Raw genomic sequence first — 113,819 nt, 5'->3', positions numbered from 1 at the left:
CACTGCCCTGCTGCCGATTTTCGCGCGCGACATCCTGCATACCGGCCCCTGGGGCCTGGGCCTGCTGCGCTCGGCCCCGGCAGCCGGTGCCTTGCTGATGTCGGCCTGGCTGATGCGCCATCCCATCCGGCGTCGCTCCGGCCACATCATGTTTGCCGCCGTGGCGGTGTTTGGCTTTGCCACCATCCTGTTCGGCCTGTCCAGCAGCTTCCCGCTGTCCTTGCTGGCGCTGATGCTGCTCGGTTCGGCTGATGTCATCAGCGTGGTGATCCGCGGCACGCTGGTGCAACTGGAAACGCCGGATGACATGCGTGGCCGGGTCAATTCGGTGAACTCCCTGTTTATTGGCGCCTCCAACCAGCTTGGTGAATTCGAGTCCGGTGTGACAGCGGCCTGGTTGGGTGCCGTCCCCGCCGTGGTATTGGGCGGCGTGGGAACCTTGCTGGTGGTGGTGCTGTGGATGCGCTGGTTTCCACAACTGGCGCGGCGGGATCAGCTTGCGCCCTAGCGCGTGCCGCGCATGCTGGCATCATTCATGACTTTGGTATATTAATGTCGGCCTGAACTGATCTCTTCCCGACTCAGGACCCGACCCAGGAGAGCGCCATGCATGCTGTCAGCCCCAAGCTGACTGACTGGTTGTTCCAGCTGAACCAGCTTGTCCGCCGCTTGCAGGAAAGTGGCTACAAACCCACCGCCATTGGTGCCCGCGAGGCCCTGGCCAATGTCACCCGCACGCTGGTGAGCCCCGGCCCGGATATTGCCTGGGTGAATGATGAAATCGTCCATGGCCGCGATTACAGCGTGCCGGTGCGTATTTATCATCCGGCCCCGGACGAGGCGCGGCCGGTACTGCTGTTTTTGCATGGCGGTGGTCATACCGCGGGCAGTGTCAGCGTGTACGACCCCATCAGCCGGCGACTGGCGGCAGCCACCGGCCATGTGGTGGTGGTGCCGGAATACCGGCTGGCACCGGAAAACCCTTATCCGGCGGCATTGCATGATGTTTACGCGGTGGCGCGTGGCGTGTTTGCCGCGCTGGAGGCGCGTGGTCTGCCCTATGTGCGGCAACTGGCCTTGGCCGGAGACTCGGCCGGTGGTGCGCTGGCGGCTACGGTGAGTGCGCGTGCTCAGCACGATACCGCCTTGCAGATTGCCGCCCAGGTGTTGATCTACCCCAGCCTGGACTACAGCATGAGCCTGCCGTCGATTACCGAAAATGGCGAAGGCTATTTCCTTAACAGCGATCGCATTGCCTGGTATTTCGACAATTATTTCCAGCGTGGCGAAGACCGCATGGCGGCATCCCCGCTGCACATGACCGTGACGCCGCGCATGCCCGCCACCCTGGTGGTATCGGCCGGTTTCGACCCGCTGCGCGACGAAGCACTACGCTATCTGGACAAGTTGCAGGCTGCGGGCGTGGTGTGCGAGCACCTGCATTTTGCTGATCTGGTGCATGCTTTCCTGAACATGGAGCAACTGGTGGCCGAGGAGTGCGGCCAGACCTACCGCCACATCGCGGCTTTCCTGACACGGCAACAGGCGGCGCAGGCGGTATCGTTGTCCTGACCGTCTACCCGCCGAGTGGTCTGCGGCGGATTCAGGCCGGCTTCAGCTCGCGCAGCGTCAACCACAGCCGGGTATCGAACTCCAGTTGGTGGTAGTCCGGTTCCATATGGCAGCACAGTTGGTAGAAGGCTTTGTCGTGGTTTTTTTCGCGCAAATGCGCCAGCTCATGTACCACGATCATGCGCAAGAACGGCTCTGGTGCGTCGCGGAACAGGCTGGCAATGCGGATTTCATGCTTGGCCTTGAGCTTGCCGCCTTGTACGCGGGAAACCTGGGTATTGGTGCCCAGCGTGCCTTTTACCGGATGTTGCTGACTGTCGAACAGCACCTTGGTGGGGGCGGGGGCATTTTTCAGATAGCGCTGCTTGAGCGCACCAACATACTGGTACAGCGCATTATCGCTTTGTACCTGATGGGTGGCGGGATAGCGTGCGGCCAGCCAGTCGCCCAGGCTGCCGTCGTCCAGACGGGCCTGAACCTGGGCAAGCAGGGCGGGTGGATAGTGCAGCAGGTATTTGAGGGCAGACATGCCGCCAGTGTAGCAAAGCGCTGACGGCTGCGGCGGATCAGGCTGCCACGCTGCCGCTGCCGGCCAGCAGTGCCGGCTGCTTCCAGCGGTAGCACAGCGCAACGGCCTTGCTGCCGTCCGGTGCCAGCACGTTTTCCCGGTCCACCATTTCCCCACCCATGCGGTTGTAAAAGCGGCGCGCGTCGCTATTGGCCTCGTACACCCACAAATGCATCGACGTGCCAGGCTGCAGTCGGTCGGCCTGGGCTGCCGCCGCCTGCAGCAGGGTGCGGCCTACGCCACGGCCCTGCTGGCCGGGCAGGACATGCAGATTGTCCAGCAGCAGGCCACGTTCGGTTTCGCCATCTGGCAGCAGGCAGACAAAACCCACCGGCTCGCCATCCCACAGGGCCAGTTGCACCCACAGGTGGTTGTCGTAATGAAAGCGGCGGGTCCACATGGTGAGACGTTCGGTGGGCGCTACGTGGTCCAGGTAATCGTCGGACAGGATGCGGCGGTAGCTGTTTTGCCAGCTTTCGGTGTGCAGGCGGGCAATCAGGTCTGCATCGTCAAAGGTGGCCGGGCGCAAGGTCAGCGAAGTCATGGAGCGTGTCAGAGGGGTGTGGATCTTGGGATTTTACGACAGGCAGATGACATTAAGGTTCGGTTTACATACAAATTAACGTGGCTGGCGTAAGGCCTGCTGGCTGATGGGGGTGGACAGGATGATGGAGGTGCGGGTTTCGCCCAGATGATTCACCCGTGCCACCAGCGCTTCCAGATGCGCCACATCACGGGCCAGCAGGCGGAACAGATAGGAATCCGCCCCGGTGACATGGTGGCACTCCATGACTTCCGGCATGGCCGACAGGATATCCAGCAGCTTCTTCTTATAGGGTTGCGCCACGGTGATACCTACCATGGCGGACAAGGTATAACCGGCTTTTTGTGGTGCCAGCCTGGCATGGTAGCCCTGGATCACGCCGGATTCCTCCAGCCGCTTTACCCGCTCCGACACCGCCGGGACGGACATGTCCACGGCGCGCGCCAGCTCCGTCAGTGACAGCCTGGCATCGTGCTGCAGGCATTCAAGAATTTTCCAGGATTTGCTGTCAATTTCCATTTGGATGGGTCCTTTCAGGTCAAAAGCGGCCGATGCCTTAATTTATCAGCTTGTACTGTATTTCTGCCTTAAAAACGGCATGTGCCAGCGCTGGGCAGGCAGGCAGACTGATGGGCTGGAAAGAGAGGAATGCCATGACACTGTTGACCTTGTATGGCCAGGCGCTGCTGGTGGGGCTGGCCATTGCTGCCCCGGTCGGACCGATTGGGCTGTTGTGCATAGACCGCACCCTGCGCCATGGGCCGTGGGCAGGCTTGGCCACCGGCCTGGGCGCCGCTACTGCCGATGGTCTGTATGCCAGCCTTGGCGCCTTGGGCCTGAGCATGCTGATCAACCAGTTGACGGCGCTGGCCATGCCGCTGGCGCTGGCCGGTGGCGGCTTTTTACTGTGGCAGGGGCGGGCCATGCTGCGCGCGCCGCTGAGTGAGCCTGCCATGGCGCGTGTGGCACCGGCTAGCGGGCTGCTCACGGCCTATCTGTCGGCACTGGGACTGACCCTGGGCAACCCGATGACCATTCTGTCCTTTGTCGCCATTTTTTCCGGACTGACCGGCCAGGCCAGCAGCGGTGGCCACCAGGCGCTGGTGATGGTGGCGGGCATCGTGTCCGGCTCTGCCTTGTGGTGGTGTGTGCTGGCGTTTGGTCTGGGCAGCGTATTGCGGCGCGTGGGGCCGCGCGGCAGGCAATGGCTGGACCGAGGCTGTGGCGCACTGCTATTGGGCATGGGGGGCTGGATGTGCTGGCAGGCGCTCCAGCGCTAAATGGGTAATTGGTTCTATCTAGAATAATATAAGTGGTTCTTTGATGGGGCCAGGTGCTGCTGGATAATGAAGCTCCTGTCAGCCGGAGAACACGCCATGACCACCTTGCGCCAGCCCTATGCCACGCTGTCGGCCCCGGCCCTGCAGCATTTGCGCGCCATCAAGCAGCAACTGGAGGACAGTCCGCTGGGGCGTAATCTGGTGGAGCTGGTTTACCTGCGGGTTTCACAGCTCAACGGCTGTGCCTTTTGTCTGGATCTGCATGGTCGTGCCTTGCGCAGCGGCGGCGATAGCGCCGCGCGGCTGGATACGCTGGCGGGCTGGCGGCTGAGTCCGCATTTCACTGCGCGGGAAAAGGCGGCGCTGCTCTGGGCCGAGTCAGTCACGCTGATTGCCAGCACCCAGGCTGACGATGCGGCCTATAGCCCGTTGCTGGAACACTTCAATGCCCAGGAAATTTGCGATCTCACCATGGCCATCGCCAGCATGAATGCGCTCAACCGGCTGGCCATTGCCATGCGCCAGTAGCGGCAGTGTGTTGCCCGGATCTGCCCTTGATCAATTGTGTTGATGGAGTATTGCGATGAGCCTGTATTGCCCATCTGCTTTTCGTGCCGAGGCTGAGTATGCCGCACGCGTGATGGCGGATAATCCGCTGGCCACCCTGATGACCCCGGCCGGAGACGAACCGTGGATCAGCCATGTGGTGTTGTTGCCCGACCCGCAGCACCCTGATTGCCTGTTGGGGCATCTGGCACGCGCCAATCCGCATGCCGCGGTGTTGTTTGCACAAGACAGCGTGGCAGTATTTGCCGGTGTGCATGGCTATGTATCGCCGCGCTGGTATGTGTCCGATGGCATGGTGCCCACCTGGAATTACCGCGTGGCGCATGCACATGGCCGGGCAGAGCCGGTGGATGGTGAGCAGTTGACTGCGCTGTTACAGCAGTTGGCCCGCCATTTTGAAGGGCCGGCGGGCTGGAGTACCGACGCCATGCCGGCGCAGGCAATGGCCGCCATGCAGCGTGGCATCGTGGGTTTCCGGCTGCGGGTGGCGCGTTGGGATGTCAAGGCCAAGCTCAGCCAGAACCGGCTGCCACAGGACCGGCACGCGGTGATCACTGCGCTGGAGCAAGGAGACGAGGCGGCCCGTCAACTGGCCGCAGCCATGCCCCGGCCCTGATGCGGCCTCAGTGGGGGACTTTGAGGGCTTCCACTTCCACCAGTACGCTGCGGCTTTCATCCGCCAACCACAGTTGGCCGTCCTGCACCGTGGCGGTCAGTTGCATGCCGCGCTGGCACAGGGATGCCAGTTCGGCCTGGGTGGCGGTGCTGATGCGGTAGACGCTGAGCTTGTCCAGCTTGGCCAGCTTGTTTTCGATTTGCGGCCACCACACTTCGCTGGAACGGCCACCATAGCTGTACAGCACCACCTTGTCGGCGCGGCTGCAGGCTTTCTTCAGGCGCTTTTCATCCGGTTCGCCCAGCTCAATCCACAGTTCGATTTCCTCGCTGTAATTCTTTTGCCACAGCTCGGCCTCGTCGTCGGCACTCAGGCCACGGGTAAAGCTGAGGGTTTCGCTGGCATTGAGCACAAAGGCCACCAGACGCACCATCAGGCGCTCAACCGTTTCAGAAGGATGTTGCGCCAGGGTCAGGTTATGGCTGGCGTAATAGCCGCGGTCCATGTCGGAAATCGACAGGCCGGCTTTATAAATGGTGGCGGTCAGGGCCATGAGTGATATCCGGGTTGCAATGTTGGCTGCACATGGTCCGGTGCGGCTGCCGGCCGGTGCAGGGGGATGGACTTATTGTTCAGGCTGGCTGATGCACAGCAGGCTTTCGCCCTTCCAGTTGATGCTGGCTTCTTTGCCGCGAATGGTGAATTCGACGTTCTGGCCGGCATAGCGGGCTCCGCCGGTAACCAGCTCCTGCTGGTGCAGGATGGCCTGGCTCTTGCCGCGTACCAGCCGCGCGGTGGCGGGTTTGGTGCGGTAAAAGGTGGCCAGCACGTCGTTGTTGCCGCCACCGCCGCACAGATAATGCAGCGGTGTCAGCGAAGGGGCCAGCTCCCAGCTGGCCTGCAGTTCGGTAATGCGCAGGATATAGGTATCCCCCAGGCACATGTGGGGGTTGTCGTTTTTCATGCAGTCTTTGAGGTTGTGTACCCAGTGACGCTGTTCCTGCTGCAGCTTGCTCATGCTCAGGTTGCCGCCCGGTGTCTGCCGGGCCTTGTCCATCGCCTGGGTGTATACCTTGTCCAGCCGGTTGCCCAGCCGGATCAAGCCCTCATCCTGGCACAGCATGGTTTCCATGGCATTGGCCGGCTTGTTGCAGTCGAAGTCGGTGGCCTGGACGGTGGGAACGGGCGGCTGCGCGGGTGGCACGCTCTGGCGTAGGCCGCTGTTACCACCACCCTTGCCCCTGTCCGACCCGGTACCAAGCGAGTGCGAACCGTTCAGGGCGTGAGCCAGGCCGGGTGCAAGCAGCAGCAAGATGACTGCCGTGGGTACGGAGCGGATGTTGAGCATGCATTATTGTGCCATGTGCAGCGTTGTTACGCTGCATCAATCCGCAGGACAATTTCCCAGCCTGCGCAATTGTCTGTAAACTCGCCCGCTTTCGCGTCTTGCCAATCGGCGCACAATGCAGGTCCCATCCCGGGGCTGGCCGCATCTATTTCAACCGTTTTCCGTCAGCCTAGATTGGTGTCGCTTACTGCGATCAGGCAGTCGCAGGAGTGCAGTATGTCCGAAATTACCTTTGCTGACCTTGGCCTGGCCCAGGATTTGTTGCGTGCCGTGGCCGATACCGGTTACACCGTCCCCACTCCCATCCAGGCGCAGGCCATTCCGCAGGTGCTCAAAGGCGGCGATTTGCTGGCCGCCGCGCAAACCGGTACCGGCAAGACCGCCGGCTTTACTCTGCCTTTGCTGCAATTGCTGATGGGCAAACCGTCGCGTCAGGCGGGCAAACCGCGCGCGCTGGTGCTGACCCCCACGCGTGAACTGGCCGCCCAGGTGGAGGAGTCGGTCCGCGAATACGGCAAATACCTGCCGCTCAAATCCATGGTGATGTTTGGCGGTGTCGGCATCAATCCGCAGATTGCCGCGCTGCGCAAGCCGGTGGACATTCTGGTAGCCACGCCGGGCCGTCTGCTCGACCATGTCAGCCAGCGCACGCTGGATTTGTCGGCGGTGGAAATCCTGGTACTGGACGAGGCCGACCGCATGCTGGACATGGGCTTCATCCACGATATCCGCAAGGTACTGGCGCTGCTGCCGGCCAAGCGGCAGAACCTGCTGTTCTCCGCCACTTTTTCCGACGAAATCAAGACGCTGGCCGACAAGCTGCTGGATCAGCCCAAGCTGGTGGAAGTGGCGCGCCGCAATACCACCAACGAGCTGGTGGACCAGCGCGTGCATCTGGTAGACCGCGACAAGAAGACCGATCTGCTGATCAAGCTGATCCGCGATCACAACTGGTATCAGGTGCTGGTGTTCACCCGTACCAAGCACGGTGCCAACCGTCTGGCGGAAAAACTGGACAAGATCGGCATTCCGGCGGCGGCCATTCACGGCAACAAGAGCCAGAACGCCCGTACCCGCGCACTGGCCGACTTCAAGAACTCCACCCTGCAAGTGCTGGTGGCCACCGATATCGCCGCCCGCGGCCTGGATATCGACCAACTGCCGCACGTGGTCAACTTTGAACTGCCGAATGTGCCGGAAGACTACGTACACCGCATCGGCCGTACCGGCCGTGCCGGCAGTCCCGGCGAAGCGGTATCGCTGGTGTGTGTGGATGAGTTCAGCTTCCTGCGCGACATCGAAAAGCTGACCAAGCAATCCATTGCCCGCTTTACCGTACCCGGCTTCGAGGCCGACCTGAACGTGAAGCCGGAACCCATCCCGATGGGCGGCAACAGTGGCCGTGGTCGCGGCCAGGGCGGTGGTGGCCGTCAAGGCCAGGGCGCGCGCCAGGGCCAGGGTGCCGGCAAACCGCGTCACGAGCAGCAAGCCAAGCCCACCGGCCACGGCCATCGCAGCCCGGCTGGCAACACGCCGCGCAGCAAACCGGCAGCACCGCGTCAGCCGGCGGCCGCCCAGCCGCAGGGCGCACGTCAGCCACAAGCCGCCAAGCCTGCCAGCGGCCAGCAACAGCAGCGTCGCAGCCAGCCGGCACGCCAGGTGTCGGCATTGTTGTCTCCCGCCAAGCGCTGATTCTGCGCCAGCCAGCAAGTCTGCAACGGCGCAGACTTGCTGCTGCCGGCAGCGGATCGTATGCTCGGACCTGCGTGCCCCGACAATGATTCACATTCACAATACAACGTCATCAGGTCGGGCCTGCCGTGGGGAAGTCTGGCGCATTGGCGTCAGTGGCTAACGATTCGTGATACGGAGCAGGGCATGAGGCATTGGCTGATGAACCATGCCGGCCGGACATGGCGGCGGTTCCTTGGATATGCATTGCTGCACATCATGCTGGCCTGGGCAGTACCTGCCCACGCGCAGCGCACTTCCCCGTCGTGGCAGGGGCAGATGGCCATCGTACTGGGTTCGGATGACTGGCCGCCTTATATTGGTGGCGATCTGCCCGATTACGGCATCCTGTCTCGCGTGGTGACGGCGGCTTTTGCCCACAGCAAGGTCACGGTCAGCTATCGCTTCTTGCCCAACAACCGGAGTTTGCAGTCCGCCCGCAATGGCATGGTGGATGGCAGCCTGGGCTGGGCGCCCAGCCCGGATCGCCTGCAAGACTTGTTGTACAGCCGACCGGTGATGGCGGCGCGCATGGTGTTTTTCCAGCGCAAGGCCAATGCCGTACGCTGGACGCAACTGGCGGATTTGGCCGGTTTGCGCATCGGCGTGACTATCGGCAATTACTATTCGGACGAATTTGACCGGCTGGCCCGGCAAGGCATCCTGAAGACCGATGGCGTTGCGGATGACCTCAGCAATTTCCGCAAGTTGTTGGCCAGGCGGATTGATCTGTTTCCCATCGAGGAAGAAGTCGGGCAGTTTCTGCTGTCGCGTCATTTTCCGCCGCGCGAGTCGCGCCAGCTAGAGCACAGCCAGCCTTTCTGGATGGCCCCCATGCATGTGGTGATCTGGCGCAAGCACCCACATGGTGCCGAGCTGATTGCCCGCTTCAACCGTGGCCTGCAGGCCTTGCAACGCAGCGGCGAGTTTGACCGCATGGTGCGGGAAACCCGCCAGGCTTGCCTGCGCAGCCCTCAATTGCCGTCAGAGGGCGAGTGATGGGCAATCATGGCTTCCGCCTCCTGCAGCAGTTGCATCGACAGATCACCATCCGTCACCGCCCGTGACAGCAGCAAGGCACCCACCATCAGGCTGAACTGAACTGCTGGCGTCAGCGGGTTGGCGACCTGGTCGCCGTCATCCTGGATGGCGGCCTTGCCCAGGATGTCCAACTGCTGTTGCACACCGCTGGTGAAGGCTTGCCGCGCCTGCGCTGTGCGTCGGCTCAGCTCCCCTGCCAGTGCTGCCGCCACACAGCCGGTATCGGGAAAATCGCGGTGCTGGATGCTCAAGTAATGCTGGGCCACGGCTTGGCGCTGCTGGCCGGCCTTGGCTTGCCTAAGCTGCTGTTGCCATTGTTCACAGGTTTTTTCCATTGCCTGCCGGCACACCTGGGCCACCAGATCTTCCTTGTCCTTGAAGTGCCAGTAAAAGCCGCCGTGGGTCAGGCCAAGGTCCGCCATCAGGTTGGCAATGCCTACTGCGGCAATCCCCTCAGAGCGAAAGCGTAAGGTCGCCATGTCCAGAATGCGCTGGCGAATGGCACTTTTATGTTGTTTGTCATAACGCATGCCGGTTTCCTGATTGATGCGGTTATTTTTATATTATGAACATCATATAAATAATTGCTAACTGAATCAGCAAGATAGCCGCAATGATTTGACTTGGCCCAAGGGTCAGGTGAACTTGTATTGTTGGCCTCCGGTTTCTATTTCTTAGTTTCAGCAGCTCAATTCGAGACCAGGAGCGACCAGATGGTGCTCAAGCAGCGGGATTTCCGCCTTATCGTAGAACATGCCAACGATGCCATCGTGGTGACTGAGGTGCAGCCGCTTGATGAACCCGGCCCAAGAATTGTCTACGTCAACCACGCCTTCAGCAGATTGTGCGGCTATGACAGGGGCGAAATCGTGGGCCGCAGCCCGCGCTTCTTGCAAGGTCCGCAAACCGATAGAGGCACGCTGCAGAACATCCGCAAGGCGCTGGAGGAAGTCAGACCCATCTGTTTGCAGCTGCTTAATTATCACAAATCAGGTCAGGCATACTGGGTGGAGCTGAGCATCATGCCGTTGTTGGATAATGACGGTACAGTCAGCCACTTTGTGGCGATCGAGCGCGATGTCACGCAGTGGCGTAGCCTGCACGAATCCTTGTATTTGCAGGCAGTGACCGATGAACTCACCGGCTTGTTCAACCGGCGCATGTTTGCCGACGTGGGTAACAAATACCTGAATCTGGCCCGCCGCCAACGCACTCCACTGTGCGTGGTGATGCTGGATCTGGACCATTTCAAGCATGTGAATGACTGCTACGGACACCACACGGGAGACTTGCTGCTGCAACTGGTTGGCCGGGTTTTGGAGAAAGGGATCCGGGAAAGTGACGTTGCGGGCCGGCTGGGTGGCGAGGAGTTTGGCATCCTGCTGCCGGAAACCGCCCTGCATGATGCCCTGCTGGTCGTGGCCCGAATACAGGACTTGTTGCAAAGTGAATGTCGGCAGGCCAGTCTTCCCGCCGGGGCGTGGGTCACTGTCAGTATCGGTGTGAGCATGCTGGGCGAGGCGGATACTACGCTGGACTGCACCTTGCAGCGTGCCGATCAGGCGCTGTATACCGCCAAGGAGCGCGGCCGCAACCGTATAGAAATCTGCATCTGACAGCTTATGCTGCTGGGTTCACCCGGTCTCCCCGCGCGGTATTTGCAGGCCATGCGTGCCGTTTTGTGGTGCGTGGAGGCTGGCGCAGGGTGCTATGCCGGTTGCGCGGGGGGATGGGAAGCCAAGGTATTTGCTTTGTTCCGGGCAATGCCGGGCGTGCAAGCTGTTCGATCAGTACCACAGGCAACCGGCGCACTGAACGATTCCGTGGATTTATCCCGATGTCTTGGCTATTCTTGCTGCCCATGCCGTGACACAAGGTTCCGCTTGCATTGTCTCGGTTTCATGGGGAGTGGCCGTGTTCATATCTGGCAAATCAGTGAGGCCGTGGCTGGCACAGCTGGCGCAAATCTTGTTGCCTGCATTGCTGTTGTGGCTGCTGCAGCTATTGACCATGCAGTTACCGCACTCGGTGGAGTTCGGCGGGCTGGCGCTCCCCTTGTACCTGCCCGCTGGCCTGGCGCTGGCCCTTGCTGTGGCTCAAGGCTGGCGTTGCGCGGCGGGCTTGCTGCTGGGCTTTTCCCTGGCAAATGCCATGCTGCTGCTGCACGATCCTGCGCGTGCGCTGGCACTGGCTGTGGTGCAGACGCTTGCTCCCCTGCTGGCGGCAGGTTTTCTACGTTCCCGCCTGCAACACACCCCGCCGTTCTACCGCCTGTCCCGCGTGCTGTTGTTTCTGTGGTGCGGGGTGCTGGCCAATACCGTGCTGAGTACGCTGCTGGCACATCTGGTACTGGACTACAGCCTGTTGCCTGCTGATGCCTCGCGCTGGAATGCCTTGTTTTCGCGTTGGCTGGGCGAGGTAAACGGCATTCTGGTGCTGACGCCGCCCATGTTGTTCCTGTTGCTGGATGCCCCGGCACGTTCCAGCAGCAATCCCGCGCGCTGGCTGGAAAGTGCATTGCTGACCTGGATCACCCTGGGTCTGGCGGTGGTGGAGTTCATCATCGCCGACTTCCGCCATGGTGTGGCAGCCGCCTTGTGGCCGCTGTCCTGCATCGCCTTGATGTGGGTTGTCTTCCGCTGCCGGCTGGCACTGGCCTACTGCCTGCATGGTGTGATCGTGCTGCTGGCCTTTGTCGGCGTGCTGTTGCATAACGGCCTTGCCTATCAGGACGCGGGTTACAGCGGCATTGCTGCTGCCGGCATGTTGCTGCTGGTGCAGTCGCTGACCTTGCTGGTGTTTGGTGCGCTGGTGGCAGAGCGGCGCTTTGCCGAAGACTGGCTGCGTCGGGCCAATCAGACGCTGGAGGCCAAGGTGGTGGAGCGTACCCGGCAACTGGCGCAAAGCGAGGCCCGCCTCAAGCTGATGGCAGATGCCTCGCCCTTTCCCATGGTGATGAACAATCTGGATGGCGGGGCGCTGATTTATGCCAATGCCCAGGCGGAAAGCCTGTTCAAGTGCCGGCTGGACACGCAGCAGCAGGTACAGGACTTTTACGTCGATCAAGAGGCACGCAAGCAGGTTTCCCAGCTGCTGCATGCTCATGGCGCGGTGCGCGACCATGAGGTCAAGCTGCACGATGCCGAGGGGCGACAGTTCTGGGCGCTGGTGTCCTGTTCGGTCGTGCATAGCGACCAGGCCCTGTATGTCATCAGTGGCATCAATGACATCAGCGAACGTAAACGCCTGGAGCGCAGCTTGCATGAGGCCAACGATGCCCTGCGCCAACATGTGGCTGAAATCGAATCATTGCATGTCGGCTTGCGTGAGCAGGTCCGGCGCGACCCGCTTACCGGCTTGTTCAACCGCCGCTATCTGGACGAAATCCTGCCACGTTTGTTGGCGCACATGCTGGCACTGAACGGAACGGTGGCTGTGCTGATGCTGGATGCCGACCATTTCAAGCGCATCAATGACCGGTACGGCCACCAGTGCGGCGATGCGGTACTGGCAGCACTGGGGGGTTTTCTGCGTGATCGCTTCCGCAGTGGCGACGTGGTATGCCGCTACGGCGGTGAAGAGTTCTGCATCCTGATGCCGGGCATTGCACTGGAAGCGGCCAGCGAGAAAGCCTGGCAGCTTTGTGAGGCGGTGCGCCAACTGCCTATCCAGGCCGGCGAACATTGCTTGCACATCACCTTGTCAGTGGGGCTGTCGGTTTGCCCGCTGCATGGGGAAGATCCGGAAAGCCTGATCCATGCTGCCGATGCTGCCTTGTATCAGGCCAAAGCCCTCGGGCGCGATCAGGTATGCCTGGCCCATTCCGGTCAACCCGCCCTGTCCTGATCCTGAACATGCAGGTGTTTGACGCCGATCTCCAGCCACCAGGCCAGGCTGCCTAGCAGTACCCCCACCAGCATGGTGTCGGCCACCCGTTCCACCACGCCATGCTCCACCTGTGTTACCGGCATGGCGGACAGCACCAGCAGGGTGAGACCGGCAATAAACCAGCGGAAGCTGCGCTGCATCAGCATCAGGGCCGTGGTGAGGGACAGGCACAGGATGAGCATGTGGATGGCTGGTGCAGGCTGCCACCAGGCCAGTGCCGCAGCCAGCACACCACCAAACAGCGTGCCGTAGACTCTCTCTTTCAAGAGCCAGATCATGCGCTGGGGCGAGGGGTCGATGATGCCAACCACCAGCACCGGCAACCACCAGGTATGCGGCAGATGCATGCGGGTGGCCACCAGCCAGGCCAGGCACCCACCCAGCACCAGATGCCAGGCATAGCGGCGGGTGTCTGCCGGGGATGCGCCAGGCAGCACCCGCTGCCAGCCTCGCAGCCCCCAGCGGCCCAGCAGCAGCCCGTATAGCGCCCCGGCGACAGACAGCAAGGCGTGCTGGCTGGCGGGCAGGCCCTGTGGCGGCATCATATTGCTCAGTAACAGGCAGAATACCCAGAACTGCATCCCCTTGTGCAGGCCACGCCGGGCGGATATCGCCATGAGCAGCAGCATGCCAGCCAGCAGCGGCAGCATCAGCCACCCCTGGCTGCCACTGGCATGGCCCAGCCACTGCATGACCGGCAGCCCGGCCACGGACGCCAGCTGCAAGCGTCCGGCCAGCAGCACGATCATCATGGAATAGGCTGCCGTCAGGGTGAAGGGGAAAATCCAGCCCGCCGGCTGCGCGCTGATGGCAATCAGTACCGCCGGCATAAACAGCAAGGTGCTGGTTGTCAGGGCGCGCAGCAGACGCAGGCGCTGGTGGCGGATGGTGGCAAGGCCGCGCAGGGCCAGGCGTGGATAAGTCATCAGGCAGTCCCTGCGGGCAGATGGAGTGGAGGTGGCTTCATCATAGGCAAGCCGGCAGGCAGGGTCATCAGCCCGAGGTTGCCATGCTGGCTGCCGGGGGGCGTGCTAACATTTCGTCATGGAACTCTACAGACTATTGCAACAGCAGGGCTTCGGCAGTCGCAAGGAATGCCGCAAGATGGTGGAATACGGTCTGGTGGAAATCAACGGCGCAGTCGCTGAAGATTACCGCCAGGATTGGACCCCGGCAGAGATTGACGAACTGGTGGTGGATGGCGAACCGTGGGAACTGCAGACCGGGCCAATCTACGTGATGCTGCACAAGCCCGATGGCTACGAAACCTCGCACAAACCCATGCATCACCCCAGTGTATATACCTTGCTGCCCTGGCAGTTTGCCAATCTGGGCATCACCGCCGTTGGGCGACTGGACGTGGATACCACCGGCCTGCTGCTGCTGACCAATGACGGCCAGTTTGTGCATGCGCTCAGTTCCCCCAAGCGCCATGTAGCCAAATGCTATGAAGTCACGCTCAAGCATCCGGTGGCCGATGGCTTGGTGCGGCATCTGCTTGCCGGGGTTTTTCTCAAGGATGACAACGAGAAGATTGCGGCGGACCACGTGGAAGTGATGGATGAAATCACCATCCGCATGACCATCACCCAGGGCAAATATCATCAGGTAAAGCGTATGGTGGCGGCCGCGGGGAACCGGGTGCTGGATTTGCACCGCCTGTCGCTTGGTACTGTGCTGTTGGGCGATCTGGATGAAGGACAGTGGCGCTATCTGGATGCGGCGGAACTGGCCAGCTTCGGTTTTGCGCCGGCGGAATAAGCCAAACTGGTTGTTGATTACAGCAACTGGTGCAGCTTTTGCATGGCCTCGCGCATGCCGCTGACACTTTCGATGTGGGTGTAGCCCAGGCTGCGCAAGCGCTCTGCCGCCAGTCGTGCTTTTTCACCGGTGCGGCAATACAGGGTAAGTGGTGTGGCAGGATCTGGAATGGTGCTGGCCACCTGCTGTTCCAACTGCTCCAGTGGCAGTGAACGGGCACCGGGAATGTGCTCGGTGCTGAATTCTTCGCTTGAGCCGACATCAATCACCAGCCGGCTGGTGGTGCCACTGAGCATGCGGTGGGCAAATGCCGCCGCGGTGACACCGCCCAGTAGTGCGCCGAAAAGATGTTTCATTGTCCTCGCCCGTCCCGTTTTCGTGCTGGTTTGCATGTGGCACGCTCTGCTTCCATTCCGCAGTTTTACATGCATTTGCCATGAGTCGAATTGTGGCAATTACCTAGTCAACGGTAAGAACACGTGAAGGCCCGTTCTTGCCTTGGCTGTGGTGGTTGCCAAGCCAAACAGCCATGCTGGCTGGCATGCTCTGCTGCTTGGCTTTTCCCTTCCCTCCGCCGGTCTTTTCAACAGGCTAATCCCGCGTTTTAGCTGCCCCTCATCTGGTTTGACCTTCCGCATGCCATTGGCCAGCAACATGCTGAACAGGCCGGCTATGCGCCGTATCGGCTTACCGCCCTGCTGGCCGGTATGGCCATGTGCTGTCGCCATTCATGATGTGTGCGGTATGTGGGCATGGTTTGCATGCGCCGGGTGGTGTGATGTGCAAGCCATTTTTTGCCATGCCTGATGCTGGGTGGCTGAGATCGGGTGCGGTACATGAATGGGTTGCAGTGTTTTGCAAGATGAAAATGACGGTACTTTTTGTATGTAAAAATCAATCAAACATCAAAATGTAATTTATTTAATGATATACATGTTTAATTTACGTAATAAATTGAATTTACTATCCGCGCAGCTTGCACGGGCTGTTGCAGGGCAGGCAAGCGTGCAGGGTGACTGCATGGTGCGGGGGATGATTAGGGTCGGCCTGGACTGACGGGAGGGTGGCGTGCTCAGCGCGCGCAGTGAGGCTGCCTGCGCGCAGGCCACCGTAAGTTGGCCCGGTCAGGCGCAGGGGAGCGGGTTTTCGCGACTGGCCATGACCTGCCGGACTTACAGGCTTGGGCCACCTGACTCACCTGCGTTGTGACTGCCTGGTGCGATGGGAATGCTTTGGCAGCGGGAGGGCGTAAAAAAGCCCGACCAACGGTCGGGCGCTGCGGCGTGCGTGCGGCTGAAACAGAAAATCAGCCGACGCTTGGCGTGGCGTGCTTTTCTTCCACCATCCGGTCCAGCAGATGCAGGACCTCGGCGCTGTCCTGCTCCATGGCGCGCATGTGGCGGACGATGGCTTCCTCGTCCAGCGCTTCCCTGTTGGCGGCTGCGGCAATGGCATTTGCGATACTGCCATCCACTTTCTCATCGCAAGCAGCAAGCTGGCCCAAGGCGCGGGTGGCTCCAAAGCTGTTGCGGCCTTCCTCTTGCCGCCAGAGCGTGAGATGGCTGCCCTGGGCAATGGCCGCACCTTCCTCGATGGCGTGGTAGGCCATCTGCTTGTGCATGACATGGCCAACTTTCTGTAAGGAAACTTGCGACATGTCGCGCACGCGTTGTACTTGCGCCAGCACGGTGTCCGATTGTTCGGCCAGAGTGGCAAAGCGATTGCGGAAGGTTTCCACCGATGCCTTGACTTCTGCCGCCACCGCACCTGCTTCTCCTGCCCGGACATGCATGTCGTTGATCCGGCTGGAAAGATTGCCCAGCACCGACTGTACGCGGTGGGCGGTATCCTTGCTGCGCTCGGCCAGCTTGCGTACTTCATCGGCCACCACGGCAAAGCCGCGGCCCATTTCCCCTGCGCGTGCTGCCTCGATGGCGGCATTCAAGGCCAGCAGATTGGTTTGGTCGGCAATGGCGGAAATGGCGGCCAGCGAGGATTCGATGCCGGTCCATTCCTGTGCCAGGGCGCTGCTGGCTTCGTTCATGCTCACCACGCTGCCGGCAATCGTGTCCATGTGGCCGGATAGCAGCACGGCGCTGTCCAGGCTTTCGCGCGAGGCGCTGGCCGTGTCACGGGTAATGCTGGAGACTTGGTCCATGGCGGTGCTGATCTGGGTCAGGTCGCTTTGGTTGCTGGCCAGGTTCTGGCGCAGATGCGGGTTGTTCAGTGCCGCTAGCTGGGATGACAGACGATTCTTGCGGATATAGCCGTCATTGTCGGCCATGGCCTGAATGGCGCTGTCCACATTACGCAGCGATTCGGCAAACATGCCCGGCAGGCCCTGGCTGAGCGGTCGTCTGCTGTAGTCGTTGTCGCTGACGCGACGGAAGCTGGTGTTGATTTCCTTGAAATAGGTTTCCACCAGGTCCAGGAAATCGTTCAGCTCCCAGGCAACCAGGCCCACTTCGCCCATATCGCGGGTGCGCGAGGCACGGTGGTGCAGCTCGCCTTCGCAGGCATAGCCCAGTTGTTCGTGCAGGGTGTTGAGTACGGTGAAGATGCGACCACTGCCCAGCCACACCATGGCCGACAGCAAGAGTGACAGCAGCAGCAGGAACACCTCTACCGCCAGTCGCCAGCTATCTGGCAGCAGCAGTGAGGCCAGCACGGTACAAATGGTGAGGGTGTTAAAGCCGATCAGCCAGAAACCAAGGCGGGTACGCAGGAAGGGGGAGTGTGAGCGGCGGGCCATTATGCGGATTTCCCGGTGGAAAGATTGGGATCAAGCAAGGAGAGTACGAAGCTTTCATAGCTATGGCCCTGCTTGGCCAGCTCGGCCAGTAGCCATTCCATGGAAGCATCCGGGGCGGTAGCCTTGCTGAGTGTGCTTTCCAGTTGGCACATGCGTGCATAAATGGGTATCACGGTTTCCACCGCCCGCCGGCCAGGTGGGCGACGTACGGAGAAATAGCCTTCCAGCTTGTTCTTGCTGTCGTAATCCGGGGTGACATTGGCCAGCACCCAGTAGTAATTGCCGCTGGCGGTGTAGTTTTTGACTACGCCAAAAAATTCACGCCCTGCATGCAGGGTTTTCCACATCAGCCGATAGACGCCACGCGGCATGTCCGGATGGCGGATCAGGTTGTGCGGTTTGCCCAGCAGCTCGCTTTCCGCATATTCGGCCAACTGCATGAATACGCGGTTGGCATAAGTTATGTGTCCGGTGCTATCGGTCTTGGTGACAATCAGTTCATCGTCTTCCAGCTGCACTTCCCGACTGTTTTGTGGTCTGGTCTGGCTTGTCATGGTGGGTTTCCGCAAAAATATCCGCAGAGGATATGTCAATTCAGTAGTTCTCTTGGGAACTTTACTTAGTTGCGAAAACAAATTTCATGATAGCGATCAGCTTTTTTTACCTTTTATTCAGAAAGCTAACTGGCTGTTTATAAATCCGCCCACATCCTTAGCAGGTTGTGATAATTGGCCGTCAGCGTGACCAGCTCGGCGGTATCGCCATGCTGTTGGCGCAGGCGTGAAATGGCCATGTCCATGTCAAACAACAGGCTGCGCTTGCTGTCATCGCGAATCATGCTCTGTGTCCAGAAGAACGAGGCAATGCGGGCACCGCGGGTGACAGGCTCTACCCGGTGCAGGCTGGTGGAGGGGTAGAGCACCATGTCGCCAGCCGGCAGCTTTACGCTGTGCAGGCCATAAGTATCTTCCACCACCAGTTCGCCACCGTCGTACTCATCCGGCTGGCTGAAGAACAGGGTGCAGGATACATCGGTGCGTACCCAGCTTTGGTCAAACGGGTGGCTACGTACGGCATTGTCCACATGATTGCCAAAGTCCATGCCGCCCTGATAGCAGTTGAACAACGGTGGAAACACGGTTTTGGGCAGGGCTGCCGAGAAGAACAGCGCATTGCGTTTGAGCGCTGCTTCCACCATGGCTTGCAGTTCGCGGGCGCTGTCCAGGTGCTGCGGCAGTTGCAGATTACGCTTGACCTGGGCGGACTGCGTGCCGGCGGTAATGCGGCCATCGGCCCAGTCGGCCTGGGACAGCAGCATGCGGCCATGAGCCAGTTCTTCCGGTGTCAGTACGTCGGGAATATGCAGCAGCATGGTGTGTATACCTTTTATATGAATTGATCCGGATGTTGCACCCGGCCGCGGGGGTGACCGGGTGCAACGGTCTGCGCTGTCGCAAGGGCGGCGCAGGCAGGGTGGGTGGCTTAGTACTTCAGGCCGACGGTCAGCTGTGCTTCGCGTGGGGTGCCCACGGTGGCATGGCCGCCATAAACGCCATCGTAATAGGTCTTGTTGCCCAGGTTGTTCAGATTCAACTGCAAGCGGTAATGCTTGGTTTCATAACTGAGCATGGCATTGGCCACCGTGTAGGCTGGCAGGTAGTTGACATTGGTCTCGGTGGCGTAGCGCTTGCCCACATAGGTGGCACCAATGCCGCCGGTAATCTGGTCGGTAAACTTGTACGTAGTCCAGATATTGCCGGTGGCGCGCGGTGTATAGCGCGGCATCATGCCGGTGGTGCTGTTCAGCCCCGGTGCGGCCTTGTCGATCTTGGAATCCATGAAGGTGACACCGGCAAAGATTTCCCAGCGCTCGGTCAGGCGGCCGCTGCCTTCCAGTTCAATGCCGTTGGTGTGTCGCTTGCCGGACAGGGTGACCAGTGTGGTGTCATCCGGGTCGGTATTGCGTTCATTGGTTTTCTCGATGCGGAACAGCGCGGCACGCAGGCTGGCATCGCCATCCAGCAAGTCCCATTTGGCACCCAGCTCGATATTGCGGTTCTTTTCCGGGTCTACCTTGGCGGTGGCCTTGTCCAGCGAATAGGTTTCGCCAGAGGGGTTGAACGAGGTGCCATAGCTGAAGTAATAGGACTGGGCCATGTCCGGCTGCCAGATCAGGCCGCTACGCCAGCTCCACACATTATCCGTGCGCGACAGGTCGTAGCTGTTGTTGCTGTTACTGTTCAGGCTGCCATCGGCATTGTAGCTGCGCACATTGTAGTCGCCTTCAAAGCGGTCGAAGCGCGCCCCCAGCACTGCCTTCCATTGGCGGTTCAGCTCGATGGTATCCATGGCATACAGGGCGATGTCGCTGGCCTGAAACTTGGTATTGCTGTTGCGATAGCGCGCGGTATTAATGGCGGTGGAGGATACCGGGTTGCCGATAGTGGTGGTGGGCAGGGTATTGCGCAGGGTGTAACGGCTGGTATCGGACAGCTCATAAGTCAGTTCCAGCCCGGTCAGCAGGGTGTGGCGAATGTCACCGGTGGCAAAGCGGGTGGTCAGGTCGGTCTGGTTGTTGACGGACTGGTCCACACCGTCGCGCAGCGGCTTGCTGCGACGTATCAGGCCGGTGGCGCTGGTGTCGCTGCTGGCCAGGCGTGGCGCGGTGGGGCTGACATCACGCCAGAAGCGGTTATAGCGCAACTGGTTGCTCAGCTCGGTGCCATTGCCAAAATCATGGGTGATTTTGGCGGTAACAATATCTGCGCTGGTTTTTTCGTAGTCGCTGTCAAAACCGTAGAACTTGCTGCGGTCCACGCTCAAGGGCTGGCGCGTGGCCGAGTTGTACGGCACGCCGTAGTCCGGCACATTGTTTTCTTCCTGGTGCATATAAGACAGCACCACCGTGGTGGGCTCGCCCAGGCCGAAGGCCACCGACGGTGCAATCCCCCAGCGTTCACTCTTGGCGGCACCGCGATCGCTGCCGTCGTGGGTATCCATCAGGTTCAGCCGCACCGCGGAGTGCTCGCCAGTCATCTGGTTGATGTCGGCGCTTACGCGTTGAAAATCGTTGCTGCCGATGGTGAGGTCGCCCTCCAGCTTGTTACCCTGATAGGGTGATTTGCTGACCTGATTCACCACGCCGCCGGTGGAGCCACGGCCAAACAGCATGGAGCTGGCACCTTTCAGCACTTCTACTTTTTCATCGTTGAAAGCATCGCGGTTGTACTGGCCGATATCGCGCATACCGTCACGATAGGTGTCGGTGGCGGCGGAGAAGCCGCGAATCACCACCTGGTCGCCGCTGCGACCACCCTCGCCGGCGGCAAAGGTGATGCCGGGGACATTGCGCAGTGCATCTTTCAGTGTGGCGGCACCCTGATCCTGCATCAGTTGCTGGTTCACCACCGTGATGGATTGCGGAATATCACGTAGCTGCTGCTTGGTCTTGCCGATGCTGGTGGTTTCCGTCTTGTAGGTGTCGCGTACCGGGGCCTCGCCCTCCACGGTCACCGTCTCCAGCGTCTGGCCGGTTTCTGCCGCCAGGGCCAGGCTTGGGCTCAGGGCTACGGCCAGCATGCCCACCGCCATGCGGGCGGGCAACTTGCGCTGCGCCAGGTGAGGGGATTGCTGCAAGCTTTGTTTCATTTAATCCTCTTTTATTGTGTGTCGGTCACGGTAGATCACTGCCAATGCGCATGCCGGAAAGTGGCGCAGCCGTCCCCGCATGCTGTGTGGGCAGCATGTGTGGAAGCAGGCAAAGGCAGAGGGGGAGACAACTGGCCGCTCACCCCCGTGATGGCCAGTTATCAGAACAGCGGAAAGCTGTTTTTAGGGTGCTTCGGTCAGAAAACCGATACGGCTGATGCCGCTTTGCTGAGCCGATGCCAGCGTGGTGGCCACCAGTTCGTAGCGCACGCTCTTGTCGGCGCGCAGGTTCAGTTCCACCTTGGGATTGGACTGCACGGCAGCGGCAAAGCGTGTGGCCAGCGCGTCCTTGCTTACCGGCTGGTCGTTCCAGAACAGCTCACCTGCGGCATTGATGGACAGGCGGATCTGTTCCGGCTTGTCCTGATGTTCCGCTGCGGCTGCCTGGGGCAGATCCAGCTTCACGCTATTGGTCAGCAGCGGTGCGGTAATGATGAACACCACCAGCAGCACCAGCATCACATCCACCAGCGGCGTGGTATTGATTTCGGCCATGGGTGCGCCGGGGCCCTTGTCGAAACTACCGAACGCCATGGGCGGACTCCGGTTGGGTCAGCAATTGAGCGTGCAGGTCATGGGCAAAATGATCCAGCTGCTGCGACATCACCCGCTGCGTCCGGGTAAAGGTGTTGTAAGCCAGTACGGCAGGAATGGCCGCTGCCAGGCCGGCCGCGGTGGCGATCAATGCCTCGCCGATCGGTCCGGCCACGGTAGCGATGCTGACCTGGCCGGCAGCACCAATGTTTACCAGTGCGTGATAGATGCCCCACACGGTGCCAAACAGGCCGATGAACGGTGCGGTCGAACCCACCGAGGCCAGTATTGTCATGCCGCTTTCCTGGCGGGCATTTTCCTGGGCCAGCGCCTTGCGGATGGCACGGGTGACAAATTCGTCCAGGTCGCATGCCTTGCCCAGCGAACGCTCAGCGTGTTGCTGATGGTGGCGCAAGGCGGCCAGACCTTCGCGGGTGATGTGTGCCATCGGTGCCGTCGAGCCAGCCAGCGCCTGTTCGGCGGCGCTCCAGTCGGCGGCATCCCACAGCGCTGCCTCAGCCTGGCGATTGGCCTGGCGTAGGAGATAGGTCTGTACTGCACGCTGCAGGATGAGCGACCAGGTCGCCACAGACATGAGAATGAGAATCATGAACGTTGTAATCAGAACAACGTCCCCTTGCTGGAAGACAGTCAGTAGCTTCATGGTTTATGCGGGTTCTTCAGGGAAAATTCGACAGGAACAATAAAAGTATAAGGAATGGCTTCATCGCCACGCTTGGCCGGAATGAATTTCCAGCCACGTACCGCAGTTAGCGCTGCACGGTCCAGCCGGGGAAAGCCACTGCTGTGTTCCAGCTCCACGGATACCGGCAAACCCTGGGCGCTCACCTGCACGCGCACGCGCACCGTGCCGGTTTCTTCCATTTCCAGTGACAGTGGCGGATAGCTTGGCTTGGGATTATTCAGATAACCGCCACGGTATAGCGGCTCGTGAACCACCGGCGCTGGTGTCGGGGCGGGTGTTGCGGCTACCGGTGCGGCAGGTGTGGCGCTCACATTGGTGGCAGCCTCGGTCACTGCTGCAGGTTTGGCCGCGGCGGCTGTTGTACGCGCCACCGGTTTGGCTGCCGGTTTTGGCGTGGGCGCAACAGCAGGACGTGCCACTGCCGGCTTGGCTGGCGTATGTTGTTTGTGCTGGCTGGGTGGCGTAGCTGCTGCGGCTGCCGGCGGTGCGCTGGGCGCAGCCAGCGTCATGGCCGGCAAGCTGGCCAGTTTGGGCAGCGTAACCGGAGGTGAACTGGCCAGCCAGCCTGCAATCAGCAGCAGGGCCAGCACATGCAGGCTGCAACTTCCCAGGAAAGCAGCAGAAGGCAGCGCAGCCGAAGAAGATTGGAGTCTGAGATTCATACTGGAATGATAATGCAAACCATTATCATTAGCAATTGTTAAGAAGTGATTTGCGCTGCGCTACATCAAACCATGCCGCGCCAAGGGTTGGCTTGTAATCCCCCCGAATGCCTGCATATTGCAAACTGCACGTCTGCATGGCGCAGACACATTCAACAGACGGGAACGGAACATGCAGCAGTTTGACGGAACCACCATCGTCTCAGTGCGTCGCGGAGAGCGCGTGGCGCTGGGCGGCGACGGTCAGGTAACCCTGGGCAATATCGTGATCAAGGCTACAGCGCGCAAGATTCGCCGCCTGTATCAGGGCAAGGTGCTGGCAGGGTTTGCCGGCGGTACTGCCGATGCCTTCACCCTGTTTGAACGCTTTGAAGCCAAGCTGGAAAAACACCAGGGCCATCTGGTGCGCTCCGCGGTGGAACTGGCCAAGGACTGGCGTACCGACCGCATGCTGCGCCGACTGGAAGCCATGCTGATTGTGGCCGACAAGGACGCCACTCTCATCATTACCGGGAATGGCGACGTACTGGAGCCGGAGCAGGGCATTGCCGCCATTGGCTCGGGCGGGGCCTTTGCCCAGTCGGCAGCACGTGCGCTGTTTGAGAATACAGACCTCGACCCCGCGGTGGTGGTGAAAAAGTCACTGGAAATCGCCGGCGACATCTGTATCTATACCAACCAGAATCACCTTATCGAAACCTTGGGTGAAGAAGCCCAGCCAGCGGCGCAATAAACCCAGCCTTCGTCCCCATTGATTCACAGGCCACCGCAGGCATGCCGACGTGGCCGGGAGTACCGTCATGACGCAAATGACCCCGCAAGAAATCGTTCACGAACTCAACAAGCACATCATCGGCCAGGACGCCGCCAAGCGCGCCGTTGCCATTGCCCTGCGCAATCGCTGGCGTCGCCAGCAAGTGGCCGAGCCGCTGCGCAGCGAAATCACCCCCAAGAACATCCTGATGATTGGCCCCACCGGCGTCGGCAAGACCGAAATCGCCCGTCGTCTGGCCCGTCTGTCCGGTGCGCCCTTCATTAAAGTGGAAGCCACCAAGTTCACCGAAGTCGGCTATGTCGGCCGCGACGTCGACACCATCATCCGCGACCTGGTGGAAGTGGCCATCAAGGAAACCCGCGACGCCGCCATCAAGCGCAACCGCGTGCGCGCCGAAGATGCCGCCGAAGACCGCATCCTCGACGTACTGCTGCCGCCGGCGCGCAGCGCCCCCGGTTTCTTTGGCGAACCGCAGGCCGAAGACAGCAAGCCCGAAGACGGCCACACCCGGCAGAAATTCCGCAAGATGCTGCGTGAAGGCAAGCTGGACGACAAGGAAATCGAAATCGAAGTGGCTGCGCCGCAGTCCAAGATGGAAATTTTTGCTCCGCCGGGCATGGAAGACTTCTCCAGCCAGCTGCAAAACATGTTCCAGGGCATGAATGCCGGCAAGAAGAAGGCCAGCAAGCTCAAAGTAGCCGAAGCTTTCAAGCTCTTGATCGACGAAGAAGCCGCCAAGCTGGTCAACGAAGACGAACTCAAGGCCGAAGCCATGAAGAACGTCGAGCAGAACGGCATTGTCTTCCTCGATGAAATCGACAAGGTCACCAGCCGCTCGGAAGGGCAGGGTGCCGATGTCTCCCGCGCCGGCGTGCAGCGCGACCTGCTGCCGCTGGTAGAGGGCACCACCGTCACCACCAAATACGGCATGGTCAAGACCGACCACATCCTGTTTATCGCCTCCGGCGCCTTCCAGCTATCCAAACCGTCCGACCTCATTCCGGAACTGCAAGGCCGTCTGCCCATCCGGGTAGAACTCTCCTCGCTGTCGGTGGACGACTTCGTGCAAATCCTCACCAGCACCGACGCCTGCCTCACCCGCCAATACCAGGCGCTGCTGGCGACCGAAGGCGTGGAGCTGGAATTCGAAGAGTCCGGCATTCGTCGCCTGGCCGAGATTGCCTGGCAGGTGAACGAAAAAACCGAAAACATCGGCGCGCGCCGTCTGTATACGGTGATGGAGAAACTGCTGGAAGAAGTCTCCTTCGATGCGCGCAGTGGCAGCTGCAAGATCGACGCCCACTATGTGGATGGCAAGCTGGACATGCTGTCCCAGCGTGAAGACTTGGCCCGCTACGTACTGTAAGCCCCTATCTGCTCCCGCAAACAACAGCGCCCACCGGGCGCTGTTCAGGCGGCTGACAATGTTATTTGCTGCGCTTGTACTGGACCCGGCAACGCCGGGCCTTCCGACCAAGCACTTAATTCCGCAGCCTTCCCATCGATTCCCCTTTCCCCCCGCCCTTCCCTGAAAGGGAGCCTCGCTTTCTATCCAGAAATCGAGAAGGGGTTGTTGTCAGTAAGCAGAAAAATGAAAAATGCGTATAAACAGCGAAATGATTTGCTGATTTGACCATCCGGCACGATTTTCCTGCCGGGAAATCCCGGTGGTGGCCAGTAAATGACGGGGTATCAACATCGACATTCAATTTGTTTCGGTTTTTATTCTTTTTTAAATCAATGCTCTGCGATGAAATCTGTAAAAACAACGCATATTTTGAAAATAAGGTGTTGACGAGGTTAGGCTGCGGGCGTATAGTTCGCCTCCTCAGCAGACAACGCAGCGACGGAAACGAAACGCAGCGACCTGCACCGCTCTTTAAAAAACAGAATAACCGATAGGTGTGAGTGCTTGGCGAAAGCCAAATACTTGCACTGCAAGACAAGAAATACTTGTTATTTTCTTTGATCTTGCGTGCCAGAAAATTTGCTATGAGATTGAACTGAAGAGTTTGATCCTGGCTCAGATTGAACGCTGGCGGCATGCTTTACACATGCAAGTCGAACGGTAACAGGGAGCTTGCTCCGCTGACGAGTGGCGAACGGGTGAGTAATGCGTCGGAACGTGCCGAGTAGTGGGGGATAACTATCCGAAAGGATAGCTAATACCGCATACGCTTTGAGAAGGAAAGCAGGGGATCGCAAGACCTTGCGCTATTTGAGCGGCCGACGTCTGATTAGCTAGTTGGTGAGGTAAAGGCTCACCAAGGCATCGATCAGTAGCGGGTCTGAGAGGATGATCCGCCACACTGGGACTGAGACACGGCCCAGACTCCTACGGGAGGCAGCAGTGGGGAATTTTGGACAATGGGCGCAAGCCTGATCCAGCCATGCCGCGTGTCTGAAGAAGGCCTTCGGGTTGTAAAGGACTTTTGTCAGGGAGGAAATTCCTAGCGCTAATATCGCTGGGGGATGACAGTACCTGAAGAATAAGCACCGGCTAACTACGTGCCAGCAGCCGCGGTAATACGTAGGGTGCAAGCGTTAATCGGAATTACTGGGCGTAAAGCGTGCGCAGGCGGTTGTGTAAGTCTGATGTGAAAGCCCCGGGCTTAACCTGGGAACTGCATTGGAGACTGCACAGCTAGAGTGCGTCAGAGGGGGGTAGAATTCCGCGTGTAGCAGTGAAATGCGTAGAGATGCGGAGGAATACCGATGGCGAAGGCAGCCCCCTGGGATGACACTGACGCTCATGCACGAAAGCGTGGGGAGCAAACAGGATTAGATACCCTGGTAGTCCACGCCCTAAACGATGTCAACTAGCTGTTGGGGGTTTGAATCCTTGGTAGCGTAGCTAACGCGAGAAGTTGACCGCCTGGGGAGTACGGCCGCAAGGTTAAAACTCAAAGGAATTGACGGGGACCCGCACAAGCGGTGGATGATGTGGATTAATTCGATGCAACGCGAAAAACCTTACCTGGTCTTGACATGTACAGAACTTTCCAGAGATGGATTGGTGCCCGAAAGGGAGCTGTAACACAGGTGCTGCATGGCTGTCGTCAGCTCGTGTCGTGAGATGTTGGGTTAAGTCCCGCAACGAGCGCAACCCTTGCCATTAGTTGCTACCATTTAGTTGAGCACTCTAATGGGACTGCCGGTGACAAACCGGAGGAAGGTGGGGATGACGTCAAGTCCTCATGGCCCTTATGACCAGGGCTTCACACGTCATACAATGGTCGGTACAGAGGGTAGCCAAGCCGCGAGGTGGAGCCAATCTCATAAAACCGATCGTAGTCCGGATCGCACTCTGCAACTCGAGTGCGTGAAGTCGGAATCGCTAGTAATCGCAGATCAGCATGCTGCGGTGAATACGTTCCCGGGTCTTGTACACACCGCCCGTCACACCATGGGAGTGAGTTTCACCAGAAGTGGGTAGGCTAACCGTAAGGAGGCCGCTTACCACGGTGGGATTCATGACTGGGGTGAAGTCGTAACAAGGTAGCCGTAGGGGAACCTGCGGCTGGATCACCTCCTTTCTAGAGAAGGCGATCGTCAAGTATTCACAGCCTATCGGTTATTCGAGATTTTAAGGGTTTGACTGGGTTTGTAGCTCAGCTGGTTAGAGCACTGTGTTGATAACGCAGGGGTCGAAGGTTCGAGTCCTTCCAGACCCACCAGTTTGGGGGATTAGCTCAGTTGGGAGAGCACCTGCTTTGCAAGCAGGGGGTCGTCGGTTCGATCCCGTCATCCTCCACCACCTCAACTCAAACAAAAACGCATCTGGAAACGTTGTTTCCGGGTATCTTTTTGTTTGCGTTGAATTGACCGCAAGGTCGAACGCCCGATCTTTAACAAACTGAAGAAGCCGAATTAATTAGACGGCGAAATGAAATGCATGAAGTTAACTCTGCATGCAGGACAAATCGTCATCTTGGGAATTTGATTGTATCTAATGTCATGTCGCCATCACAAAAGGGGCGGTGTGACATGTCGCACAAACACAATCCTGTCGGATTGGTAACTCAGGTTACTGAAATGATAGGGTCAAGCGACTAAGTGCATCTGGTGGATGCCTTGGCGATCACAGGCGATGAAGGACGTGTAAGCCTGCGAAAAGCGCGGGGGAGCTGGCAATAGAGCTTTGATCCCGCGATATCCGAATGGGGAAACCCACCCGCAAGGGTATCCCAGACTGAATACATAGGTCTGTGGAAGCGAACCGAGTGAACTGAAACATCTAAGTAACTCGAGGAAAAGAAATCAACCGAGATTCCGTCAGTAGTGGCGAGCGAACGCGGAATAGCCTGTATGTGATAGAGATTGAGATAGTGGAAGGACCTGGAAATGTCCGCCATAGTGGGTGATAGCCCCGTACACGAAATTTCATTCTTGGTACTGAGCATACGAAAAGTAGGGCGGGACACGCGAAATCCTGTCTGAAGATGGGGGGACCATCCTCCAAGGCTAAATACTCGTGATCGACCGATAGTGAACCAGTACCGTGAGGGAAAGGCGAAAAGAACCCCGGGAGGGGAGTGAAATAGAACCTGAAACCGGATGCATACAAACAGTGGGAGCCTCGCAAGGGGTGACTGCGTACCTTTTGTATAATGGGTCAGCGACTTACGTTCAGTAGCAAGCTTAACCGCATAGGGGAGGCGTAGGGAAACCGAGTCCGAATAGGGCGCTTTAGTTGCTGGGCGTAGACCCGAAACCGAGTGATCTATCCATGGCCAGGATGAAGGTGCGGTAACACGCACTGGAGGTCCGAACCCACTAGTGTTGCAAAACTAGGGGATGAGCTGTGGATAGGGGTGAAAGGCTAAACAAACTCGGAGATAGCTGGTTCTCCCCGAAAACTATTTAGGTAGTGCCTCATGTATCACTTCCGGGGGTAAAGCACTGTTATGGCTAGGGGGTCATTGCGATTTACCAAACCATGGCAAACTCTGAATACCGGAAAGTGCGAGCATGGGAGACAGACGGTGGGTGCTAACGTCCATCGTCAAGAGGGAAACAACCCAGACCGCCAGCTAAGGTCCCAAATGATCAGTTAAGTGGTAAACGAAGTGGGAAGGCCCAGACAGCCAGGATGTTGGCTTAGAAGCAGCCATCATTTAAAGAAAGCGTAATAGCTCACTGGTCGAGTCGTCCTGCGCGGAAGATGTAACGGGGCTCAAACTGATAACCGAAGCTGCGGATTTGCACGTAAGTGCAGATGGTAGGGGAGCGTTCTGTAGGTCTGTGAAGGTGTCTCGTAAGGGATGCTGGAGATATCAGAAGTGCGAATGCTGACATGAGTAGCGATAAAGCGGGTGAAAAGCCCGCTCGCCGAAAGCCCAAGGTTTCCTACGCAACGTTCATCGGCGTAGGGTGAGTCGGCCCCTAAGGCGAGGCTGAAAAGCGTAGTCGATGGGAAACGGGTTAAAATTCCCGTACTTTTGTGTAGTGCGATGTGGGGACGGAGAAGGTTAGGTCAGCGGCCTGTTGGAATAGGTCGTTCAAGCCGGTAGGCGTGAAGGGTAGGCAAATCCGCCCTTCTTTAACGCCGAGAAGTGATAACGAGGGTCTACGGACCTGAAGTGACTGATACCACGCTTCCAGGAAAAGCCACTAAGCTTCAGCTACACAAGAACCGTACCGCAAACCGACACAGGTGGGCAGGATGAGAATTCTAAGGCGCTTGAGAGAACTCAGGAGAAGGAACTCGGCAAATTGATACCGTAACTTCGGGAGAAGGTATGCCTGTTGTGGTGAACACCCTGCGGTGGGAGCTACGACAGGTCGCAGAGAATCGGTGGCTGCGACTGTTTATCAAAAACACAGCACTGTGCCAACACGAAAGTGGACGTATACGGTGTGACGCCTGCCCGGTGCTGGAAGGTTAAGTGATGGGGTGCAAGCTCTTGATCGAAGCCCCAGTAAACGGCGGCCGTAACTATAACGGTCCTAAGGTAGCGAAATTCCTTGTCGGGTAAGTTCCGACCCGCACGAATGGCGTAACGATGGCCACACTGTCTCCTCCTGAGACTCAGCGAAGTTGAAGTGTTTGTGAAGATGCAATCTCCCCGCTGCTAGACGGAAAGACCCCGTGAACCTTTACTGTAGCTTTGCATTGGACTTTGAAGTGGTTTGTGTAGGATAGGTGGGAGGCTTTGAAGCAGGGACGCTAGTTCCTGTGGAGCCGACCTTGAAATACCACCCTGACCCCTTTGAGGTTCTAACCTTGGTCCGTTATCCGGATCGGGGACAGTGCATGGTAGGCAGTTTGACTGGGGCGGTCTCCTCCCAAAGTGTAACGGAGGAGTTCGAAGGTTACCTAGGTACGGTCGGAAATCGTGCTGATAGTGCAATGGCAAAAGGTAGCTTAACTGCGAGACCGACAAGTCGAGCAGGTGCGAAAGCAGGACATAGTGATCCGGTGGTTCTGAATGGAAGGGCCATCGCTCAACGGATAAAAGGTACTCCGGGGATAACAGGCTGATACCGCCCAAGAGTTCACATCGACGGCGGTGTTTGGCACCTCGATGTCGGCTCATCACATCCTGGGGCTGTAGCCGGTCCCAAGGGTATGGCTGTTCGCCATTTAAAGTGGTACGTGAGCTGGGTTCAAAACGTCGTGAGACAGTTTGGTCCCTATCTGCAGTGGGCGTTGGAAGTTTGACGGGGGCTGCTCCTAGTACGAGAGGACCGGAGTGGACGAACCTCTGGTGTACCGGTTGTCACGCCAGTGGCATTGCCGGGTAGCTAAGTTCGGAAGAGATAAGCGCTGAAAGCATCTAAGCGCGAAACTCGCCTGAAGATGAGACTTCCCTGAGGGCTAGACCCTCCTGAAGAGTCGTTCGAGACCAGGACGTTGATAGGTCGGGTGTGGAAGCGCTGTGAGGCGTTAAGCTAACCGATACTAATTGCTCGTGAGGCTTGATCCTATCATTTGAGTGGCTTGGGAAACCGAGACCGGATGGATAGTGAATGTGCGACGCGATCAAAGATCCAAGATAAGATACCTAATTAATTCAGTGATTCAGACGAAGTCTGGATGACAAAGCTTCTTCAAGTTTGTTGACAGTTTATGTCTGGTGGCCATAGCGAGGTGGTCCCACGCCTTCCCATCCCGAACAGGACCGTGAAACGCCTTAGCGCCGATGATAGTGTGGCATTCGCCATGTGAAAGTAGGACACTGCCAGACTCCCCTTACAGAAGCCCAGCTCAATCGAGCTGGGCTTTGTGCTTTGTGGTGCGGGCATGCCCTGCGACTGCACATTTGCGGTGCTTCCCTTCCTTCCTTCTTCCCTTTCCTGATGTCTCTCCAGCTAAGCCCTCGCCGCTAAGAAAGCCACGGGGCAATAGCCGCTAGTCAGCTAAAACATGTCGATTGTCAGAAATTTCATAGTGATTTTTACGATCAATTACGATGAAGAAGTAAAAATTTCCTGAGACATGTGATGGCTGTGATGCGCCAGCTACGTGGCTTTACCTTGATTGAGGTTGTCGTGGTGATGGCGGTGTTTGCCATCTTGCTGGCAATCGCCGTGCCTTCGATGTCGCAGTTTGTGACGGAGAACCGGATCAAGCAGGCCGCCACCGATATCAACATGACCTTGCTGAATGCCCGCAGCAATGCCATGCGTATGGGTGTGCCGGTAGTGGTGTGCGCCTCTACCGGTGTCGCCAGTGGCGGGGTGGCTAGCTGTGATGCAAGTAGCTGGAGTTCCGGCTGGGTGTCGTTTGTGGATTTTCAGCGCACTGGCAGCCCAACGGCCTCTGGTGTGCTGGTGGTACACGGTGCCATTCCTTCGTCGCTTTATGTCACGGTGACGCCGAGTTCCACCACGGCACTTCAATATTTGCCTGGAGGCCAGCTGCGCTTGCAGGCAACCGGTACTGGCGGGTCTGCTGCCACCACGGCGACCAAGATTGCCATTTGTGATGTGACTGGCAAGAGTTCCACCATGGCACAGCAAGTGAATATCCTGTCCAACGGGCGTCCGCAACAACTGAATCTGGGGACCTGTCCATGACTTTTCCGCGCAGGATGCCAGTCAGGCAGGAGGCCGGCGTGACGATGATCGAGGTTCTGGTCGTGCTGGTGATCGTGGCCATCGGCCTGCTGGGGGTGGCGGCTTTGCAGCTGAACAATCTGCGTTATTCCAGTAGCAGCAGTGGCCGTCAGCAGGCGGCACTGGTGGCCGAGCAACTGGCTGATCGGATGCGGGCTAATCCGAATGCCGATTATTCCACTGCATCAGGCAGCTATAGCGGGAATTGCTATTCCGCCACCACCAATTGCCCTTCTACGACAGCCACCAACCGGGCGGCATTTGATCTGAGCGAGATCCAGACCATTGCCGCCAGCAGCGGCCTTACCAACCCGACGGTGTCGGTGAGCAAGGTATCCAGTGGCAGTGTGGTATTTGGCTACCAGGTGCAGGTCCGTTGGCAGGAGCGGGCTACCAGTGTGGCCTCCCAGGTGGCTACTGCATCCATGTCGGTATTGGTGAAGCCATGATCAAGCATTCTGTCCGTGCGGCCCGTTCTGCTCAAGGCTCACAAGCCGGCTTTACCATGCTGGAGCTGATGGTATCGATCACCATTTCCCTTTTTATTCTGCTGGCTGTCAGCAATATTTTCATTGCCAACCAGCAGACGCTGACGGCGCAGTCGGGCAATGCCTTGATGACCGACAATGGCCGGATAGGCCTGGCAGTGATCGGTCGCTTGTTGAAACAGTCCGGTTATTGCGATGAAGCCTCCTACAGCAACACGGATGCCAGTGGCAACTGGGTGATTCCCTGCCGTCACATCAACAATGCAGCGGCTTCGGGGAGTGCAGGGTCGGATGCTTATTCCCAGATCAGCCTTGTCGCCTCTGCCGGGGTGGCCATTGCCAGTGCTTCCACCAGTTTTACCCTGAGCAACGGTAGCAGTGCCAGCCTGAGTGCCATGGGGCAGAACAGCGATACCTTGAGCATCAGCTATATCACTGGTCCGCAGGCTGCTTCCTATACCGGCATGCCGGACTGCCTGGGCAATCCCACCCCGGCAGCCAGCAATGTGATTGTAACCAACACGTTCTATATCAAGGTGCAAGGGGTGGGGACCGGCAGCAATCCGCAGGTGATACGGCCACAGTTGATGTGCAATGTGAGCTGGACCGATATCAACGGCAATGCCTTGTCCAGCTCGTTGACCAGCAGCCTGGTTTCTTCCGGGGTGGTGGCGGAGAACATCGAGCGTATCGGGGTGTTGCTGGGGGTGGATAGTGGCAGTGACGGCGTGCCTGACTATTATGTCCCTCCCGGCAGTTCCATCAGCATGAGCAAGGTGTACGCCGTGCGGGTGGTGCTGCTGGCGCGTCAGGACCCGGTATACAACCAGACTCGTGCCAGTACGACCACCTTCAATATGTTTGGTGCCAGCTATGGGGCGACGGTGGGGTCTGGCGATAACTCCTGGGTGGCACCGCTGGCTTCCGGCACGGTGGCGTGCAGCGTCAGCAACCCCTGCTGGGCGCGCCGGCTGTATGACTCCACCTTTGTCTTGCGCAACAGGATGTCGTGATGCGCCGAACATTGAACCATTCCTTGCAGCGTGGCGCCGCGCTGGTGATCGCACTGGTGCTGCTGGTAGCCATGATGCTGATTGGCCTGACGGCCTTTTACTCGTCCAAGCAGGAGGAGCGTCTGGCGCGTGCCGGGCGGGATGGCCTGGTGGCGCGTGAGGCTGCCGAGGCTGCCCTGCGTTATGCCGAAGGGCAGATTGCCAGTGGTGTCATCAGCAGTAATCTTGGATTCAATAGCTGCCCCAATACCGCATCCACCGGCCTGTGTTCCAACTACGCTAGTGGGCCGATGAGCGTGCTGCTGGCATCGGCGGCAATTGCCACTTCTCCTACCACGGTGGCCACCGTGCCCTCCACGGCATGGAACGGCGGCAGCCTGGGCAGTTACAGCTTGCGCGCGCCGCGTTATGCCATCGAGGCTATTCCGGACCAGGCGGCCGGCAGTGACCTGAGCACGGAAAGTTATATCTACCGGATTACCGGCTGGGGCTTTGGTTTTAACAGCAATATCGTGACGGTGATGGAATCCATCTACCGTCCGGCGCAGTAAGTGGAGGGGGTAATGAAAAACAGATCATCCATGCTTGGCCTGCTGCTCTTGCTGTGCTGGATTCCGCTGGCGCTGGCTGCGTCCACCGTCTCCATCAGTTCCTTGCCGCTGGCCGGTATCGGTTCGTCTTATGGACCGAACGTGATGTTTGCGTTGTCGGTTGAGTTTCCGACCGCGGGTTCGGCATTCAATACCAAGACCTCCATCAGCAGCGTGGCGGACCTGGACGTATCCGGTGTGGGGAATACGCCGTTCCTGGGCTATTTCGACTATGCCAAGTGTTACAAGTATACCGGATCGGGCAGCAGCGGCTATTTCACTCCCTATAGCAGCGCTACCCTTACCTCGGTAACCTCTGGCTCTGGCAACAGTGCCAAGACCTACCAGATCTATACCTGTGATGGCACGGCGTGGAGCGGCAATTTACTCAACTGGGCCACCATGACGGCCATTGATGTCTTCCGTGCCACCCTGACCGGGGGTAACCGGGCATTGGGAAACGGTGGATGGTCTACTTCTTCAGGTAATACCTCCGCATCAACATTGGTGAGTGATTACTCTGCCGGGGATACAACATCTGCAACTTATTTGCGCCGCGCAGCCGTGGTGCCAGGTCAGAACCAGAGTTATAACCTCACCGGCAAGGCTGTCTCCGGATTGACGGTTAGCAGTGTCAATTACTTGGCCAAGATCACGCCATATAGCAGTACCTATACCAATCTGTGGTTTAGCAATGGCCCCAACTATGGCAGCGGCTCACACCCATGGAGTGTGTCGATATACCGCAGTAGCAGTAGTTCGCAACCTAGCTCGCCTTATGAAATCGATAATGCCATTACCAAGGTGTGCGTCAGCGGCATGGTGGAAACCGGCAGCACCACTCCCTATACCTGCAAGCAATACGGCAGCAATTACAAGCCGGAAGGGCTGATCCAGACCAATGGCAGCAAGATGCGCTTTGGCGCTGCCAGTTATCTGGTGAATACCCAGTACACCCAGGATGGCGGTGCCTTGCGCGCACGGCTGAAATACCCTGGCATTTCCCAGACGGTGACAGGCAGCTCCGGCAGCAGTTATATCCTGGGGGCTGAGTGGAACAGTGATGGCACTTTCGTGGTGAACCCGGATGCCACCGATGCTGTTTCACATACCATTTCCTCCGCCGATACCTCGACAACCTATGGCAGCACACTGGCGGTGTCCAATAGCGGGGTGGTCAATTACCTCAACAAATTTGGCGACACCATCACCAGCAATATCGGTTACAAGCAGTATGACCCCGCGGCGCACCTGTACTATGCTGCGCTGCGCTATTACCGTAATTACGGCAATTATTCCACTTTCACCAATACGCTGAGCAGCAATACGGCCTGGCAGGGTGGTTTTCCGGCCATTACCGACTGGGATGATCCGGTACTCAATTCCTGCCAGAAGAATTTCATCATCTATATCGGTGACACCAATACTCACAATGATATTGATGTCCCCGGCTCAAGCTGGTCCGGAGCGTCCGTACCTACCGATGATACGGCATTCAATGTGGCCACCTGGACGAAGAACCTGGGTACGGATGAAGGCATGAGCAGCCCGCAATATCAGACGGTCAGTACCGGTTCGGGCAACTCGCCACCGTATATCGCCGGCATGGCCTGGTGGGCCAATACCAACAATATCCGTACCAAGTCCGGCGATACCAAAACAGCCAGTGTCAGCTCCTTCATGATTGACGTGGTGGAAGGCGGCAACTACAAGGGGGTCGGTAACTGCTCTAGCTGGAGCAGCAATGTGTGCAATGCCTTCTTCATGGCGGCCAAGTATGGTGGCTTTACCGATTCCAATGCCAACAGCTGGCCAGACAAAGCCAGCGAGTGGGCTTCGGCGGCCTCCACCAGCACCGGTACCACCGGTACCACCTCGATTTCAGTCTTCCCCAGCCCGGCCGCCGGTTATACCGGTACCCCCACCAACTATGCGCCAGCCAATAACCCGGCGGCGATGGTGACCGCGCTCACCAATGCGCTGAGCACGGTATCCGGTACGGCCAATGCCTCCCAGGCCGGGCTGACCGGGTCGTTTACCGGCAGCAGGGTATTCAACAGCAGCAGCTATGTGTTCCAGCCGGCATTCAACTCCACCGACTGGAGCGGCGACCTGATTGCCAATACCTATGCCCTGACCACCAGTACCAGCGGTGCGGTATCTTTGACCTTCACCCCGGCCTGGCAGGCCAAGCTGAAACTTGAAACCCAGCTGAACAACAGTGTGACGGCTCGCAATGTACTGACTTACGACTACACCACCATGACCGGGGCGGCATTCAATACCACTTGGTATTCGGCCCTGAGCAGCAAGACTGACGTGCCTACCGGCACCACCAGCTTCCAGTACACTGGCTTGAATACCGGTGGTTACGGGACTTACCGGGTCAATTACCTGCGCGGTGACAAAACGCAGGAAGGCAGTTCCGCCTCGCCGCAGTTCCGCACCCGCAACTATCGCATGGGCGATGTGGTGCACTCGACGCCGGTGTACATTCCCGTGCCGACGGCAGATCCGAGTGGCTGCAGCTTTGACGCCAACCTCTCCAACCCGGCAACCGACAGGGCGGCCATTTTTGCCCGCCCGGCTGCGGTGGCCGTGGCAGCCAACGATGGCTTCCTGCACATTTTCAATGCCACTTACGGCAGCAGCACGGTGGGCAATGAGCTGGCCGCCTATTTGCCGGCCAGCATCTATCCCAGTCTGCCCAATCTGAGCTCTACCACCTATGCTCACCAGTTCTTTAACGACGGCTCGCCGCTCTACAAGGACGTGTGCTTCCTGTATGGCAGCACCGGTGCCGCATTGGCCAAGCCGGAAGCACGTTCGGTGGTGGTGGGGACTACCGGGGCCGGTGGCAGCAGCGTGTATGCGCTGGATGTCACCCATGTCGACAGCCTGGGCAGCAGCAATGTGCTGTGGGAGTTTTCGGCCAAGGATGATGCCAAGCTGGGCTATACCATTGGCAATCCGGTGATTACCAAGCTGAGCAATGGCCGGCCGGTGGTGATTTTCGGCAATGGCTACAATCAGAGCAGCGGCACCACCGCCTCGCTGTTTGTGCTGTATCTGGACAAGCAGCCTGGTACCGCCTGGACGCAGGGCGGCAATTACTTCCGTATCGACCTGCCAACGCCTACCTTGCTCAACACCTCGCCCAACGGGCTGTCTGCTCCCGGCATTGTCATCAGCAACGGTGCGGTCAACTATGTGTACGCCGGCGATCTGAACGGCAATCTGTGGAAGTTCGACCTGTCATCCACCACGCCGGGTAGCTGGACGGCACCAACGACGCCGCTGTTCACTGCCTGCGCCGGTACATCCACCGGCCAGACCAGCGGCACCCAATGCACGGCCAGCACGCTGCAGCCGATTACCTCGGGGGTCACGATTACCCGTGATCCGCTGCGGGGTTATCTGGTGCTGTTCGGCACCGGTCAGTATCTGTCCGGCAATGACCTGAGCCAGAACAATACTCAGACCCTGTATGGCATCCGGGACGACGGCAGCTTGTCCGGCAAAACCACCGTTACGGCCAACCTGCTGGCGCAGAGCATCGGTTCGCAGGTGACCACCAGCACCAGCAATGGCAGCACACTCACCTATTACAGCCTGAGCAACAATACCACTTCCAGCATATCTGCCTGCTCCGGCTCGGCCAGTTATCTGCCCAGCGGCTGCAATGGCTGGTACCTGCCGATGACGGCCAGCGGCTTTACCAATGCCCGGGTAGTCACCACGCCCACGCTGTACCAGAACACCCTGGCCTACTTCACCGCCATTGTTCCATCCTCCACCAGCGTGTGCGGCAGCGGCGGCCAAACTGCCTTGTTCGGCCTGAACTACGCTACCGGCGGCTCATCCACATCCGCCATCTACGACACATCGGGCAATGGGGTGATGAACAGTTCTGACCAAGTGGCCAATGCCATGCTCAGCAATGGTATCTCCTCCGGGACACCACTGATAGCCAGTGCCAACGGTCAACGTTACATCTGCACGGTGGGTTCGGCAGGCACCATCAGTTGTACCGCGGCTGCGCAGTACAGCAGTAGCTATGGTCGCCTGTCGTGGCGCGAAATCATTCAATCCTGGTGAGCAAGAAGATGACTGAAAACAACAGCGGTTTTACCTTGATCGAGATGATGATCACCGTGGCCATTGTCGGCATTCTGGCGGCGATTGCCCTGCCGTCTTATCGCAATTACATCATGCGCGGGCATCGCAGCGAGGCCGAAACCGTGATGATGCAGGTGGCGCAAGAGCAGGAGCGCTACTACACCATGAACAATCAGTACAATATCGGCGCCACCCAGGTGAGCCCGCTGGGGGCCACCGGCACCGCCATCCTGTACAACATCACCGTGGCCAGCGGCACGGCTCCGGCCGGTTTCCAGGTGAATGCCGTACCGGCCAACGGCCAGTCGCCAGACGCGCAGTGCGGTACGCTGACGCTGGATTCCCTCGGCAACAAGGGTTCCAGTGGCAGTTATGCCACGGCGGACTGCTGGAAATAAACCATCCTCCCCCGCCGGTGAGGCGGTGTGAGGCTATTTCTGCTGACATGCGCGGACGGCTGCAGCCAGAACGGTGGACTACCGTATAATGCTGGCCAGTCATGCTTCTACAGGCACCGCCATGTTCTACCCCACACCTGCATTCGAAGACAAGATCTGCCCGCCGGAACAACTGGCGGCCAAGTTGGCCGCCTTGCCGCGCCCCATCGTGTTTACCAATGGCTGTTTCGACATCCTGCATCGTGGCCATGTCACCTACCTGGCACAAGCGCGTGCGCTGGGAGCCAGCCTGGTGCTGGGCCTGAATACCGATGCCTCGGTCAAGCGCCAGGGCAAGGGCGAGGACCGTCCGATCAATAACGAGCACAACCGTGCCGCCGTACTGGCCGCGCTGGAAAGCGTCAGCCTGGTCACCTGGTTTGACAGTGATACCCCGGCCGCGCTGATTGAGCTGGTCAAGCCGGATGTGCTGGTCAAAGGGGGAGACTGGACGGTGGACAAGATTGTCGGCAGCGCCGAAACCCTGGCCCGTGGCGGCCAGGTGCATTCCATTCCCTTCCTGTTTGCCACCTCCACCACGCAAACCATCAACAAGATCCGGGCTGTCGAGGACCAGGCGTGAGCGAACATGCTTTTGCCGTACTGCGCCAGCTCAGCGATGGCCGCTTCCACTCCGGTGCCGATATCGCGCGCGAGCTGGGCTGTTCCCGCACCCTGATCTGGCAGGCGGTGCATGCCATCGAGCAGGAGTTCGGCCTTACCGTATTCAGTGTGCGCGGCCAGGGCTACAAGCTGGCCGAACCCTTTGAATGGCTGGATGTGGGGCTTGTGCGCGAGGCATTAGACTCGCCGGCGGCGGAAACCTTCACCCTGGCGGTAACCGAACGCACCGACTCCACCAACAGCCAGTTGATGGCACGGGCTGCCAGCGGTGGCCTGCACGGCCTGGTGCTGGCGGCGGAAATGCAGACCGCAGGCCGCGGACGGCTGGGGCGGCGTTGGCAAACCCGGCTGGGTGCCGGGCTGACCTTCTCCCTGCTGTGGCGCTTTGAGCGCGGACTGGCCGAACTGGCCGGCCTGTCGCTGGCGGTGGGCCTGGCACTGGCGCGTGCCCTGCACCGGCTGGCGGTGCCGGTGCAACTCAAATGGCCCAATGACGTGCTGCTCAATGGCCGCAAGCTGGCCGGCATCCTGATCGAGCTATCCGGCGATGCCTTGGGTCCGGCGGCGGTGGTGATCGGCATCGGCATGAATCTGGATAAACCCGGTGAGGTGGACCAGCCGGTAGCCTCACTGGCCGAAGCCGGCATCCGGCTGGGTCGCAACCAGTTGCTGGCGGCGTTGCTCAGTGAGCTGGCCGTAGTGCTGGACACCTTCAATCGTGAAGGTTTTGCTGCTTTCCGCGACGACTGGATGCGTTGTTCCAGCCATGAAAACGCACCGGTGCGGCTGAGTTTTTCCCATGGCGAGCCGGTGGACGGCATTGCCCGTGGCGTGGCGGAAAACGGTGCGCTGCAAGTGGAAACCGCAGATGGCAGCCTGCGCATCTTCCATGCCGGGGAAGTCAGCCTGCGGAGCCGCGCATGAAGCTGCTGCTGGATGCAGGCAACAGCCGCCTGAAATGGGGTGTGCATGATGGCCAGGGCTGGCAGGCACAGGGTGCGGTAGCGCATGCGCAGATTGCCAGTCTGGCCAGTCAATGGGCCAACTGGCCCATCCGCAGCGTGCATGCTGCCTCGGTAGCCCATCCGGCCGTGGCCGATGCCATCACCCAGGCCACACCCTGTGCGGTGCAGTGGGTACGTTCTGCCGCCAGCTTTGCCGATGTGCGCAATCATTACCGCAATCCTGCCGAACAGGGGGCCGACCGCTGGCTGGCCGTGCTGGCGGCGCGCAGCCTGTGTACGGCCGATGTGGTGGTGGCCTGCGCCGGCACCGCGTTGACGGTGGAAGCACTCACCGCAGAAGGCGATTATCTGGGCGGAATGATTTTGCCCGGTCAGGCACTGATGTTGCGCAGCCTGGCACAGGGCACCGCCCAGTTGGACCGCATGCCCGGCCAGGTGACGGCCTTCCCGCAAGGCACGGAAGACGCGCTGGCCAGCGGCGTGCTGGCCGCCCAGTGCGGCGCTATCGAACGCATGTGCCGGCAACTGGCCCACCACACTGGTCGTGCCATGCCGCAGTTGCTGCTGACCGGTGGCGATGCCGCCTCTATCGCTGCGCAACTCGCCGTACCGGCGACGATCGTGGATAATCTTGTGCTGATGGGACTCTTGAGAGTGGCGTGCGAATCATGAAGTGGTTTCTGGTACTGATTGTGGTGCTCAATCTGGCAGCAGCAGGTTATGGCGCGTTGAAACAACGCCCGCCTGGCGATGTGCACGCCCAGGAAATCAGCCCTGAGCAGGTCAAGCTGTTGCCGCCTGACTGGCAGCCAGCCTCCGCCCCGCAGGCCGATGCCAGTGCGCCGCTGAAGGTGGTGGCGTCCATGCCGCAAACCGAAGCGCTGAAGCCGGAAGACCTGGGCAAGTCTGCATCGCAGCCGGCGGCGGCAAAGCCGGCCAAGAGTGAGGCATCGGCAGCCACGGCCAAGGCTGAGGTAAAGAATCCACCACCAAACAAACCGCCAGAAAAGCCCACCGAGAAAACGGCGGACAAGCCCAAGACCGAAGCCATCAAGCCCGAGCCGAGCAAGGCCTTGGCCTGCTATGACTGGGGGACGCTGGATGCCAAGCTGCTGAGCCGTGTCAAGGGCGGCTTGCCCTCCCTCAAGCTGAAGCCAGAGCAAGTGGTGGAAAGCAGCAAGGGCGAGCTCAAGGCCACTGGCAAGTTCTGGGTGTATCACCCGCCCTTGGCCACCCAGTCGGAAACCCAGACCCTGTCGGCTGAATTGAAAGACAAGGGTTTTGACAATTACATTGTGCACAGCGCGGAGTTCAAGGGCAGCGTATCGCTTGGCTTGTTCGGTCAGGAGGCTGCGGCCAAGGCCATGCTGGCACGGGTGAAGGCAGCGGGTTTTGACAAGGTGGCCATCGAGCAAAAGGGGCAGAAATCTGCCGCAACGGTGCTCAGCTTCAAGGCGCTGGACGCGCAGCAGGCCGAGCGTCTGCACGCGCTGCAAAAACGCCTGACCCCGGGTATTGCGCTGCAGACCTGCCATTGAGGCCTTGCGCTGTCGCAAGCGCGGCGGAAATCAGGCTTGTCAGCAAGCCGGTGCTGGATGGATGATGAACGGCAATGGCGGGGTGTCCCGCCTTGCCGTTTTTTCATGGTTCGCTATGTCCCGACGCTCAAGCAATATCACCCGCCTGCTGGACCGCGGCTCCTTCAATGACCGCGTGTTGCGCCAGTTGGGCGGCTCCATGGCCTTCATCGCCGGCGCACTGAATGCCGGTGGTTTCCTGGCAGTAAACCGTTACACCTCGCATGTGTCCGGCATCGTCTCCGGCATGGCCGATGATCTGGCGCTGGGCGAGATTGGCCTGTCCCTGTCCATGCTGGTGATGTTGCTGTGTTTCATCGGTGGTGCCATGCACTCCACCTGGCTGATCCTGTGGGCCAGACGTCAGCGCCTGCGTGGCGGTTATGGGGTATCCATGATGGAGGAGGCCTTCCTGCTATTGCTGTTTGGCGTGCTGGGGGCCGGGCTGGCCAGCCACAAGGGCCTGTTCACCCCGCCTACCGTGATGTTGCTGTGTTTCATCATGGGCATGCACAACACCATTGTCACCAAGCTGTCCGGCGGCTTGCTGCGCTCCACCCACATGACGGGTATCGCCACCGATATCGGCATCGAGTTGACCAAGATGAGTTATTACAACCATCTGCACAGCTCAAAGATCAAGGACATCAAATCCAACCGCAGCCGGCTGTGGGTGTATGGCATGATTCTGTCCGCCTTTTTTCTGGGCGGGGTGGTGGGGGCCTTGGGCTTCAAGCATCTGGGCTATTCCTTTACCCTGCCGCTGGCGTTGTTGCTGTTTGGTCTGGGCCTGCGCCCGGTATGGTATGACATGCGTCTGCGCTGGCGCTGGTGGCAGCACCGCCAGGAGCCGCACTAGTCAGCTTGCCGGAGCGCACTGCCGGGCCATGTCGGCGCTGGCGGCCGGATCGCCCGGATGAGCGGACAGCAGGTTGGCCGCCGCGTGGTCCGGACCGTCCAGTCTGGCCAGCAAGGCGGCGGACAAACAGGGAGACAGGCCGCGGGCTGCCAGTGTCCGGCGTGCCTGTACATCGGCCTCGTGCTCGAACTCGGCACTGTATTTCATATCCGCCAGCATGATAGGGGCCACGGCCTGCAGGGTGCTGCTGTCTCCGGTAAACAGGCTGACGGCCAGCGACGGCCCGCCGGTGCGGATCAGTCCGCGTAGGCCGTGCCGCGCTTCGATGTGGCCGACCGCATGTGCCAGCATGGCAAACAGTTCGTCGTCGCTGCGGGCGCGTTTTACCAGTTGGTCGCTCATTACCACCAGGCCGGCGGGCAAGGGGATGATGTCCGGACCCAGCTCCCGCGCATCCACCAGCCGTAGCTGGTAGTGGTAGCGGCTGGTGTGGGGCACGGCTTGCAACAGCAATTTCTGCAAGCTGTCCTGGCGGGCTGGTGATAGTTGCGAGGGGCGCAGGCCGCTGGTTTTTTCCAGCAGCTTCAGGCTGGCGCTGGCCATCTCTTGCTCAACCGTCACCGGCGTGCGGCGGGCTGCCTCGGCGGCCAGCCAGGGCAGCCCGTTGCGATAACCACCCCATAGTGCGGCGGCCACCAGCGCCAGCAGCAACAGCCGCAGCCAGGGCCAGCCATGTTGCAGCCACTCCAGCAGCCGCGCAGGCAGTGGCTGCCGCCGGGTCAGGTGCTGGCAACCATAGGCGCTGGCCACTTCGATCACCCCGCCATCGGGCAGTTGCAACTGGTCGGGCAGGCCCGATGCGCCAGCCAGAAACTTTACGCTGTGTGCAGGATAGCGGTGGGTATGTACGCCATCGGTAAACACCAGATGATGCGCATCACGCTGCAGCATCACGGCCTTGCCGGCATGGCTGTGGCCATCCAGATAATTGCCCGGCAGACTCATGTCCTGATTCCCTTGTATGCCATGCCCCGGTCGGGGTGGTGGTAACTGCCTTGCCTGTTCTAATCTGTAGCGCAAGCAGGCTGGTTTGGCAACGCCACTGCCCGATGGTGGATGATATGTCCGCCAACAGCAGAATAGGGAGCAGAATGACCGCTGGCTATACGCTGCAGCCATTCTGTGCAGTACTTAACCGTCGTGCCATGGTGGCGCAATACTGTTTCGCTGCAAGGGGGAGAACACATGATGTACAAGACCAGTGGCTTGCTGCTGTTGCTGGTGGCGCAGGCGGTGCTGGCTGCGCCGCAGTTGCTGCAAGGCAAGGTGGGGCAGGCGGCGGTGGTGATGGAGCTGGACATTGCAACGGATGGCCAGGTGGAAGGCCGCTATTTTTACCGCAAGCATCATCGCGACATTGCCTTGAGCGGCCAGCGCCAGGCCGATGGCAGCTTGCAACTGGGCGAGAACCTGCGCTATGACGAACAGCGCAATGACATCACCCTGCGCCCGCAAAACGGTGGCTGGGTAGGGGCATGGCATGGTCCCAAGGCCAGCAAGCCGGTGCCGGTCAGCCTGACACCCTATGCAGCGGCACAGTGGCCGGCCAGCAGCGATGCCGCGCTCAATCCGGTGCGCCAGCGTTCCGGCTACGACTATCTGCGCATGGTGGATCTGCCGCTCAAGCCCGGCAAGCGGGAGCGGGTGCAGGGCCACACCCTGCAGTGGTGGGACGAGCCGGTGAGCAAGATCCGCCTGTTCCGCGTGCTGGATGGTTATCCACAGGCCAGCCTGCAGCGCATCAACCAGTTGCTGGCCGAGCGCCAGTGGCAGGAAGTGGCCAGCTATTTTGACTGCCAGCTAGGCGGCAGCCGCAACAGCGGCGCAGACTTCGAGCAGACCGTCACGCCCCATCTGCTGAGCAACAAACTGCTGAGCGTCAGCATTTTTACCAGCTATTACTGTGGTGGTGCCCATCCGGATTTTGGCGACAATCCGCTGACCCTGGAGGTGGCCAGCGGCAAGCCGCTGCAACTGGAAGACCTGCTGTGGGCAGGCAAGGGCAAGCCGCAGTTGGCACGCAAAGCAAACGGTGAGCGCGCCGACTACCAGTACGAAGAAAGCGTGCTGGCCCCGTGGCTGGTGAACGCCATGACGCGTCTGCATCCGGCGCAGATCAAGCCGGGCAATGAGGATGACTGTGGCTACAGCGATCCGCAGGTATGGCAGTTTGTCAGCTGGTATGCCACGCCGCAGGGCTTATACCTGGGGCCATCCTTTGCCCGCGTGGCACGTGCCTGCGAGTACCCGGCGTGGAGCGTGCTGCCCTGGAGTGTGGTCAAGCAGCATCCGGGTGCGCGGCCCGACCTGCTGCCCTGATCAGGCCGCCTGTGCGGTGGCCGGGCGGCTGCGGCGGCCAAACGGCCAGCGCCATCCCGCGGCGGCCTGTGCTGCCCGCCGCAGTTCCATATAGCGTTCACCATGCTGCAAGGGCGCGAAGCCCAGTCGACGGTAAAAGCTGCGCGCATCACGCGATACCAGCAGGAAGCGGCGCAATTGCTGCAGCTCGGGGTGGGTGATGGCGGCCCTGATCATGGCCTGTCCCACGCCATGGCCGCGCCAGTCGGGCAGCACGAAGACGTCAGACAAATAGGCAAAACTGGCATAGTCGGTAATCACCCGGGCAAAACCGATCTGCCGGTCCTGATGATAGGCGGCGATGATCAATGAATGCCGTATCGCCTTTTCCAGCAGTGCCGCATCCATGCCGCCAGCCCAGTGAGCCTGGGTGCTAAGGAAGTGCAGAATCATGGCGCGGTCCAGCCGTGCCGGGTCGTGCGAGATATCCAGCTGCATGTGTGACTCTCCCTGTGCGGATGCCGGCAGTATCTGGCAAGCACATCACCGTGCCATGACAGATTGATGGCAGGTCTTTTACCGCGGGATCACACCGCGATGGGCAGCAAGGACAGTCCCAGCAGCAGGATTTCACATACCTCGATGCCGGCGCCCAGGCAATCGCCGGTCATGCCGCCCAGCTTGCGCTTGAGCCAGCCACGCCACAGCAGCGCGGCCAGCGGGGCCAGCAGCAGCGGGGGAGCCAGCCAGGCAGACAGCCCCAGCAAGGCCAGCAGGCTAATGAGCTGAAGCGGCCATTGTGCTTGTCCGGCAACGCGCTCACCGCTACCGGGGGCCAGCGCGGGCAGGGTGGCAGACCAGAACAGCGCAAATAGCCGTGCCCAGGCCGGGATCAGCAGCAGGCTGGCCCACTGCGCGGGCTGTTTGGCCAGCAACATCAGTAATACCAGCTTGCTGATGATGGCGCAGATCAGTGCGATCACGCCAAAACTGCCCAGGTGCGGGTCTTTCAGTACCTCGAAAAAGCGCTCACGCGAGCGATGCGCAGCCCCCATGGCATCGCTCAGGTCGGCCAGGCCGTCCAGGTGCAGCCCGCCGGTGATGGCAATCCACAGCAGCAGCCCGAGCAATGCGCCAAGCCAGGGATCATGCCGGCTACCCAGCCATACGGCCAAGTACAGCAGGCTGCCCAGCAACAAACCAACCGGGGCAAACCAGCGCGCGCTGGCTGCCAGCCACTCCGGGTGGAAGCTACGCAGCTGCGGGGTAGGCAGCCGGGTGAGAAACTGGATGGCCAGGATCAGGCCCTGCCACCAGCGTGCAGATGGCGCGTTGCTGGCCGGTTTCATGCGTCGCCCGGACTTTCCAGATGCATCAGGTAGGCCGGGTGGCCTTCAAGGATGGATAGCTGGGCAAAGCCGCCACGTTGCACCGTCATCAGCTTGGCCACTGCAAATTCGGTGCCCAGCAGCTCGGCCAGCAAGGCGGTAATCACACCGCCGTGACACACCAAAACCCGGTGGCTGCCGCGTGCGGTCTGGATCCACTCGCTAAACCCGCTCAGCACCCGGGTGCGGAACATCACATAGCTTTCACCGCCCGGTGGGGTCAGTTCGCCGGCAGCCACCCGACTGCCCCAGTCCGGCTGCTGACGGTACAGCACCTCGCGCGACATGCCGTCCCAATCGCCAAAATCGAATTCGGCAAAGCGCTCGTCCACCTTGAGCGGCAGCGAGCCATGCAGCGCCTGATGCACGGCAAACTCGCGGCAGCGCTGCAAGGGTGAAGTGGCCATGCTGGTGACGGGGGCCAGTTGGTTCAGTCTTTGCCAGCTGCGGCTCATCTGCTCGCAGCCCAGATCGTTCAGCGGCAGGTCGGTACGGCCAATCAGCCGGCCATCGTGATCAATCTCGCCATGGCGCAGCAGGGTGAGCGTGTAAGGGTTCATGCGGCTTCAGTCCTTTTCCGTAACGCCAGCCTGGGCAAAAGTAGCCATTTCGGCATGCAGCTTGATGGCCAGTTGCAGCAGGGGCACGCAGGCGGCTGCGCCCGAGCCTTCACCCAGGCGCATGCCCAGCGCCACCAGCGGGCTCAGTTGCAGGGCTTCCAGTGCCAGCTTGTGGCCGGTTTCTTCCGAACAATGGCTGGCCAGCAGCCAATCAGCCACGGCGGGATCGATGGCACGGGCAGCCAGCGCCGCCGCGCTGGCAATGAAACCATCCACCAGCGAGGGCACACCCAGTGCCGCACCTTGCAGATAAAAACCGGCCATGGCGGCGATTTCCAGCCCACCCAGCTCGGCCAGTACCGCCGTGCCATCCAATGGCTTGTCATGCAGGCGGTCCAGGCCCTGTTGCACGGCGCGGCGCTTGTTGACGAGGCCGGCATCGTCAATGCCGGTTCCCCGTCCGACGATGCTGTCCACGCTATGCCCAGTCAGGCGGCAGATCAGCGCAGCCGATGGTGTGGTGTTGCCAATGCCCATGTCGCCGGCAATCAGCAGATTAGCACCTTGATCCACGGCACGCCGTGCCGCCGCGCGGCCCACTTCCAGCGCGGCAGCGCACTGCTCTGCCGTCATGGCGGCCTGCACTGCCAGGTTGGCAGTACCGGCGGCCACCTTGGCCTGCACGATGGGCAGTTCCGGCAGCGGGTTGAGCACGCCCACGTCCACCACTTCCAGTCGGGCAGAAATGGCGCGCGCCAGCACACAGATGGCAGCGCCACCGGCGGCAAAGTTCTTTACCATTTCACCGGTCACGATGGACGGATAAGCGGATACCCCCTCGGCTGTCACGCCATGGTCACCGGCAAACACGGTGATGGCCGGCTGCAGCGCTGCCGGAATGCTCTGGCCCTGCCAGGCGGCAAAGCGGCAGGCCACCGTTTCCAGCACGCCCAGACTGCCGGCCGGTTTGGTCAGCGAATTCTGGCGTTGCAGGGCGGCTTCATGAAAAGCGTGGACAGGAAGGGCGATGGCCTGGGTCATGATGCAATTTCTCTGGTTGGCATGGACTAGTGCGGGACTCTAAGACATGGGGGGCGGCACGGCAAGCCGAATGCCGGCAAGGCATTGGCATTGCTTGCTGCATATCAAGAGCCGGCATGGCAAAGATCCGGGTTTGCCGCACGGTGTGGCGTATAATCGCCGCCTTGTCCTGCCGCAATGGCAGCGGTGGCAGCCAGGCTGTCACCTATTCTATCTGGCCCGGGTCGGCGCAGTTCCGGCCCACAGGAGTGCAGCTTCATGACGCATCTGATCACTGGCGGTTCCCGTTCTGGTAAAAGCCGCTATGCCGAGCAACTGGCCATGCAGCATGACGGCCCGGTCCACTATGTGGCGACTGCGGAAGTCCGGGATGCCGAGTTTGCCGAGCGCGTCCGTTTGCATCGCCTGCAACGTCCGCCACACTGGCAGGTGCTGGAGGCCGAACGCGGCCTGGCCGAGCTGATTCTGGGGCAGGATCAGGAGGATGGCCTGCTGCTGGTGGATTGCCTGGGCATGTGGCTGATGCGTTTTTTTCGCAGCGATGACCAGTTTGATGAAATGGACTTCGTCCAGGAGCGGCAATGGCTGCTGGAAGCCATTGATGCAATACAGGGCCGGCTGCTGCTCGTCAGCAATGAAATCGGCTGGGGTGTGATGCCGATGAGCCGCGTGGCGCGCCAGTATGGCGATCTCTTGGGCCGGTTGAACCAGGATGTCGCGGCCCGATGCCAGCGTGTGACGCTGGTGGCCTGCGGCTTGCCGCTGGTACTCAAGGGCGGCTGATGCCCGCTGTCGGCATGGCGGGTGTGCCATGTCGGATACAGCAAGACCCGGTCGGGTTTGACGCTGACCGGGCTGGCCGTTATCCTCGCCGCCATGGACAAGGAACTGGAATACCTCGAATCCCGCGTGCAGGCCCTCATTGCCCGCATCAAGGAACTGGAAACCCAGAACGGTCGTTTTGCCCAGGCGCTGGCAGAAGCGCTGAAAGAAAACGCCGAGCTGAATTTCCGCGTGAATGAGACACGCAGCCGCGTGGCCGCGCTGGTGGAGCGTTTGCCCAAGGCAGATGTGCCGGAGCAGGCTGAAGGAGAGGCAGAATGAGCGATATCGTACAGGTCGAGATTGAGCTGCTCGGCCGTCATTTCACCATCGGCACCCCGACGGACGAGCGTGAAACCCTGCTGGAGGCGGTGCGCCTGCTGCAAGGCAAGGTCGATTTGATCCAGCAGCACGGCAAGGTGATGGATGCCGACAAGATTGCCATCATGGCGGCACTGAACATTGCACACGATTTGTTACGCACCAAAGTGGGAGAGGGCTTGGAAATGGCCTCGTTCCAGCGTAAAATACGCAATATGAGCGAAGCAGCCGATACGGCGCTACGCGAAAGCCAGCAAGCCCTGTTCTGATTTCTTACGCTCAGGCAGGAACTGGCAGACACCCAGATCAGCTTATCCCCTGCGGTGTTCGTGAAGGCTAACAATTCCTTTGTACCAATGCGTTCGCTTCTGGCCGCCAGCGTGAGTCACAGGTGTGTCGCGTCCCTTGCGGATGCGCCCGAAGTGGCTGGCAGGTGGCCCCCCCTGGAAACAGGGTACAAGCGAATTATGCCCAAACGACACTCGCGGGGGTCTCCCTTCCACGACCCGGCGCATCTTGCTCCGGGTCGTTTTCATTTGTTTTTCATTGTCAGGCTTGCGCCATGCCCACTCCCGACACTGCCGTCACCGACAAGATTGCCCTGCGCAAGGCCGTGCGTCGTCAGCGCATGGCCTTGACGCCTGCCTACCGCGCACAGGCCATGCGCGCGGTGGCGCGCCATGCCAATCGTTTGCTGCAACGTGGACGGCGTATTGGTGGCTATCTGGCGGCAGGCTCGGAGCTGGATGTGGAAATCCTGCTCAGTACCGCCCTGCAGCGTGGTGCCAGCGTATGGCTGCCGCAGATTCCCGCCCGTGGCCGGCGCATGTGGTTCTCGCGGCTGACCGCCAGTGGAAGCTGGTACCGGCATGCGCGCTACGGCATCGTGGAGTTTGATGGCCCCTGCTTGCGGGCAGAAAAACTGGATGTTTTGCTAGTGCCATTGCTGGCGGTGGATGAAGACGGCTATCGCATGGGGCAGGGCGGTGGCTTTTACGACAGCAGCCTGGCCTTCCGGCAGCGGTCACGCCGTTACGGCAAGCCCTTGCTGGTGGGCGTGGCTTACGATTGCCAGCGGGTGCCGCAGGTGCCGCGTGAAGCCTGGGATGTACAGCTGGATTATCTGCTGACCGAATCCGGCCTGCATCGTTTTGCCCGTGACCAGGGTGCCAAAGCCTCCTGACGGAGGCTGTGCCGGGTAGTGCGCATGCTGCCGGAGGCGGTTTAGTGACCCCAGTGGTGACCATAGCCATAGGCCGGGACGACAACCACCGGGACAACGACTTCTGGTCGATAGGCAACCCGTGGTGGTACCACCACGCAGGCGCTCAATGCACTGGCCAGCAAGACGCCAATCAACAGGCTTTTCATGATTTTCTCCGGTGAACAAGGGCCTGACGGCCAAGGTGTTTATCTGCTTCCAAGCATAATCGAGCACAGTCGCCGCAAGATGGCGTAAATTGTTAAGCCAAGCTTCCATTCATTAACAGACATTTCCCATGCGCTATTGGCTGATGAAGTCCGAACCGGACGAGACATCGATTGACGACCTGATGGCAGCCCCCGAGCGGGCATTCGAGTGGACCGGGGTGCGTAATTACCAGGCGCGCAACTTCATGCGAGACCAGATGCAGCCGGGTGATGGCGTACTGTTCTGGCATTCCGGCTGTGCCGAGCCAGGCATTGCCGGGCTGGCCGAGGTGGTGGGGCCGGCGCATGCCGACTCCAGCCAGTTTGATCCGGCCAGTCCGTATTTCGATGCCCGCTCGAGGCCTGATGCCCCGCGCTGGCAGTGTGTGGATGTGCGTTTCGTGCGCAAGACCCCGCTGCTGAGCTCCGCCTTGCTGCGTCAGCATCCGCCGCTGGAGCAGATGCTGGTGCTCAAGCGCGGCAATCGGCTATCGATCACACCCGTGACGCAGGCCGAGTGGGATTACATCACCAGCCAACTGTGCTGAACCCGGCCCTGCCGCCGCAGTTTGCTCCCATGCCAATCTGACAAGGATGCTGATGCTCTATCCGCCGATTACGCCCTACGCCAGCGGTATGTTGCCGCTGGATGCGCTGCACCAGATGTACTGGGAGCAATGCGGCCGGCCCGATGGCCAGCCGGTACTCTACCTGCATGGAGGCCCTGGCGATGGCTGTGCGCCAGCCAGCCGCCAGTTGTTTGATCCGGGTTTTTATCGGGCCGTGCTGTTTGACCAGCGCGGCAGTGGCCGCTCGGTGCCGCGTGGCGAGCTGCGCGACAACACCACCTTGCACCTGGTGGCGGATATCGAACGCCTGCGCGTGCATTTGGGCATAGAACGCTGGTTGGTGTTCGGTGGCTCCTGGGGCAGCACGCTGGCGCTGGCTTATGCCCAGGCGCATCCACAACGGGTGCAGGGCCTGATCCTGCGTGGCATCTTCCTGGGACGGCAGAGTGAAATCGACTGGTTCCTCCACGGGATGGGCCAGTTCTACCCGGAGGAATGGCAGCGTTTTGTCGCGCCTATCCCGCAGGACGAGCGGCAGGACCTGCTGCAGGCATATTACCGCCGCCTGTGTGACCCGGATCCGGCAGTACACTTGCCGGCATGCCGCAGTTGGGGGCGTTACGAGGCGGCGTGCGTGGCGATCCGACAGCGCCCCGAAGCCATCGCCCGCGCCAGCAGCGAGTATGTTGCCCTGTCGCTGGCGCGGCTTGAGGCTCATTATTTCGTCAACCACATCTTCCTGCCCGAGGGGCAGTTGTTGCAGCAGGTGGAGCGCATTCGTCATTTGCCAGCGGTTATTGTGCAGGGCCGTTACGATCTGGTCTGTCCGCCGGTGACCGCCTGTGAGCTGGCGCAGCACTGGCCGGAGGCGGCGTTCCATCTGGTGGAGGTGGCTGGCCATTCGCTGTGGGAAGACGGCATTCTGAGCGTACTGATGCAGCAGTTAGAGTCCTTCAAACACCGGGTGGACTGAGTCTGTAGTCCTCGCTGCCGTAAATTGATGCAAACATTGCCGGCCATTACCCGCCAAACCGGCCCCTGACATGCCCGCAGCTTGCCGCTGCCGCGGCTTTCTGCTTGCCGGGATGGCGTTGATGCCGTCTGCAGCCAAGCTTTTGTTTTTGTGCGGCTCTTATCGGCAAGGCCCTCTGGCCGCTATAATGGGCCGATTGAATTTGCGACGGACTGCCCAAGCTGCCCTGCCAGGCGGGGACTTGGGCAGTCCGCCCTTTTGTTTTCAAGCCATTCCAGACAAAGATCACCATGCAAGAAACCTACAGCCCGCGCGAAGTCGAAGCCGCAGCGCAACAAAAATGGCAGCGCACTGCCGCCTTCAAGGCCGTCGAAGACGCCAGCCGCCCCAAGTACTACGCCCTGTCGATGTTCCCCTATCCGTCCGGCAAGCTGCACATGGGCCATGTGCGCAACTACACCATTACCGACGTACTGGCCCGCTTCAAGCGCCTGCAAGGCTTTAACGTGTTGCAACCGATGGGCTGGGACGCCTTCGGTCTGCCGGCCGAAAACGCCGCCATGAAAAACGGTGGCGCTCCGGCGGCCTGGACCTATGCCAACATCGACTACATGAAGACGCAGCTGGACAGCCTGGGCTTTGCCCTGGACTGGGAGCGCGAGCTGGCCACCTGCAAGCCGGACTACTACCGCTGGGAGCAGTGGCTGTTTACCCGCCTGTTTGAAAAAGGCGTGATCTACAAGAAAAACGGCGTGGTGAACTGGGACCCGGTGGACCAGACCGTACTGGCCAACGAGCAAGTGGTGGACGGCCGTGGCTGGCGCTCTGGTGCCGTGGTGGAAAAGCGCGAAATTCCGATGTACTACTTCGCCATCACCAAGTATGCCGACGAACTGCTTACCAGCCTGGATACGCTGGATGGCTGGCCGGAACAGGTCAAGACCATGCAGAAAAACTGGATCGGCAAGAGCCACGGCTCCGACGTGGTGTTTGCCTACGACCAGGACAGCATCGGCCATGGCGGCGAACTGAAGGTGTACACCACCCGTCCGGATACCCTGATGGGCGCAACTTACGTTGCCGTGGCGGCGGAACACCCGCTGGCCACCCAGGCCGCGGCCAATAATCCGGCCTTGCAGGCTTTCATCGCCGAATGCAAGGCAGGCTCCGTGGCCGAGGCCGACGTGGCCAAGATGGAAAAGAAGGGCATGGACACCGGCCTGTTCGTCATCCATCCGCTGACCGGTGCCAAGCTGCCGGTGTGGGTAGCCAACTATGTGCTGTGGGGTTATGGCGAAGGCGCGGTGATGGCCGTGCCGGCGCATGACGAGCGCGACTTCGAATTTGCCAACAAATACCGCCTGCCGTTGCTGCAAGTGTATGCCAAGGTGGCTGGCGACAACGATTTCGACGCCAGCAACTGGCAGGACTGGTATGCCGCCAAGGACGACAGCGTACGCACCGTCAACAGCGGCAAGTACGACGGCAAGTCGTTCAGCGAGGCCTTTGATGCCATCGTCGGTGATCTGGAAGCCAAGGCTGCCGGTCAGAAGAAAACCCAGTACCGCCTGCGCGACTGGGGCATCTCCCGTCAGCGTTACTGGGGTTGCCCGATTCCCATCATCCATTGCCCGACTTGCGGCGATGTGCCGGTGCCGGAAAAAGACCTGCCGGTGGTGCTGCCGGAAAACGTGATTCCGGACGGTGCCGGTTCGCCGCTGGCCAGAATGCCGGAATTCTACGAAACCAGTTGCCCCAAGTGTGGCGGTGCCGCCAAGCGCGAAACCGACACCATGGATACCTTTGTGGAATCCAGCTGGTACTACGCCCGCTACGCCAGCCCCAAGTGCGACACCGCCATGCTGGACAAGGCAGCGGCTGATTACTGGCTGCAAGTGGACCAATACGTCGGTGGTATCGAACACGCCATCTTGCACCTGTTGTACGCACGTTTCTTCCACAAGCTGATGCGTGACGAAGGCCTGGTATCCAGCGACGAGCCGTTCAAGAGCCTGCTGACCCAGGGCATGGTTATCTGCGAAACCTTCTACCGCGAGCTGCCCAACGGCAGCAAGGACTGGATCGCCCCGCAAGACGTGGTGCTGGAACGTGACGCCAAGGGCAAGATTACCGGTGCCACCCATCGTGTGGATGGCCTGCCGGTGGTGGTGGGCGGCGTGGAGAAAATGTCCAAGTCCAAGAACAACGGCGTGGACCCGCAGGAATTCATCGAGAAATACGGTGCCGATACCGCGCGCCTGTTCATGATGTTTGCCGCCCCGCCGGAGCAAAGCCTGGAATGGTCCGACGCTGGTGTGGAAGGTGCCTTCCGCTTCCTCAAGCGCCTGTGGAAACTGGCCAAGGAACATGCCGACGCCGGTGTGGTGGCCGCTTATGCCGGTGGCGAGCTGAATGCCAGCCAGAAGGAACTGCGCTTCAAGCTGCACAGCACCATCCAGAAAGTGGCCGACGACTATGGCCGTCGCCAGCAGTTCAACACCGCCATTGCCGCAGTGATGGAACTGCTGAACACCTACGACAAGACCGACCGCAGCGATGCCGCCGGCCGTGCCGTGGCACAGGAAGTGCTGGAAAGCGTCACCCTGCTGCTGTCGCCCATCGTGCCGCACATCACCGATGCCATCTGGTCGGTGTTGCAGCCGGGCAGCGAGCTGCTGCAACAAGCCTGGCCCAAGGTGGACGAGGCCGCGCTGGTGAAGAGCGAAATCGAAATGATGGTACAGGTGGCCGGCAAGCTGCGTGGCAGCATCACTGTGGCAGCCGATGCGGCCAAGGATGTGATTGAAGCCACCGCCTTGGCCCATGAAAACGTGCAGAAGTTCATGGAAGGCAAATCGGCCAAGAAGATCATCGTGGTGCCGGGTCGTCTGGTGAACATCGTCGTGTAAACCCCGGCCCGCCCTGCACGGGGCGGGCTACCAATCCTGCCGGTCAGCTTATCCTCCCCGCTTGGGCGGGGCTGGGCCTGACCGGCTCCTGTTACGGAGAACAGGCATGAACCGAATCCTGCACGGACTGGCACTGGCCAGCCTGGTGTTCCTGCTCAGCGCTTGCGGTTTTCACCTGAAGGGCATGGGTGGCAGCAGCCGCCCGCTGCCATTTAACAGCGTCTATGTGGAAGAGGGCAGCAGCAAACTGGGACCCATCCTGCATGAAACGTTGGCGCGTAATGAAAAGCTGGTGCTGTTGAGCGCGCCCAAGCAGGCCGAGGCGGTGCTCAGTGTGTTGAGTGAAAACCAGGCCAGGGAAGTGTCCACCATCAACAGCGGTGGCAAGGTCAACGAGTACTTGCTGAGCTATACCGCCTCGGTACGTACCGTGCTGGGCGGGGTGCCGGTGGAGCCGGACATGGTAATCTCGGTACGCCGCTACCTGAACTATTCCGATAGCGATGTGCTGGGCAAGGAGCAGGAAGAAGCCCTGCTGTGGAACGATATCCGCCGCGATGCTGCCGAGCAGCTGATCCGCCGCCTGGCCTATCTGCCGCGTCCGGCGCAGCCGGGCAAAGCCAGCCAGAGTCTGAAGCCTGCCAATGCCCAGCCTAAGCCCTGAGTCGCTGGATGCGGTGCTGGCCAAGGGCCTGGCACCGCTTTACCTGATTCATGGCGAGGAAACCCTGCTGGCGCTGGAGGCGGCGGACAAGCTGCGTAAGCTAAGCTCTTCCCAGGGCTATCAGGAGCGGGAAGTCCTTACCGTTGAGGCGGGGTTTGACTGGTCGCAGCTACGTGAATCCATGAGCAGCGTATCGCTGTTTGCCAGCCTCAAATTGCTGGAAATCCGCATTCCGGGTGGTAAACCCGGTACGGAAGGGGCAGAGGCACTGCAGCAACTGGCCGCAGCACCACCACAAGACACCATCACCCTGATCACCCTGCCCCGGCTGGAAAAGGCCCAGTTGCAATCCAAATGGTTTGCCGCACTGGAAAAAGCCGCCGTGGTGGTGGAGGCAAAGCCGGTGGGCCGTCATGAACTGGCCGGCTGGATTGCCCGGCGCATGAAGCTGCAGCAGCAGCAGTTGTCGCCGGAGGCACTGAGCTTCTTTGCCGACCGGGTGGAGGGAAATCTGCTGGCGGCACGGCAGGAAGTGGACAAACTGGCCTTGCTCTATCCGGCAGGGGAACTCAGCCTGGAACAACTGCGCGAGGCGGTGGCTAATGTCGCGCGCTTTGATGTGTTCCATCTGTCTGAATCCTGGCTGTCGGGTGATAGCGCACGGGTGCAGCGCATGCTGGAAGGTTTGCTGGCCGAAGGCGAATCGCCGGTGCTGGTGTTGTGGTCCTTTACCGAGGATGTCCGCATGTTGTTGCGCTTGCGTCAGGGTTTGAAAGATGGCCGGCAACTGCGCGATCTGGCGCGCGAACTGCGCTTGTGGGGTGACAAGCAGCGGCTGGCGGAACCGGCCTTGCGCCGGATTGGGCCACGCAAGCTGATGACGGCGCTCTCGGAATGTGCGCGTATCGATCAACAGATCAAGGGGGTGGCGGTTGGCGACCCCTGGCATTCCTTGCGAGGTTTGGCCCTGCTATTGGCAGCATGATGTAGAAAAAATATCGGTATCTGAAACGGTCAGCATGAGCTGGCCGTTTTTTTTTAAACAAATCCAAGTTTCTCTGTTTTTGTTTAAATTTCTTTTAATAAACTATTGAGATTGTTGGAATGCTGCCATATGATAAGCAAGAGTTAATACATTTTAAACAATAAAGCAAAGAACAAACATGATGCAAAACGAGGGCGTCAGTGCGGCTGTTACGGCTGGAGAGCACCGTACCCGCAGCAAGGTGGTACTGGTTGAAATCATCCATCAAACCCTGGAGGTGTTGCTGACAGCAGAGGATGCACGCCTGGTTCACTGGGACGGTCGCATCCTGCGCATCCACAAGCTTTCATCCCGCAAGGCAAACCAGATCCTGCACGCTCCGGATGCCTATCCGGGTTTTCTAGGCGTGTTTGATCACCGGGCCTGCTACCGCGATCTGGCCGAACCGCTGGGTGAGATTCTGGGTGTGCAGTTGTAAGTCCTGATGTGCGCGACAGCAAAAAGGCCTTCAGAAGAAGGCCTTTGTCATGTGGTGGGCGGTATGGTTACAGCGCTGCTGCTTGGGGAGGGCTGATGCTGCCTGGCAGGATCATGGCCTTGATGCGGCGAGGGCCACGCGGATGACCGATATAGACCTGCCCGGTACGCTTTTCGTAGGAGGCCAGCACCTTGGCCACGTAATCACGGGTTTCGTCGTAAGGGGGGATGGTATTGCGATACTTCTGTACCGCCCCTTCGCCAGCATTGTAGGCGGCAATCACCAGTGGCAGGTCATTGTTGAACTGGCTGAGCAGAAAACGCAGATAGCGGGCACCGGCACGCAGGTTTTGTCGCGGGTCATCCAGCCGGCTGACGCCAAAGCGTTCACCAGTCGCCGGAATCACCTGCATCAGGCCGATGGCACCCTTGGGGGAGACCGCCTGCGGATTGTAACCGGACTCCACGGTAACGATGGAATGCAACAGGTCGGCATCCAGTTTGAACTCGCGCGCGGTCTGGTCGATCAGATGCTTGTACTGCGAAGCCAGCTTGGAGTTGTAAGCCGGCGCACTCACACTTTTCAGTCCGTCGGTACGCGCTGCCGCGGCTACCGGCAAGCGGTTATCGTGGCTTAGCGTGGCACCCAGGCCAGGGGTGGTGGCATCGTCCAGTGCGGCGTTGCTGCCGCTGCCGGGCAGCATGCTTTTCTGGTAGAGCTGGTAGCGTTCGTCAAGCTGGCGATTGGCGAGATGTACCTGGCCCTGCTCGTCCACAAAACCATAAAGATCGGCGTGTACGTTGTTGGCAAACAGGCAGGCCAGCAAGGCCAGGGCAGCATGAAATAATCGCATTGGGCTGGAAATGGCAGTAAGAATGGGTAAAGAACGCGCTATTGTACTGATTTTTCTATGCTATTTTGCAAGTAAAGTTTGTTGAAGACATTTTAAACCGTTTTTCCGTGAAAGGACGAAACATGAGCCTGTTTGATCAGCTGGGTAGCTTGCTGGGTGGTGAAAGCGGTGGTGTGAGTGGTGCCGTGGCGGCATTGATGGAACAAAATGGCGGGTTGGCCGGCCTGCTGGAAAAGTTCAATAGCGGCGGCATGGGCGAGCTGGTGTCGTCCTGGGTGGGCAGCGGCAGCAACCTGCCGGTATCAGCCGAGCAAATCCAGCAGTTGCTAGGCAGCGAGCAGCTTGGCGCGCTGGCGCAGCAGTTTGGCCTGGGCCCGCAACAGCTCAGCCAGGGCCTGGCAGATTACCTGCCGCAAGCCGTGGACAAGCTGACGCCGGATGGCCAGTTGCCGCAAGGTGGTGATCTGTTGTCGCAGGGGCTGGGCTTGTTGCAGGGCTTTTTCAACAAAAGCTGAATAAATAGTGGGCAATCCCCGGAAAAGCCGCCTGATTGGGCGGCTTTTTGCTGTCTGGCCGTGGTGTGGTGGCCACAGTTCTGATCATTCCCCACCACAAACATCGGTTTCTTGTCGTTATCTGGAGTGGTTTGATTTAGATCGATAGGAAAATTCTATTTTTAACATTTAAACAATCAAGTGGATCAATTGATTCGTCCCGCATAAGATAGCCTCCATCAAATCGCTAATGCAGCAAGCAGCAAATCCACTTTCACCTGAAGGAGCTACACATGTCCGTATCGCTGATCAATACCGAAGTCAAACCGTTCAAGGCTACCGCTTTTCACAATGGCAAATTCATCGATGTCAGCGACGCCGACCTGAAAGGCAAATGGTCGGTAGTGTTCTTCTACCCGGCTGACTTCACCTTTGTCTGCCCGACCGAACTGGGCGACCTGGCTGACAACTACGCCGAATTCTCCAAGCTGGGCGTGGAAATCTACTCGGTATCCACCGACACCCACTTCACCCACAAAGCCTGGCACGACAGCTCGGAAACCATCGGCAAGATCAACTACCCGATGATTGGCGACCCGACCGGCATCATCAGCCGCAACTTCGGCGTGATGATTGAAGAAGCCGGCCTGGCCGAACGCGGTACTTTCGTGATCGACCCGCAAGGCAAGATCCAGATCATCGAAATCAACGCCGGTGGCATTGGCCGTGACGCCAGCGAACTGCTGCGCAAGGTAAAGGCCGCCCAGTACGTAGCCAGCCACCCGGGTGAAGTATGCCCGGCCAAGTGGAAAGAAGGCGAAGCCACCCTGGCTCCGTCGCTGGATCTGGTTGGCAAAATCTAAGCCAATGCAGCCTGCCGTGCCGCGTACTGCGGTACGGCCTCCGGGCCGCAGCCAGCGGCCCGTCTCCCTACCACCCGATTGCAGCGGCAAGCTGTTGGCAGCGCATGAGCTTGCCAGTGCAATTGCCTGAGGATATTCCCATGCTCGACACCACCATCAAGACCCAACTGACCGCCTACCTGGAAAAACTGCAGCAGCCGATCGAACTGATTGCCAGCCTGGATGACAGCGCCAAGGCGCAGGAAATGTTCAGCCTGCTGCAAGACATTGCCAGCCTGTCGCCCAAGGTAACGCTGAACAGCAATGGCCAGGCCGCGCGTCGCCCGTCCTTTGCCATCGCCCGCCCCGGTGAAGCTGGCCGTATCGAGTTTGCCGGTATCCCGATGGGCCACGAATTCACCTCGCTGGTGCTGGCTCTGCTGCAAACCGGTGGCCATCCGCCCAAGGTGGACGAGGACACCATTGCCCAGATTCGCGGCCTGCAAGGCAGCTACCAGTTTGAAGTGTTTGTCTCGCTAAGCTGCCACAACTGCCCGGACGTGGTACAAGCCGTCAACCTGATGGCAGTGCTCAACCCCAATGTGCGTAGCGTGATGATTGATGGCGGTGTGTTCCAGCAGGAAGTTACCGAGCGTCAGATCATGGGCGTACCGGCCATCTATCTGAATGGTGAACAGTTTGGCAGTGGCCGCATGGGCCTGGAAGAAATCATCGCCAAGCTGGATAGCGGTGCCGTGGCGCGTGAAGCCGAAAAGATTGCCGCCAAGGAAGCATTCGACGTGCTGATCGTCGGCGGTGGCCCGGCCGGCGCGGCTGCCGCCATCTATGCGGCGCGCAAGGGCATCCGTACCGGTGTGGTGGCCGAGCGTTTCGGCGGCCAGGTGCTGGATACGCTGGCGATTGAAAACTTCATCTCGGTGCAGGAAACCGAAGGGCCCAAGCTGGCGATGGCGCTGGAACAACACGTCAAATCCTACGATGTGGACGTGATGAACCTGCAACGCGCTGCTGCGCTCAAGCCGGCGCAAAACGGCCAACTGGCCGAGGTGACGCTGGAAAGCGGTGCCGTGCTCAAGAGTAAGGCGGTGATTGTGGCCACCGGTGCGCGCTGGCGCGAAATGAATGTGCCGGGCGAAGCCGAATACCGCGCCAAGGGCGTGGCTTACTGCCCGCACTGCGATGGCCCGCTGTTCAAGGGCAAGCGTGTGGCGGTGATTGGCGGTGGTAACTCTGGCGTGGAAGCCGCCATCGACCTGGCCGGCATCGTCACCCATGTCACCCTGCTGGAGTTCGGTGACAGCCTGCGCGCCGATGCGGTGTTGCAGAAGAAACTGCACAGCCTGCCCAATGTGCGCGTCATCACCAATGCCCAGACCACCGAAGTGACCGGCGACGGTCAGAAGGTGAACGGCCTGAGCTATCAGGAGCGCATTACCGGGGAGACCCACCATGTGGCGCTAGAAGGCATTTTTGTGCAGATCGGCCTGCTGCCCAATACCGACTGGCTGAAAGGCAGCGTTGCCTTGTCGCCGCGCGGTGAGATCGAAGTGGATGCCAAGGGCCAGACTTCGGCCGAGGGGGTGTTTGCTGCCGGTGATGCCACCACAGCACCGTACAAGCAGATCATCATCGCCATGGGCGAAGGTGCCAAGGCCAGCCTGTCGGCCTTTGACTACCTGATCCGCAGCTAAGCCCTGCTGCAATCAAGCAAAAATCCCCTTGGGTCCGTTATGGATGCAAGGGGATTTTGTCATCTGTCACGCCGTGTCCGGAATGTGCTTTGGCGCGGCTGACAGGATAGCGTAGCGTCGCTGGGGCAAGGCGCGCCGACGCAGACAGTAGCTGGCGTGCGACGCTGCAGCAGGTTTATTGCCAGTGTTGCTTAGTGGTGATGGGCTTCGCCCGGCGCGGTTACTTGCAGCACTGCCGCCGGGGATTTCAGGCTGTGGCCATCCTGGCCTTCAGCCGGAATCTCCACCCAGTTGGTGCTGCCCTGCGCGCATTGCTGCTTTACCTTGAAGAACAGCTTGCCCGGCTGGGCGGCAATGCGGGTCTGGAACACGAATTCATCGTAAAAATCGGCCGGCAGATTACCACCGCTCCAGCTGATGCGGCTGACATCCTGCTTCACCAGCGTGCCATGGTTGTCGAATGGCGTGACCGCGGACTTTTCCACTTGCACCTGCCAGCCGGCCTTGGGCATGGGGCGCGCCAGTTGCGCGCCTGCCGGCAATTCCACGCTGATGCCGGTGGTGGGGCTGCCATCACAGCCATGGCCCACTTTCAGCACGGCCTTGTAATAGCTGCCGCTGGCGGCAGTCGGGGTTTCCAGCGTGACGTGTGCCTGTGCGCTGGCGGCCAGCAGCAGGGCGAGGAGGGCGAGCTTTTGCATGCTTGATTCCTGGATGAGAACGGTTATCAACCAGGGATTGTAAGGGAAGTCCATGACCGCACCCTGCGACATCTTGTCGCAGCCATGGCTGCCTCGATGTGCTGGCTGTGGCATGCTGAAGGCTTATTGCAGCAAAGGAGTTGTCGTGCAGCATTACCAGGACATCGAGGATTATCTGTATCAGGCCATCCCGCTGGCACAGGCCATGGGGGTGAAAGTACGTCATGCGGCAGAGGATGCCGTCACGCTGTGGGCACCGCTGGAGCCGAACATCAACCATTGCGCCACCATCTTTGGCGGCAGTGCGGCCGCTGTGGCCACGCTGGCGGGCTGGCTGCTGGTGTATCGCAAGTTGCAGGCCCTGGGGGTGCGTGGGCAGGTGATGGTGCGGCGTAGCCAGATGGATTATCAGAAGGCCATGCACGGCGCGTTCAGCGCCAGCACCCTGCCAGTGGCCGATGCGGTCTGGCAGCGCATGGCTGGCGCCTTGGCCAAGGGCCGCATGGCGCGGCTGCAATTGGTGGTGGAGCTGGAGTGCGGCGAGGTGGCCGCTGGGCGGCTGGATGGCGAATTCGTGGTGTTGCCGCCCAACTGAGTGTCGCCGAACCGAGCGCAGCCGATAGGCAGATGGTTGACATACCCCTCGCGCTTGCTGAAAGGAAAGCCAGGCTTCCTTGTTCAATTGGCAAGGCAAGGGCGGGGGAGTGGGGAATGGATGGAAAAGCTGCGCAATCAAGTGCTTAGTTGGAAGGCCCGGCTGTGCCGGGGCCGCTGCACGCGCACTAAATAACGTTGTCAGCCGCCTGCACGGGGCTTATTCGCGGTGGTAGGGGTGATTGTTGAGGATGGAGTAGGCGCGGTAAATCTGCTCGCCCAGCATCACCCGCACCATGCCGTGCGGCAGGGTCATGGCCGATAATTGCAGCAGCACGTCGGCGCGCTGTTTCAGTTCGGCGGACAGGCCGTCGGCACCGCCGATGATGAAGCACACGTCATCACCACCCGCCATCCAGCTTTTCAGCTCTTCGGCCAGTCGCACCGAAGTCCAGTTCTTGCCGCGTTCATCCATCACCACCAGCTTGCAGCGGGGCGGAATGGCCGCCATCAGCCGTTCGTGCTCGGCGGCAATGCCTTTTTCCGCCGTGACGCCACCACCACGCTTTTCCGGTTTGATTTCTTTCAGTTCCAGGCTGATGTCGCGGCCAAAACGCTTGGCGTAATCGTTATAGGCTTCGTCAACCCAGCGCGGCATTTTGGTACCGACGGCGAGAATGGTGATTTTCATGGCAAGGCTTCAGCGCGGCGTGCGGCGCAGGTGCGTGATGTTACCTGCGATGGAGATAACAGGGGAAGGGCGGCAGACGGGCGGGTGCCACTGCTCTGCCGCAACTGATGCAGCCTGGACGGCCTATCAGGTATTGGCTTGCCACGGACGACCACCGGCCGGGGTGAAGCTGGGCTTCTGGCCACCCCATAGCTGTTCCAGGTCGTAGTAGTCGCGTACGGCCGGCAGCATGACGTGAATCACCACGTCACCGGCATCCACCAGCACCCATTCGCCACTTTCGTTGCCTTCGGTACCCACCAGCTCCACGCCGGCTTCCTTCAGGGTAACGGCCACATTGTTGGCCAGGGCTTTGACCTGACGGTTGGAGTCGCCGGTGGCCACGATCATGCGCTGAAACAGCGAAGTCAGCGCGGAGGTATCCATTTCGATAATGTCTTTGCCCTTGATGTCTTCCAGGGCGGTGACTGCCAGCTTGGCAATGTCTTGAACTTCCATGATGTCCTTTTGATGTCAGTAGTGATACGTGGCGGCATCTGGGCGGCCAGAGGTATCCGGTAAAGAGCGTTTGCCGCAACCTGCGGCAAAAACGGGCAAGCGCTGTCCCCTGTATGGGACAGGCCTGCGGCAGTGTCTGCCTGGCTTGCCTTGTTTAGAGATATAGCTTGTGCTGGCGGATATAAGCCAGCACCGGCGCACTGAGCAGGGTGCCGGTATCGGCACCGCTTTGCAGGCGCTGGCGTATTGCCGTTGCCGATACGTCCAGCGGTGGCAGGGCCAGGGGGCGCATTGTACCGGAAGGCGCGCCATTTGAAAAATCAGTGACTTGGCGTTGTTGCCATTGTGTGCGCACGGCAAGCGGCAGCCGGGTTTCGTTGAAGCCCGGACGCAGGGCAACGGCGATATTGGCCAGCGCGAACAAGTCCTCCCAGCGGTGCCAGGTGTGCAGCTTGGCCAGCGAGTCGCCACCGATCAGCCACCACAAGGGACGCTCCGGGCCGATTTCGGCGCGGATTTCTTCCAGGGTATCGATGGTGTAGGCCGGTTTGTGGCGATGGATTTCACGCTCATCCACGGCAAGTCCGGGCAGGTCGGCAATGGCCAGCCGCACCATCTCCAGCCGCTGTACCGGGCTGGCATGCGGGCCGTGCTCGCGGTGGTAAGGTTGACCGGCGGGAATCAGCCGCACCTCGTCCAGTGACAATTCGCTGCGAAAAGCCTGTGCCATGCGCAGGTGGGCGCTGTGGATGGGGTCGAAAGTCCCGCCGAACAGGCCCAGTGCCGCCCCGGTGTTCATGCGTGAACGGGGGCCTTGCCGGTGTAGCCGTCGATGATCAGCTCCAGGCGGCCGGTGGAGGGGTGAATCACCATGCCGTGTACCGGAATGTCCTTGGGCATCAGCGGATGGTTGCGGATGGTCTGCACGCTGTGGCGCACGCTGTCCGACACATTGTCAAAACCCTTCAGCCAGTTGTCCAGGTCGATGCCGGCATTGCGCAGGGTATCGATGGTGTCTTCGCTGATGCCGCGTTCGGTGGCATGCGCCAGAATCTTGTTGGGGTCGATGGCGCGCATGCCGCAGTCGCGGTGGGCCACCACGCAGATTTCCTCGGCACGCAATTCATACACCGCCACGATGAGGGAACGCATCACCGAACCCCAGGGGTGGGTAATCAGCGCCCCGGCGTTCTTGATCAGCTTGGCATCGCCGTTTTTCAGGCCCATGGCCTTGGGCAAGAGTTCGACCAGACGGGCATCCATGCAGGCGAGCACGGCCAGACCCTTGTCGGGAAACTTGTCGGTCTTGAATTGTTCGTATTCGTGATTTTCGACGAAGCTCCGATTGTGCTCGAGAATGGTATTCAGCACACCCATGCGCGTGATCTCCTGGCTGAGGTTAGATTGAATGCTCTAATCGGGGCGCCATGCTAACACGTTGTCAGTCGCGAACAGGGGTATTTCGCCATGGCAGCCGGCTCGGCAGCGCGGCTATGGTAGACCAGTTTCCGGCCCGCAGGCCAACTTTGTTGATGCGGCGATCACAGAGGGTGCGTGGGGGAGAAACCCTTCAGTGGGTGTCGCCTAGCTGTTTGCGGAAGGTTTTCTGGCCGGGGCTCAACTGATAGCCCTGGTGTTGGTAAAAGTCCGGTGCTTCGTCGCGGTGGATGGCCGCGCGCAGGGTGACGGTGGTGGCCCCCTTGGTGCGAGCCCAGCGCTCTGCCACATGCACCAGCGCGCGGCCCGCGCCGCGTCGTCGCCAGCGCAGGCCAACGGCCAGACCGCCAATTTCCACCGCGGCAGGCGATTCCAGCAAAGGCCGCCAGAATGCATGCAGCCAGCCAGCTACTTCGCCTTCGATTTCGGCTACCCATAGCTGATGCAGGTCGGGGCTGCCCAGCAGCATGGTCAGCCGCTCACTCAATGCCTGGCTGTCCGAGGGATAACCCATTTCCTCGGTCAGGGCGGTCAGGGCGGGTACATCCTGGTAATTGGCGGGGCGGATAATGATGGTCATGGCATTACCAACGTGCGAAATGGTCTTCGGTTACGCCGGCCAGGTTTTGCACCACATGCACCGCCTGGCTGACTGGGTGGCTGATATGGCCATCGAAGCGGCCAATCACTTGAATATAACGGCTACTGGCGATCAGAAGGTTCTGATTTTTTGACCGCAGGCCTTCTGGTGTGAATTGCAGCGCCAGTAGGCCATCATCACTGTGTATCTGCCAGGGGCGCAAGGGCTGTGCCGGATCGTAGTCAAATGTGACGCCGGCCAGCGGGAAAAGCTGCCTGTCCATCCATAAGGCATTTTCGCCATCGCCCATATAGCCTTGTTGCAGATTGAAACCCAGCCCTGCCCGGTGGGCGCTGGCCCAGCGCCAGGCGGTTTGCCGCGCTAGCAGGCCATTGGAGTAGTCCAGGCTGGCAATGGCACCATCCAGTGAAAACCGCTGGCCCTGGCAGTCGGCGAAGCCGCTGACCTCCAGTGCGCCGGATTTATGGGTAGAGTGGGCCAGCCAGTCGCCAGGGGCAATGGCTGCCAATACCGGTGTTTGCTGGCTGACGGAAATATGGGCGGCGAGCTGCAGTTGGGCGGAAGTGACCGTCACGGCCAGATAGCCATCCTGGCGGCCAAAGCAGATGCGCAGCTTAGGGCTGTCATAGCGGGCTGCGCCAAAGGCGTGGTCGGAGACATGGGCCTGATGGCGCGGAAAGCTTTCTGCACTGACATCGGCCAGCAGGCGACCGGCGCGGCGGTCGAACAAATAGGCAAAGGCTGCCCCGGTCCAGCCCACGTCCACCACCGCCAGGCCGATGATGTAGTCGGGGTGGGTCAGCGCCAGGTATTGCCAGCGCTTGTGCCGCAGCGGTCGCAATATGCGCTGCCAGCGTGATAACGGCATGCGCTGCCAGTCCAGTTGGCCAATCTGGCCCTGATAGCGTCCGAATCTGGGCTGGCCCTGTTCATCCAGCAAGGCATCCGGCGCGGCGGGGAGATCAGGTAATGGCATGACAGCAAGGCCCGGCTTGAAACACACGTTTGAGTCTACAGCATATCCAGCGGTATTTTCAGGTAAGCCACCCCATTGTTTTCCGGCAGGGGCAAACGACCGGCACGGATATTGATCTGGATGGCCGGCAGAATCAGCTGGGGCATTTCCAGGGTGGCGTCCCGTGCCTGGCGCAGGCTGACGAACTCTGCCTCGCCGATGCCCGCATGCAGGTGGATATTGTGCTGCTTCTGTTCCGCCACGCTGCTTTCCCAGGCAATCGGTCGGGTGCTGGCCGGGTAATCATGACACATGAACAGTCGGGTGCTGTCCGGGAGCGACAGCAGTTTGCGTACCGAGTGGTAGAGCGTGGCCGCATTGCCGCCGGGGAAGTCGCAACGGGCACTGCCTACATCCGGCATGAACAGGGTGTCGCCGACAAAAACGGCATCGCCAACCTGATAGGCCATGTCGGCCGGGGTGTGGCCGGGAACAAACAGGGCCTTTGCTTGCAGGGTGCCGATGTAAAAAATCTCATTATCGGCAAACAGGTGGTCGAACTGGCTGCCATCGGTGGCAAAATCCTCCCCCAGATTGAAGATGGGCCGGAAGATTTCCTGCACCTGGATGATGCCGCGGCCAATGCCGATCTTCCCGCCAGCCTGCTGTTGCAGCCAGGCTGCGGCCGAAAGATGGTCGGCATGGGCATGGGTTTCCAGAATCCATTGCAGTGTCAGAGCGTGCTGCTGGAGAAAGTCCAGCAATTGCCGGGCGCTGCGGCTGGCGGTGCGGCCGGATTTGGCATCGTAATCCAGCACCGGGTCGATGATGGCCGCCTGTCCACCTGGCTGGTCATACACCACATGGCTCACCGTGGCGGTAGCAGGGTCGAAAAAGGCGGCAAGCTTGGGCTGTTGCATGACGGGCTCCATGGCAAAGGCAGGCATAAGGTTTTGCGCTGCAGGCATCGCCTGATTGCAATCATTATACTATAATATATATTATTATTTGCGCCGTATCCTGTGCCGCTGCATGCGGAAACAGTGATCTGCGGCCACTAGGGACGGAAAACATGGATTTGATGTTACTGCGTGCCAATGCCAGCCGTGCGGCGGGTTTGCTGAAAAGCCTGGCCAACGAGGATCGCCTGCTGCTGCTGTGCCAACTGGTGGATGGTGAAAAAACCGTTTCCGAACTGGAAGGGCTGACTGGCATCCGCCAGCCCACCCTGTCGCAACAACTGGGTGTGTTGCGTAATGAAGGGCTGGTCAGTACCCGGCGCGAGGGCAAATGGATTTACTACACCATTGCCAGCGCCGAGGCCATGACCATGCTGGCGGCCTTGCATGGCGTGTTCTGTGCGGATGGCGCCTCGCCGTCAGCCGAGCCGTCACAAGAATAGAGGAAAGCAGATGCAAATCGACTGGGCAGGCTTTACCCCGGCAGCGGCCTTGGCTGGCGGCATGCTGATCGGCCTTGCCGCTAGCTGGCTGGTGCTGATGAATGGCCGTATCGCTGGTATCAGCGGCATGGTGGGCGGCCTGCTGGACCGTGCTGGCGACTGGCCGCTGCGGCTGGCTTTTGTGCTGGGTCTGCTACTGGCTCCGGCGCTCTGGTGGCTGTGCATCGGCAATTTGCCGCGCGTGCAGCTGGACGTGTCGCCGCTGCGCCTGCTGCTGGCGGGCGTGCTGGTGGGAATCGGCACCCGGCTGGCCTCTGGCTGTACCAGCGGGCATGGGGTGTGCGGGCTGTCACGCCTGTCGCCGCGCTCCTTGCTGGCCACCCTCAGTTTCATGCTGAGCGCCGCGCTCACGGTGTATATCGTGCGCCACTGCCTGGGATGGGCTTGACCATGAGCAAACTGCTTTCTGCGCTGCTGGCCGGCCTGCTGTTCGGCCTGGGCCTGCTGTTGTCCGGCATGGCCAATCCGGCCAAGGTGCTGGGTTTTCTGGACATTGCCGGCCACTGGGACCCCAGCCTGGCCTTGGTAATGGCCGGTGCCATCGGCATTGCCTTTTTTGCCTTCCGCCGTGCCGAACGGCAAAGCCACAGCCTGCTGGGTGAGCCGATGCAATTGCCCGACAAGCACAAGCTGACCTTGCGCTTGCTGCTGGGCAGTGTGCTGTTTGGTATCGGCTGGGGGCTGGCGGGTATCTGCCCCGGTCCGGCCCTGATCCTGACCGGCATGGCGCTGCCTGCCGGGGCCATGTTCCTCCTCGCCATGCTGGCCGGCATGTGGCTGGCACGCCTGCTGTCACGATGGCTGCCCTGAGCGGCCTGCTGCCAGGCTGGCTGCGGGGCTATCGTCGCCAATGGCTGGCTGGCGATCTGACCGCCGGCGTGGTGGTCACCCTGCTGTTGATCCCGCAAAGCCTGGCTTATGCCTTGTTGGCCGGCCTGCCGGCCCAGGCCGGTTTGTACGCCAGCATTGTCCCTTTGCTGGTGTATGCCTGCGTCGGACGCGGTTATGCCCAGTCGGTGGGGCCGATGGCGTTGACTTCGCTATTGACCGCCGCCACCCTGTCGCGTTTTGCCGAGGCCGGCAGCAGCGACTATCTGGCACTGGCCTTGTGGCTGGCCATTCTGTCAGGCCTGATTCTGTTGATCATGGGCATGGCGCGTTTGGGCTTCATTGCCGATCTGCTATCCGAGCCGGTACTGGCGGCTTTTACCACGGCCACTGCCTTGTTGATCGTGCTGTCTCAGTTGGGGCCGCTGAGCGGGCTGCATTTGCCCGGCAATGCGCTGCCGCACTATTTGTTGGCCTTGTGGGAACAGGCTGCAGCATGGCAAGCATCTTCTTTGTGGCTGGGGCTGGCGGTGCTGGGCTTGCTGCTGGTGTCGCGGCGTTGGGGGGCGGCAGCCCTGCAGCGGCTTGGCATCGCTGCACCTGTCGCCAGCGTGTTGCTGCGTGCCATCCCGGTACTGGCCATGCTGGCCGGCACCTTGTTACCGCCAGCTTGGCAGGTGCCGGTGGTGGGACCGATTCCGTCCGGGTTTCCCTCGCCGGTACTGCCGCTCATTCCGCTATCGCAACTGGCAGACCTGGCCATGCCGGCCTTCTTCATTGCCCTCATCAACTATGTGCAGGGCTTGTCGGTGGCCCAGTTGCTGGCCGCCCGCCGCCAGGAGAGTGTGGACCCGGACCGGGAGCTGCTGGCGCTGGGCTTGTGCAATATCGCCGCCGGGCTGGCCGGTGGTTTCCCGGTGACTGGCGGGCTGAGCCGCTCGGTGGTGAATGCCGATGCCGGGGCCAATTCCCCGTTGGCCTCCTTGGTAACGGCGGCGGCCATGTTGTTGCTGATTTTCCTGGCCACCGCTCCTCTTGCCTTGCTGCCGCTGCCGATACTGGCGGCCACCATCATCGCCTCCCTCCTGTCCATGCTGAATCTGGCCAGCCTGCGCCGAGCCTGGCTGGCTGAGCGTGCGGATGCCGTGGCCTGGCTGCTGACATTTTGTCTGGTACTGCTGTTGGGGGTGGATAGCGGCATCATGGCCGGCGTGCTGGTTTCGCTGGCCACCTTGCTGTGGCGCAGCAGTCGACCGCATATTGCCGTGCTGGGGCGCGTGCCGGGGACGCACCATTTTCGCAACTGTCTGCGGCATGCGGTGGAAAGCCTGCCCGGCGTGCTGATGCTGCGCGTGGATGAGAGCCTGTATTTCGGCAATGCCCGGCAGGTACGCCAGGTCCTGCTGTCCAGAGTGCGGCAGGAGGGCGGGGTACGCCAGGTTGTGCTGGTGATGAGTGCGGTCAACCGGGTGGATACCACCGCGTTGAGCATGCTGGAAGGGCTGGACCAGGCTTTGCAACAGGCAGGCGTGGAATTGCACCTGGCCGAGGTCAAGGGGCCGGTGGCGGACATCCTGTTGCGGGCGGGGCTGGCCGATTGCTTTGCCGGCAGGGTGCATCTTTCCACCCAGGCCGCCTGGGAACATCTGGCCGGACCGGTGGATTATCAGATCTGAGTGCTGGCGCGTGGCAGGAAAGTGTGGCCGGGTGCTGGTCCGCATGCCACGGCAGGACTATGCTGTGGCAATTCCGGATGCTGACCGGTTTACAGGGTCAGCTTGCAACCAAATCGCCGTTGCCTGTTCACACCCAAGATGAAAAAGACTTTGCTTGCCAGCCTGCTGGCCATGGCACTGAGCCAACCACTGCTGGCCTATGCCGACCTTCCTGCGCTGCCCGATCTGGGCGATATTTCCGATAGCACGCTCTCGATAGCAGATGAGGCCCGAATCGGGCGCGATTTCATGCGTGCCATGCGTGATGACGGCGACGTGCTGGATGATGCCGAAGTCAATGACTACATCAACACCCTGGGTCATCGTCTGTCGGCCAGCGTACGCGTACCCGGCCTGCAGCTGAGCTACTTTGTGGTCAACGACAAGCAGATCAACGCCTTCGCCATGCCCGGCGGCTATGTGGGGGTGAACAGCGGCCTGGTGGTGGCCACCCAGAGCGAGGGCGAACTGGCCTCGGTAGTCGGGCATGAAACCGCCCATATCACCCAGCGCCACATTGCCCGCATGCAAGCGGCCAGCTCGGCTACCAGTCCGCTGTTACTGCTGGGCACGGTGCTGGCTGCCGTGCTGGCTTCCCGTGCCGGCGGCAGCCAGGCATCCATCGGTACCTTGTCGGCCGGACTTGGCCTGCAGATTTCCAATCAGTTGTCGTTTTCACGCGATTTCGAACGCGAAGCCGACCGTGTCGGCATGCAATATCTGGCGCAAGCCGGTTTCGATGTGCGCGCCATGCCGGCCTTCTTCCAGCGGCTGGAGAGTGCCAACCGCTACAGCGACAACAATGCCTATGCCTTTCTGCGCACTCACCCGGTCACCTCGCAACGTATCAGCGAAGCGCAGAACCGCGCACTGGAATACCCGGTAAAAATGAAAGCTGACAGTACCGCCTACCTCTTGGTACGGGAAAAGCTGCGCACCATGGTGCTGGCACCGGATGAGGCGGTGCGCTACTACCAGACCATGCTGGATAAAGGTCAGTATCTCAATGAAGGTGCAATGTGGTATGGCATGTCGCGCGCGCAGTTAGCCAGCCATCAACTGGCCGCAGCCAGAACCGCGCTGGGCAAGGCGGAAGCACGCTTGCCGGCGGATCCCATGTTGTTTGGCCAGCAGGCCGCCATCGCGCGCGAAGCCGGTGACTGGGGCGCGGCACTGGCCAGTCTGCGGCGTGGCCAGCAGGCCTTCAAGGACAGCCAGCCCTTGCAAATCGCCGAGCTGGATGTCCTTATAGACAGCGGCAACCGGACGGCGGCACTGGCCCTGCTGCGGCAGTTGCAGGGCCGCTATCCGAATGATGCCGCGCTGTACCGCCGTGAAGCCAGGCTGTATGCGGATCGGGAGCCACAGCGCTACCACGCCGCACTGGGCAACGCTTTCTACTTTGAACGACGTTACGAAGCGGCGCTGGAACAGTATCAGTTTGCCTCTCAGGCCAAGGGCGACGACTTCTACCTGCGCTCCTCCATCGAGGCGCGCATGCGCGAAGTTGAAAAACTGCTGAAAGAGGAAAGGAAGGATTCGGGGAAATAAACCGGTGTAGACCTTGCAGGGGGCGGTATCGCAAAAAAACAACATGATGCAGCGCAATATCCTGATAAATGGAGCAAATATTCAGTGATAACCCTAATTGCCTATTCCGCTGTTGCCTCCTGAAACTATACACTCCGCAACACCAGAGGGCATTTTCATAAATGAACATTTTTATTGCGAAAGTGATCGTTTATAATCTGTCCCTAACGAGTCCGGTTCGTTTTTTCGTTTTCGATCCGGTAACACAATAAAGCGGGTCTGGACCTGATCCAGGCCCCGGTCACCCCGATGTGAGGATGAGATATGGCTGCAACCTTCCCTGACGATATCGATCCCCTGGAAACCCAGGAGTGGACTGAAGCGCTGGAGTCGGTTCTGGATACCGAAGGTTCCGAGCGCGCACACTTCCTGCTGGAAACCATGGTTGAGCGCACCCGCCGCCGTGGCGCTTACCTGCCTTTCGACGCGACTACCGCGTACCAGAACACCATCCCGGTGGGCAAAGAACAGAAATCCCCCGGTAATCACGAGATGGAGCACCGCATCCGCTCCATCAACCGCTGGAATGCCGCTGCACTGGTTCTGCGTGCCGGCAAGAAAAACCTGGAGCTGGGTGGTCACATTGCGTCCTTCCAGTCCTCCGCCACCTTGTATGACGTAGGTTTCAACCATTTCTGGCGCGCGCCGAACGACGAGCAGGATGGCGATCTGGTGTACTTCCAGGGCCACATTGCGCCGGGCGTGTATTCCCGCGCCTTCCTGGAAGGCCGCCTGACCGAAGAACAGCTGGACAGCTTCCGTCAGGAAGTGGACGGCAACGGCCTGTCCTCCTATCCGCACCCGTGGCTGATGGACGACTTCTGGCAGTTCCCCACCGTATCCATGGGTCTTGGCCCGCTGATGGCCATCTATCAGGCCCGCTTCCTCAAGTACCTGGAAAGCCGTGGCCTGGCCCGCACGCCGGGTCGCAAGGTATGGTGCTTCTGCGGTGACGGCGAGATGGACGAACCGGAATCCCTGGGTGCCATCGCCCTGGCCGCGCGCGAAGGTCTGGACAACCTGATCTTCGTCATCAACTGCAACCTGCAGCGCCTGGACGGCCCGGTACGCGGCAACGGCAAGATCATCCAGGAACTGGAAGGCGACTTCCGCGGTTCCGGCTGGAACGTGCTGAAAGTGATCTGGGGCAGCCGCTGGGATCCGCTGCTGGCCATGGACACCAAGGGCCTGTTGAAGAAACGCATGGACGAATGCGTGGACGGCGACTACCAGACCTTCAAATCCAAAGACGGCGCCTACGTTCGCGAACACTTCTTCGGCAAGTACCCGGAGCTGCGCGAAATGGTGGCCAATATGTCCGACGACGAGATCTGGGCGCTGAACCGTGGCGGCCACGATCCGCACAAGGTCTACGCCGCGTACTACGAAGCCACCCACAATGCCAATGGCCGTCCGACCGTGATCCTGGCCAAGACCATCAAGGGTTATGGCATGGGTTCGTCCGGCGAAGCGCAGAACATTGCCCACCAGGCCAAGAAGATGGATATCGAAAGCCTGCGCAAATTCCGCGACCGCTTCGGTATTCCGGTGTCCGACGAAGACCTGCCGAAGGTGCCGTACTACAAGCCGGCTGATGACAGCCCGGAAATGAAGTACATGCGTGAACGCCGCGCCGCGCTGGGTGGTTACCTGCCGGCCCGCAAACCGGTGAAGGCCCCGCTGGCCATCCCGGGCCTGCACGTGTTCGACAGCCTGCTGGGTGATTCGGGTGAGCGCGAGTTCTCCACCACCATGGCCTTCGTGCGCATGCTGGGCACCCTGCTGAAAGACAAGAACATCAGCAAGCAGATCGTGCCGATCGTGCCGGATGAATCCCGCACCTTCGGTATGGAAGGCATGTTCCGCCAGTACGGCATCTGGTCCACCCAGGGTCAGAACTACGTACCGCAGGATGCCGACCAGCTGATGTTCTACAAGGAATCCAAAGACGGCCAGATGCTGCAAGAAGGCATCAACGAGCCGGGCGCGATGTCTTCGTGGATTGCCGCAGCGACCAGCTACGCCAACCACGGCATCCCGATGATTCCGTTCTACATCTACTACTCGATGTTCGGTTTCCAGCGTATCGGTGACCTGGCCTGGGCGGCTGGCGACATGCGCGCCCGTGGCTTCATGCTGGGTGGCACTGCCGGTCGTACCACCCTGAACGGTGAAGGCCTGCAGCACGAAGACGGTCACAGCCACATCCAGGCTGGCCTGATCCCGAACTGCGTGTCCTACGACCCGACCTTCGCTTACGAGCTGGCAGTCATCCTGCAAGATGGCCTGCGCCGCATGTATGCCGAGCAGGAAGACGTGTTCTATTACATCACCCTGATGAACGAGAACTACACCCACCCGGCCATGCCGCAAGGCGCCGAGCAGGGCATCATCAAGGGCATGTACCTGCTGAAGGACGGCGGCGACGCCAAGGTGAAGGTACAGCTGATGGGCTCCGGCACCATCCTGCGTGAAGTGATTGCCGCGGCAGACCTGCTGCGCAACGACTTCGGCATCGCGTCCGACATCTGGAGCGTGACTTCCTTCAACGAGCTGCGTCGTGACGGCATGGAAGCTTCCCGCTTCAACCTGCTGCACCCGACCGAAGCTGCCCGCAAGTCCTTTGTCGAGCAGCAACTGGAAGGCCGCAGCGGTCCGGTGATCGCCGCTACCGACTACATCCGCAACTACGCCGACCAGATTCGCGAATACGTACCGGGTCGCTACGTGGTACTGGGCACCGACGGTTTCGGCCGCTCCGACAGCCGCGCCAAGCTGCGCGAGTTCTTCGAAGTGGACCGTCACTACGTCGCCGTGGCTGCCCTGTCCGCCCTGGCCCGCGAAGGCAAGATCGAAGCTGCCAAGGTGGCTGAAGCGATTGCCAAGTACGGCATCAAGACCGACAAGCTGCCTAGCTGGAAAGCGTAAGCCAGCGGGAGTACGGGAGTGGGGAGTAGGGAGTGGATGCCCGGCCCCGCTCAGTCAGGCCAACGAATTCATGGAGTAGTGAGTGGACAGTGCGCGGCGTGGGGACTCCCCACTCGCCACTCCCCACTCCCAACACATATGAGCAATCTGATCGAACTGAAAGTGCCCGACATCGGTGGGCACAGCAATGTAGACATCATCGAAGTATTCATCACCGCCGGTCAGACCGTGGCGGTGGACGACTCGCTGATCACCCTGGAAACCGACAAGGCCACCATGGAAGTGCCGGCTGAAGCTGCCGGTGTCATCAAGGAAGTGAAAGTCGCTGTTGGCGGCAAGATTTCCGAGGGCGACGTCATCGCCATCCTGGAAGTCGGCGCCAGCGCTGCCGCGCCGGCTCCGGCCGCCGTGGCAGCTGCTGTTGCACCGGCCCCGGTTGCCGCCGCTCCGGCAGCTGCACCGGTTGCAGCGCCTGCCGCACCGGCTGCCGCACCGGCTGCCAGCGGTCGCATCGACATCGTGGTGCCGGATATCGGCGGCCACAACGGTGTGGACGTGATCGAAGTATCGGTCAAGGTGGGCGACGTGATCAGCGTGGACGATTCGCTGATCACGCTGGAAACCGACAAGGCCACCATGGAAGTACCGGCCACTGCCGCTGGCAAGGTAGTTGAAGTCAAGGTTGCCGTTGGCAGCAAGGTAAGCCAGGGCGACCTGATCGTGGTGGTGGAAGGCGCTGTTGCTGCTGCCGCTGCTCCGGTGGTCGCTCCTGCCGCAGCACCGGCCCCGGCCCCGGCTGCCGCTGCGCCGGCTCCTGTCGCCGCTGCGCCTGCCGCTGCTGCACCGGTTGCCGCCAGCGCCAGCCTGCCCGCCATCAACGAAGCCAGCTTCTCCAAGGCCCATGCCGGTCCGTCGGTACGCCGTCTGGCCCGCGAACTGGGTGTGGACCTGGGCCGCGTCAAGGGTACGGGCCGCAAGGGTCGCATCATCGACGCCGACGTGAAGGCCTTCGTCAAGAGCGTGCTGCAGAACCCGGTGGCTGCCGCCCCGGCCGCCGCTGCTGGTTCCGGTGTGGGTCTGGACCTGCTGCCGTGGCCGAAGGTGGATTTCGCCAAGTTCGGCCCGATCGAAACCAAGCCGCTGTCGCGCATCCAGAAGATTTCCGGTGCCAACCTCAGCCGCAACTGGGTGATGATCCCGCACGTCACGTTCAACGACGAGTGCGACATCACCGAGCTGGAAGACTTCCGCAAGACCATCGGCAAGGAATGGGAAAAATCCGGCCTGAAGATTTCGCCGCTGGCCTTCATCATCAAGGCCGCTGCCGAAGCCCTGAAGGCATTCCCCACCTTCAACAGCTCGCTGGATGGCGACAATCTGGTGCTCAAGCAGTATTACCACATCGGCTTTGCCGCCGACACGCCGAATGGCCTGGTGGTACCGGTCATCAAGAACGTCGACCAGAAGGGCATCAAGCAGATCGCCAAGGAACTGACCGAGCTGTCGCTGCAAGCCCGCGAAGGCAAGCTCAAGCCGACCGACATGCAAGGCGCCACCTTCACCATCTCCAGCCTGGGTGGTATCGGTGGCAGCAGCTTCACCCCGATCGTGAATGCGCCGGAAGTGGCCATCCTGGGTGTGTGCAAGAGCCAGATCAAGCCGGTATGGAACGGCAAGGAATTCGCACCGCGCCTGATGTGCCCGCTGTCGCTGTCCTTCGATCACCGCGTGATCGACGGTGCGGCTGCCGCGCGCTTCACCGTGCATCTGGGCAAGCTGCTGTCCGACGTGCGTCGCCTGATCCTCTGAAATCGTGAGTAGGGAGTGGGGAGTCGTGCTTGCTGCAGGCAGGTGCTCCCCATCGGGAAAACGAACTGATAAAGGAAGTGGGTGGTGGATGGCGGGTGGAGTAACTCCCTACTCGCCATTCCCCACTCCCAAAAGCCATGAGCAATCTGATTGAACTGAAAGTCCCGGATATCGGCGGCCACAGCAATGTGGACGTGATCGAAGTCTTTGTGAAGCCGGGCGATGTGGTGAGCAAGGATGACAGCCTCATCACCCTGGAAACCGACAAGGCCACCATGGAAGTGCCGGCGGAATCTGCCGGTGTGGTGAAGGAAGTCAAAGTGGCCGTGGGCAGCAAGGTGAGCGAAGGTGACGTGATCGTCATCGTTGAAGCTGCTGCCGCCGCCAGCGCGGCCCCGGCAGAAGCCAAGCCGCTGGAAACCACCGGTGTGGCCTCTGCTCACACCGATGCCGGTTTTGCTCCGCAGGCTGCCCCGGTGGCCGCCAGCCACGCGGGCGGTGCCGATGTCGAATGCGACGTGATGGTACTGGGCGGTGGCCCTGGCGGTTATTCCGCTGCCTTCCGCGCCGCCGACCTGGGCCAGAAAGTGGTCATCGTCGAGCGTTACTCCACCCTGGGTGGCGTGTGCCTGAACGTGGGCTGCATCCCGTCCAAGGCCCTGCTGCACAATGCAGCCGTGATTGACGAAGTAAGCCATCTGGCTGCCAACGGCATCAAGTTCGGCAAGCCGGAAGTGGATATCGACCTGTTGCGCGGCTACAAGGAAAAGGTCATCGGCAAGCTGACCGGTGGCCTGGCCGGCATGGCCAAGGCGCGCAAGGTGCAAATCGTACGTGGCAATGGCCGCTTCATCGACCCGCATCACATCGAAGTGTCGGTCACTACCGGCAACGGCCGTGCAGAGAGCGGCGAGAAAACCATCGTCAAGTTCAAGAACGCCATCATCGCCGCCGGTTCGCGCGTGGTGAAGCTGCCGTTCATTCCGGATGATCCGCGTGTGGTGGACTCCACCGGCGCGCTGGAACTGAAAGCCGTGCCGGAAAAGATGCTGATCATCGGTGGCGGCATCATCGGTCTGGAAATGGGTACTGTTTACTCCACGCTGGGCGCCCGCCTGGACGTGGTGGAAATGCTGGACGGCCTGATGCAGGGTGCCGACCGTGACCTGGTCAAGGTATGGCAGAAGTGGAATGCCCACCGCTTCGACAACATCATGCTGAACACCAAGACCGTTGCCGTCGAGCCGAAGGAAGACGGCGTGTACGTCACCTTCGAGGGCGAGCAGGCACCGAAAGAACCGCAACGCTACGACCTGGTGCTGTATGCCACCGGCCGTGCGCCCAATGGCAAGCTGATTGGTGCGGAAAACGCCGGTGTGGCCGTGACTGACCGCGGTTTCATCCCGGTGGACAAGCAGCAGCGCACCAATGTGCCGCACATCTACGCCATTGGTGACATCGTCGGTCAGCCGATGCTGGCGCACAAGGGCGTGCATGAAGGCCACGTTGCCGCAGAAAACTGCGCTGACCACAAGGCCTTCTTCGATGCCCGCGTGATTCCGGGTGTGGCCTATACCGATCCGGAAGTGGCCTGGGTGGGCATGACCGAAGACGAAGCCAAGAAACAGGGCATCAAGGTGGAGAAATCCGTCTTCCCGTGGGCTGCGTCCGGTCGCGCCATTGCCAATGGTCGTGATGAAGGCTTCACCAAGCTGATTTTCGATCCGGCTACCCATCAGGTGATTGGTGGCGGCATTGTCGGCCCGCACGCCGGCGACATGATTGGTGAAATCTGCCTGGCCATCGAAATGGGCTGCGATGCCGAAGACATCGCCAAGACCATTCACCCGCACCCCACCATGGGCGAATCCATCGGCATGGCCGCCGAAGTATTCGAGGGTAGCTGCACGGACCTGCCGCCGCAGCGCAAGAAGTAAGCTGCCAGTCCGGCCGTAAGGCCGGGCAGGCTGCCTGCAGTCCCGGCCCGCCTCTGGCGGGTCGCGTCTTATCTCTCTCAGTCTTGTGGCGGATCATTCCGCCATTTTTTATGGCAGCCGTGCAGAGCAGTCTGCCGACAGTCCTCGCCAGACTGAACCAGTTTCGCTACCATCAGTCGGATTCCAGATGAATGCCGACATGCTGCCACGAACCTCTCCCCTTGCCTTGTCATCCGCCCTTGCCCTCACGCTGTGTGCCGCACCAGCCTGGGCCAAGGTGGATTACACCGTCAGTGTGGATGCTCCATCGACGCTGGCCAGCCTGCTGAACGATCACCTGGAACTGGTTTCCGCCAGTAACGATGCTGATCTGGATGAGTTTCAGCTACAGGCCATCATCAAGGAAACGCCGCATGCAGCCCAGGCCTTGCTGGAGACCGAGGGCTACTTCAGTGCCACCATCCGGGTGGAGGAACCGACAGAACATCACTATGTGATCAAGGTTGATCCGGGCGAGCCGGTCATCATCGACGACGTTACCCTGCAGCTTGGCGGTGACATCCGTCAGCAAGCCGATTACCAGAAACGGCTGGCCGCCGTGCTGGAAGCCTGGTCGCTGCCCATTGGCGCACCATATCGGCAGGACGACTGGAGCAGCAGCAAACGCGCCATCCTGCGCCTGCTTACCGTCGATCGCTTTCCGCTGGCAAAAATCGTCAAGAGCCAGGCCGACATCGATCCGCAAACCCAGCGCAGCCAGTTGCTGGTGCAGGTGGATAGTGGCCCCTTGATCCGTTTTGGTCCCACCCATATCACCGGCAACCAGCGTTATCCCTTGAGCGTGGCAACCGGGCTGGCGGATTTTCAGCAGGGCGACCCCTATCAGCAAAAGAAGCTACTGGATTATCAGTCTGCGCTGGAGCAGGCCGCCCAGTATTCCGGGGTGGTGGTGAGTGCCGACATGGCGCGCATAGACAATAACCAGGTGCCGGTAGAGGTGAGCCTGACCGAGTTTCCCAAGCAGAAGCTGGAATTGGGCCTGACCTACGACTCGGAAGACGGGCCCGGTACCCGCATCGGCTATGACTACTACAATCTGTTTGGCAAAGGCTGGACCGGTTCTGCCTTGCTGGACTGGAAAAACAGCGACCGTAACCTGAGTTTCGGCCTGGGTTTTCCACGCCAGGCCGACAACTATTCCCATTCCATCACCTCATCTTTCAAGCAAACCGATATCCAGGGGGTGAAAACCACCACCATTGATGCCGGTGCCTGGCGCATCCGCAGCCATGAAAAGATCAATGCCCGTTTCGGCGTGGAGTTCATCCAGGAAAAGGAAACCATCGGCAATACGCCCAGCAACAATACCGCGGCCCTGCTTGGTGTGTTTGGCTGGACGCGGCGCGATGTGGACGACACCTTGCGTCCCCGCTCCGGCACCTTGCTGGACACCTCGCTGTCCAGCACGCTGGGGAGCGCGTTGTCCACCACCAGCTTTGTGCGGGGCTATGCGCGTGGCGTAGCCTACTGGAGTCCATGGCCCAAGTACGGCACCTTGCTCACCCGGCTGGAAATCGGTCAGGTCTGGGCCAAGGACAGTGATGAAGTGCCATCTTCCCAGCTATTCCGTGCCGGTGGTTCCAATAGCGTGCGCGGCTATGATTACCAGAGCCTGGGTCTGCCTGGGCCGGATGGCGCGGTGGTCGGTGGCCGTGTCGTGGCCACGGCCACGCTGGAGTACCAGATTCCGGTGGCCAAGGACTGGGCGCTGGCGCTGTTTCACGATGCCGGTAACGCGGCGCAAAGCTGGCAAAGCTTCAAGCTGGAACACGCCAACGGTATCGGTGTGCGCTGGATGAGTCCCATTGCACCGCTGTCCATGGATATTGCCAAGGCAGAAAAGGACGGTAAGTTGCGCTGGAACATGAGCCTGGGGCTGGCCTTCTGATGCAGGACGCTCCCTTGCCAGACCAGGCAGCAGGGCCGCAGGCCAGCCCGCCACCTCTGCCAAAGCCGCCACGGCGCCGCTGGGGCCGCCTGCTCTGCCTGCTGGTGCTGCTTGTGCTAGGTGCTGTGCTGGGCTGGCTGGGTGGCAGCACACAGGGTCTGGCCTGGCTTTGCCAGCAACTGCCGGCACTGAGCAATCAGCAATTGAGCATTGCCCGTAGCGAAGGCAGCCTGTGGTCCGGTTTTACCCTGCACGATATCCGCTGGCGCGCACGCTATCAGGATGTGGATATCGACCGCCTGCAACTGCAATGGCAAGCCAGTGATATGTGGCAGCGGCGTTTGCAGGTACAACTGCTTGATATCGGCCATGTACGGGTAAACAGCCGTCCGGCTCCCGCCACGCCTGCTGCCGGGGCTCCCGTTTCTTTGTCCTTGCCGCTGGATGTCCGCGTCGAACAAGTAAAACTGGCCAGCCTCACCCTGCTGCCGGCGGACGTCAGGCTTTACGGCTTGCAGGCCAGCTATGCCTACCAGAACCAGCAGCATCAATTGCAGTTGGCACAGCTGCAAACACCATGGGGCAGCACCAGCGCCCGTCTGTCCATCGCCGATAGCACACCATTTGCCACCCAGGGCCAGCTCCGCGCCCAGGGCGAGCTAGAGCAGATTCCAGTACAGGCCGGGCTGAAGCTGGCAGGCAATCTGCTGGCCTTGCAAGTGGATGCGACAGGCAGTGGCAAGGGCATGTTGGCCGAGGCGCACGGCTTGTTACGGCCATTTGCCTTTAACCCTTATAACCGTTTCGGGCGGCTGGACATCCGGGTGGGCGGTATCAACCCGCAAGCGCTGTTGCCGAGCTGGCCCAAAGCACGGCTGGGTTTTGCCGTGCATGCCGAGCCGGAAGGCGGCGCCCGCATCAAGGGCGGCTTGTCCTTGCTCAACAGCCAGCCGGGGCCGGTATCGGCCAGCCAATTGCCCTTGTCGCTGCTGGTGGGTGAGTTCCGGGCCGATGACAAGATGCTGCATCTGGACAAGCTGATGGCCCAATTGGGCGCAGGCCAGCTCAATCTGACCGGTAAGGTGGAGCCTGGCTCGCTGGATATCGTTGCGCTGTTGCACAACATCAGCCTGAAAACCCTGTATGCGACCGCGCCGGATGACACCATCAAGGGAACGGCCCGTGTTGCCGGACCGCTGGCCGGGCCGGATATCCGCGCCAGCCTGTATGGCAAGTCCTTGCAACTGGAAACCGCCTTGGCCTTCGAGCAGGATGGGGCCGGTAAAACGCTGCTGCTGCGCCAACTCGATCTGACTGCCGGTGCCGGCAAGATGAGTGTGACGGGCAAGTTGGGCTTGGAAGGAAAGCAGCTTTACCAGTTGGAAGGCAAGCTGCTGAAAGCCGACCCCGCCCGGCTCAAGCCTGGTTTGCCCTCCGGCGAGCTGAACGCCGCCATCAAGGCCAGTGGCCAGTTGGCCCAGCCGCTGGCCGGCAAGATTGCCTTGCAGTTTGCGCCCAGCCGACTGTCCGGTGCGCCGCTTGGCGGCCAACTGACAGCAGACTGGCAGGGCCAGCGCCTGCGGCAATTGCTGGCTGATCTCAGCCTGGCCAGCAACCGTCTGCAAGCCAGTGGCGCTTATGGCGTGGCTGGCGACAAGCTCAAACTGCTGATCGATGCGCCCAATCTCGCGCTGTTGGGGCCTGGTTTTTCCGGCAACATCAAGGGACAGGCCTTGCTGGCCGGCACGCCCAACGCACCGTTGCTGACCACCAGCCTGCGGGCTGACCGGCTACACCTGCCCGGCAACCTTTCCGTGCAGACGCTGAGTCTGGACGGCGATATCCAGGCCGCAGCAGGCAGCCCCTTCCGCCTGCAACTGGTGGCCGACAGACTGCAGGCCGGCAGTTTCAGTGCCGAGCAGTTGCGCGCACAGGGCAATGGCACCCGTACCCGCCATCATCTGCAGTTGGATGGCCGGCTGCGTCTGGCCGGTCAGGCTTATCAGCTACAACTGGCAGCCAGCGGTGGATTGCCGGCCAATAGCAGCCAATGGCAGGGCGTGCTGGAGCGGCTGGAGCTTTCCGGCAGGCCGGGCCTCAGCCTGCAGTCGCCGTTGGCGCTGGAAGCCGGACCGGCAAGGGTCAGGCTGGGGGCGGCCCGTGTGAACATGCTGGGCGGCAGTGTATCCCTGACCGACCTGGACAGCAGCAATGGTGTGCTGTCTACCCGTGGGCATGCTGAAGGTTTGCATCTGGCCGAGCTGGCGGGTGTGCTGCAACTCCCGGTGGAGCAAAACCTGGTGCTGGATGGTGGCTGGGCCTTGAATCTGAATGGCAAGCAGCCACAGGGCCAACTTTGGCTGAAGCGGGTGGCCGGCGATATCCGCCTGCCCGCCGAAGCCGGACGACCCGCGCCCTTGGGCTTGAAGTCCGCCCAGCTTAATCTGCGCTTTGATGGTGGCAGCCTGCGGTTCGACACCGCCATCGACAGCCAGTATGCCCAACTCGCGGGGAAAGGCAGCTTGCCATGGAACGGCGGCAATATCGATGCCCGGACCCCGCTATCGGCCACTGCCACGGTGCTGCTGCCCTCGCTGGCATCTCTGGCACAACTGTCATCGCCCGCACTGGAGCTGGGCGGCCAATTGTCAGCCAATCTGGCGCTGACCGGCCCGCTAGGCCAGTTGCAAGGGCAGGGCAGCATCCAGGGCAGCAAGCTGCTGCTGGCCGATCACCGGACCGGTATCCGTCTGGGCGATGGCGTATTGCAGGCACATCTGAATGGTCGCAGCCTGGTACTTGACCGCCTGCGCTTTGCCAGCGGTCAGGGCGATGTGGTGGCCACTGGCAGCCTGGATCTGCGCGAGGCCGGGCCGGATGCGGTGGTGCGGGTGGCACTCAACAAGTTCAGCGTGTTCGACAAGCCCAGTCGCAAACTGGTGGTGTCCGGCAATGCCGAACTGAGCATGGTTGAGCACAAGATTGCGCTCACCGGACGAATCCGCGCTGACCAGGGGCGGATTGACCTGCCCAAGGGCGGTGCTCCCACGCTGAGTGACGATGTGGTGGTGAAGGGACGTAGCGTGGCGGAACCCTCAGCCTTTGCCAGTCTGCCGCTGACCGTGGCACTGGATCTTGATCTGGGCGACCGCTTCCGTTTTGTCGGTCAGGGCCTGGATGTGGAGTTGACCGGCGTGGTCAAGGTAAGCGCCAGTCCGGGACAGCCGCCGGGGGCGCGCGGCCAGGTGCGGGTGGTGAAGGGACGCTACAAAGCCTATGGCCAGGAACTGGACATCGAACAGGGCATCATCAGTTTTGTCGGCCCGCTGGATAATCCGGTGCTCAATGTCGTGGCCAAGCGCCACCTGTCGCCGGTCGGAGCCGGCGTGGAGGTATCCGGCAGTGTTTCCGCACCGCGCATCCGTCTGGTGGCGGATGAGTCCATGTCGGAAAAGGACAAGCTGGCCTGGCTGGTGCTGGGGCATGCCGCCAGTGGCGACCGGGATGATTCCGCGCTGGCGGCCTCCGCCGGCATGATGCTGGCCGGCTCCATCAACGATCAGGTCGGCCTGTTCGATGAGCTGGGTTTGGCCAGTCGCAAGGAACGGACCCTGGCAAATGGTACGGTTAGCCCCGCCGAGCAGGTGGTGACGGTGGGGCGGCAACTGACCCGTGAACTGTACCTTGGTTATGAATACGGTGTGACCAGTGCCGACCAGGCCGTCAAACTGGCCTATCAGCTCAGCAAGGGTTGGTCCATGGTATTACGGGCTGGAACCAATACCTCGGTGGAATCTCGCTACACCCTGCGCTTCGACTGACACCGCGCTGCCAGAGGCTGGCCTTGGCCGGCCTCTGGGTCAAGCTGCCCTTTGTCCCTGTATCGCACAACCCTACTTTTCTTTCAGTCTCTGCACTCCTGCCCCAGCCTTTGCGGAGACTTCACATCATGTTCAGCCCCATCCTGCCAGGCATCCAAAGTATTGCCGATGAAATGATCACCTTGCGACGCCAGTTGCATGCCCATCCCGAATTGGGTTTCGAAGAGTTCAATACCAGCCGGCTGGTCCGGGAAAAGCTGCAGGCCTGGGGGTATGAGGTGCAGCACGGCATCGGTGGCACCGGTGTGGTTGCCAGCCTGCACTGTGGCAAGGGGCCGAGCATCGGCCTGCGCGCCGATATGGACGCCCTGCCCATCCAGGAGGAGAGCGGCCGGGCCTGGGCCAGCCAGGTGGCCGGCAAGATGCATGCCTGCGGTCATGACGGCCATACCGCCATCCTGCTGGCCGCCGCTTGCGAACTGGCTCGCCGCCGCAGCTTTGCCGGCACGCTGCACCTGTTTTTCCAACCGGCCGAGGAGGGGCATGGCGGCTCAGGTGCCAAGCGCATGCTGGACGAAGGGCTGTTCCAGCGCTTTCCTTGCGACGCCATCTTTGCCCTGCACAATATGCCGGGCATGCCGCTGGGCAGCTTTGGTTTCCGTGCCGGTCCCTTCATGGCCTCCACCGACACCATCACCATTCGTCTGCATGGCACCGGAGGTCATGGTGCCATGCCGCAGAGTGCGGTAGATCCGGTGGTGACTGCGTCTGCCCTGGTGATGGCCCTGCAAACCATTGTGTCGCGCAATGTGTCGCCGCTGGATGTGGCTGTTGTCACGGTCGGGGCCTTGCTGGCAGGTGATGCCGCCAATGTGATTCCCGCCAGCGCCGAGTTGCGGCTGACGGTGCGCGCACTGAAACCGGATATCCGCGAACTGCTGCATCTGCGTATCCGCCAACTGGCCGAACAACATGCTGCCGCCTACGGTGCCACGGCAGAGATCACCTTCGAGCATGGCTATCCGGTGCTGTTCAACGATGATGTCATCACCCGCCAGGCCAGCCTGCTGGCGCGTGAGTACCTGGGAGCGGCCAATGTGCAGGAAGACATTCCACCGCTTACCGGCAGCGAGGATTTTGCCTACTGGCTGGAGCAGGTGCCAGGCTGCTATTTCATCGTCGGCAACGGAGATGAAGAGGGTGGCTGCATGGTGCATAACCCTGGCTACGACTTCAACGACAATGCCCTGCCACTGGCGGCCAGCTACTGGGTCCGGCTGGTGGAGTATTGGCTGGCCCCGGAACATCCGCCTGCCGCCGTGGCGGGCTGATTACCTGCGCTGCGCCGGGCGCACAGGCTCCCGGCCCCCCTCTCTTCCTGTAAGCAAGGATCTCATATGGCCAGAAAGATCATTCTAGACTGCGATCCGGGACACGATGATGCCATCGCCATGCTGCTGGCGCATGGCAGCCCCGCCATCGATCTGTTGGCGATCACCACGGTAGCGGGCAACCAGACGTTGGAAAAGGTAACCCGCAACGCACTTGCCGTGGCGGACATCGCCGGTATCCAGGTGCCCATTGCCGCTGGCTGCGACCGTCCGCTGGTGCGTTCGAGCGAAATTGCGCCCTCCATCCATGGCGACAGCGGCATGGACGGCCCGCAACTGCCGCCCCCCACGCGGCAGGTCGATCCGCGGCATGCGGTGGACCTGATCATTGAACTGATCATGGCGCATCCGCCGGGAGAAATTACCCTGGTGCCCACCGCAGCCCTCACCAATATTGCGCTGGCGGTGCGCAAGGAACCGCGCATTGTCAGCCGGGTGCGCGAGGTGGTGCTGATGGGCGGCGGCTATCACACCGGCAACTGGAGTGCGGTGGCCGAGTTCAATATCAAGATTGACCCGGAAGCCGCGCACATCGTGTTCCATGCGCCATGGCCGCTCACCATGGTGGGACTGGATCTCACCCTCCAGGCGCTGGCCACGCCCGAGGTGCAGGCCGGGATTGCCGCCCTGGCAACCCGTCCGGCCCGCTTCGTGCAGGAACTGCTGCAATTCTTTGGCGAAACCTACCGCCGGGAACAGGGCTTTGCCAGCCCGCCGGTACACGACCCCTGCGCGGTGGCCTATGTAATCGACCCGCAGGTGATGACGGTGCGCAAGGTGCCACTGGATGTGGAGCTGCATGGTGCGCTGACGCTAGGCATGACGGTGGCCGATTTCCGCGCCCCGCCTCCGGCTGACTGCCATACCCAGGTGGCGGTAACGCTGGACCACGCCGCGTTCTGGCAGATGGTGCAAACTGCCTTGCGCAATATCGGGGAGGGTGGGCGATGAATAGCGCTATGCCGCATGTACCGGTTGCCAGCCTGATGACAGCCTTGCTGGCCGCCTGTGTGGCATTTCAGCTCAACGCCAGCATGCTCAGCCCGGTGCTGGTGACCATGGCCAAGGAGCTGCAGGCCAGCGATGCCGCCGTGGGCATGTCACAAACGGCATTTTTTACCGCGGCGGCGCTGTTTTCACTGTTTCTGCCCCGGCTGGGTGACATGCTGGGGCGTCGGCGGGTGTTGCTGGGCATGTTGCTGGTGATGCTGGCCGGCAGCGTGCTGGCTGCCATGGCACCGTCGGTGGCCGTACTGCAGTTGGCGCGGCTGATACAGGGCGTGTCCGGGCCTGTGGTGCCGGTGTGCCTGCTGATGTTGCACCACGCAGTACGCGACCCGCGACGCTATGGACTGCTGATGGGGGTGGTGACGGCAGTGAATGGCGGCATTGCCGGCATTGATGCCATTGCCGGCGGCTGGCTGGCCACCGCCTTCGGCTTTCGTGCCGTGTTCTGGTGCATTGCGCTGTTTGCCGCTCTGGCTTGTGTCCTGGTGGTCAGGCTGGCGCCGGAGTCCAGACCGTCTCCCCATGCCCGCATGGACTGGCCCGGTGTGGGCTGGCTGGTGTTGTCACTGGGCTGTCTGCTGTGGGCGCTGCAGTTGGCCGGCGCGGGTCGCGCTGCCAACTGGCTTGCGGTCACTTTCACCACGGTAGCCGGTTTGCTGGCGCTGGGCTTGTTCCTGTATACCGAACAGCGCAGCAGCCATCCGCTGCTGGCACTGTCCCTGTTGCGCCAACGCTGTATCTGGCCCTTGCTGCTGACCACGGTGCTGACCATGACGGGGGTGTTTGCCATCATCAATGGCCTGGTGATGGCACATGCCCAGCAGCCTGGCAGTGGTTTCGGTCTGTCTGCCGAGCAGGCGGCCTGGTACTTGCTCACCCCGTATGCCCTGGTTGGCTGGTTGGTGGGGCCGTATACCGGCCAACTGGCCCCGCGCTGGGGGTATGGCCGGGTGCTGCGGCTGGGATTGGCGGGCAGCCTGCTGGCAATCCTGCTGATGCTGACCGCGGGATTGTCCAGCCTGGCATGGATGGTGGCTGCCGCCGTGCTGGCGGGTGTGGCCTATGCCGGCACGGCCAACATCATGCTCAATGGTCTGGGGGTGGTGCTGTCACCGGAAGGCAGTCCAGGGTTGTTGCCAGGGCTGAATGCCGGTGCCTTCAACCTGGGGGCCGGGCTGAGTTTTGCCTTGCTGCCGGCCATGCAGTCGCTGCGTGACAGCCCGGCTGATGGCATGCTGCTGGGCCTGGGCATCGTGCTGCTGGCTGGCATGTGCTCACTGCTGATACCGCGTCCTGTGCAGGCTGAACGACCGGATCAGCCGCTTGCCGTGTCACAGGATGGCTGCATCTAGCTGGGCAGCCAGGCTGTCCGCACTTTGCGGCTTGCCCAGCAGATAGCCTTGAATTCCACCGCAGCCAAGTTCGCGCAGATAGTGATGCTGCGCTTCGGTTTCCACGCCTTCGGCCAGGGTGCTCATGCCGAGCGCCCGGGCCAGATGAATGATGGCAGACACAATGGCGGCATCCTCGCTGTCGCCGGGCAGTTCGCAGACAAAGGAACGGTCGATCTTGATGGTGTCCGGTGCAAAGCGTTTGAGATAGGCCAGGCTGGAGTAGCCGGTGCCGAAGTCGTCAACCGACAGCCGCACGCCCATGGCCTTGAGGATGGACAGTTGGCGGGCGGCCAGGTCGGCATCTTCCATCAGCGTGCTTTCGGTGACTTCGATTTCCAGGCAGTTGCCGGGCAGGCCGCTTTCCTCCAGTGCGGCGCGGACATCATCGATGAAGTCCATCCGCGTCAGCTGCAGTGCCGATACATTCACGGCAATTTTGGGCAGTAACAGCCCTTGCTGGCGCCAGCGGGCCATCTGCATGCAGGCCTCGCGCATCACCCAGCGTCCCAGCGGGACGATCAGGCCACTGTCTTCGGCTATCGGAATAAAGCGGGACGGCATGATCAGCCCCTCTTGCGGGTCCTGCCAGCGCAGCAGGACTTCGCAGCCGATCAGGGCGTTGCTGTTGATGTCATATTGCGGCTGGAACAGCAGGAACAGCTCGTCCTGTTCCAGCGCATGGCGCAGCCGGTTTTCCAGTTGCAGGCGGTCTGCCACCTGCGTGTTCATCTCCCGGGTGTAGAAACGGAAGGTGTTTCTGCCGTGCGCCTTGGCATGGTACATGGCCAGGTCGGCATTCATCAGCAAGGTCTGGATTTCCGTGCCGTCGTCCGGCAGCAGGCTGATGCCGATGCTGCAGCCCACCACCAGCGTAGTTCCATCCACATCGAATGGGGTTTGCATCGCGCGCAGGATGCGCTCGGCCACTTGTGCGGCCTCATCGGGTTGCGAGATGGCCGGCAGGATCAGCACAAATTCGTCGCCACCGGTACGGCCCACGGTGTCCAGCTCCCGTACTGCGCCGCACAGGCGACCGGCCACTTGCTTGAGCAACTCATCGCCCTTGTTGTGTCCCAGCGTGTCGTTGATGTTCTTGAAGTGATCCAGATCGACAAACAGCACCGCCAGCAGACCGGATTGACGTTCCGCCAGGCGGATGGCCTGCTGCAGGCGGTCGTTGACCAGAATGCGGTTGGGCAGGTCGGTCAGCGCGTCGTATTCGGCCAGGTGCTGGATGCGTGCTTCATGCTCCTTGCGCTCGGAGATGTCGGTGAAGAAGGCGACATGATGGGTGATTTGTCCGTGTTCGTCAGTCAGCACACTGATGTTCAGCCATTCGGGGAAGGCTTCGCCATTCTTGCGCCGGTTCCAGATTTCACCGGACCACTGCCCGCGTTCCTTCAGGCTGTGCCACATGCGCTGGTAGAAGTCGGCATCGTGCTGGCCTGAAGCCAGCATGGCTGGCGATCGGCCCAGCACTTCCTGTTCGCTAAAGCCGGTAATCTGGGTAAAGGCGCGGTTTACCGCCAGGATGCGGTTGTCGGCATTGCTGATCAGAATGGCTTCATTGCTGGATTCGAATACCTTGGCGGCCAGGCGTTGCTGTCGCGCTGCATGGTGGCGCTGGCTGATGTCACGGGCGGTGGCACACAGATAACGCTCGCCCTGGTAGTCCAGTCCGGTCAGGGTGACTTCCAGGTGCAGGTGGCCCTGCCTGCATTCGAGCCGGGTTTCGAAGGTGCGGGGCAGGGCTTTGCCGGCATGGGCAAATAGCTGCTGCGATAGCTGGCTGCGCAGTGCCTCGTCCTCTCCCATGCAGTCCTGTGCTGCCCGGTTGGCGTAAACCAGCACACCATCCGCGGTTTGCAGGGCAACCAGATCGGTTGCATGGTCGATCATGAAATGGCTGAGCTTCAGTTCGCGGGTGCTGGCTTCCAATTCGGCGTGACTGTGGCGCAGGTCAAGCTGGTAACGCGCAAGCAGGGCATTCATCCAGCGCACGAAAAACCAGGACAGCAGCCCGGCGCTGGCCATGGCCAGCAGTGTCATCAGTATCGTGGCGCGGATGCGGACCAAAAGTTGCCCTTCCAGTGCGCTACTGGCCTGTACGCTGCTGTCGCGGATGGACTGGATATGCATGGCCGTCACTAATGTCCAGTCCCAGCCCGGCAGTCGCCGGGCATAGGCCAGGTGGCTGACCGGCGAGCGGTTCTTGCCTGCCGGAATGCTGTATTCCATGAAACCGCCCTGGCGTCCCAGTTGCATGGCTTCCAGAACCCGTTTGCGCAGTTCCGGCGCCAAGGCCAGGTAGTGGCGGCCTTGCTCGGACGGATTGGCAGGGTATAGCTGCAGCACACCCTGATTGTCGATCACCATCAGGTCATCGTTATCCTTGTCCAGTTGCATGCTGGCCAGCAAGGCGAGTGCCCGCTGCTGTAGCGTGGCGTCCACGTTGGCAAGGTATTCACCACTGCCAATCAGCCAGCCGTACGGGGCAAACTGGCGTGCATATGCCACCTTGTCCGCCATCAGGCGGCTGCCTGGAAGATACCAGCGATAGCTGGCATAGCCTTCTTGGGTGGGGGTGCTGACCGCCTTGATCAGTGATTTCATGATGTAGCGGCCCTGATCATCCCGGTTTTCCAGCAGCGAACTGCCCTCCAGGTGGGGGGCGGTTGGCAGCAGCACACAGCGGCCATCCAGGGTGTCGACAAAGAAATAGCCACGGCCATCAAAAAAGCGCAGTGGACGCAGCGCTTCGATAATCAGGGCTTTGACCCGTGCCGGGGGCAGACGGCCGTGTTCTTGTTGCCAGATGCCGCGGGCTACCTGGTGAGCCTGATCCACCTGCTGCTTGAGTTGCTGCTGGAGGGTGTCGGTGGCGTGCGCGCGCAAGGCCAGCAAGGTTTGTACGGTGTGTTCGCTGGAGGATTGGAGATATTCCCGGGCATGGCGATAGGCGTCGCTTTCCACTTGCGCCTGGCGCGCGTGGAAGTCTTGCCAGCTGGTCAGCAGAAAATAGGCTGCCAGAGTGATGGCCAGCAGGAAGATGATGAGCAGGGTGCCAAGCAGCTGCCAGCGCGACAACCTGGCCTGGTTTCTCGCCATTGATAAACGGGTTTCACAAAAACGGTTGGCCAGTATAAACGAATCCTATCGGGCTCCTGTCAAAAAGTGCCGCAATATTGATCTGCTTCAGGTAAAATCGCCGCTTGGAAGTCAGACAGACAGTCGCCGCGCTGCTGCGCAAGCAGTGGCGGGGAGGAAAGTCCGGGCTCCGCAGAGCATGATGCCGGCTAACGGCCGGGCGCCGTGAGGCGACGGAAAGTGGAACAGAGAGCTGAACCGCCGATGGCTGACTTGTCAGCACAGGTAAGGGTGAAAAGGTGCGGTAAGAGCGCACCGCGGACGTGGCAACACGGACGGCAGGCTAAACCCCATCAGGAGCAAGACCAAATAGGGGGGCGTTAACGTGGCTCGCGTTGTCCCCGGGTAGGTTGCTTGAGACTGTCGGTAACGGCAGTACTAGAGGAATGACTGTCCAACGACAGAACCCGGCTTATCGGCTGACTTCCAATCCCCACCCCTTCGCGCAGTACCCGTCAGTACCATTTCTTCTGGCTATCGATCTTGCTCAAAAAATAAGCAAAAAGGTTTTTACTGCTTAAAAAAAAAGCATTACAATGGCCGCCCTTTTGCTTGTTTGACCGCAGAACACCTGATGCGCATTGGTCCCTACACCCTGAAAAACCGGCTGATCGTTGCCCCCATGGCGGGTGTGACGGACAGGCCGTTTCGCATGCTGTGCAAGAAAATGGGCGCAGCCATGGCGGTGTCGGAAATGATCACCTCCAACAAGTCATTGTGGGCCACGGCCAAGACGCTGCGTCGGGCCGACCACGCCGGCGAGGTGGAGCCGATTTCGGTGCAGATTGCCGGTTCGGACCCGCAGCAGATGGCGGAAGCCGCCCGCATCAATGTGGAGCAGGGCGCGCAGATCATCGACATCAATATGGGTTGTCCGGCCAAGAAGGTATGCAATGTGGCGGCCGGTTCCGCCCTGTTGCGTGACGAAGCACTGGTGGGGCGCATTCTGGAGGCGGTGGTCAAGGCGGTGGATGTGCCGGTGACGCTGAAAACCCGCACCGGCTGGAGTCCCGAGCATCGCAATGCCTTGCGCATTGCACGGCTGGCCGAGGATTGCGGCATTGCCGCGCTGGCGCTGCATGGCCGCACCCGTGAGGACATGTATCGCGGTGATGCCGAGTACGACACCATCCGCGCGGTCAAGGCCAGCATCGGCATTCCGCTGATTGCCAACGGTGACATCGACACGCCGCAAAAAGCGCAGCAGGTATTGCAGTACACCGGTGCCGACGCGGTGATGATAGGCCGGGCGGCGCAGGGGCGGCCATGGATTTTCCGCGAAATGCAGCATTACCTGGAGACCGGCCAATTGCTGCCGCCTCCCCGGGTGATGGAAATCCGCCAGCTATTGCTGGAGCATCTGGACGATCTGTATGGATTTTATGGCGAGTACTCCGGCTGCCGCATCGCGCGCAAGCACATTGCCTGGTACACCAGAGGGCTGAGGGGCTCCAATACGTTTCGCCAGGCCATGTATCAGCTGGAGGAGACTGGCCGCCAGCGGCAGGCGGTAGCCGGCTATTTCGATCAGTTGGCCGCACAGTCGGAACGACTGGAATATGAGGCCCTCCTGGCGGAGGACGCCGCTCCGGTCTAGCGGGCGGGGCGCGATATGCAGGCCTGCATGGCAAGCAAAGCAGGGTTAGCAGTGTTCACACCATATGTTGAAGACAGAACAATAAACATGCAAAACAACGAACATATTTCGCAGTCGGTGCGGCTGGCGATGGAACAATATTTCCGTGATCTGGATGGCGAAATTCCCGCCTCCATCTACGATATGGTGCTGGCCTGTGTGGAAAAACCCCTGATCGAGGTGGTGCTCACCCACACGCAGGGCAACCAGACCCGGGCGGCAGAGCTGCTCGGGCTCAATCGCAACACCCTGCGTAAAAAAATGAAGTCGTATGATTTGATATGAAGATAAACCGGCCATACCCCACACAGGATGGCCGGTTTTTTTGTGCCTGCCGGCAAGGCAGGGCAAACCGGATACGGCCTGATGCTGACATCAGGCCACAGTAAAAACAGCTTTTTCATTCATTAGCCAAGGTGGTAGAGAAACATGACCAAAATCGAACGCGCGCTGATCAGCGTCTCCGACAAGACCGGTGTTCTGGAATTTGCACAGGAACTGGCCGCACTGGGCGTGCATATCCTGTCGACCGGCGGTACCGCCAAATTGCTGGCTGACAATGGTGTGCCGGTGACCGAAGTGTCCGACTACACCGGTTTCCCGGAAATGCTGGATGGCCGCGTGAAGACCCTGCATCCCAAGGTACACGGTGGCATTCTGGGCCGTCGCGACCTGCCGGAACACGTGGCCAAGATGGCCGAATACGATATCGGCAACATCGACCTGGTATGCGTGAACCTCTACCCGTTTGAAGCCACCATCGCCAATCCGGACTGTGTGCTGGAAGACGCCATCGAAAACATCGACATCGGCGGCCCCACCATGGTGCGCTCCGCCGCCAAGAACTGGGCCCACGTTGCCATCGTCACCGACGCTGCCGACTACGCTGCGCTGACTGCCGAACTGAAGGCCAATGACGGCAAGCTGGCCAAGACCACCCGCTTTGAACTGGCCAAGAAGGCCTTCACCCACACCGCCGCTTACGACGGTGCCATCTCCAACTACCTGACCAGCCTGGCCGATGGCGTGGTAAGCGGCAAGCCCGAACGCGTGGCTTTCCCGAACCGCCTGAACGCCCAGTTCATCAAGGTGCAGGACATGCGCTACGGCGAAAACCCGCATCAGTCCGCCGCCTTCTACCGCGACCTGGACCCGGCAGCCGGTACCATCTCCGCCTACCGCCAACTGCAGGGCAAGGAACTGTCCTACAACAACATCGCGGATGCCGACGCTGCCTGGGAAGCGGTCAAGACTTTCGACCAGACCGCCTGCGTCATCGTCAAGCATGCCAACCCCTGCGGCGTGGCCGTGGCCGCTGACACCCTGAGCGCCTACAAGCTGGCCTTTGCCACCGACACCACCAGCGCCTTTGGCGGCATCATCGCCTTCAACCGCCCGGTAGATGCCGAAACCGTGGAAGCCGTGACCGGCCAGTTCCTGGAAGTGCTGATTGCCCCGTCCTTCACCGAAGAAGCCAAGGCCATCATCGCCGCCAAGAAAAACGTGCGCGTGCTGGAAATTCCGCTGGAAACCGGTGCCAACCGCTTCGAACTGAAGCGCGTGGGCGGCGGCGTGCTGGTACAAACCCCGGACATCCGCAATGTGGCGCTGGACGAACTGCGCGTGGTGACCAAGCGTCAACCCACCCCGCAGGAAATGTCCGATCTGCTGTTTGCCTGGCGCGTGGCCAAGTTCGTCAAATCCAATGCCATCGTGTTCTGCAACAACGGCCAGACCGTGGGCATTGGTGCCGGCCAGATGAGCCGCGTGGACTCCACCCGCATTGCCGCCCGCAAGGCACAGGATGCCGGCTTGAGCCTGCAAGGTGCCGTGGCCTCCAGCGATGCCTTCTTCCCCTTCCGCGACGGTATCGACGTGATTGCCGAGCAGGGCATCAAGGCCATCATCCAGCCGGGTGGCTCCATGCGTGACGAAGAAGTGTTTGCCGCGGCCGACGAGCATGGCATTGCCATGGTGCTGACCGGCGTGCGTCACTTCCGTCACTAAGCGCGGACTGCCTCCCCGTGCAGGCTGCATCGGGGAGGTGCGCAGCACCTTGCTTGGCTGCCCGCCGGAGAAACCGTGAACAAGACCAACAGGATGATGCTGCTGATTGTGCTGATCGTCGGCCTTGCCGCTGGTGTGTACTGGCTGGAGGCCCCGGCACCCGCACCGGCCACTCCGGCACCGCAGGCCGCGGCTCCAGATCTTAAGCGGCTGGCCGAGCAGGCCGTGGCGGTATACCGCAGCGCGCAGAACATGCAAGCCGGGGCCAAGCCCGGACAATGGAAACTGGACGCCAAGGCCAGCAACAGCCCAGGGCCATTTGTCGGTGCCTTCGGCCCCTTGCAACTGGCCCGGGACGGCCAGGGCCGTCAGTTGTTGCTGACCACCTTTGTGGCAGATACCGCAGACTCGGCCGGTGAGGGCATGGACAGTTTTGCCGCCTCCGGCATCAGCCGCCTGCTGCTGTTTGTATTGCAGAACGGCCAGTATGTGCTGCAAAGCGAAAAACAGTTGGAAATGGGTACCAATGGCATGGCGGCGGCAGCCCGTGTGGTGCAACTGGGGCCGCAACAATGGGGCTGGGTGTTGCAAAGCGGCTATGTGCAGCAAGGCTATACCGCCAGCACGGTGGAATTTTTCCATGCCACCGGCAGCGATATCCGCAGCATGGGGCATCTGACCGAGCAGGCTGACAACAAGGGCGTGTGCGGTGATGCCGGCGGTGATGGCTGCCCGGCGGTGACCGATGTGCAAGCCCGCTGGCAGTGGCTTCCAGTTGCAGGCCCTGATGCGCGCTTTTATCCGCTGGATGTGCAATGGCAAGGGCTGATCGACGGCAAGAAAATCAGCCAGCACGCGCAGTTGCTTCCCGATGCAGGCAGCGGGATTTATCCGTTCCCTGCCAATCTGAATGTACAATTCTGAGCGCAGCCCGACAGGGTCTGTCGCTCCATGACGGCAGCCACATGCTGCCGCTAACGATGAAGGATCTCGCAAGATGAAAGTGTTGGTAATCGGTTCCGGTGGCCGCGAACACGCACTGGCGTGGCGTATTGCCAAGTCCAATCGCGTCTCCAAGGTATTTGTGGCACCGGGCAATGCCGGTACCGCGCTGGACCCCAATCTCACCAATGTCGAGCTGAGCGGCAACGAGGCGCTGGTCGACTTTGCCCGTCGTGAAGACATCCAGCTGACCGTGGTCGGCCCGGAAGCCCCGCTGGCTGCCGGTGTGGTAGATGCCTTCCGTGCTGCCGGGCTGAAAATCTTCGGCCCCACCCAGTACTGTGCCCAGCTGGAAAGCTCCAAGGATTTCGCCAAGGCCTTCATGCAGCGCCATGGCATTCCGACGGCGGGCTACCAGACCTTTACCGATGCGGCTGAAGCCCATGCCTATGTGGCTGGCAAGGGCGCGCCCATCGTGATCAAGGCCGATGGCCTGGCTGCGGGCAAGGGCGTGGTGGTGGCACTGACGCTGGACGAAGCCCATGCCGCCATCGACGACATGCTGGTGGGCAACAAGATGGGCAGCGCCGGTGCGCGCGTGGTGATCGAAGACTTCCTGCAAGGCGAAGAGGCCAGCTTCATCGTGATGGTGGATGGCGACCACGTATTGCCGATGGCCACCAGCCAGGACCACAAACGCCTGCTGGACAACGACCTGGGCCCCAATACCGGCGGCATGGGCGCGTACAGCCCGGCACCGGTGGTCACCCCGCAGGTGCATAACCGCGTGATGCGCGAAATCATCCTGCCCACCGTGCAAGGCATGAAAAAGGACGGCCACAGCTACACCGGCTTCCTGTATGCCGGTTTGATGATCGACCATGACGGCAACCCGTTTACCATCGAATTCAACTGCCGCTTTGGCGACCCGGAAACCCAGCCCATCATGGCGCGTCTGAAGTCGGACTTCACCGTACTGCTGGAAGCCGGTGTCAACGGCAAGCTGGATCAGGTGGAAGCCGAATGGGACCGCCGCGTGGCGCTGGGCGTGGTGCTGGCTGCCGCCGGCTACCCGGATGCCCCGCGCAAGGGCGACGTCATTACCGGCCTGCCGGCGGAAACCGAGGACAGCATGGTGTTCCATGCCGGCACGGCGTTCAACGACAGCAAGCAGGTAGTCAGCAATGGCGGCCGCGTGCTGTGCGCGGTAGGCCTGGGCGACAGCGTGAAGATGGCGCAGCAAAAAGCTTATGCGGTGGCGGATGCCATCCATTTTGCTGGCAGCCAACTGCGCCGCGATATCGGCAGCAAGGCGATCAACCGCGCCAAATAAGCGGTGGCGGCGCAACAGCATGCAACGGCACCCTGGTGGTGCCGTTTTTCTTTATCTGTTTTTGATGTTTTGCCCGGCCATTTCTATGCGATTTTGACTGACAGAGCACTACATTCTGCTTATCAGGCATTGATCAGCAGGAGTCCGCCATGTTTGCATCGGCCCCCAAACCCTCGCCTCTGCCACGCAGGGTGCAGTCCCTGTTGCGCCATGCCCGCCGTTGCTGCTGCCGGGTGAGCTACTGGCTGCGCCAGTTTCGCAGCCCGGTTCAGGTATCGCGTTGTTGTGCCTGGCGACCCTTGCCGCCGACATCGGCTGCGCCGCAAAGTCCTGAGCTACATGGCAGGCCGCCGCTGGCTTGACTAGACTGCACATGTCGATGTCTGCAAGGAGTGGCCACCATGTTGATTCGTCAACTCCTTGCCAGCGCACTATTGACTGCCAGTCTTGCCGCCCAGGCCGCTCCGCCACTCAGGGTGCTGACCGAGGACTACCCGCCCTTCAATATGCTGGGCAGCGGTGGCCGTATCAGTGGCTTGTCCACCGAGATTGTGCAGGAGCTGTTCAAGCGCGCTGGCAGCAATTACACCATCGAGCTGCTGCCGTGGATTCGTGCCTTCAACCTTACCGTGCTGGAAGCCAATACCTGTCTGTACTCCACCACCCGCACCGATGCCCGTGAGCATCAGTTCAAGTGGATAGGCCCGCTGGTGGAGAATCCTTGGGTACTCTATGCCCGCACCGATAATCGCAATGCCGTGCTGTCGCTGGAGGAAATCCGGCGTTTCAAGATAGGCGGCTACAGCGGTGATGCTGTCTCGCAATACCTGATCGACCGGGGTTTTGAGGTGGATCTGGCCAGTACCGATCAGCTTAACGTGAAAAAGCTGCTGGCCGGGCGCATTGATTACTGGGCCACCGGCAAGTATCTGGGGGCATCCTTGCTGGCTCGGGAGAAAGTCAGCCAGTTACGACCGGTGTTGACGTTCAACACCACCTTGCTATACCTCGCCTGCAACCCGGCCATCCCTGACAGCCAGGTGTTGCAGTTGAATGAATTGCTGCGTGGCATGCAGCGTGATGGCACGCTGGCGCGCATCAATGCCAAATATCTTAACCAGAAAGAGTGAACCGACTGCAGATCGCGGTTTCATCCGGTGCTGCGCTGCCGCTACAATGGCAGCTTCGCTTCAACTCCTTGCCAATCTGCATGCCGTCTTCCTGCTTGTCCTCGCCATACCGTCTGCCCAAGGCAGGCCTGCTGACGCAGGCGCGCGCGCGTTTGCACGCGGGCGGGGTGATTGCCTATTCCACCGAATCCTGCTTCGGGCTGGGGTGCCTGCCGACTGATGTGCGGGCCATCCGGCGGGTGCTGGCCATCAAGGCAAGGCCGAATCACAAGGGCTTGATCGTGATAGCCGCCGACGTTGCCCAGATCCGTCATCTGGTACAGCCGCTTTCCGCCGCACAATGGGCGGAACTTGCCACTTACTGGCCCGGTCCCTATACCTTTTTGCTGCCGGCCTCGCGCAAGGTGGCACCTGCCCTGCGTGGCAGGCATGACAAGATCGCCGTGCGCATTACCGCCCATGGCGAAGCCGCCGCCCTGTGCCGGGCTGTGGGCAGTGCCTTGGTGTCAACCTCTGCCAACCGGGCGGGCCAGCGTGCGTTAAAGACAGCACGGGCCTGCCGAATGGCGTTTGGCAGCGCGGTACTGACCCTGCCGGGGCGGATAGGCAAACGCAGGAAACCTTCCACCATCATTGATTTCACCAGCGGCCGCGTGTTGCGCTAGGCCGCTTTAATTCAGACAAGGAAACATCGTGCAGCAGATTTCCATTTTCAGCCTGGTGATGAATGCCAGTCTGGTGGTCCAACTGGTTATGGCTGGTCTGGCCCTGGTATCGGTGCTGTCATGGGCGCTGATTTTCAACAAGATTGCGGTATTGCGTGCCGCTCGTCGCCACAGCGACGAGTTCGAGCGCAATTTCTGGAGCGGGGCCGACCTGAACCGGCTGTATGAAGACGCCAACCGCCGCAACGACAGCGTGGGCATGGAACGCATTTTCCAGTCCGGCTTTGCCGAATTCCTCAAGCTGCGTGGCCGCAGCGGTGCCGAGCTGTCCGACATCATGGATGGTTCGCGCCGCGCCATGCGCGCGGCCGCCCAGCGCGAGCTGGATGCGCTGGACAGCCATACCTCTTTCCTGGCCACGGTCGGTTCGGTCAGCCCCTATATCGGCCTGTTCGGCACGGTGTGGGGCATCATGCATGCCTTTATCGGGCTGGGAAATGTGGGGCAGGCTACCTTGTCCACCGTGGCACCCGGCATTGCCGAAGCGCTGGTGGCCACCGCCATCGGCCTGTTTGCCGCCATTCCGGCGGTGGTGGCATACAACCGCTTTGCCACCGATGTGGACCGTCTGGCCACCCGCTTCGATACCTATATGGAAGAGTTTTCCAACATCCTGCAACGGCTGGCCACCCGCTAGTGCAGCGTGGTGAGTGCCGGGATTGTTCTGCTGACAGAACAGAGCTTTCCTGGTACTCGCTTGAGTTTTTTGTGGACCGAAGGCAAGGTATCCGGCCAGCCTCTCCGAGTCCGCCATGTCCGCCCGTCCCGCCTCGCTGTCCTTGCTGACCCTGTCAGCCTTCTTTGCCCTGTATGTGATCTGGGGCTCAACCTATTTCTTCATACGCATCGGTATTGAATCCTGGCCGCCTTTCATGATGGCCGGTTTGCGCTTTCTGTTTGCCGGCAGCGTGATGCTGGCTTTCCTGCTGCTGCGCGGCCATCGCCTGCCCAGCCGGCAGGAATTGCGTGGTGCAGCCATTTTGGGTGTGCTGATGCCGGCCATCGGCAATGGCTTTGTCACCCTGGCGGAAAAACAGGTGTCCTCCGGAGTGGCGGCGCTGGTGGTGGCCACCGTGCCCTTGTTCACCGTGCTGTTTGGCCGCTTCTGTTTTGGCCTGCGTGCGCGTGGCCGTGAATGGGCGGGCATCGCGCTGGGCATGTTGGGCATGCTGGTGTTGAACCTGGGTTCCAATTTGCGTGCCAGCCCGATGGGGGCGTTCTGGTTGCTGTTCGCCTCGGCCGGTTGGGCGCTGGGCTCGGCCTGGAGCCGGGTGATTGTTCAGCCCAAGGGGCCGATGGGCAGTGCCTGGATGATGATTTTTGGCGGTCTTGCCTTGTTGCTGGGCAGTGCCGCCACTGGAGAGCAATTGACGGCAACACCGTCATGGCAAGGCTGGGCTGCTATTGCCTACCTGTCGGTGTTCGGTTCCATGGTGGCCTACAGTGCTTATCTACACCTGCTGAAAACCGTGTCGCCGGCCGCCGCCACCAGCTATGCCTATGTCAATCCCATCATCGCCGTCCTGCTGGGCATGTTGTTGCTGGGTGAGCATGTCGGTCAGCAGGAAGTGCTGGCCATGGTGATCATCCTCTCCGGCGTGGTCCTGATCAGCTGGCGCAAATAAGCCGCCAACCATCGTATTCCTGCATCACCACAGGGGCCGCCAGCGGCCCCTGTTGCATTGTGTTGGCAGCACTGTGGTTTTCTGGCGACGTTGTTGTAATTGGCCTGCAGTCGGCGGTATGACTGTCTGCTGCTCGCTGCCTGTGTGGTCGCTCATGACATATTTACAAGGCTGCATACGTTTTAGTCACGAGAAACGCCCACTTCAATACCACTTTGTGCGTCTTTTCATTTCCTCAGCAGCCTTGTCCTGGCCCTCTGTGCTGTCTGGCTCTCTGTATTTCCTGTATTCCAGTCGCGTCACTTCCTGTCATTAGGCAGGTATATCGTGCAATTGGTATTGACGTGGTATCTAAGTGGTATTAATTTTTGCAGGTGAATCACTGGCTTGTCCGGGTAGGCGGTGCGATATTTGCCCTGTTATCAACCAGACCAATTGCAGACCGCTTATGGAAAACCGCTGGAGCGCACTCAAGCCGGAAGGGGAGTCCACCACACCGCTGTATTTGCAGCTTGCCCGCAAACTGGCCGAAGCCATCAATGCCGGCTGGTGGCAGGCAGATGAAGCCCTGCCTTCGGAACGCACCTTCTCCGAAGAGCTGGGTATCTCGCGGGTGACGGCGCGCAAGGCGATGGACGTGTTGCTGGAGCAGGGCTTGATCCGGCGCCGGCATGGTTCCGGCACCTTCATCACGCCAAGGCTGGAACAGCCCTTGTCACGGCTGGTGGGTTTTACCGAGCAATTGCGCCAGCGTGGCTTTGAACCTTCCTCGGTATGGCTGGAGCGTGGCATTCATCCGCCCAGCAATGAGGAGGTGATCAAATTGGGCTTGTCTCCCACCTCGCAGGTGGCGCGGCTCAAGCGCCAGCGCCTGGCGGATGGTGTAGTGATGGCGATTGAGATGACCACAATGCCAGTAGCCGTTTTGCCAGAGCCACATAAAGTGGGCAACTCGCTGTATGCCTACCTGGACGGTGCCGGTCATGCTGTGGTGCGCGCCTTGCAGCATATCCGCGCGGTGAATGCCTCGGCAGAGATTGCGGCGCTGGCCGGCATCCGGCAGGGCGAGGCGATGTTGCTGATCACCCGTATCGGCTTCAATGCCGATAACCAGGCGATAGAGCTGACCGATACCTATTGCCGTAATGACTATTACGACTTTGTAGCTGAACTGAGACGATGACGACACAACATGTACTGCAGGGCCGCATCCTGACTGCCGATGGCTGGCGGGATGGCAGGCTGGAAACCGGGCCGGATGGCCGTATTGCCGCCCTTGACGGCAAACTGCCGGGCAGCGCCCCGGCGACACGCTACATCCTGCCCGGCTTTATCGACCTGCACGTACATGGCGGTGGCGGGGTGGACATCATGGAGGGCGGCCAGGCGGCCGAGTCGGTGGCGCGGCTGCATGCCCGCCACGGCACCACCGCCATGCTGGCCACCACCATGACCGCCCCCATGGCCGAGATAGAAAGCGTGCTGGCCGCGCTGGGGCCGTCTTGCCGCCAGCGCGCCAGTGGCAGTGCCCGCCTGCTGGGTGTGCACCTGGAAGGCCCGTATATCAACCCCGGCAAGCTGGGCGCGCAGCCGGACGATGCCTGCCAGGCCGTGCTGTCGCAAATCGAAAGACTGGCTCAATTGGCCCCGATTGCGCTGTTGACACTGGCCCCGGAAATTCCCGGCCACATGGACATCATCCGCGCCTTGAGCGATGCCGGCATCCGGGTGCAAATCGGCCACACCCTGGGCAGTTATGAGGATGGCGTGCAGGCCTTGCAGCAAGGTGCTGCCGGCTTTACCCATTTATTCAATGCCATGACCGGCCTGCATCACCGCGAGCCGGGCATGGTGGGCGCGGCACTGGCCCATGCGGAATACGCCGAGCTGATTCCCGATTTGCTGCATGTGCATCCCGGTGCCATCCGCACCGCCTTGCGCGCCATCCCGCGCCTGTACTGCGTGACCGACTCCACCGCCGCGGCGGGCATGCCGGATGGTGAATACAAATTGGGCTCGCATACCGTACACAAATGTCTGGGCGGGGTGCGGCTGGCCGACGGCACGCTGGCCGGCAGCACACTGACCATGGATCAGGCCTTGCGCAATCTGGTGTCCATCGGCCTGCCGCTGGCCGAAGCCTCGCACCGGCTGTCGCTGTACCCGGCCGATTATCTGGGCCATGCCGATCGTGGCCGGCTGCAGCCGGGAGCCTGGGCCGATGTGCTGGTGCTGGATGAAGCCTTGAATTTGCTGGATGTCTATCTGGAAGGGGAACACCTTGTCGTCTCTGATGTATGAAGAAGCCCTGTCCGCCGCAGATGCCGTGGCCGCCCAACACATGTATGCGGACGAAGGCCTGGCGGTGCTGGGCCGCGAACTGGCCGGTGCGCCGCCCACACTGGCGCTGACGGTGGCGCGTGGCAGTTCGGACCACGCCGCCAGCTATTTTGCCTATCTGGCCATGCAGCGCCTGGGCGTGCCGGTGGTGTCCCTGCCCATGTCGCTGGTCACCCTGCACCACGCCCCGCTGGTGGTAAAGGGACAACTGGCGGTTGCCCTGTCCCAATCCGGCCAAAGCCCGGACCTGATCGACACCATGAGCCGCCTGGCTGCTGCCGGTGCGCGCACGGTGGCCCTGGTCAACAAGCATGAATCGCCGCTGGCGGCAGCGTGTGAATGGTCGTTGCCGCTGTGCGCCGGTGAAGAAAAAAGCGTGGCGGCCACCAAGAGCTATATCGCCTCGCTCTCCGCCGTGGCCCGGCTGGTGGCGCACTGGCAGGGCGATGCCGCGCTGCTGCAGGCGCTGGACCAGTTGCCCGCCCAGTTGCAACAAGCCTGCCGCCAGGACTGGAGCGCAGCCATTCCGGTGCTAAGCCAGGCCGAACGCATCATGGTGGTGGGGCGCGGGCTGGGTTTTGCCGTGGCGCTGGAAGCGGCGCTCAAGTTCAAGGAAACCTGTGCCATCCAGGCCGAGGCGTTCTCCGGTGCAGAAATCAAGCATGGCCCGATGGCTCTGATCGACGAAGGCTATCCGCTGCTGGTGTTTGCGCCGCGTGGCCCGGAACAACAAGGCCTGATTGATCTGGCTGCGGAAATGCGCGGCCGTGGCGCACGGGTATTGCTGGCGGCTCCGGATACGGTGCCCAGCCGCGACCTGACGCTGAGCGTGGCCGACGATGCAGCGCTAGACCCCTTGCTGGCCATCCAGAGCTTCTACCTGATGGCGGCGCAGCTATCCGAAGCACGTGGCCTCAATCCGGATACCCCGCGTCATTTGTCCAAGGTTACCCGCACGCATTGAGCGCTGCCCTGAACCCGGTCACCACCCGGTGGCCTGTTGCCAAACCGTTACGGCTTGTCGCCGTGCCAGGTGCCATCCGGGCCGTCAGGCGGCCCGGCGGTACCGGCATGGACTGAGCCGCAGGAGTCCCGCCACCCCATCGGCCACTCCTGACCCGACAGGAGGTGTCCGATGTTGTCCCGTCTTTCCCGTGCAGGCCCGGCATCCATGGTGCCGCCCCCCATGTCTGCACATCGTCATTGGCCGATAACGGCCACCAGCCTGGTTTTTCCGCTTGTCCGATGGCAGTCATGCGCGCAGCCAGGCAGGCATGATCACGAAACACCCTATCCTGTGCCGCCAGCTTTGCTGGCGACTGCAGCGCAGATAAGACGGAATGGCAACTGACCATTCCACATTAAAAGGAGGCGTTGAGGTGAGTACACAAAACAAGTTTGCCGGCATCCAGCAACTGGGCCGGGCATTGATGCTGCCGATTGCGGTATTGCCGGTGGCCGGTCTGCTACTGCGGCTGGGACAGCCCGATCTCTTGAATATCAAGGTGATGGCGCAGGCCGGGGATGCCATTTTCGGTAATCTGGCGCTGATTTTTGCCATTGGCGTGGCGGTGGGCTTTGCGCGTGACAACAACGGCGCGGCGGGCCTGGCGGGGGCCATCGGCTACATGGTGCTGACCGCCGTGCTGAAAGTGATGCCGGAAACATTGCTGGGTTACGGTGCTTTCAAAGCGCTGGTGCATCTTGACCCTGCGGGCAAACCATTCGCCATCAATATGGGGGTGCTGGCCGGGATCTTGTCCGGCCTGATTGCCGGGGTGCTGTACAACCGTTACAAGGACATCAAGCTGCCCACCTACCTGGCCTTCTTCGGCGGGCGGCGTTTTGTGCCGATTGCCACCGGTTTTGCCATGCTGCTGCTGGGGGTGGTGCTGGGCCTGGCCTGGCCGCCAGTGCAAAACGGCATTGATGCTGTCGGCAAATGGCTGATCGGCGTGGGCGAAATCGGGCTGTTCATCTATGGCGTGCTCAACCGCCTGCTTGTCGTCACCGGCCTGCACCACATTCTCAATACCATTGTCTGGTTCCAGGTAGGCGACTTCACCAACGAGGCCGGCAAGCTGGTGCATGGCGACCTGACCCGCTTCTTTGCCGGGGATAAAACCGCTGGCATGTTCATGAGCGGCTTTTTCCCGGTCATGATGTTTGGCCTGCCAGCGGCCTGCCTGGCGATGTACCGCGCGGCCAAGCCGGAAAACAAGGCCGCCGTGGGCGGGGTGCTGTTTTCCATGGCGCTGACCGCCTTCCTGACCGGGGTGACCGAGCCGGTCGAGTTTGCCTTCATGTTCCTCGCCCCGGTGTTGTATGCCATTCATGCGGTACTCACCGGCATTGCCATGGCCTTGATGTATGCGCTGGGCGTGCATCTGGGCTTTGGCTTCTCCGCCGGCCTGTTCGATTACCTGCTTAACTTTGGCATTGCGCAGAAACCGCTGTTGCTGCTGCCGGTGGGCTTGCTGTATTTCGTCATCTATTACGGCCTGTTCAGTTTCTTCATCCGGAAATTCGATTTGCAGACCATGGGACGTGAAGCGGTACAACAGGTTGCCGTGGTGGCGACGGAAGGTTCTTCCCGTGCCCATGGCTTCATCCTGGCCCTGGGCGGGGCAGCCAATCTGAAGTCGGTGGATGCCTGCACCACGCGCTTGCGCTTGCAGGTGGCCGACAATGACAAAGTGGACGAAGCCGCACTCAAGGCATTGGGTTCGCGCGGGCTGATCAAACCGGCGGCCGGCAGTGTGCAGGTGGTGCTGGGACCGGAGGCCGACCTTGTCTCCGATGAAATCCGTACCGCCTTGCAGCAAGGCGAGCTGGCCAGCAGCCGTGGCGCGCAACAGCCGTCCCGTTCGCCGGCTGCAGGGAGGCAAGATCTTGTGGTGACGGATGGTGCGCGCGATACCTGGCTGCAGGCACTGGGCGGACCGACTAATGTGATACAGGTGGGTGCGGTAGCTGGCAGCCGTCTGCGCGTGGAAGTGTGTGATGCCACGCTGGTGGATACCGCTGCCTTGCAGTCGCTGGGGGCGCGTGGTGTCACCACCTTCTCTGCCACGCTGCTGCATGTGATGCTGGCAGAAGACCCTGCTCCTTTGGCCAGTTTGCTACAGCGGTAAAACCACATTGGCACTACACGGCGGCGAGCCTTGTCAGGTAAGGATTTCGCCGCATTGTTGGTAACCCGCACACTACTTTTGTAGTCACTTGCTTACAGGGCAAAAGGAGCAGAAATTGATTGGCGCAGGGCACCAGATGACCTTGCACCATTACCAAATTAGGAGGATGCATCATGACGTTGAAAGTTGCCATTAATGGTTACGGTCGTATTGGCCGCATGGTGGTCCGCGCCTGGCAGGAGCGTTTTGCTGACCGCGATATCGAAATCGTGGCCATCAATGACCTGGGCAAGCCGGAACTGCACGAACACCTCACCCGCTTTGACAGCGTACATGGCCCGTTTGGCGGCACCATTGCACTGGAAGGCGATGCCCTGGTGGTGAACGGCAAGCCGATCAAGCTGCTCTCCATCCGTAACCCGGCCGAGCTGCCCTGGAAAGAACTGGGCGTGGATGTGGTACTGGAATGTACCGGCATCTTCACCAAACGTGAAAAAGCGGCGCTGCACCTGGAAGCCGGTGCCAAGCGCGTGCTGATTTCCGCGCCGGCTAACGATGCCGACGCTACCGTGGTATTCGGCGTCAACGATGACGTGCTGACCAGCGCCATGACCGTGGTGTCCAATGCGTCTTGCACCACCAACTGCCTGGCTCCGCTGGTACAGCCGCTGATCGATACCATTGGTATTGAGCGTGGCCTGATGACCACCATCCATGCCTACACCAACGATCAGGTGCTGCTGGATACCGATCACTCCGACTTGCGCCGTGCCCGTTCTGCCGCCGTGTCCATGATCCCGACCAAGACCGGCGCTGCCGCTGCAGTGGGCCTGGTACTGCCCAAGCTGAAGGGCAAGCTGGATGGCTTTGCCGTGCGTGTTCCGGTGAGCAATGTCTCGCTGGTGGACCTGACCTTCACTTCCTCCCGTGACACTACGGTGGAAGAAGTCAACGAGCTGATCAGCAGCGCTGCCAAGGGCAAGCTGGCCGGTGTGCTGGCCGTCAACACCCTGCCGCTGGTATCGCGTGACTTCCTGCACCACCCGGCTTCCAGCGTGTTTGATTCCACGCTGACCCGTGTGATTGCCGGTCGCGAAGTCAAAGTGCTGTCCTGGTACGACAACGAGTGGGGCTTTGCCAACCGCATGTTGGATACCTCGCTGGCCTGGGTTGCCGCCAAGTAATTCAACTTATCCGTTCTCCCTGGCAGCGTCAGAACTGTTGGGGAGAAGCCGGTGCAGTACACCCGGCTGTCATTGGTCAGAAGATGGCGGCCTGGGTGCTTCGTTCGTAGATGTGCTTCTATATGGTCTCTCCCAAGAGCTTGGCCGAAGAATCGATGATTCTTCGGCCATTTTTTTGCCCGCGCTTACGTATTGCCTGATGTCTACCCCTCGGGAGGCAATGGCCGTCATCCTGATGACGGTGCTGCCAGCACATCGCCATGGCCGGGCGATGGGCGCTAGCCGTGTTCAGTCATCCGCCAACAGTTGGGGCATGCGTGGCGGTACCGGCATGTCGATGATGATGGAGGTCTTGGTATCGCCAAACTGCATCAACTGGGCAATCAGGGTTTGCAGGCTGGGCATGGTATCGACCGCCACTTTCATCATCAGGCCGCTGGTGCCGGTGATGGATGCACACTCCAGTACCTGCGGCATGTTACGGATGCGCTCCAGCACCACGTAGTAGTCCAGGTGTTTGACGGTCAGCTCTATCATGCACAGGATGGGCAGTCCGGCCTTGGTCGGATCGATCTGGGCATGGTAGCCGGTTATCACGCCTGTTCTTTCCAGTTTTTCGATACGATCGGCAATGGCCGGGGCCGACAGGTTGACCCGCCGCGCCAGTTCGGCATAACTGATACGGGCATTTTCGTGCAGGCTGCTGAGGATTTTTTTGTCGAATTTATCCATGTTTCGAATCAAAGGTTTCTTGGCATGAAAAAGCCATTTTACAAGGCATGAGTACGAAAAATCCCATATTTCCACATTAAATTATTGTCACTTGCTCCGTACAATGCCGCCTTATCGGAGCTGTTGCGGCACTGTCCCGCTGTAATGGCTCCAGTCTGGATTCGTTGCTGATGGGTGCATGTCCCTGTACCTGTTTGAAACTGTCCTGGTGATCTCTTTGTCCCTGGTCTCAAGTCAGACGAAAAAATTTTTGACGAAGGCCATTCCGGGTCTGCCAATGCGGCAGGCCCGTTTTTTTTGTCAGTAGGCTGCTCATGGCGTGGCAAGATGATGTCTTGCTGCCCTGGATGACAAGCATTGCAGAAGTTTTGCCAACAATTTAAGAAATGTCATATTTCTGTAATCGCTGCTTTTTATCCTTGCCATCATCAAACCGGGACTGGACCGATACATGGCTGCCAATATTTTGCTTGTCGAAGACGAACCTGCAATTCAGGAACTGATCGCCTTTAACCTTACCCAGGCAGGACACCACGTGCTGCGTGCCAGTACCGCCGAGGCCGCACTGACCCTGGTGCGTAATGCGCTGCCCGATCTGGTGCTGCTGGACTGGATGCTGCCGGGCGCTTCCGGGGTGGATATTGCCAAGCGCCTGCGCTCGGATGAGCGCACCAAGCATATTCCCATCATCATGCTGACGGCGCGTTCGGACGAGCAGGACAAGATTACCGGACTGGAGTCAGGTGCGGACGATTACATCACCAAGCCGTTTTCGCCGCGCGAACTGTTGGCCCGCATCAAGGCGGTGTTGCGCCGCCGCGCACCGCAAATGACCGATGATGCGGTGGAAGTACAGGGCTTGCGGCTGGACCCCATCACCCATCGTGTCAGCGGCAATGGTGATACCATCGACCTTGGCCCCACCGAATTCCGTCTGCTGCACTTTTTCATGACCCATCCGGAACGGGTGCATTCGCGCTCACAATTGCTTGATCAGGTGTGGGGCGACCATGTCTTTGTGGAGGAGCGTACGGTGGATGTGCATATCCGTCGCCTGCGCAGTTCGCTGGAGACCACCGGGCATGATGCGTTGATTCAGACCGTGCGTGGTACCGGTTATCGTTTTTCCACTCAGCAGTGAGGTTGTCTTGCGAGAATTCCTGCAGCGTACTCTGGCATGGCTGTTTGTCATCCTCTTCATTGGTCTGGCCTTCTGGGCGTTTACCGGACCGATCGAAGGCCTGATCGCTGCCTGCATCGCCCTGCTGGCCTGGCTGGGGTTTCATCTGTACCACATTGCCCTGCTGCTGCGCTGGCTGGATCACCCCACAGCAGAGCGGGTGCCAGATGGTTTTGGTGCCTGGCATACCGTATTCATGACGCTGTACCGTACCATGCGCACCCAGATGCAAAGCAAGCGCAAACTCACCAATGTGCTGGAGCGCTTCATCAATGCCGGGGAAGCCATGCCGGACGGGGTGGTGGTACTGGACGAGCATGACCGCATCGAGTGGATCAACCCGATGGCGATGGAGCATCTGAACCTGGACCGCAAGCAGGATGTGGGCAATCAGATCCTCAACCTCATCCGCCAGCCCAGTTTTCACGCCTATATGAAAAGTGCCAGCTTCAGCCAGCCGCTGGTGCTGCAGTTTACCCAGCCGCGCGAACTGGTGATTTCGGTGCAACTGGTACCGTTTGACTCTACCCGCAAGCTGTTGCTCAGCCGCGATATCACCTCGCTGGAGCGGGTACAGACCGTGCATCGCGATTTTGTCGCCAATGTGTCGCACGAATTGCGCACCCCCTTGACCGTCGTCGGCGGCTTTCTGGAAACCCTGTCCGATATGGGCGAGGTGGATCAGGCCACGCTCAGCCATTTCCTGCCCATGATGATGGAGCAGTCACGCCGCATGCAGAGCCTGGTGGAGGATCTGCTGACCCTGTCGCGGCTGGAAAACAGCCCCAAGGCAGTGGCTGCCGAGAAGGTCAATATGCAGGAAATGCTGGATACCCTGATGGTGGAGGCTGAAGGCTTGTCGCAGGGCCGCCATCATGTCCGGCTGGAAAAAGGCTGCAATCAATGGCTGTGGGGCAGTGCGCAGGAGTTGCATTCGGCCTTTGGTAATCTGGTGTCCAATGCCGTGCGCTATACCCCGGAAGGGGGCGATATCACCCTGTCGTGGAAGGCGGATGGCGAGAAATTGTGTTTTTCCGTCAAGGACAGTGGTATCGGCATCCCGCGCGAGCATATCCCGCGGCTGACCGAACGTTTTTACCGGGTAGACCGTGGCCGTTCGCGTGGCAATGGCGGTACCGGGCTGGGCCTTGCCATCGTCAAGCATGTGATTGCCCGCCACAATGCCAGGCTGGAAATCCGCAGTGAGCCGGACAAGGGCAGTACGTTCAGTGTGATTTTCCAAAGCGAGCGCGCCGCCGAGCCGGAAACGCAAGCGGGAACGCATGCCTGAGGCTGGCTGACTGCGTGCTTGCACCCGTGGGCAGCGTCCGGTGGTGGTCGCATAAGCAGTGGCGGAATGGAATCCGCGAGTAGCCATGTTGCAACATAGTGTGTTGATCCGTTTTCTGCCTGCCGCCACGGCGGAGGATATTGCCCGCATCAGCCAGCATCTTGCCAGTCTGTCCCGGCAGATCCCCGACATCCTGACGCTGGGCGGCGGCCCGGATGTCAGCCCGGATGTCAGCCCGGAAGGATTGCAACACGGCTTTACCCATGGCTGGCTGGTGCAGTTTGTCGATGCTGCCGCCCGTGATGCTTATCTGATCCACCCGGCTTACCAAGCCTGCGTCGCCACGCTAAAACCGTTTGTTGATGACGTTTTAGTTTGTGATTTCGCTGTAAATTAACAGCATATCGCTGCAATCTGCACTTGGCCTGCACGCACAGTCGCGCTAGGATGTTCTTCTTTACCGCCGCGCACAAAAACAGCCACTGCCTTGCGCTTGCTGCTGCTACCCCTGTACTGTCAGCGATGGCACGCCTTGCTTCAGGAATGTCATGCTGTTTTGTGAGCCGCTCTTAATGCGCCAACTTTCCCGACTCCGGATCACATCATGAATCGTCTGCAATCCATCCGCCCGTTTGGCCAGCGTATCTGGCTGGATAATCTGTCCCGTGAGCTGCTGGCTTCGGGTGAACTGGCCCGCCTGCTGCAGGAAGACGGCATTGCCGGTGTTACCTCCAATCCGGCCATCTTTTACAAGGCCATCAGCACCGATGCCAGCTACCAGGCTGATCTGGCCCGTTTGCAGGCCGATGCCGGCCTGAGCGCCGAGCAGCGCTACGAAGCGCTGGTGGTGCCGGATATTCAGGCTGCCTGCGATCTGCTGCAGGAACAATACCGCAGCAGCGCCGGCAATGATGGCTATGTCAGCCTGGAAGTATCGCCTGCGCTGTCGCACGATGAGGCTGGCACCCTGGCAGCGGCACGCCGCCTGTGGGCCGAGATCGACCGCCCCAATGCCATGATCAAGATCCCTGCTACCGCAGAAGGCATACGCGCATTCCAGACGCTGACTGCCGAAGGCATCAACGTCAACATCACCCTGCTGTTCAGCCTGCCGCAAGTTGAAGCCGTATGGGATGCCTATATCGACGGCCTGAGCGCACGCCTGGCTGCGGGCAAGCCGGTGACCGGCATCAAGGCCGTGGCCAGCTTCTTCCTGTCGCGCGTGGACAGCCTCTTGGATGCGCAACTGCCTGCCCGCTTGCAGGGCAAGACTGCCATTGCGCTGTCCAAGGTGGCCTATGCCCGCTATCAGCAGCGTTTCCATGGCAGTGAGTTTGCCGCGCTGAAGGCGGCGGGTGCCTGGCCGCAATTCCTGCTGTGGGCGTCCACCGGTACCAAGAACGCCGCTTACTCCGACGTACTGTATGTGGAAAGCCTCATTGGCGATGAAACCGTGAATACGGTACCGGATGCCACGCTGGCAGCCTTCCGCGATCATGGCGTCGCCGCGCTGACCCTGCCGCAAGATGCGCAGCAGGCCCAGATCACCCTGCTGGATGTGGCCGAGGCTGATATCGACCTGGTGGCGGTGGGTGACAAGCTGCAACAGGATGGCCTCAAGCTGTTTGAAGATGCTTTTGCTGCCTTGTTGAAGCTGACTGCCTGAAGCTGATGTATTGAAAGCAAAAAAAGGATGCCCGGTGGCATCCTTTTCTGTTTTACGACACCGGCTGGTGTTCAGCAGGCTTGCTGACGGCGCTGGGCCATGCGTAAGCCTGCGTTGCGCAGTTCCTCTGCGTTCAGTGTGGCGGCGGCAGTGGGAATCAGCCATGCCTCTTCCGACGCCGCATGTTCGCGGTATTGACGTACAAATTCGGCGACCGCATTTTCGCTGATGCTGTCCAGCTCGCCATTGCGCAGGGCGCGCAGATCGTCGCGGATGGCATTCCAGCACGAGTGCAGGTAGCCGTGTTCGGCTTCCAATTGCTCGATACGTGGCGCCGCGGTGGGGACGCGTTCCAGCAGGATGGGAAACAGCTCCTCTTCCTCGTCGATGTGGTGGGCTGGGCCGGCGACATCAAAGTAACGGATCACACCGTCGATGGTGTTCTTTACCGCATCATTGACGCCATGCTCGCTGATATAGCCGGGCAGTTTATCCAGTTGGTCACAGAAGCGGCGTATTTTGTCGTGGCAGGCCAGCAGCATGTCCAGCGGTTGTTCAAAACTGGCGCTGCCAGTGTTGCCGATATCATTCAGGGTAAGCATGGTGGGGGCCTCAAGCTGGGTGAATGTGTCGAGTGTGCCGTGCTGCATTGCAAAAAACCATGATTCTGCTCAAATGCGCAGCACTGAATGGGCGCTTGGCTGCGAGGCTGGCACAATAGCGTATTGTGCGCCTTGCCACCGTATGCAGGAAGCAGGCATCACGCAATTGTGGCAATCCGCAAGCTGAAAGGTGGAAATGGATATTCCCTTTGTCGTCAAGGATATAGCACTGCAGGAGCCGGCACTGGCGCAAGCCGCGCTGCGTATCCAGCTACTGGCCCATCAAGTGGAAGTACAGTGGCTGAACTATCCGGCATTGCCACTGATGTGGCGTGATGTGGGCCAGGTGATGGCGTGCCGGGAGCGCGTGATTGGCGCGTTTGAGGGCGAGGAACTGCGCGGGGTGCTGGTGGCAAGCCAGCGTCAGCAAGGTGGCTGGCATATTGAGCGCACCGTGGTGGATCCGGCCCATTTCACGGCGGGCTGGGGTTATCGCCTGCTTAACCATCTGCTGGCGGATGCCGATGAGGTCAGCGTGGATACCGCAGAAGTCAATGCGGCGGCGGTGGCGCTGTATCACAAAGCCGGTTTTGTGCTGGAGCAGCGCTGGAGTGTGCCGGATGGCTTGGTGCTGTGGCGCATGTTGTACCGGGCTGGCCGTTTGCAGCCGGT

The 113,819-nt window shown here is 60.5% G+C and carries 103 protein-coding genes, 2 tRNA genes, 3 rRNA genes, 1 other RNA gene and 1 pseudogene (2 of these 110 cut by a window edge); 77 read left to right on the top strand and 33 right to left on the bottom strand.

The window, feature by feature from the left end; genetic code table 11:
• Both DLM_RS19350 and DLM_RS19345 read left to right on the top strand, forming a co-directional pair.
• Positions 1–508, top strand: the end of a protein-coding gene (locus DLM_RS19350) for an MFS transporter (protein ID WP_231959910.1). 743 nt of this gene lie to the left of the window's left edge; 508 of the gene's 1,251 nt are visible here — the last part of the coding sequence; its start codon lies off the left edge, out of view; it ends in the stop codon at positions 506–508.
• Positions 509–606: 98 nt separating this feature from the next.
• A complete protein-coding gene (locus tag DLM_RS19345; RefSeq protein ID WP_089082338.1) occupies positions 607–1,572 on the top strand; it encodes an alpha/beta hydrolase in 966 nt (321 codons plus the stop codon).
• Between the two features lie 31 nt (positions 1,573–1,603).
• Here DLM_RS19345 and DLM_RS19340 read toward each other — a convergent pair whose 3' ends face one another.
• The 3 genes from DLM_RS19340 to DLM_RS19330 form a co-directional block, all read right to left on the bottom strand.
• The gene (locus tag DLM_RS19340) at positions 1,604–2,101 is read right to left on the bottom strand and encodes a M48 family metallopeptidase (RefSeq protein ID WP_089082337.1); all 498 of its coding nucleotides are present in this window, start codon (positions 2,099–2,101) and stop codon (positions 1,604–1,606) included.
• 37 nt (positions 2,102–2,138) lie between these two features.
• The gene (locus DLM_RS19335; RefSeq protein ID WP_089082336.1) at positions 2,139–2,684 is read right to left on the bottom strand and encodes a GNAT family N-acetyltransferase; all 546 of its coding nucleotides are present in this window, start codon (positions 2,682–2,684) and stop codon (positions 2,139–2,141) included.
• Positions 2,685–2,759: 75 nt separating this feature from the next.
• Positions 2,760–3,203, bottom strand: a complete 444-nt coding sequence (locus DLM_RS19330; protein WP_089082335.1) for an Lrp/AsnC family transcriptional regulator — start codon at positions 3,201–3,203, stop codon at positions 2,760–2,762.
• A gap of 134 nt (positions 3,204–3,337) precedes the next feature.
• Here DLM_RS19330 and DLM_RS19325 point away from each other — a divergent pair, with 134 nt between their 5' ends.
• From DLM_RS19325 to DLM_RS19315, 3 genes are all read left to right on the top strand, one after another.
• A complete protein-coding gene (locus tag DLM_RS19325) occupies positions 3,338–3,964 on the top strand; it encodes a LysE family translocator (RefSeq protein WP_089082334.1) in 627 nt (208 codons plus the stop codon).
• A 66-nt stretch (positions 3,965–4,030) separates the two neighbouring features.
• Positions 4,031–4,492, top strand: coding sequence for a carboxymuconolactone decarboxylase family protein (locus DLM_RS19320; RefSeq protein WP_231959909.1), 462 nt, complete (start codon positions 4,031–4,033; stop codon positions 4,490–4,492).
• 55 nt (positions 4,493–4,547) lie between these two features.
• Positions 4,548–5,147, top strand: a complete 600-nt coding sequence (locus tag DLM_RS19315; protein ID WP_089082333.1) for an FMN-binding negative transcriptional regulator — start codon at positions 4,548–4,550, stop codon at positions 5,145–5,147.
• A gap of 7 nt (positions 5,148–5,154) precedes the next feature.
• Here the strand turns inward: DLM_RS19315 and DLM_RS19310 are convergent, their stop codons facing one another.
• Entirely contained in the window at positions 5,155–5,700 is a 546-nt protein-coding gene (locus DLM_RS19310) for a YaeQ family protein (protein ID WP_089082332.1), read from the bottom strand.
• A gap of 72 nt (positions 5,701–5,772) precedes the next feature.
• Positions 5,773–6,495, bottom strand: a complete 723-nt coding sequence (locus DLM_RS19305; RefSeq protein WP_089082331.1) for an MliC family protein — start codon at positions 6,493–6,495, stop codon at positions 5,773–5,775.
• 216 nt (positions 6,496–6,711) lie between these two features.
• On the opposite strand from DLM_RS19305, the gene DLM_RS19300 reads away from it, so the two are divergent.
• Both DLM_RS19300 and DLM_RS19295 read left to right on the top strand, forming a co-directional pair.
• The gene (locus DLM_RS19300; RefSeq protein ID WP_197715454.1) at positions 6,712–8,187 is read left to right on the top strand and encodes a DEAD/DEAH box helicase; all 1,476 of its coding nucleotides are present in this window, start codon (positions 6,712–6,714) and stop codon (positions 8,185–8,187) included.
• A 246-nt stretch (positions 8,188–8,433) separates the two neighbouring features.
• The gene (locus tag DLM_RS19295; protein ID WP_197715453.1) at positions 8,434–9,225 is read left to right on the top strand and encodes a substrate-binding periplasmic protein; all 792 of its coding nucleotides are present in this window, start codon (positions 8,434–8,436) and stop codon (positions 9,223–9,225) included.
• Here the strand turns inward: DLM_RS19295 and DLM_RS19290 are convergent.
• Positions 9,201–9,797: a TetR/AcrR family transcriptional regulator gene (locus DLM_RS19290; RefSeq protein WP_089082330.1), complete on the bottom strand. Its 597-nt coding sequence runs from the start codon at positions 9,795–9,797 to the stop codon at positions 9,201–9,203. The two genes, DLM_RS19295 and DLM_RS19290, sit on opposite strands and share 25 nt — an antisense overlap.
• A gap of 183 nt (positions 9,798–9,980) precedes the next feature.
• Between DLM_RS19290 and DLM_RS19285 the strand changes: the two genes are divergently transcribed.
• Both DLM_RS19285 and DLM_RS19280 read left to right on the top strand, forming a co-directional pair.
• Positions 9,981–10,883: a GGDEF domain-containing protein gene (locus DLM_RS19285; protein ID WP_089082329.1), complete on the top strand. Its 903-nt coding sequence runs from the start codon at positions 9,981–9,983 to the stop codon at positions 10,881–10,883.
• A gap of 352 nt (positions 10,884–11,235) precedes the next feature.
• On the top strand, positions 11,236–13,113 hold the full coding sequence (locus DLM_RS19280; RefSeq protein ID WP_145985897.1) for a sensor domain-containing diguanylate cyclase: 1,878 nt from the start codon (positions 11,236–11,238) through the stop codon (positions 13,111–13,113).
• Here DLM_RS19280 and DLM_RS19275 read toward each other — a convergent pair.
• The gene (locus tag DLM_RS19275; RefSeq protein ID WP_089082327.1) at positions 13,095–14,081 is read right to left on the bottom strand and encodes an FUSC family protein; all 987 of its coding nucleotides are present in this window, start codon (positions 14,079–14,081) and stop codon (positions 13,095–13,097) included. The genes DLM_RS19280 and DLM_RS19275 overlap by 19 nt on opposite strands.
• 118 nt (positions 14,082–14,199) lie before the next feature.
• Between DLM_RS19275 and DLM_RS19270 the strand changes: the two genes are divergently transcribed.
• Complete coding sequence (locus DLM_RS19270) at positions 14,200–14,916, top strand: pseudouridine synthase (RefSeq protein WP_089082326.1); 717 nt, start codon at positions 14,200–14,202, stop codon at positions 14,914–14,916.
• Positions 14,917–14,933: 17 nt separating this feature from the next.
• On the opposite strand, the gene DLM_RS19265 is transcribed toward DLM_RS19270, so the two are convergent.
• From DLM_RS19265 to DLM_RS23915, 8 genes are all read right to left on the bottom strand, one after another.
• On the bottom strand, positions 14,934–15,272 hold the full coding sequence (locus DLM_RS19265; protein WP_167467170.1) for a rhodanese-like domain-containing protein: 339 nt from the start codon (positions 15,270–15,272) through the stop codon (positions 14,934–14,936).
• A gap of 950 nt (positions 15,273–16,222) precedes the next feature.
• Positions 16,223–17,668, bottom strand: a complete 1,446-nt coding sequence (locus tag DLM_RS23920; RefSeq protein ID WP_089082323.1) for a methyl-accepting chemotaxis protein — start codon at positions 17,666–17,668, stop codon at positions 16,223–16,225.
• Positions 17,668–18,222 carry a PAS domain-containing protein gene (locus DLM_RS19250; protein WP_089082322.1) on the bottom strand — a complete coding sequence of 185 codons (555 nt, stop codon included), beginning with the start codon at positions 18,220–18,222 and terminating at the stop codon, positions 17,668–17,670. Before DLM_RS19250 ends, DLM_RS23920 begins: the two co-directional genes overlap by 1 nt.
• 137 nt (positions 18,223–18,359) lie before the next feature.
• A complete protein-coding gene (locus DLM_RS19245) occupies positions 18,360–19,040 on the bottom strand; it encodes a Fe2+-dependent dioxygenase (protein ID WP_089082321.1) in 681 nt (226 codons plus the stop codon).
• Between the two features lie 110 nt (positions 19,041–19,150).
• Positions 19,151–21,316 carry a TonB-dependent receptor gene (locus DLM_RS19240; protein ID WP_089082320.1) on the bottom strand — a complete coding sequence of 722 codons (2,166 nt, stop codon included), beginning with the start codon at positions 21,314–21,316 and terminating at the stop codon, positions 19,151–19,153.
• A 183-nt stretch (positions 21,317–21,499) separates the two neighbouring features.
• Positions 21,500–21,910, bottom strand: a complete 411-nt coding sequence (locus DLM_RS19235; protein WP_089082319.1) for an ExbD/TolR family protein — start codon at positions 21,908–21,910, stop codon at positions 21,500–21,502.
• On the bottom strand, positions 21,897–22,505 hold the full coding sequence (locus DLM_RS19230; protein WP_231959908.1) for a MotA/TolQ/ExbB proton channel family protein: 609 nt from the start codon (positions 22,503–22,505) through the stop codon (positions 21,897–21,899). The genes DLM_RS19235 and DLM_RS19230 overlap by 14 nt, the downstream gene beginning before the upstream one ends.
• 65 nt (positions 22,506–22,570) lie before the next feature.
• Entirely contained in the window at positions 22,571–23,278 is a 708-nt protein-coding gene (locus DLM_RS23915) for an energy transducer TonB (protein ID WP_089082317.1), read from the bottom strand.
• A 172-nt stretch (positions 23,279–23,450) separates the two neighbouring features.
• On the opposite strand from DLM_RS23915, the gene hslV reads away from it, so the two are divergent.
• From hslV to DLM_RS19135, 18 genes are all read left to right on the top strand, one after another.
• On the top strand, positions 23,451–24,011 hold the full coding sequence (hslV, locus tag DLM_RS19220) for an ATP-dependent protease subunit HslV (protein ID WP_089082316.1): 561 nt from the start codon (positions 23,451–23,453) through the stop codon (positions 24,009–24,011).
• Between the two features lie 67 nt (positions 24,012–24,078).
• A complete protein-coding gene (hslU, locus tag DLM_RS19215; RefSeq protein WP_045848449.1) occupies positions 24,079–25,419 on the top strand; it encodes an ATP-dependent protease ATPase subunit HslU in 1,341 nt (446 codons plus the stop codon).
• 634 nt (positions 25,420–26,053) lie between these two features.
• Positions 26,054–27,589, top strand: a 16S ribosomal RNA gene (locus DLM_RS19210).
• A 64-nt stretch (positions 27,590–27,653) separates the two neighbouring features.
• Positions 27,654–27,730: transfer RNA gene (locus tag DLM_RS19205), tRNA-Ile, on the top strand.
• Positions 27,731–27,734: 4 nt separating this feature from the next.
• Positions 27,735–27,810, top strand: a tRNA-Ala gene (locus tag DLM_RS19200).
• Between the two features lie 285 nt (positions 27,811–28,095).
• Positions 28,096–30,982: ribosomal RNA gene (locus DLM_RS19195) — 23S ribosomal RNA — on the top strand.
• A 146-nt stretch (positions 30,983–31,128) separates the two neighbouring features.
• A 5S ribosomal RNA gene (gene rrf / locus DLM_RS19190) occupies positions 31,129–31,243 on the top strand.
• Together the 16S, 23S and 5S rRNA genes with 2 tRNA genes alongside form the textbook arrangement of a ribosomal RNA operon.
• Before the next feature lie 256 nt (positions 31,244–31,499).
• Entirely contained in the window at positions 31,500–32,075 is a 576-nt protein-coding gene (locus tag DLM_RS19185) for a GspH/FimT family pseudopilin (protein ID WP_089082617.1), read from the top strand.
• Positions 32,076–32,119: 44 nt separating this feature from the next.
• Complete coding sequence (pilV, locus tag DLM_RS19180) at positions 32,120–32,563, top strand: type IV pilus modification protein PilV (protein ID WP_231960282.1); 444 nt, start codon at positions 32,120–32,122, stop codon at positions 32,561–32,563.
• Positions 32,560–33,615 (top strand): PilW family protein, encoded by a 1,056-nt coding sequence (locus DLM_RS19175; protein ID WP_089082524.1) that lies wholly within the window; start codon positions 32,560–32,562, stop codon positions 33,613–33,615. Before pilV ends, DLM_RS19175 begins: the two co-directional genes overlap by 4 nt.
• A complete protein-coding gene (locus DLM_RS19170; protein ID WP_089082525.1) occupies positions 33,615–34,166 on the top strand; it encodes a pilus assembly PilX family protein in 552 nt (183 codons plus the stop codon). The genes DLM_RS19175 and DLM_RS19170 overlap by 1 nt, the downstream gene beginning before the upstream one ends.
• A 12-nt stretch (positions 34,167–34,178) precedes the next feature.
• A complete protein-coding gene (locus DLM_RS19165; protein ID WP_089082526.1) occupies positions 34,179–38,303 on the top strand; it encodes a pilus assembly protein in 4,125 nt (1,374 codons plus the stop codon).
• 8 nt (positions 38,304–38,311) lie between these two features.
• A complete protein-coding gene (locus tag DLM_RS19160; protein WP_089082618.1) occupies positions 38,312–38,722 on the top strand; it encodes a type IV pilin protein in 411 nt (136 codons plus the stop codon).
• 121 nt (positions 38,723–38,843) lie between these two features.
• Complete coding sequence (rfaE2, locus tag DLM_RS19155) at positions 38,844–39,344, top strand: D-glycero-beta-D-manno-heptose 1-phosphate adenylyltransferase (RefSeq protein WP_089082619.1); 501 nt, start codon at positions 38,844–38,846, stop codon at positions 39,342–39,344.
• Complete coding sequence (locus DLM_RS19150; RefSeq protein WP_089082527.1) at positions 39,341–40,309, top strand: biotin--[acetyl-CoA-carboxylase] ligase; 969 nt, start codon at positions 39,341–39,343, stop codon at positions 40,307–40,309. Before rfaE2 ends, DLM_RS19150 begins: the two co-directional genes overlap by 4 nt.
• Positions 40,306–41,022, top strand: a complete 717-nt coding sequence (locus DLM_RS19145) for a type III pantothenate kinase (protein WP_089082528.1) — start codon at positions 40,306–40,308, stop codon at positions 41,020–41,022. Before DLM_RS19150 ends, DLM_RS19145 begins: the two co-directional genes overlap by 4 nt.
• On the top strand, positions 41,019–41,888 hold the full coding sequence (locus tag DLM_RS19140) for an SPOR domain-containing protein (RefSeq protein ID WP_089082529.1): 870 nt from the start codon (positions 41,019–41,021) through the stop codon (positions 41,886–41,888). Before DLM_RS19145 ends, DLM_RS19140 begins: the two co-directional genes overlap by 4 nt.
• A 115-nt stretch (positions 41,889–42,003) precedes the next feature.
• On the top strand, positions 42,004–42,786 hold the full coding sequence (locus DLM_RS19135; protein ID WP_089082620.1) for a YoaK family protein: 783 nt from the start codon (positions 42,004–42,006) through the stop codon (positions 42,784–42,786).
• On the opposite strand, the gene DLM_RS19130 is transcribed toward DLM_RS19135, so the two are convergent.
• The gene (locus DLM_RS19130) at positions 42,787–43,791 is read right to left on the bottom strand and encodes a M48 family metallopeptidase (protein WP_119313277.1); all 1,005 of its coding nucleotides are present in this window, start codon (positions 43,789–43,791) and stop codon (positions 42,787–42,789) included. It abuts the gene before it with no gap.
• Positions 43,792–44,031: 240 nt separating this feature from the next.
• Here DLM_RS19130 and DLM_RS19120 point away from each other — a divergent pair, with 240 nt between their 5' ends.
• Positions 44,032–45,165 carry a hypothetical protein gene (locus DLM_RS19120; RefSeq protein ID WP_089082531.1) on the top strand — a complete coding sequence of 378 codons (1,134 nt, stop codon included), beginning with the start codon at positions 44,032–44,034 and terminating at the stop codon, positions 45,163–45,165.
• Here DLM_RS19120 and DLM_RS19115 read toward each other — a convergent pair whose 3' ends face one another.
• The 4 genes from DLM_RS19115 to cobT form a co-directional block, all read right to left on the bottom strand.
• On the bottom strand, positions 45,166–45,642 hold the full coding sequence (locus tag DLM_RS19115; RefSeq protein ID WP_089082532.1) for a GNAT family N-acetyltransferase: 477 nt from the start codon (positions 45,640–45,642) through the stop codon (positions 45,166–45,168).
• A gap of 89 nt (positions 45,643–45,731) precedes the next feature.
• Positions 45,732–46,493, bottom strand: coding sequence for an adenosylcobinamide-GDP ribazoletransferase (gene cobS, locus DLM_RS19110; RefSeq protein ID WP_089082533.1), 762 nt, complete (start codon positions 46,491–46,493; stop codon positions 45,732–45,734).
• Entirely contained in the window at positions 46,490–47,092 is a 603-nt protein-coding gene (locus tag DLM_RS19105) for a histidine phosphatase family protein (RefSeq protein ID WP_089082534.1), read from the bottom strand. The genes cobS and DLM_RS19105 overlap by 4 nt, the downstream gene beginning before the upstream one ends.
• A 6-nt stretch (positions 47,093–47,098) precedes the next feature.
• Entirely contained in the window at positions 47,099–48,133 is a 1,035-nt protein-coding gene (gene cobT / locus DLM_RS19100) for a nicotinate-nucleotide--dimethylbenzimidazole phosphoribosyltransferase (protein WP_089082535.1), read from the bottom strand.
• Between the two features lie 258 nt (positions 48,134–48,391).
• On the opposite strand from cobT, the gene cobU reads away from it, so the two are divergent.
• From cobU to DLM_RS19080, 4 genes are all read left to right on the top strand, one after another.
• A complete protein-coding gene (cobU, locus tag DLM_RS19095) occupies positions 48,392–48,916 on the top strand; it encodes a bifunctional adenosylcobinamide kinase/adenosylcobinamide-phosphate guanylyltransferase (RefSeq protein WP_089082536.1) in 525 nt (174 codons plus the stop codon).
• Between the two features lie 57 nt (positions 48,917–48,973).
• A complete protein-coding gene (locus DLM_RS19090; RefSeq protein WP_231959907.1) occupies positions 48,974–49,237 on the top strand; it encodes a hypothetical protein in 264 nt (87 codons plus the stop codon).
• Entirely contained in the window at positions 49,234–49,545 is a 312-nt protein-coding gene (locus DLM_RS19085; protein ID WP_089082537.1) for a cell division protein ZapA, read from the top strand. Before DLM_RS19090 ends, DLM_RS19085 begins: the two co-directional genes overlap by 4 nt.
• A gap of 293 nt (positions 49,546–49,838) precedes the next feature.
• On the top strand, positions 49,839–50,459 hold the full coding sequence (locus tag DLM_RS19080; protein WP_089082538.1) for a 5-formyltetrahydrofolate cyclo-ligase: 621 nt from the start codon (positions 49,839–49,841) through the stop codon (positions 50,457–50,459).
• Between the two features lie 41 nt (positions 50,460–50,500).
• Here DLM_RS19080 and DLM_RS23440 read toward each other — a convergent pair whose 3' ends face one another.
• Positions 50,501–50,647: a hypothetical protein gene (locus tag DLM_RS23440; RefSeq protein WP_167467168.1), complete on the bottom strand. Its 147-nt coding sequence runs from the start codon at positions 50,645–50,647 to the stop codon at positions 50,501–50,503.
• A gap of 128 nt (positions 50,648–50,775) precedes the next feature.
• On the opposite strand from DLM_RS23440, the gene DLM_RS19075 reads away from it, so the two are divergent.
• The 6 genes from DLM_RS19075 (at position 50,776) to DLM_RS19050 (ending at position 57,264) form a co-directional block, all read left to right on the top strand.
• Positions 50,776–51,234 carry an EVE domain-containing protein gene (locus DLM_RS19075; RefSeq protein WP_089082539.1) on the top strand — a complete coding sequence of 153 codons (459 nt, stop codon included), beginning with the start codon at positions 50,776–50,778 and terminating at the stop codon, positions 51,232–51,234.
• Positions 51,235–51,286: 52 nt separating this feature from the next.
• On the top strand, positions 51,287–52,228 hold the full coding sequence (pip, locus tag DLM_RS19070) for a prolyl aminopeptidase (protein ID WP_089082622.1): 942 nt from the start codon (positions 51,287–51,289) through the stop codon (positions 52,226–52,228).
• 290 nt (positions 52,229–52,518) lie between these two features.
• Positions 52,519–55,137, top strand: a complete 2,619-nt coding sequence (leuS, locus tag DLM_RS19065) for a leucine--tRNA ligase (protein ID WP_089082540.1) — start codon at positions 52,519–52,521, stop codon at positions 55,135–55,137.
• Positions 55,138–55,243: 106 nt separating this feature from the next.
• On the top strand, positions 55,244–55,801 hold the full coding sequence (gene lptE, locus DLM_RS19060; RefSeq protein WP_089082623.1) for an LPS assembly lipoprotein LptE: 558 nt from the start codon (positions 55,244–55,246) through the stop codon (positions 55,799–55,801).
• The gene (gene holA / locus DLM_RS19055) at positions 55,782–56,786 is read left to right on the top strand and encodes a DNA polymerase III subunit delta (protein WP_089082541.1); all 1,005 of its coding nucleotides are present in this window, start codon (positions 55,782–55,784) and stop codon (positions 56,784–56,786) included. Before lptE ends, holA begins: the two co-directional genes overlap by 20 nt.
• Before the next feature lie 178 nt (positions 56,787–56,964).
• On the top strand, positions 56,965–57,264 hold the full coding sequence (locus DLM_RS19050) for a hypothetical protein (protein ID WP_231959906.1): 300 nt from the start codon (positions 56,965–56,967) through the stop codon (positions 57,262–57,264).
• Between the two features lie 67 nt (positions 57,265–57,331).
• Here the strand turns inward: DLM_RS19050 and DLM_RS19045 are convergent, their stop codons facing one another.
• Positions 57,332–58,117 (bottom strand): lytic transglycosylase domain-containing protein, encoded by a 786-nt coding sequence (locus tag DLM_RS19045; protein WP_089082542.1) that lies wholly within the window; start codon positions 58,115–58,117, stop codon positions 57,332–57,334.
• A 122-nt stretch (positions 58,118–58,239) separates the two neighbouring features.
• Here DLM_RS19045 and DLM_RS19040 point away from each other — a divergent pair, with 122 nt between their 5' ends.
• The 3 genes from DLM_RS19040 to ahpF all read left to right on the top strand — a co-directional run bounded on the left by DLM_RS19040 (position 58,240) and on the right by ahpF (position 61,165).
• Complete coding sequence (locus tag DLM_RS19040) at positions 58,240–58,632, top strand: YidB family protein (RefSeq protein ID WP_089082543.1); 393 nt, start codon at positions 58,240–58,242, stop codon at positions 58,630–58,632.
• A gap of 272 nt (positions 58,633–58,904) precedes the next feature.
• On the top strand, positions 58,905–59,474 hold the full coding sequence (gene ahpC, locus DLM_RS19035; protein ID WP_045845828.1) for an alkyl hydroperoxide reductase subunit C: 570 nt from the start codon (positions 58,905–58,907) through the stop codon (positions 59,472–59,474).
• A 140-nt stretch (positions 59,475–59,614) separates the two neighbouring features.
• A complete protein-coding gene (gene ahpF, locus DLM_RS19030) occupies positions 59,615–61,165 on the top strand; it encodes an alkyl hydroperoxide reductase subunit F (RefSeq protein WP_089082544.1) in 1,551 nt (516 codons plus the stop codon).
• Positions 61,166–61,356: 191 nt separating this feature from the next.
• Here ahpF and DLM_RS19025 read toward each other — a convergent pair whose 3' ends face one another.
• Positions 61,357–61,866, bottom strand: a complete 510-nt coding sequence (locus DLM_RS19025; RefSeq protein ID WP_089082545.1) for a YcnI family protein — start codon at positions 61,864–61,866, stop codon at positions 61,357–61,359.
• Positions 61,867–62,011: 145 nt separating this feature from the next.
• Between DLM_RS19025 and DLM_RS19020 the strand changes: the two genes are divergently transcribed.
• The gene (locus DLM_RS19020) at positions 62,012–62,461 is read left to right on the top strand and encodes a YiiD C-terminal domain-containing protein (protein WP_167467167.1); all 450 of its coding nucleotides are present in this window, start codon (positions 62,012–62,014) and stop codon (positions 62,459–62,461) included.
• Between the two features lie 219 nt (positions 62,462–62,680).
• On the opposite strand, the gene rlmH is transcribed toward DLM_RS19020, so the two are convergent.
• From rlmH to DLM_RS18985, 7 genes are all read right to left on the bottom strand, one after another.
• Positions 62,681–63,151, bottom strand: a complete 471-nt coding sequence (rlmH, locus tag DLM_RS19015; RefSeq protein WP_089082547.1) for a 23S rRNA (pseudouridine(1915)-N(3))-methyltransferase RlmH — start codon at positions 63,149–63,151, stop codon at positions 62,681–62,683.
• Positions 63,152–63,277: 126 nt separating this feature from the next.
• On the bottom strand, positions 63,278–63,649 hold the full coding sequence (rsfS, locus tag DLM_RS19010) for a ribosome silencing factor (protein ID WP_089082548.1): 372 nt from the start codon (positions 63,647–63,649) through the stop codon (positions 63,278–63,280).
• Between the two features lie 154 nt (positions 63,650–63,803).
• Positions 63,804–64,448 carry a nicotinate-nucleotide adenylyltransferase gene (gene nadD, locus DLM_RS19005; protein WP_089082549.1) on the bottom strand — a complete coding sequence of 215 codons (645 nt, stop codon included), beginning with the start codon at positions 64,446–64,448 and terminating at the stop codon, positions 63,804–63,806.
• Positions 64,445–65,026: a beta-class carbonic anhydrase gene (locus tag DLM_RS19000; RefSeq protein WP_089082550.1), complete on the bottom strand. Its 582-nt coding sequence runs from the start codon at positions 65,024–65,026 to the stop codon at positions 64,445–64,447. Before DLM_RS19000 ends, nadD begins: the two co-directional genes overlap by 4 nt.
• A 193-nt stretch (positions 65,027–65,219) precedes the next feature.
• Positions 65,220–65,666, bottom strand: coding sequence for a GNAT family N-acetyltransferase (locus DLM_RS18995; RefSeq protein WP_089082551.1), 447 nt, complete (start codon positions 65,664–65,666; stop codon positions 65,220–65,222).
• 4 nt (positions 65,667–65,670) lie between these two features.
• Positions 65,671–66,663, bottom strand: coding sequence for a DUF2804 domain-containing protein (locus tag DLM_RS18990; RefSeq protein WP_089082552.1), 993 nt, complete (start codon positions 66,661–66,663; stop codon positions 65,671–65,673).
• A gap of 35 nt (positions 66,664–66,698) precedes the next feature.
• Entirely contained in the window at positions 66,699–67,562 is an 864-nt protein-coding gene (locus DLM_RS18985; RefSeq protein WP_089082625.1) for an MBL fold metallo-hydrolase, read from the bottom strand.
• Positions 67,563–67,714: 152 nt separating this feature from the next.
• Between DLM_RS18985 and DLM_RS18980 the strand changes: the two genes are divergently transcribed.
• The 13 genes from DLM_RS18980 (at position 67,715) to DLM_RS18920 (ending at position 88,431) form a co-directional block, all read left to right on the top strand.
• The gene (locus DLM_RS18980) at positions 67,715–68,044 is read left to right on the top strand and encodes an ArsR/SmtB family transcription factor (RefSeq protein ID WP_089082553.1); all 330 of its coding nucleotides are present in this window, start codon (positions 67,715–67,717) and stop codon (positions 68,042–68,044) included.
• Between the two features lie 10 nt (positions 68,045–68,054).
• Positions 68,055–68,492, top strand: a complete 438-nt coding sequence (locus DLM_RS18975) for a YeeE/YedE family protein (RefSeq protein ID WP_089082554.1) — start codon at positions 68,055–68,057, stop codon at positions 68,490–68,492.
• 2 nt (positions 68,493–68,494) lie between these two features.
• Complete coding sequence (locus DLM_RS18970) at positions 68,495–68,914, top strand: DUF6691 family protein (RefSeq protein WP_089082626.1); 420 nt, start codon at positions 68,495–68,497, stop codon at positions 68,912–68,914.
• Positions 68,902–70,608: a SulP family inorganic anion transporter gene (locus DLM_RS18965; RefSeq protein ID WP_231959905.1), complete on the top strand. Its 1,707-nt coding sequence runs from the start codon at positions 68,902–68,904 to the stop codon at positions 70,606–70,608. The genes DLM_RS18970 and DLM_RS18965 overlap by 13 nt, the downstream gene beginning before the upstream one ends.
• Positions 70,609–70,746: 138 nt before the next feature.
• On the top strand, positions 70,747–72,198 hold the full coding sequence (locus tag DLM_RS18960) for a M48 family metalloprotease (protein WP_089082555.1): 1,452 nt from the start codon (positions 70,747–70,749) through the stop codon (positions 72,196–72,198).
• A gap of 303 nt (positions 72,199–72,501) precedes the next feature.
• On the top strand, positions 72,502–75,165 hold the full coding sequence (gene aceE / locus DLM_RS18955; RefSeq protein WP_089082556.1) for a pyruvate dehydrogenase (acetyl-transferring), homodimeric type: 2,664 nt from the start codon (positions 72,502–72,504) through the stop codon (positions 75,163–75,165).
• Positions 75,166–75,303: 138 nt separating this feature from the next.
• The gene (gene aceF, locus DLM_RS18950) at positions 75,304–76,974 is read left to right on the top strand and encodes a dihydrolipoyllysine-residue acetyltransferase (RefSeq protein WP_089082557.1); all 1,671 of its coding nucleotides are present in this window, start codon (positions 75,304–75,306) and stop codon (positions 76,972–76,974) included.
• A 137-nt stretch (positions 76,975–77,111) separates the two neighbouring features.
• Positions 77,112–78,911, top strand: a complete 1,800-nt coding sequence (lpdA, locus tag DLM_RS18945; RefSeq protein WP_089082558.1) for a dihydrolipoyl dehydrogenase — start codon at positions 77,112–77,114, stop codon at positions 78,909–78,911.
• 199 nt (positions 78,912–79,110) lie between these two features.
• Positions 79,111–80,859: an autotransporter assembly complex protein TamA gene (locus DLM_RS18940; RefSeq protein WP_231959904.1), complete on the top strand. Its 1,749-nt coding sequence runs from the start codon at positions 79,111–79,113 to the stop codon at positions 80,857–80,859.
• Positions 80,859–84,680, top strand: a complete 3,822-nt coding sequence (locus tag DLM_RS18935; RefSeq protein WP_089082559.1) for a translocation/assembly module TamB domain-containing protein — start codon at positions 80,859–80,861, stop codon at positions 84,678–84,680. The genes DLM_RS18940 and DLM_RS18935 overlap by 1 nt, the downstream gene beginning before the upstream one ends.
• A 128-nt stretch (positions 84,681–84,808) precedes the next feature.
• Positions 84,809–86,011 carry a M20 aminoacylase family protein gene (locus tag DLM_RS18930; RefSeq protein WP_089082560.1) on the top strand — a complete coding sequence of 401 codons (1,203 nt, stop codon included), beginning with the start codon at positions 84,809–84,811 and terminating at the stop codon, positions 86,009–86,011.
• 66 nt (positions 86,012–86,077) lie between these two features.
• Complete coding sequence (locus DLM_RS18925; RefSeq protein ID WP_089082561.1) at positions 86,078–87,022, top strand: nucleoside hydrolase; 945 nt, start codon at positions 86,078–86,080, stop codon at positions 87,020–87,022.
• Positions 87,019–88,431 (top strand): MFS transporter, encoded by a 1,413-nt coding sequence (locus tag DLM_RS18920; protein ID WP_197715452.1) that lies wholly within the window; start codon positions 87,019–87,021, stop codon positions 88,429–88,431. Before DLM_RS18925 ends, DLM_RS18920 begins: the two co-directional genes overlap by 4 nt.
• Here the strand turns inward: DLM_RS18920 and DLM_RS18915 are convergent.
• Positions 88,411–91,581 (bottom strand): EAL domain-containing protein, encoded by a 3,171-nt coding sequence (locus DLM_RS18915; RefSeq protein WP_089082562.1) that lies wholly within the window; start codon positions 91,579–91,581, stop codon positions 88,411–88,413. The genes DLM_RS18920 and DLM_RS18915 overlap by 21 nt on opposite strands.
• Before the next feature lie 107 nt (positions 91,582–91,688).
• Between DLM_RS18915 and rnpB the strand changes: the two genes are divergently transcribed.
• The 15 genes from rnpB to gap all read left to right on the top strand — a co-directional run bounded on the left by rnpB (position 91,689) and on the right by gap (position 107,676).
• Positions 91,689–92,051: RNase P RNA component class A (gene rnpB / locus DLM_RS18910), an RNA gene on the top strand.
• A gap of 143 nt (positions 92,052–92,194) precedes the next feature.
• The gene (gene dusB, locus DLM_RS18905) at positions 92,195–93,217 is read left to right on the top strand and encodes a tRNA dihydrouridine synthase DusB (protein ID WP_089082563.1); all 1,023 of its coding nucleotides are present in this window, start codon (positions 92,195–92,197) and stop codon (positions 93,215–93,217) included.
• A gap of 87 nt (positions 93,218–93,304) precedes the next feature.
• Positions 93,305–93,541 carry a helix-turn-helix domain-containing protein gene (locus DLM_RS18900; protein WP_045845804.1) on the top strand — a complete coding sequence of 79 codons (237 nt, stop codon included), beginning with the start codon at positions 93,305–93,307 and terminating at the stop codon, positions 93,539–93,541.
• A gap of 144 nt (positions 93,542–93,685) precedes the next feature.
• Positions 93,686–95,263 carry a bifunctional phosphoribosylaminoimidazolecarboxamide formyltransferase/IMP cyclohydrolase gene (purH, locus tag DLM_RS18895; RefSeq protein WP_089082564.1) on the top strand — a complete coding sequence of 526 codons (1,578 nt, stop codon included), beginning with the start codon at positions 93,686–93,688 and terminating at the stop codon, positions 95,261–95,263.
• Between the two features lie 75 nt (positions 95,264–95,338).
• Entirely contained in the window at positions 95,339–96,187 is an 849-nt protein-coding gene (locus DLM_RS18890) for a hypothetical protein (RefSeq protein ID WP_145985896.1), read from the top strand.
• Between the two features lie 73 nt (positions 96,188–96,260).
• Complete coding sequence (gene purD, locus DLM_RS18885; protein WP_089082566.1) at positions 96,261–97,538, top strand: phosphoribosylamine--glycine ligase; 1,278 nt, start codon at positions 96,261–96,263, stop codon at positions 97,536–97,538.
• A 401-nt stretch (positions 97,539–97,939) separates the two neighbouring features.
• Positions 97,940–98,668: a substrate-binding periplasmic protein gene (locus tag DLM_RS18880; RefSeq protein WP_089082567.1), complete on the top strand. Its 729-nt coding sequence runs from the start codon at positions 97,940–97,942 to the stop codon at positions 98,666–98,668.
• Between the two features lie 80 nt (positions 98,669–98,748).
• Positions 98,749–99,333 carry an L-threonylcarbamoyladenylate synthase gene (locus DLM_RS18875; RefSeq protein WP_089082568.1) on the top strand — a complete coding sequence of 195 codons (585 nt, stop codon included), beginning with the start codon at positions 98,749–98,751 and terminating at the stop codon, positions 99,331–99,333.
• A 37-nt stretch (positions 99,334–99,370) separates the two neighbouring features.
• Positions 99,371–100,030: a protein TolQ gene (gene tolQ, locus DLM_RS18870; protein WP_370459711.1), complete on the top strand. Its 660-nt coding sequence runs from the start codon at positions 99,371–99,373 to the stop codon at positions 100,028–100,030.
• A 115-nt stretch (positions 100,031–100,145) separates the two neighbouring features.
• Positions 100,146–101,018 carry a drug/metabolite exporter YedA gene (gene yedA / locus DLM_RS18865; RefSeq protein ID WP_089082570.1) on the top strand — a complete coding sequence of 291 codons (873 nt, stop codon included), beginning with the start codon at positions 100,146–100,148 and terminating at the stop codon, positions 101,016–101,018.
• Between the two features lie 448 nt (positions 101,019–101,466).
• Entirely contained in the window at positions 101,467–102,201 is a 735-nt protein-coding gene (locus DLM_RS18860; RefSeq protein ID WP_089082571.1) for a GntR family transcriptional regulator, read from the top strand.
• Positions 102,198–103,319, top strand: a complete 1,122-nt coding sequence (gene nagA, locus DLM_RS18855) for an N-acetylglucosamine-6-phosphate deacetylase (protein WP_089082572.1) — start codon at positions 102,198–102,200, stop codon at positions 103,317–103,319. The genes DLM_RS18860 and nagA overlap by 4 nt, the downstream gene beginning before the upstream one ends.
• A complete protein-coding gene (locus DLM_RS18850; RefSeq protein ID WP_231959902.1) occupies positions 103,300–104,322 on the top strand; it encodes an SIS domain-containing protein in 1,023 nt (340 codons plus the stop codon). Before nagA ends, DLM_RS18850 begins: the two co-directional genes overlap by 20 nt.
• Before the next feature lie 415 nt (positions 104,323–104,737).
• Positions 104,738–106,492 (top strand): N-acetylglucosamine-specific PTS transporter subunit IIBC, encoded by a 1,755-nt coding sequence (gene nagE / locus DLM_RS18845; RefSeq protein WP_197715451.1) that lies wholly within the window; start codon positions 104,738–104,740, stop codon positions 106,490–106,492.
• Between the two features lie 173 nt (positions 106,493–106,665).
• Positions 106,666–107,676, top strand: coding sequence for a type I glyceraldehyde-3-phosphate dehydrogenase (gap, locus tag DLM_RS18840; protein ID WP_089082575.1), 1,011 nt, complete (start codon positions 106,666–106,668; stop codon positions 107,674–107,676).
• A 288-nt stretch (positions 107,677–107,964) separates the two neighbouring features.
• Here the strand turns inward: gap and DLM_RS18835 are convergent, their stop codons facing one another.
• Positions 107,965–108,408: an Lrp/AsnC family transcriptional regulator gene (locus DLM_RS18835; protein ID WP_089082576.1), complete on the bottom strand. Its 444-nt coding sequence runs from the start codon at positions 108,406–108,408 to the stop codon at positions 107,965–107,967.
• Positions 108,409–108,859: 451 nt separating this feature from the next.
• Here DLM_RS18835 and phoB point away from each other — a divergent pair, with 451 nt between their 5' ends.
• The 4 genes from phoB to tal all read left to right on the top strand — a co-directional run bounded on the left by phoB (position 108,860) and on the right by tal (position 112,545).
• Positions 108,860–109,549 (top strand): phosphate regulon transcriptional regulator PhoB, encoded by a 690-nt coding sequence (phoB, locus tag DLM_RS18830; protein ID WP_089082577.1) that lies wholly within the window; start codon positions 108,860–108,862, stop codon positions 109,547–109,549.
• Between the two features lie 7 nt (positions 109,550–109,556).
• Positions 109,557–110,879, top strand: coding sequence for a phosphate regulon sensor histidine kinase PhoR (gene phoR / locus DLM_RS18825; RefSeq protein ID WP_089082578.1), 1,323 nt, complete (start codon positions 109,557–109,559; stop codon positions 110,877–110,879).
• A gap of 85 nt (positions 110,880–110,964) precedes the next feature.
• On the top strand, positions 110,965–111,276 hold the full coding sequence (locus tag DLM_RS18820; RefSeq protein ID WP_089082579.1) for a Dabb family protein: 312 nt from the start codon (positions 110,965–110,967) through the stop codon (positions 111,274–111,276).
• Between the two features lie 207 nt (positions 111,277–111,483).
• Positions 111,484–112,545, top strand: coding sequence for a transaldolase (tal, locus tag DLM_RS18815; protein ID WP_089082580.1), 1,062 nt, complete (start codon positions 111,484–111,486; stop codon positions 112,543–112,545).
• A gap of 71 nt (positions 112,546–112,616) precedes the next feature.
• On the opposite strand, the gene DLM_RS18810 is transcribed toward tal, so the two are convergent.
• Positions 112,617–113,147, bottom strand: a complete 531-nt coding sequence (locus DLM_RS18810; protein ID WP_089082630.1) for a hemerythrin domain-containing protein — start codon at positions 113,145–113,147, stop codon at positions 112,617–112,619.
• 196 nt (positions 113,148–113,343) lie between these two features.
• Here DLM_RS18810 and DLM_RS23770 point away from each other — a divergent pair.
• Together DLM_RS23770 and ampD are read left to right on the top strand one after the other, a co-directional pair.
• Positions 113,344–113,730: pseudogene (locus tag DLM_RS23770) on the top strand (GNAT family N-acetyltransferase); the annotation flags it as partial.
• A gap of 57 nt (positions 113,731–113,787) precedes the next feature.
• Positions 113,788–113,819, top strand: partial view of a 1,6-anhydro-N-acetylmuramyl-L-alanine amidase AmpD gene (ampD, locus tag DLM_RS23765; RefSeq protein WP_231960279.1) — the 5' end (the start) only. It continues 544 nt past the right edge of the window; only the first 32 of its 576 coding nucleotides appear in the window; its start codon is at positions 113,788–113,790; the stop codon falls past the right edge of the window.

Source organism: Aquitalea magnusonii, from assembly GCF_002217795.2.
Lineage (GTDB): Bacteria > Pseudomonadota > Gammaproteobacteria > Burkholderiales > Chromobacteriaceae > Aquitalea > Aquitalea magnusonii_B.
The sequence above is the reverse complement of the archived record's forward strand: the minus strand, read 5'-3'. Positions and strand labels throughout refer to the sequence as shown.

What these genes read in the sequence shown, in the direction of transcription:
- DLM_RS19345 (WP_089082338.1), top strand. Translation starts at nt 607, where the DNA reads ATGCATGCTGTCAGCCCCAAGCTGACTGACTGGTTGTTCCAGCTGAAC.
- DLM_RS19340 (WP_089082337.1), bottom strand. Translation starts at nt 2,101, where the DNA reads ATGTCTGCCCTCAAATACCTGCTGCACTATCCACCCGCCCTGCTTGCC.
- DLM_RS19335 (WP_089082336.1), bottom strand. Translation starts at nt 2,684, where the DNA reads ATGACTTCGCTGACCTTGCGCCCGGCCACCTTTGACGATGCAGACCTG.
- DLM_RS19330 (WP_089082335.1), bottom strand. Translation starts at nt 3,203, where the DNA reads ATGGAAATTGACAGCAAATCCTGGAAAATTCTTGAATGCCTGCAGCAC.
- DLM_RS19325 (WP_089082334.1), top strand. Translation starts at nt 3,338, where the DNA reads ATGACACTGTTGACCTTGTATGGCCAGGCGCTGCTGGTGGGGCTGGCC.
- DLM_RS19320 (WP_231959909.1), top strand. Translation starts at nt 4,031, where the DNA reads ATGAAGCTCCTGTCAGCCGGAGAACACGCCATGACCACCTTGCGCCAG.
- DLM_RS19315 (WP_089082333.1), top strand. Translation starts at nt 4,548, where the DNA reads ATGAGCCTGTATTGCCCATCTGCTTTTCGTGCCGAGGCTGAGTATGCC.
- DLM_RS19310 (WP_089082332.1), bottom strand. Translation starts at nt 5,700, where the DNA reads ATGGCCCTGACCGCCACCATTTATAAAGCCGGCCTGTCGATTTCCGAC.
- DLM_RS19305 (WP_089082331.1), bottom strand. Translation starts at nt 6,495, where the DNA reads ATGCTCAACATCCGCTCCGTACCCACGGCAGTCATCTTGCTGCTGCTT.
- DLM_RS19300 (WP_197715454.1), top strand. Translation starts at nt 6,712, where the DNA reads ATGTCCGAAATTACCTTTGCTGACCTTGGCCTGGCCCAGGATTTGTTG.
- DLM_RS19290 (WP_089082330.1), bottom strand. Translation starts at nt 9,797, where the DNA reads ATGCGTTATGACAAACAACATAAAAGTGCCATTCGCCAGCGCATTCTG.
- DLM_RS19285 (WP_089082329.1), top strand. Translation starts at nt 9,981, where the DNA reads ATGGTGCTCAAGCAGCGGGATTTCCGCCTTATCGTAGAACATGCCAAC.
- DLM_RS19275 (WP_089082327.1), bottom strand. Translation starts at nt 14,081, where the DNA reads ATGACTTATCCACGCCTGGCCCTGCGCGGCCTTGCCACCATCCGCCAC.
- DLM_RS19270 (WP_089082326.1), top strand. Translation starts at nt 14,200, where the DNA reads ATGGAACTCTACAGACTATTGCAACAGCAGGGCTTCGGCAGTCGCAAG.
- DLM_RS19265 (WP_167467170.1), bottom strand. Translation starts at nt 15,272, where the DNA reads ATGAAACATCTTTTCGGCGCACTACTGGGCGGTGTCACCGCGGCGGCA.
- DLM_RS23920 (WP_089082323.1), bottom strand. Translation starts at nt 17,668, where the DNA reads ATGGCCCGCCGCTCACACTCCCCCTTCCTGCGTACCCGCCTTGGTTTC.
- DLM_RS19250 (WP_089082322.1), bottom strand. Translation starts at nt 18,222, where the DNA reads ATGACAAGCCAGACCAGACCACAAAACAGTCGGGAAGTGCAGCTGGAA.
- DLM_RS19245 (WP_089082321.1), bottom strand. Translation starts at nt 19,040, where the DNA reads ATGCTGCTGCATATTCCCGACGTACTGACACCGGAAGAACTGGCTCAT.
- DLM_RS19240 (WP_089082320.1), bottom strand. Translation starts at nt 21,316, where the DNA reads ATGAAACAAAGCTTGCAGCAATCCCCTCACCTGGCGCAGCGCAAGTTG.
- DLM_RS19235 (WP_089082319.1), bottom strand. Translation starts at nt 21,910, where the DNA reads ATGGCGTTCGGTAGTTTCGACAAGGGCCCCGGCGCACCCATGGCCGAA.
- DLM_RS19230 (WP_231959908.1), bottom strand. Translation starts at nt 22,505, where the DNA reads ATGTCTGTGGCGACCTGGTCGCTCATCCTGCAGCGTGCAGTACAGACC.
- DLM_RS23915 (WP_089082317.1), bottom strand. Translation starts at nt 23,278, where the DNA reads ATGAATCTCAGACTCCAATCTTCTTCGGCTGCGCTGCCTTCTGCTGCT.
- hslV (WP_089082316.1), top strand. Translation starts at nt 23,451, where the DNA reads ATGCAGCAGTTTGACGGAACCACCATCGTCTCAGTGCGTCGCGGAGAG.
- hslU (WP_045848449.1), top strand. Translation starts at nt 24,079, where the DNA reads ATGACGCAAATGACCCCGCAAGAAATCGTTCACGAACTCAACAAGCAC.
- DLM_RS19185 (WP_089082617.1), top strand. Translation starts at nt 31,500, where the DNA reads ATGGCTGTGATGCGCCAGCTACGTGGCTTTACCTTGATTGAGGTTGTC.
- pilV (WP_231960282.1), top strand. Translation starts at nt 32,120, where the DNA reads ATGATCGAGGTTCTGGTCGTGCTGGTGATCGTGGCCATCGGCCTGCTG.
- DLM_RS19175 (WP_089082524.1), top strand. Translation starts at nt 32,560, where the DNA reads ATGATCAAGCATTCTGTCCGTGCGGCCCGTTCTGCTCAAGGCTCACAA.
- DLM_RS19170 (WP_089082525.1), top strand. Translation starts at nt 33,615, where the DNA reads ATGCGCCGAACATTGAACCATTCCTTGCAGCGTGGCGCCGCGCTGGTG.
- DLM_RS19165 (WP_089082526.1), top strand. Translation starts at nt 34,179, where the DNA reads ATGAAAAACAGATCATCCATGCTTGGCCTGCTGCTCTTGCTGTGCTGG.
- DLM_RS19160 (WP_089082618.1), top strand. Translation starts at nt 38,312, where the DNA reads ATGACTGAAAACAACAGCGGTTTTACCTTGATCGAGATGATGATCACC.
- rfaE2 (WP_089082619.1), top strand. Translation starts at nt 38,844, where the DNA reads ATGTTCTACCCCACACCTGCATTCGAAGACAAGATCTGCCCGCCGGAA.
- DLM_RS19145 (WP_089082528.1), top strand. Translation starts at nt 40,306, where the DNA reads ATGAAGCTGCTGCTGGATGCAGGCAACAGCCGCCTGAAATGGGGTGTG.
- DLM_RS19140 (WP_089082529.1), top strand. Translation starts at nt 41,019, where the DNA reads ATGAAGTGGTTTCTGGTACTGATTGTGGTGCTCAATCTGGCAGCAGCA.
- DLM_RS19135 (WP_089082620.1), top strand. Translation starts at nt 42,004, where the DNA reads ATGTCCCGACGCTCAAGCAATATCACCCGCCTGCTGGACCGCGGCTCC.
- DLM_RS19130 (WP_119313277.1), bottom strand. Translation starts at nt 43,791, where the DNA reads ATGAGTCTGCCGGGCAATTATCTGGATGGCCACAGCCATGCCGGCAAG.
- DLM_RS19120 (WP_089082531.1), top strand. Translation starts at nt 44,032, where the DNA reads ATGATGTACAAGACCAGTGGCTTGCTGCTGTTGCTGGTGGCGCAGGCG.
- DLM_RS19115 (WP_089082532.1), bottom strand. Translation starts at nt 45,642, where the DNA reads ATGCAGCTGGATATCTCGCACGACCCGGCACGGCTGGACCGCGCCATG.
- cobS (WP_089082533.1), bottom strand. Translation starts at nt 46,493, where the DNA reads ATGAAACCGGCCAGCAACGCGCCATCTGCACGCTGGTGGCAGGGCCTG.
- DLM_RS19105 (WP_089082534.1), bottom strand. Translation starts at nt 47,092, where the DNA reads ATGAACCCTTACACGCTCACCCTGCTGCGCCATGGCGAGATTGATCAC.
- cobT (WP_089082535.1), bottom strand. Translation starts at nt 48,133, where the DNA reads ATGACCCAGGCCATCGCCCTTCCTGTCCACGCTTTTCATGAAGCCGCC.
- cobU (WP_089082536.1), top strand. Translation starts at nt 48,392, where the DNA reads ATGACGCATCTGATCACTGGCGGTTCCCGTTCTGGTAAAAGCCGCTAT.
- DLM_RS19085 (WP_089082537.1), top strand. Translation starts at nt 49,234, where the DNA reads ATGAGCGATATCGTACAGGTCGAGATTGAGCTGCTCGGCCGTCATTTC.
- DLM_RS19080 (WP_089082538.1), top strand. Translation starts at nt 49,839, where the DNA reads ATGCCCACTCCCGACACTGCCGTCACCGACAAGATTGCCCTGCGCAAG.
- DLM_RS23440 (WP_167467168.1), bottom strand. Translation starts at nt 50,647, where the DNA reads ATGAAAAGCCTGTTGATTGGCGTCTTGCTGGCCAGTGCATTGAGCGCC.
- DLM_RS19075 (WP_089082539.1), top strand. Translation starts at nt 50,776, where the DNA reads ATGCGCTATTGGCTGATGAAGTCCGAACCGGACGAGACATCGATTGAC.
- pip (WP_089082622.1), top strand. Translation starts at nt 51,287, where the DNA reads ATGCTCTATCCGCCGATTACGCCCTACGCCAGCGGTATGTTGCCGCTG.
- leuS (WP_089082540.1), top strand. Translation starts at nt 52,519, where the DNA reads ATGCAAGAAACCTACAGCCCGCGCGAAGTCGAAGCCGCAGCGCAACAA.
- lptE (WP_089082623.1), top strand. Translation starts at nt 55,244, where the DNA reads ATGAACCGAATCCTGCACGGACTGGCACTGGCCAGCCTGGTGTTCCTG.
- holA (WP_089082541.1), top strand. Translation starts at nt 55,782, where the DNA reads ATGCCCAGCCTAAGCCCTGAGTCGCTGGATGCGGTGCTGGCCAAGGGC.
- DLM_RS19050 (WP_231959906.1), top strand. Translation starts at nt 56,965, where the DNA reads ATGATGCAAAACGAGGGCGTCAGTGCGGCTGTTACGGCTGGAGAGCAC.
- DLM_RS19045 (WP_089082542.1), bottom strand. Translation starts at nt 58,117, where the DNA reads ATGCGATTATTTCATGCTGCCCTGGCCTTGCTGGCCTGCCTGTTTGCC.
- DLM_RS19040 (WP_089082543.1), top strand. Translation starts at nt 58,240, where the DNA reads ATGAGCCTGTTTGATCAGCTGGGTAGCTTGCTGGGTGGTGAAAGCGGT.
- ahpC (WP_045845828.1), top strand. Translation starts at nt 58,905, where the DNA reads ATGTCCGTATCGCTGATCAATACCGAAGTCAAACCGTTCAAGGCTACC.
- ahpF (WP_089082544.1), top strand. Translation starts at nt 59,615, where the DNA reads ATGCTCGACACCACCATCAAGACCCAACTGACCGCCTACCTGGAAAAA.
- DLM_RS19025 (WP_089082545.1), bottom strand. Translation starts at nt 61,866, where the DNA reads ATGCAAAAGCTCGCCCTCCTCGCCCTGCTGCTGGCCGCCAGCGCACAG.
- rlmH (WP_089082547.1), bottom strand. Translation starts at nt 63,151, where the DNA reads ATGAAAATCACCATTCTCGCCGTCGGTACCAAAATGCCGCGCTGGGTT.
- rsfS (WP_089082548.1), bottom strand. Translation starts at nt 63,649, where the DNA reads ATGGAAGTTCAAGACATTGCCAAGCTGGCAGTCACCGCCCTGGAAGAC.
- nadD (WP_089082549.1), bottom strand. Translation starts at nt 64,448, where the DNA reads ATGAACACCGGGGCGGCACTGGGCCTGTTCGGCGGGACTTTCGACCCC.
- DLM_RS19000 (WP_089082550.1), bottom strand. Translation starts at nt 65,026, where the DNA reads ATGGGTGTGCTGAATACCATTCTCGAGCACAATCGGAGCTTCGTCGAA.
- DLM_RS18995 (WP_089082551.1), bottom strand. Translation starts at nt 65,666, where the DNA reads ATGACCATCATTATCCGCCCCGCCAATTACCAGGATGTACCCGCCCTG.
- DLM_RS18990 (WP_089082552.1), bottom strand. Translation starts at nt 66,663, where the DNA reads ATGCCATTACCTGATCTCCCCGCCGCGCCGGATGCCTTGCTGGATGAA.
- DLM_RS18985 (WP_089082625.1), bottom strand. Translation starts at nt 67,562, where the DNA reads ATGCAACAGCCCAAGCTTGCCGCCTTTTTCGACCCTGCTACCGCCACG.
- DLM_RS18980 (WP_089082553.1), top strand. Translation starts at nt 67,715, where the DNA reads ATGGATTTGATGTTACTGCGTGCCAATGCCAGCCGTGCGGCGGGTTTG.
- DLM_RS18975 (WP_089082554.1), top strand. Translation starts at nt 68,055, where the DNA reads ATGCAAATCGACTGGGCAGGCTTTACCCCGGCAGCGGCCTTGGCTGGC.
- DLM_RS18970 (WP_089082626.1), top strand. Translation starts at nt 68,495, where the DNA reads ATGAGCAAACTGCTTTCTGCGCTGCTGGCCGGCCTGCTGTTCGGCCTG.
- DLM_RS18965 (WP_231959905.1), top strand. Translation starts at nt 68,902, where the DNA reads ATGGCTGCCCTGAGCGGCCTGCTGCCAGGCTGGCTGCGGGGCTATCGT.
- DLM_RS18960 (WP_089082555.1), top strand. Translation starts at nt 70,747, where the DNA reads ATGAAAAAGACTTTGCTTGCCAGCCTGCTGGCCATGGCACTGAGCCAA.
- aceE (WP_089082556.1), top strand. Translation starts at nt 72,502, where the DNA reads ATGGCTGCAACCTTCCCTGACGATATCGATCCCCTGGAAACCCAGGAG.
- aceF (WP_089082557.1), top strand. Translation starts at nt 75,304, where the DNA reads ATGAGCAATCTGATCGAACTGAAAGTGCCCGACATCGGTGGGCACAGC.
- lpdA (WP_089082558.1), top strand. Translation starts at nt 77,112, where the DNA reads ATGAGCAATCTGATTGAACTGAAAGTCCCGGATATCGGCGGCCACAGC.
- DLM_RS18940 (WP_231959904.1), top strand. Translation starts at nt 79,111, where the DNA reads ATGCTGCCACGAACCTCTCCCCTTGCCTTGTCATCCGCCCTTGCCCTC.
- DLM_RS18935 (WP_089082559.1), top strand. Translation starts at nt 80,859, where the DNA reads ATGCAGGACGCTCCCTTGCCAGACCAGGCAGCAGGGCCGCAGGCCAGC.
- DLM_RS18930 (WP_089082560.1), top strand. Translation starts at nt 84,809, where the DNA reads ATGTTCAGCCCCATCCTGCCAGGCATCCAAAGTATTGCCGATGAAATG.
- DLM_RS18925 (WP_089082561.1), top strand. Translation starts at nt 86,078, where the DNA reads ATGGCCAGAAAGATCATTCTAGACTGCGATCCGGGACACGATGATGCC.
- DLM_RS18920 (WP_197715452.1), top strand. Translation starts at nt 87,019, where the DNA reads ATGAATAGCGCTATGCCGCATGTACCGGTTGCCAGCCTGATGACAGCC.
- DLM_RS18915 (WP_089082562.1), bottom strand. Translation starts at nt 91,581, where the DNA reads ATGGCGAGAAACCAGGCCAGGTTGTCGCGCTGGCAGCTGCTTGGCACC.
- dusB (WP_089082563.1), top strand. Translation starts at nt 92,195, where the DNA reads ATGCGCATTGGTCCCTACACCCTGAAAAACCGGCTGATCGTTGCCCCC.
- DLM_RS18900 (WP_045845804.1), top strand. Translation starts at nt 93,305, where the DNA reads ATGCAAAACAACGAACATATTTCGCAGTCGGTGCGGCTGGCGATGGAA.
- purH (WP_089082564.1), top strand. Translation starts at nt 93,686, where the DNA reads ATGACCAAAATCGAACGCGCGCTGATCAGCGTCTCCGACAAGACCGGT.
- purD (WP_089082566.1), top strand. Translation starts at nt 96,261, where the DNA reads ATGAAAGTGTTGGTAATCGGTTCCGGTGGCCGCGAACACGCACTGGCG.
- DLM_RS18880 (WP_089082567.1), top strand. Translation starts at nt 97,940, where the DNA reads ATGTTGATTCGTCAACTCCTTGCCAGCGCACTATTGACTGCCAGTCTT.
- DLM_RS18875 (WP_089082568.1), top strand. Translation starts at nt 98,749, where the DNA reads ATGCCGTCTTCCTGCTTGTCCTCGCCATACCGTCTGCCCAAGGCAGGC.
- yedA (WP_089082570.1), top strand. Translation starts at nt 100,146, where the DNA reads ATGTCCGCCCGTCCCGCCTCGCTGTCCTTGCTGACCCTGTCAGCCTTC.
- DLM_RS18860 (WP_089082571.1), top strand. Translation starts at nt 101,467, where the DNA reads ATGGAAAACCGCTGGAGCGCACTCAAGCCGGAAGGGGAGTCCACCACA.
- nagA (WP_089082572.1), top strand. Translation starts at nt 102,198, where the DNA reads ATGACGACACAACATGTACTGCAGGGCCGCATCCTGACTGCCGATGGC.
- gap (WP_089082575.1), top strand. Translation starts at nt 106,666, where the DNA reads ATGACGTTGAAAGTTGCCATTAATGGTTACGGTCGTATTGGCCGCATG.
- DLM_RS18835 (WP_089082576.1), bottom strand. Translation starts at nt 108,408, where the DNA reads ATGGATAAATTCGACAAAAAAATCCTCAGCAGCCTGCACGAAAATGCC.
- phoB (WP_089082577.1), top strand. Translation starts at nt 108,860, where the DNA reads ATGGCTGCCAATATTTTGCTTGTCGAAGACGAACCTGCAATTCAGGAA.
- DLM_RS18820 (WP_089082579.1), top strand. Translation starts at nt 110,965, where the DNA reads ATGTTGCAACATAGTGTGTTGATCCGTTTTCTGCCTGCCGCCACGGCG.
- tal (WP_089082580.1), top strand. Translation starts at nt 111,484, where the DNA reads ATGAATCGTCTGCAATCCATCCGCCCGTTTGGCCAGCGTATCTGGCTG.
- DLM_RS18810 (WP_089082630.1), bottom strand. Translation starts at nt 113,147, where the DNA reads ATGCTTACCCTGAATGATATCGGCAACACTGGCAGCGCCAGTTTTGAA.